This is a genomic window from Nocardia sp. NPDC004718 (assembly GCF_053601535.1).
In genome coordinates this window covers 1-114,553 of the sequence record NZ_JBSGCA010000019.1, presented here as the reverse complement: position 1 = coordinate 114,553, position 114,553 = coordinate 1, and the positions used below count along the sequence as shown (strand labels likewise).

The 114,553-nt window shown below is 68.0% G+C and carries 106 protein-coding genes and 2 pseudogenes (1 of these 108 cut by a window edge); 55 read left to right on the top strand and 53 right to left on the bottom strand.

Annotated features, from left to right (window positions below):
• The 6 genes from ACWEH3_RS16895 to ACWEH3_RS16870 form a co-directional block, all read right to left on the bottom strand.
• On the bottom strand, positions 1-1,070 hold the 5' portion of the coding sequence (locus ACWEH3_RS16895) for an NAD(P)/FAD-dependent oxidoreductase (protein WP_450023559.1). Its footprint begins 118 nt before the window's first position; the window shows 1,070 of its 1,188 coding nt (coding positions 1-1,070); the start codon lies at positions 1,068-1,070; its stop codon lies beyond the left edge, outside the window.
• A gap of 81 nt (positions 1,071-1,151) precedes the next feature.
• Positions 1,152-2,093, bottom strand: coding sequence for an RNA polymerase sigma factor SigJ (gene sigJ / locus ACWEH3_RS16890; RefSeq protein ID WP_450023557.1), 942 nt, complete (start codon positions 2,091-2,093; stop codon positions 1,152-1,154).
• Positions 2,071-2,823 (bottom strand): phosphoribosylglycinamide formyltransferase, encoded by a 753-nt coding sequence (gene purN / locus ACWEH3_RS16885; protein WP_450023555.1) that lies wholly within the window; start codon positions 2,821-2,823, stop codon positions 2,071-2,073. The genes sigJ and purN overlap by 23 nt, the downstream gene beginning before the upstream one ends.
• Before the next feature lie 91 nt (positions 2,824-2,914).
• A complete protein-coding gene (locus ACWEH3_RS16880) occupies positions 2,915-4,666 on the bottom strand; it encodes a tetratricopeptide repeat protein (RefSeq protein WP_450023553.1) in 1,752 nt (583 codons plus the stop codon).
• A 31-nt stretch (positions 4,667-4,697) separates the two neighbouring features.
• Positions 4,698-6,512: a hypothetical protein gene (locus tag ACWEH3_RS16875; RefSeq protein ID WP_450023551.1), complete on the bottom strand. Its 1,815-nt coding sequence runs from the start codon at positions 6,510-6,512 to the stop codon at positions 4,698-4,700.
• Positions 6,509-7,807, bottom strand: a complete 1,299-nt coding sequence (locus ACWEH3_RS16870; protein WP_450023549.1) for an ABC transporter substrate-binding protein — start codon at positions 7,805-7,807, stop codon at positions 6,509-6,511. Before ACWEH3_RS16870 ends, ACWEH3_RS16875 begins: the two co-directional genes overlap by 4 nt.
• A 178-nt stretch (positions 7,808-7,985) precedes the next feature.
• On the opposite strand from ACWEH3_RS16870, the gene thrS reads away from it, so the two are divergent.
• From thrS to ACWEH3_RS16840, 6 genes are all read left to right on the top strand, one after another.
• Positions 7,986-9,278 (top strand): threonine--tRNA ligase, encoded by a 1,293-nt coding sequence (gene thrS / locus ACWEH3_RS16865; protein WP_450023590.1) that lies wholly within the window; start codon positions 7,986-7,988, stop codon positions 9,276-9,278.
• A gap of 110 nt (positions 9,279-9,388) precedes the next feature.
• On the top strand, positions 9,389-10,732 hold the full coding sequence (locus ACWEH3_RS16860) for a cytochrome P450 (protein WP_450023547.1): 1,344 nt from the start codon (positions 9,389-9,391) through the stop codon (positions 10,730-10,732).
• The gene (locus tag ACWEH3_RS16855; protein WP_450023545.1) at positions 10,729-11,634 is read left to right on the top strand and encodes an alpha/beta fold hydrolase; all 906 of its coding nucleotides are present in this window, start codon (positions 10,729-10,731) and stop codon (positions 11,632-11,634) included. Before ACWEH3_RS16860 ends, ACWEH3_RS16855 begins: the two co-directional genes overlap by 4 nt.
• Positions 11,618-12,475 (top strand): SDR family NAD(P)-dependent oxidoreductase, encoded by an 858-nt coding sequence (locus ACWEH3_RS16850; protein WP_450023543.1) that lies wholly within the window; start codon positions 11,618-11,620, stop codon positions 12,473-12,475. The genes ACWEH3_RS16855 and ACWEH3_RS16850 overlap by 17 nt, the downstream gene beginning before the upstream one ends.
• Positions 12,472-14,025, top strand: coding sequence for a flavin-containing monooxygenase (locus ACWEH3_RS16845; RefSeq protein ID WP_450023541.1), 1,554 nt, complete (start codon positions 12,472-12,474; stop codon positions 14,023-14,025). Before ACWEH3_RS16850 ends, ACWEH3_RS16845 begins: the two co-directional genes overlap by 4 nt.
• A gap of 14 nt (positions 14,026-14,039) precedes the next feature.
• The gene (locus ACWEH3_RS16840) at positions 14,040-14,657 is read left to right on the top strand and encodes a TetR/AcrR family transcriptional regulator (RefSeq protein WP_355074073.1); all 618 of its coding nucleotides are present in this window, start codon (positions 14,040-14,042) and stop codon (positions 14,655-14,657) included.
• A 13-nt stretch (positions 14,658-14,670) separates the two neighbouring features.
• Here ACWEH3_RS16840 and ACWEH3_RS16835 read toward each other — a convergent pair whose 3' ends face one another.
• From ACWEH3_RS16835 to ACWEH3_RS16805, 7 genes are all read right to left on the bottom strand, one after another.
• On the bottom strand, positions 14,671-15,441 hold the full coding sequence (locus ACWEH3_RS16835) for a 2-phosphosulfolactate phosphatase (RefSeq protein WP_452358343.1): 771 nt from the start codon (positions 15,439-15,441) through the stop codon (positions 14,671-14,673).
• Between the two features lie 140 nt (positions 15,442-15,581).
• Positions 15,582-16,583 (bottom strand): ABC transporter substrate-binding protein, encoded by a 1,002-nt coding sequence (locus ACWEH3_RS16830; RefSeq protein WP_450022170.1) that lies wholly within the window; start codon positions 16,581-16,583, stop codon positions 15,582-15,584.
• Positions 16,584-16,599: 16 nt separating this feature from the next.
• A complete protein-coding gene (locus tag ACWEH3_RS16825) occupies positions 16,600-16,941 on the bottom strand; it encodes a 4Fe-4S dicluster domain-containing protein (protein WP_450022172.1) in 342 nt (113 codons plus the stop codon).
• Positions 16,941-18,530, bottom strand: a complete 1,590-nt coding sequence (locus ACWEH3_RS16820) for an FAD-dependent oxidoreductase (protein ID WP_450022174.1) — start codon at positions 18,528-18,530, stop codon at positions 16,941-16,943. The genes ACWEH3_RS16825 and ACWEH3_RS16820 overlap by 1 nt, the downstream gene beginning before the upstream one ends.
• Positions 18,527-19,255: an ABC transporter ATP-binding protein gene (locus ACWEH3_RS16815; RefSeq protein ID WP_450022176.1), complete on the bottom strand. Its 729-nt coding sequence runs from the start codon at positions 19,253-19,255 to the stop codon at positions 18,527-18,529. Before ACWEH3_RS16815 ends, ACWEH3_RS16820 begins: the two co-directional genes overlap by 4 nt.
• 92 nt (positions 19,256-19,347) lie before the next feature.
• On the bottom strand, positions 19,348-20,097 hold the full coding sequence (locus ACWEH3_RS16810; protein ID WP_450022178.1) for an ABC transporter permease: 750 nt from the start codon (positions 20,095-20,097) through the stop codon (positions 19,348-19,350).
• A gap of 284 nt (positions 20,098-20,381) precedes the next feature.
• Entirely contained in the window at positions 20,382-20,804 is a 423-nt protein-coding gene (locus ACWEH3_RS16805) for a MarR family winged helix-turn-helix transcriptional regulator (RefSeq protein WP_450022180.1), read from the bottom strand.
• 143 nt (positions 20,805-20,947) lie between these two features.
• Here ACWEH3_RS16805 and ACWEH3_RS16800 point away from each other — a divergent pair, with 143 nt between their 5' ends.
• The 14 genes and pseudogenes from ACWEH3_RS16800 to ACWEH3_RS16735 all read left to right on the top strand — a co-directional run bounded on the left by ACWEH3_RS16800 (position 20,948) and on the right by ACWEH3_RS16735 (position 35,740).
• A complete protein-coding gene (locus ACWEH3_RS16800) occupies positions 20,948-21,451 on the top strand; it encodes an SPW repeat protein (protein WP_450022182.1) in 504 nt (167 codons plus the stop codon).
• Positions 21,452-22,018: 567 nt separating this feature from the next.
• A complete protein-coding gene (locus ACWEH3_RS16795; protein WP_450022184.1) occupies positions 22,019-23,236 on the top strand; it encodes an acetyl-CoA C-acetyltransferase in 1,218 nt (405 codons plus the stop codon).
• A 24-nt stretch (positions 23,237-23,260) separates the two neighbouring features.
• A complete protein-coding gene (locus ACWEH3_RS16790; protein ID WP_450022186.1) occupies positions 23,261-24,016 on the top strand; it encodes an SDR family oxidoreductase in 756 nt (251 codons plus the stop codon).
• A gap of 10 nt (positions 24,017-24,026) precedes the next feature.
• Positions 24,027-25,010: an NADPH:quinone oxidoreductase family protein gene (locus ACWEH3_RS16785; RefSeq protein WP_450022265.1), complete on the top strand. Its 984-nt coding sequence runs from the start codon at positions 24,027-24,029 to the stop codon at positions 25,008-25,010.
• A 41-nt stretch (positions 25,011-25,051) separates the two neighbouring features.
• Positions 25,052-25,813, top strand: a complete 762-nt coding sequence (gene fabG / locus ACWEH3_RS16780) for a 3-oxoacyl-ACP reductase FabG (RefSeq protein ID WP_450022188.1) — start codon at positions 25,052-25,054, stop codon at positions 25,811-25,813.
• Positions 25,814-25,828: 15 nt separating this feature from the next.
• Positions 25,829-26,281, top strand: coding sequence for a MaoC family dehydratase (locus tag ACWEH3_RS16775; protein ID WP_450022190.1), 453 nt, complete (start codon positions 25,829-25,831; stop codon positions 26,279-26,281).
• A gap of 22 nt (positions 26,282-26,303) precedes the next feature.
• Positions 26,304-27,497: an acyl-CoA dehydrogenase family protein gene (locus ACWEH3_RS16770; protein ID WP_450022192.1), complete on the top strand. Its 1,194-nt coding sequence runs from the start codon at positions 26,304-26,306 to the stop codon at positions 27,495-27,497.
• Complete coding sequence (locus ACWEH3_RS16765; RefSeq protein WP_450022194.1) at positions 27,494-28,591, top strand: acyl-CoA dehydrogenase family protein; 1,098 nt, start codon at positions 27,494-27,496, stop codon at positions 28,589-28,591. Before ACWEH3_RS16770 ends, ACWEH3_RS16765 begins: the two co-directional genes overlap by 4 nt.
• 148 nt (positions 28,592-28,739) lie before the next feature.
• Positions 28,740-28,961, top strand: a pseudogene (locus tag ACWEH3_RS16760) (NADP-dependent oxidoreductase); the annotation flags it as partial.
• A gap of 30 nt (positions 28,962-28,991) precedes the next feature.
• Positions 28,992-29,618 (top strand): TetR family transcriptional regulator, encoded by a 627-nt coding sequence (locus ACWEH3_RS16755; RefSeq protein ID WP_450022196.1) that lies wholly within the window; start codon positions 28,992-28,994, stop codon positions 29,616-29,618.
• Positions 29,619-29,628: 10 nt separating this feature from the next.
• Positions 29,629-30,864 (top strand): PucR family transcriptional regulator, encoded by a 1,236-nt coding sequence (locus ACWEH3_RS16750; RefSeq protein WP_450022198.1) that lies wholly within the window; start codon positions 29,629-29,631, stop codon positions 30,862-30,864.
• Positions 30,865-30,996: 132 nt separating this feature from the next.
• Positions 30,997-32,475, top strand: coding sequence for a class I adenylate-forming enzyme family protein (locus ACWEH3_RS16745; RefSeq protein ID WP_450022200.1), 1,479 nt, complete (start codon positions 30,997-30,999; stop codon positions 32,473-32,475).
• Between the two features lie 32 nt (positions 32,476-32,507).
• Complete coding sequence (locus ACWEH3_RS16740; RefSeq protein WP_450022202.1) at positions 32,508-34,268, top strand: DUF3556 domain-containing protein; 1,761 nt, start codon at positions 32,508-32,510, stop codon at positions 34,266-34,268.
• The gene (locus ACWEH3_RS16735; protein WP_450022204.1) at positions 34,265-35,740 is read left to right on the top strand and encodes a phytoene desaturase family protein; all 1,476 of its coding nucleotides are present in this window, start codon (positions 34,265-34,267) and stop codon (positions 35,738-35,740) included. The genes ACWEH3_RS16740 and ACWEH3_RS16735 overlap by 4 nt, the downstream gene beginning before the upstream one ends.
• 145 nt (positions 35,741-35,885) lie before the next feature.
• Here ACWEH3_RS16735 and lexA read toward each other — a convergent pair whose 3' ends face one another.
• The 4 genes from lexA to ACWEH3_RS16715 form a co-directional block, all read right to left on the bottom strand.
• Positions 35,886-36,548, bottom strand: a complete 663-nt coding sequence (gene lexA, locus ACWEH3_RS16730) for a transcriptional repressor LexA (protein ID WP_450022206.1) — start codon at positions 36,546-36,548, stop codon at positions 35,886-35,888.
• A 29-nt stretch (positions 36,549-36,577) separates the two neighbouring features.
• The gene (locus ACWEH3_RS16725; protein WP_450022208.1) at positions 36,578-37,555 is read right to left on the bottom strand and encodes a LysR family transcriptional regulator; all 978 of its coding nucleotides are present in this window, start codon (positions 37,553-37,555) and stop codon (positions 36,578-36,580) included.
• Between the two features lie 31 nt (positions 37,556-37,586).
• Positions 37,587-39,881, bottom strand: coding sequence for a molybdopterin-dependent oxidoreductase (locus ACWEH3_RS16720; RefSeq protein ID WP_450022210.1), 2,295 nt, complete (start codon positions 39,879-39,881; stop codon positions 37,587-37,589).
• A 62-nt stretch (positions 39,882-39,943) separates the two neighbouring features.
• Positions 39,944-40,423, bottom strand: coding sequence for a nitroreductase family deazaflavin-dependent oxidoreductase (locus ACWEH3_RS16715; protein ID WP_450022212.1), 480 nt, complete (start codon positions 40,421-40,423; stop codon positions 39,944-39,946).
• Between the two features lie 594 nt (positions 40,424-41,017).
• Here ACWEH3_RS16715 and ACWEH3_RS16710 point away from each other — a divergent pair.
• On the top strand, positions 41,018-42,337 hold the full coding sequence (locus ACWEH3_RS16710; RefSeq protein ID WP_450022214.1) for a family 1 glycosylhydrolase: 1,320 nt from the start codon (positions 41,018-41,020) through the stop codon (positions 42,335-42,337).
• Positions 42,338-42,371: 34 nt separating this feature from the next.
• A complete protein-coding gene (locus ACWEH3_RS16705; protein WP_450022216.1) occupies positions 42,372-42,566 on the top strand; it encodes a hypothetical protein in 195 nt (64 codons plus the stop codon).
• Positions 42,567-42,571: 5 nt separating this feature from the next.
• On the opposite strand, the gene ACWEH3_RS16700 is transcribed toward ACWEH3_RS16705, so the two are convergent.
• On the bottom strand, positions 42,572-43,558 hold the full coding sequence (locus ACWEH3_RS16700; protein WP_450022218.1) for an NAD(P)H-dependent flavin oxidoreductase: 987 nt from the start codon (positions 43,556-43,558) through the stop codon (positions 42,572-42,574).
• Between the two features lie 52 nt (positions 43,559-43,610).
• Positions 43,611-44,309, bottom strand: coding sequence for a TetR/AcrR family transcriptional regulator (locus ACWEH3_RS16695; RefSeq protein ID WP_450022220.1), 699 nt, complete (start codon positions 44,307-44,309; stop codon positions 43,611-43,613).
• 187 nt (positions 44,310-44,496) lie between these two features.
• Here ACWEH3_RS16695 and ACWEH3_RS16690 point away from each other — a divergent pair, with 187 nt between their 5' ends.
• The 3 genes from ACWEH3_RS16690 to ACWEH3_RS16680 all read left to right on the top strand — a co-directional run bounded on the left by ACWEH3_RS16690 (position 44,497) and on the right by ACWEH3_RS16680 (position 48,536).
• Complete coding sequence (locus ACWEH3_RS16690) at positions 44,497-46,218, top strand: GMC oxidoreductase (protein WP_450022222.1); 1,722 nt, start codon at positions 44,497-44,499, stop codon at positions 46,216-46,218.
• Between the two features lie 188 nt (positions 46,219-46,406).
• Entirely contained in the window at positions 46,407-47,966 is a 1,560-nt protein-coding gene (locus ACWEH3_RS16685; RefSeq protein ID WP_450022267.1) for a serine hydrolase, read from the top strand.
• 138 nt (positions 47,967-48,104) lie between these two features.
• On the top strand, positions 48,105-48,536 hold the full coding sequence (locus tag ACWEH3_RS16680; protein WP_450022224.1) for a hypothetical protein: 432 nt from the start codon (positions 48,105-48,107) through the stop codon (positions 48,534-48,536).
• A gap of 129 nt (positions 48,537-48,665) precedes the next feature.
• Here ACWEH3_RS16680 and ACWEH3_RS16675 read toward each other — a convergent pair whose 3' ends face one another.
• The 5 genes from ACWEH3_RS16675 to ACWEH3_RS16655 form a co-directional block, all read right to left on the bottom strand.
• Entirely contained in the window at positions 48,666-49,049 is a 384-nt protein-coding gene (locus ACWEH3_RS16675; RefSeq protein WP_450022226.1) for a VOC family protein, read from the bottom strand.
• A 307-nt stretch (positions 49,050-49,356) separates the two neighbouring features.
• The gene (locus ACWEH3_RS16670) at positions 49,357-50,232 is read right to left on the bottom strand and encodes a DUF4231 domain-containing protein (protein ID WP_450022228.1); all 876 of its coding nucleotides are present in this window, start codon (positions 50,230-50,232) and stop codon (positions 49,357-49,359) included.
• 134 nt (positions 50,233-50,366) lie between these two features.
• On the bottom strand, positions 50,367-51,797 hold the full coding sequence (locus ACWEH3_RS16665; RefSeq protein WP_452358342.1) for a hypothetical protein: 1,431 nt from the start codon (positions 51,795-51,797) through the stop codon (positions 50,367-50,369).
• Between the two features lie 157 nt (positions 51,798-51,954).
• Positions 51,955-53,226, bottom strand: a complete 1,272-nt coding sequence (locus tag ACWEH3_RS16660) for a cytochrome P450 (RefSeq protein WP_450022269.1) — start codon at positions 53,224-53,226, stop codon at positions 51,955-51,957.
• A gap of 361 nt (positions 53,227-53,587) precedes the next feature.
• Positions 53,588-54,700 carry a hypothetical protein gene (locus ACWEH3_RS16655; protein WP_450022232.1) on the bottom strand — a complete coding sequence of 371 codons (1,113 nt, stop codon included), beginning with the start codon at positions 54,698-54,700 and terminating at the stop codon, positions 53,588-53,590.
• A 1,055-nt stretch (positions 54,701-55,755) separates the two neighbouring features.
• Here ACWEH3_RS16655 and ACWEH3_RS16650 point away from each other — a divergent pair.
• Both ACWEH3_RS16650 and ACWEH3_RS16645 read left to right on the top strand, forming a co-directional pair.
• Positions 55,756-56,517 carry a bestrophin-like domain gene (locus ACWEH3_RS16650; RefSeq protein WP_450022234.1) on the top strand — a complete coding sequence of 254 codons (762 nt, stop codon included), beginning with the start codon at positions 55,756-55,758 and terminating at the stop codon, positions 56,515-56,517.
• Positions 56,518-56,615: 98 nt separating this feature from the next.
• Complete coding sequence (locus ACWEH3_RS16645) at positions 56,616-57,509, top strand: hypothetical protein (RefSeq protein ID WP_450022236.1); 894 nt, start codon at positions 56,616-56,618, stop codon at positions 57,507-57,509.
• A gap of 86 nt (positions 57,510-57,595) precedes the next feature.
• Here the strand turns inward: ACWEH3_RS16645 and ACWEH3_RS16640 are convergent, their stop codons facing one another.
• Positions 57,596-58,357 (bottom strand): 3-hydroxyacyl-CoA dehydrogenase, encoded by a 762-nt coding sequence (locus ACWEH3_RS16640; protein WP_450022238.1) that lies wholly within the window; start codon positions 58,355-58,357, stop codon positions 57,596-57,598.
• Positions 58,358-58,595: 238 nt separating this feature from the next.
• Between ACWEH3_RS16640 and ACWEH3_RS16635 the strand changes: the two genes are divergently transcribed.
• On the top strand, positions 58,596-59,447 hold the full coding sequence (locus tag ACWEH3_RS16635; RefSeq protein WP_450022240.1) for a crotonase/enoyl-CoA hydratase family protein: 852 nt from the start codon (positions 58,596-58,598) through the stop codon (positions 59,445-59,447).
• A gap of 381 nt (positions 59,448-59,828) precedes the next feature.
• Here ACWEH3_RS16635 and ACWEH3_RS16630 read toward each other — a convergent pair whose 3' ends face one another.
• The gene (locus ACWEH3_RS16630; protein WP_450022242.1) at positions 59,829-60,479 is read right to left on the bottom strand and encodes a cyclase family protein; all 651 of its coding nucleotides are present in this window, start codon (positions 60,477-60,479) and stop codon (positions 59,829-59,831) included.
• Positions 60,480-60,613: 134 nt separating this feature from the next.
• On the opposite strand from ACWEH3_RS16630, the gene ACWEH3_RS16625 reads away from it, so the two are divergent.
• Positions 60,614-60,820 (top strand): hypothetical protein, encoded by a 207-nt coding sequence (locus ACWEH3_RS16625; protein WP_355074149.1) that lies wholly within the window; start codon positions 60,614-60,616, stop codon positions 60,818-60,820.
• Here ACWEH3_RS16625 and ACWEH3_RS16620 read toward each other — a convergent pair.
• Positions 60,804-61,721 (bottom strand): alpha/beta fold hydrolase, encoded by a 918-nt coding sequence (locus tag ACWEH3_RS16620; RefSeq protein WP_450022244.1) that lies wholly within the window; start codon positions 61,719-61,721, stop codon positions 60,804-60,806. The genes ACWEH3_RS16625 and ACWEH3_RS16620 overlap by 17 nt on opposite strands.
• Positions 61,722-61,963: 242 nt before the next feature.
• Between ACWEH3_RS16620 and ACWEH3_RS16615 the strand changes: the two genes are divergently transcribed.
• Together ACWEH3_RS16615 and ACWEH3_RS16610 are read left to right on the top strand one after the other, a co-directional pair.
• Positions 61,964-62,158: a hypothetical protein gene (locus ACWEH3_RS16615; protein WP_450022246.1), complete on the top strand. Its 195-nt coding sequence runs from the start codon at positions 61,964-61,966 to the stop codon at positions 62,156-62,158.
• 127 nt (positions 62,159-62,285) lie between these two features.
• A complete protein-coding gene (locus ACWEH3_RS16610; protein ID WP_450022248.1) occupies positions 62,286-62,762 on the top strand; it encodes a DUF2505 domain-containing protein in 477 nt (158 codons plus the stop codon).
• Positions 62,763-62,800: 38 nt separating this feature from the next.
• Here ACWEH3_RS16610 and ACWEH3_RS16605 read toward each other — a convergent pair whose 3' ends face one another.
• The 3 genes from ACWEH3_RS16605 to ACWEH3_RS16595 form a co-directional block, all read right to left on the bottom strand.
• Positions 62,801-63,865, bottom strand: a complete 1,065-nt coding sequence (locus ACWEH3_RS16605; RefSeq protein ID WP_450022250.1) for an LLM class flavin-dependent oxidoreductase — start codon at positions 63,863-63,865, stop codon at positions 62,801-62,803.
• 4 nt (positions 63,866-63,869) lie between these two features.
• Positions 63,870-64,691: a DUF1684 domain-containing protein gene (locus tag ACWEH3_RS16600; protein WP_450022252.1), complete on the bottom strand. Its 822-nt coding sequence runs from the start codon at positions 64,689-64,691 to the stop codon at positions 63,870-63,872.
• A gap of 177 nt (positions 64,692-64,868) precedes the next feature.
• A complete protein-coding gene (locus tag ACWEH3_RS16595) occupies positions 64,869-65,594 on the bottom strand; it encodes an SDR family NAD(P)-dependent oxidoreductase (protein WP_450022254.1) in 726 nt (241 codons plus the stop codon).
• 58 nt (positions 65,595-65,652) lie between these two features.
• Here ACWEH3_RS16595 and ACWEH3_RS16590 point away from each other — a divergent pair, with 58 nt between their 5' ends.
• Positions 65,653-66,174, top strand: a complete 522-nt coding sequence (locus ACWEH3_RS16590; RefSeq protein ID WP_397278012.1) for a MarR family winged helix-turn-helix transcriptional regulator — start codon at positions 65,653-65,655, stop codon at positions 66,172-66,174.
• Between the two features lie 62 nt (positions 66,175-66,236).
• On the opposite strand, the gene ACWEH3_RS16585 is transcribed toward ACWEH3_RS16590, so the two are convergent.
• Positions 66,237-66,602, bottom strand: a complete 366-nt coding sequence (locus ACWEH3_RS16585; RefSeq protein ID WP_450022257.1) for a carboxymuconolactone decarboxylase family protein — start codon at positions 66,600-66,602, stop codon at positions 66,237-66,239.
• A gap of 31 nt (positions 66,603-66,633) precedes the next feature.
• Positions 66,634-67,128, bottom strand: coding sequence for an anti-sigma factor antagonist (locus ACWEH3_RS16580; RefSeq protein ID WP_450022259.1), 495 nt, complete (start codon positions 67,126-67,128; stop codon positions 66,634-66,636).
• 109 nt (positions 67,129-67,237) lie between these two features.
• Between ACWEH3_RS16580 and ACWEH3_RS16575 the strand changes: the two genes are divergently transcribed.
• Positions 67,238-67,630, top strand: coding sequence for a hypothetical protein (locus ACWEH3_RS16575; RefSeq protein ID WP_450022261.1), 393 nt, complete (start codon positions 67,238-67,240; stop codon positions 67,628-67,630).
• A gap of 270 nt (positions 67,631-67,900) precedes the next feature.
• Entirely contained in the window at positions 67,901-69,172 is a 1,272-nt protein-coding gene (locus ACWEH3_RS16570) for an FAD-dependent monooxygenase (RefSeq protein ID WP_450022271.1), read from the top strand.
• Here ACWEH3_RS16570 and ACWEH3_RS16565 read toward each other — a convergent pair.
• Positions 69,135-69,725: a TetR/AcrR family transcriptional regulator gene (locus tag ACWEH3_RS16565; RefSeq protein ID WP_452358341.1), complete on the bottom strand. Its 591-nt coding sequence runs from the start codon at positions 69,723-69,725 to the stop codon at positions 69,135-69,137. The two genes, ACWEH3_RS16570 and ACWEH3_RS16565, sit on opposite strands and share 38 nt — an antisense overlap.
• 87 nt (positions 69,726-69,812) lie before the next feature.
• On the opposite strand from ACWEH3_RS16565, the gene ACWEH3_RS16560 reads away from it, so the two are divergent.
• Positions 69,813-70,196, top strand: a complete 384-nt coding sequence (locus tag ACWEH3_RS16560; RefSeq protein ID WP_450022746.1) for an ester cyclase — start codon at positions 69,813-69,815, stop codon at positions 70,194-70,196.
• A gap of 50 nt (positions 70,197-70,246) precedes the next feature.
• Here ACWEH3_RS16560 and ACWEH3_RS16555 read toward each other — a convergent pair.
• Both ACWEH3_RS16555 and ACWEH3_RS16550 read right to left on the bottom strand, forming a co-directional pair.
• Positions 70,247-70,381 (bottom strand): annotated as a pseudogene (locus ACWEH3_RS16555) (SDR family oxidoreductase); the annotation flags it as partial.
• Positions 70,382-70,629: 248 nt separating this feature from the next.
• A complete protein-coding gene (locus ACWEH3_RS16550) occupies positions 70,630-71,421 on the bottom strand; it encodes a hypothetical protein (protein WP_450022744.1) in 792 nt (263 codons plus the stop codon).
• A gap of 294 nt (positions 71,422-71,715) precedes the next feature.
• Here ACWEH3_RS16550 and ACWEH3_RS16545 point away from each other — a divergent pair, with 294 nt between their 5' ends.
• A complete protein-coding gene (locus tag ACWEH3_RS16545) occupies positions 71,716-72,603 on the top strand; it encodes a hypothetical protein (protein WP_450022742.1) in 888 nt (295 codons plus the stop codon).
• Positions 72,604-72,664: 61 nt separating this feature from the next.
• On the top strand, positions 72,665-73,294 hold the full coding sequence (locus ACWEH3_RS16540) for a TetR/AcrR family transcriptional regulator (RefSeq protein ID WP_450022740.1): 630 nt from the start codon (positions 72,665-72,667) through the stop codon (positions 73,292-73,294).
• A gap of 403 nt (positions 73,295-73,697) precedes the next feature.
• Here ACWEH3_RS16540 and ACWEH3_RS16535 read toward each other — a convergent pair whose 3' ends face one another.
• From ACWEH3_RS16535 to ACWEH3_RS16520, 4 genes are all read right to left on the bottom strand, one after another.
• Positions 73,698-74,495, bottom strand: a complete 798-nt coding sequence (locus ACWEH3_RS16535) for an SDR family NAD(P)-dependent oxidoreductase (RefSeq protein WP_450022738.1) — start codon at positions 74,493-74,495, stop codon at positions 73,698-73,700.
• 109 nt (positions 74,496-74,604) lie between these two features.
• Positions 74,605-75,048 (bottom strand): pyridoxamine 5'-phosphate oxidase family protein, encoded by a 444-nt coding sequence (locus ACWEH3_RS16530; protein WP_355074173.1) that lies wholly within the window; start codon positions 75,046-75,048, stop codon positions 74,605-74,607.
• Positions 75,008-76,030 (bottom strand): SDR family NAD(P)-dependent oxidoreductase, encoded by a 1,023-nt coding sequence (locus ACWEH3_RS16525; RefSeq protein WP_450022736.1) that lies wholly within the window; start codon positions 76,028-76,030, stop codon positions 75,008-75,010. Before ACWEH3_RS16525 ends, ACWEH3_RS16530 begins: the two co-directional genes overlap by 41 nt.
• A gap of 394 nt (positions 76,031-76,424) precedes the next feature.
• Positions 76,425-77,024, bottom strand: coding sequence for an SLATT domain-containing protein (locus ACWEH3_RS16520; RefSeq protein WP_450022734.1), 600 nt, complete (start codon positions 77,022-77,024; stop codon positions 76,425-76,427).
• A gap of 824 nt (positions 77,025-77,848) precedes the next feature.
• On the opposite strand from ACWEH3_RS16520, the gene ACWEH3_RS16515 reads away from it, so the two are divergent.
• From ACWEH3_RS16515 to ACWEH3_RS16505, 3 genes are all read left to right on the top strand, one after another.
• Positions 77,849-78,463, top strand: a complete 615-nt coding sequence (locus ACWEH3_RS16515) for a hypothetical protein (RefSeq protein ID WP_450022732.1) — start codon at positions 77,849-77,851, stop codon at positions 78,461-78,463.
• Between the two features lie 241 nt (positions 78,464-78,704).
• Positions 78,705-79,487 carry a sigma 54 modulation/S30EA ribosomal C-terminal domain-containing protein gene (locus ACWEH3_RS16510; protein WP_450022730.1) on the top strand — a complete coding sequence of 261 codons (783 nt, stop codon included), beginning with the start codon at positions 78,705-78,707 and terminating at the stop codon, positions 79,485-79,487.
• A 115-nt stretch (positions 79,488-79,602) separates the two neighbouring features.
• Positions 79,603-80,580, top strand: a complete 978-nt coding sequence (locus tag ACWEH3_RS16505) for an acyl-ACP desaturase (protein ID WP_450022728.1) — start codon at positions 79,603-79,605, stop codon at positions 80,578-80,580.
• 35 nt (positions 80,581-80,615) lie between these two features.
• Here the strand turns inward: ACWEH3_RS16505 and ACWEH3_RS16500 are convergent, their stop codons facing one another.
• The 4 genes from ACWEH3_RS16500 to ACWEH3_RS16485 form a co-directional block, all read right to left on the bottom strand.
• Positions 80,616-81,512 carry a glycosyltransferase family 2 protein gene (locus tag ACWEH3_RS16500; protein ID WP_450022726.1) on the bottom strand — a complete coding sequence of 299 codons (897 nt, stop codon included), beginning with the start codon at positions 81,510-81,512 and terminating at the stop codon, positions 80,616-80,618.
• 3 nt (positions 81,513-81,515) lie between these two features.
• Positions 81,516-82,400, bottom strand: a complete 885-nt coding sequence (locus tag ACWEH3_RS16495) for a glycosyltransferase family 2 protein (RefSeq protein ID WP_450022724.1) — start codon at positions 82,398-82,400, stop codon at positions 81,516-81,518.
• Positions 82,397-83,284 carry a polysaccharide pyruvyl transferase family protein gene (locus ACWEH3_RS16490; protein ID WP_450022722.1) on the bottom strand — a complete coding sequence of 296 codons (888 nt, stop codon included), beginning with the start codon at positions 83,282-83,284 and terminating at the stop codon, positions 82,397-82,399. Before ACWEH3_RS16490 ends, ACWEH3_RS16495 begins: the two co-directional genes overlap by 4 nt.
• Before the next feature lie 89 nt (positions 83,285-83,373).
• A complete protein-coding gene (locus tag ACWEH3_RS16485) occupies positions 83,374-84,765 on the bottom strand; it encodes an aldehyde dehydrogenase family protein (RefSeq protein WP_450022720.1) in 1,392 nt (463 codons plus the stop codon).
• A gap of 160 nt (positions 84,766-84,925) precedes the next feature.
• On the opposite strand from ACWEH3_RS16485, the gene ACWEH3_RS16480 reads away from it, so the two are divergent.
• From ACWEH3_RS16480 to ACWEH3_RS16425, 12 genes are all read left to right on the top strand, one after another.
• Complete coding sequence (locus ACWEH3_RS16480; RefSeq protein WP_450022718.1) at positions 84,926-85,903, top strand: glycosyltransferase; 978 nt, start codon at positions 84,926-84,928, stop codon at positions 85,901-85,903.
• Between the two features lie 31 nt (positions 85,904-85,934).
• Entirely contained in the window at positions 85,935-87,242 is a 1,308-nt protein-coding gene (locus tag ACWEH3_RS16475; RefSeq protein WP_450022716.1) for a glycosyltransferase, read from the top strand.
• Between the two features lie 8 nt (positions 87,243-87,250).
• Positions 87,251-88,222 (top strand): UDP-glucuronic acid decarboxylase family protein, encoded by a 972-nt coding sequence (locus ACWEH3_RS16470; RefSeq protein ID WP_450022714.1) that lies wholly within the window; start codon positions 87,251-87,253, stop codon positions 88,220-88,222.
• A gap of 120 nt (positions 88,223-88,342) precedes the next feature.
• Entirely contained in the window at positions 88,343-89,965 is a 1,623-nt protein-coding gene (locus ACWEH3_RS16465; protein WP_450022712.1) for a carbamoyltransferase family protein, read from the top strand.
• A complete protein-coding gene (locus tag ACWEH3_RS16460; RefSeq protein WP_450022710.1) occupies positions 89,962-91,461 on the top strand; it encodes an HAD-IIIA family hydrolase in 1,500 nt (499 codons plus the stop codon). Before ACWEH3_RS16465 ends, ACWEH3_RS16460 begins: the two co-directional genes overlap by 4 nt.
• Positions 91,458-92,501, top strand: coding sequence for a glycosyltransferase family 9 protein (locus ACWEH3_RS16455; protein WP_450022708.1), 1,044 nt, complete (start codon positions 91,458-91,460; stop codon positions 92,499-92,501). Before ACWEH3_RS16460 ends, ACWEH3_RS16455 begins: the two co-directional genes overlap by 4 nt.
• Positions 92,498-93,061 (top strand): D-sedoheptulose-7-phosphate isomerase, encoded by a 564-nt coding sequence (locus ACWEH3_RS16450; RefSeq protein WP_450022706.1) that lies wholly within the window; start codon positions 92,498-92,500, stop codon positions 93,059-93,061. The genes ACWEH3_RS16455 and ACWEH3_RS16450 overlap by 4 nt, the downstream gene beginning before the upstream one ends.
• Positions 93,058-94,440, top strand: coding sequence for a PfkB family carbohydrate kinase (locus ACWEH3_RS16445; RefSeq protein WP_450022704.1), 1,383 nt, complete (start codon positions 93,058-93,060; stop codon positions 94,438-94,440). The genes ACWEH3_RS16450 and ACWEH3_RS16445 overlap by 4 nt, the downstream gene beginning before the upstream one ends.
• A gap of 21 nt (positions 94,441-94,461) precedes the next feature.
• Positions 94,462-95,151 (top strand): SDR family oxidoreductase, encoded by a 690-nt coding sequence (locus tag ACWEH3_RS16440; protein WP_450022702.1) that lies wholly within the window; start codon positions 94,462-94,464, stop codon positions 95,149-95,151.
• Entirely contained in the window at positions 95,142-96,092 is a 951-nt protein-coding gene (locus tag ACWEH3_RS16435; protein ID WP_450022700.1) for a glycosyltransferase family 9 protein, read from the top strand. The genes ACWEH3_RS16440 and ACWEH3_RS16435 overlap by 10 nt, the downstream gene beginning before the upstream one ends.
• Positions 96,085-97,410, top strand: a complete 1,326-nt coding sequence (locus ACWEH3_RS16430) for a UDP-glucose dehydrogenase family protein (protein WP_450022698.1) — start codon at positions 96,085-96,087, stop codon at positions 97,408-97,410. Before ACWEH3_RS16435 ends, ACWEH3_RS16430 begins: the two co-directional genes overlap by 8 nt.
• Before the next feature lie 194 nt (positions 97,411-97,604).
• A complete protein-coding gene (locus ACWEH3_RS16425; protein WP_450022750.1) occupies positions 97,605-98,891 on the top strand; it encodes a uracil-xanthine permease family protein in 1,287 nt (428 codons plus the stop codon).
• A 230-nt stretch (positions 98,892-99,121) separates the two neighbouring features.
• Here the strand turns inward: ACWEH3_RS16425 and ACWEH3_RS16420 are convergent, their stop codons facing one another.
• The 4 genes from ACWEH3_RS16420 to ACWEH3_RS16405 all read right to left on the bottom strand — a co-directional run bounded on the left by ACWEH3_RS16420 (position 99,122) and on the right by ACWEH3_RS16405 (position 102,478).
• A complete protein-coding gene (locus ACWEH3_RS16420; protein WP_450022696.1) occupies positions 99,122-99,964 on the bottom strand; it encodes a dienelactone hydrolase family protein in 843 nt (280 codons plus the stop codon).
• 33 nt (positions 99,965-99,997) lie between these two features.
• Positions 99,998-100,342, bottom strand: a complete 345-nt coding sequence (locus ACWEH3_RS16415; protein ID WP_450022694.1) for a hypothetical protein — start codon at positions 100,340-100,342, stop codon at positions 99,998-100,000.
• A complete protein-coding gene (locus tag ACWEH3_RS16410; RefSeq protein ID WP_450022692.1) occupies positions 100,342-101,586 on the bottom strand; it encodes an erythromycin esterase family protein in 1,245 nt (414 codons plus the stop codon). Before ACWEH3_RS16410 ends, ACWEH3_RS16415 begins: the two co-directional genes overlap by 1 nt.
• 283 nt (positions 101,587-101,869) lie before the next feature.
• The gene (locus tag ACWEH3_RS16405) at positions 101,870-102,478 is read right to left on the bottom strand and encodes a TetR family transcriptional regulator (RefSeq protein ID WP_450022690.1); all 609 of its coding nucleotides are present in this window, start codon (positions 102,476-102,478) and stop codon (positions 101,870-101,872) included.
• Between the two features lie 133 nt (positions 102,479-102,611).
• On the opposite strand from ACWEH3_RS16405, the gene ACWEH3_RS16400 reads away from it, so the two are divergent.
• Complete coding sequence (locus ACWEH3_RS16400) at positions 102,612-103,508, top strand: SDR family oxidoreductase (protein ID WP_450022688.1); 897 nt, start codon at positions 102,612-102,614, stop codon at positions 103,506-103,508.
• A 216-nt stretch (positions 103,509-103,724) separates the two neighbouring features.
• On the opposite strand, the gene ACWEH3_RS16395 is transcribed toward ACWEH3_RS16400, so the two are convergent.
• The 4 genes from ACWEH3_RS16395 to prpD form a co-directional block, all read right to left on the bottom strand.
• Entirely contained in the window at positions 103,725-104,435 is a 711-nt protein-coding gene (locus ACWEH3_RS16395; RefSeq protein ID WP_450022686.1) for a DUF6069 family protein, read from the bottom strand.
• Between the two features lie 328 nt (positions 104,436-104,763).
• Entirely contained in the window at positions 104,764-105,915 is a 1,152-nt protein-coding gene (locus ACWEH3_RS16390) for a bifunctional 2-methylcitrate synthase/citrate synthase (protein WP_450022748.1), read from the bottom strand.
• A gap of 29 nt (positions 105,916-105,944) precedes the next feature.
• On the bottom strand, positions 105,945-106,859 hold the full coding sequence (gene prpB / locus ACWEH3_RS16385; RefSeq protein ID WP_450022684.1) for a methylisocitrate lyase: 915 nt from the start codon (positions 106,857-106,859) through the stop codon (positions 105,945-105,947).
• On the bottom strand, positions 106,859-108,361 hold the full coding sequence (prpD, locus tag ACWEH3_RS16380; protein WP_450022682.1) for a 2-methylcitrate dehydratase PrpD: 1,503 nt from the start codon (positions 108,359-108,361) through the stop codon (positions 106,859-106,861). Before prpD ends, prpB begins: the two co-directional genes overlap by 1 nt.
• 154 nt (positions 108,362-108,515) lie before the next feature.
• Here prpD and ACWEH3_RS16375 point away from each other — a divergent pair, with 154 nt between their 5' ends.
• Positions 108,516-109,952 carry a short-chain fatty acyl-CoA regulator family protein gene (locus ACWEH3_RS16375; protein ID WP_450022680.1) on the top strand — a complete coding sequence of 479 codons (1,437 nt, stop codon included), beginning with the start codon at positions 108,516-108,518 and terminating at the stop codon, positions 109,950-109,952.
• A gap of 20 nt (positions 109,953-109,972) precedes the next feature.
• On the opposite strand, the gene ctaD is transcribed toward ACWEH3_RS16375, so the two are convergent.
• Together ctaD and ACWEH3_RS16365 are read right to left on the bottom strand one after the other, a co-directional pair.
• Entirely contained in the window at positions 109,973-111,670 is a 1,698-nt protein-coding gene (gene ctaD / locus ACWEH3_RS16370) for an aa3-type cytochrome oxidase subunit I (protein ID WP_450022678.1), read from the bottom strand.
• Between the two features lie 31 nt (positions 111,671-111,701).
• On the bottom strand, positions 111,702-113,495 hold the full coding sequence (locus tag ACWEH3_RS16365; RefSeq protein ID WP_450022676.1) for a thiamine pyrophosphate-requiring protein: 1,794 nt from the start codon (positions 113,493-113,495) through the stop codon (positions 111,702-111,704).
• A 354-nt stretch (positions 113,496-113,849) separates the two neighbouring features.
• Between ACWEH3_RS16365 and ACWEH3_RS16360 the strand changes: the two genes are divergently transcribed.
• Positions 113,850-113,966, top strand: coding sequence for a hypothetical protein (locus ACWEH3_RS16360; RefSeq protein WP_450022674.1), 117 nt, complete (start codon positions 113,850-113,852; stop codon positions 113,964-113,966).
• The last annotated feature ends 587 nt before the right edge of the window (positions 113,967-114,553 follow it).

Genomic DNA, 114,553 nt, shown 5'->3' with positions numbered 1-114,553 from the left:
ACGCGGGCGGCCTTGCGGCCCACGTCGACCTTGGAGGTCGGCTGATCCTCCTTGGTCACCTTCTGCACGATGGCATCGCGGCGGCCGAGGCTGATGCACTGGCTGTTGTAGCCGATGGGGGTATCGGGAACTGCACGTCCGGTCAGCCGAGCGGCAATGGCATCGGCGCCCAGCCAGGCCATCGGGGAGGCGGTGGCGCAGCCCATGCGCAACGTCCTGCCACCCACTCCCGCGGCGTGCGCGGCATCGCCGACGGCGTATACATCCGGGTGCGAGACCGAGCGCTGGGTGGCGTCGACGACGATCCGCCCGGCCTCGGAGACGGTCAGCGTGCTGGCGGCCGCGATCGGGTGCACGGCGAATCCCGCTGTCCAGACAGTCATTTGCGAAGGGATCTCCGCTCCCGATCGGGTGGTCACGCCATCTTCGGTGACCCTGGTGACGTCGGCGTGCTCGTGGACGGTGATACCGAAGCGTTGGAACGCGCCGCGCAGGTGGCTCTGTGCCTTCTCGTCGAGCCAGTCGCCGACGCCGCCGCGCGCGGCCATCGCGACGTTCAGATCCGGGCGCGCCTCGGCGATCTCGGTGGCGACTTCGATACCGGTCAGGCCACCTCCGACGATCAGCACGGTCTCGCCCGCCCGCAGCCGGCTCAGACGTTCCCGCAGCCGCAGCGCCGCGTGCTTGCTCGCCACCTGATGGGCGTGTTCGACGACGCCGGGCACGCCGAAATCGGCGACGGTGCTGCCAAGGGAGTAGACGAGTGTGTCGTAGGCGAGGGTCTCGGCCCCCTGATCGCCGATCAGTTCGACGGTCTTGCGGTCGGCGTCGACCGAATCGACCCATGCGATGCGCACCTGAACGCCGGTGCCGGCGAACATCTTCCGCAGTGGACGAACCGGCAGGTCCTGCCCGGCGGCGAGCTGGTGCAGGCGTACCCGTTCGACGAAGTCGTGATCGGCGTTGACGAGGGTGATCTCGACGTCGTCGCGGTGCAGTCGCTTGGCCAGGCGGCCGGCTGCGGTGGCTCCGGCGTACCCGGCTCCGAGGACGACGATGCGGTGCTTCATGGTGTTGCTCCTGTCTCGGTGGGTTCGGAGCTTGAACCGGACAGCCGCACGAATGCTGACAGGAACAGGATGTGATGTGGGTCACCACAAATTGGGCAGGGGTGCTCCCGGTGCGTAGGTGGCCCACTGGCGATTGGCGAATGCCAGCTTGTCGGGGTTGGCGTGGGCGTGCACGGCGGCGATGCCGTCGGCGGTCACCTCCAGCACCACGACGCCGACGATGCGATCCTGCGCCACCAGGATCAGCGCGGGCCTGCCGTTGACGATCACGGCGAACGGCGTGGGCTTGCCGCCGAGCTTGTCCCACTTGGCACCCGAAGGTTTGATGGCGAGCCGCACGAACGTCGCGATGCGCTCGGCGCCGACGAGCGGCCTGCTCAAGGTGGCGAAGAAGGCGCCGCCGTCACCGATGATGGTGGCGTCATCGGTGAGCAACCGCACCAGCTCATCGGTTCGGCCGCTGACCGCCGCGGCCAGGAATTCCTCCACGATCCGGCGGGCGGCGGTCTCGTCCACCTCGATACGCGCCCGTTCCACGGCCAAGTGCTGTTTGGCGCGGCGATAGACCTGCTGGCAATTGGATTCGGTGATGTCGAGCAGGTCGGCGATCTCGTGGTGCGGGTAGCCGAAGGCCTCGCGCAATACATACACCACGCGTTCCTTGGCGGTGAGCCGTTCCATGAGCGTGAGCATGGCGATCGACACCGATTCGCGTTGTTCGACGGTGTCGGCCGGGCCCAGCATCGGGGCGCCGGCCAGCAGCGGCTCCGGCAGCCATTGCCCCACATAGGTTTCCCGGCGCGCGCGGGCGGAGGTGAGCTGGTTGAGGCAGAGATTGGTGAGCACCTTGGTCAGCCACGCCTCGGGCGTCTCCACGTATTCGCGGTCGGCGGCCTGCCAGCGCAGATACGTCTCCTGCACCGCGTCCTCGGCGTCGCTGGCCGAGCCCAGCAAGCGGTAGGCGATCGCTTCCAGGCGGCCCCTGGAGCGTTCGAACAGATCAGCCTCGCGCGTGAGCAACATGTCGGACATGGTCGGTTATGCGCACCGGTCGTGTCCAGCGGTAGCGGTCCCCGACCAGCTCGGTCAGTGACCGCTCGTAGTCGCCCGGCCCACCCGCGCGAGGGGTGAACGGCTTAGCGTGACGGACCAGGACGAGAGTGGAGCGGACCGTGCGCCGGGTAGCGATTCGTCGCACCACATCGGGAAGCAACGTGTGTTCGGCGTGCAGCACCCGCGCGCCGAGTGTCTCGACGGTGTCACCCGGCTGGACCGGTACCTCTATCCGGGCGATGATCCGCCCGGTGTCGTATTCGTCCGAGACGAGGTGGACGGATACGCCGCTGACGGGATCTCCGGCGTCGAGGACGGCTCGATGCACGTGCCCGCCGTACATACCGGGGCCGCCGTGTCGGGGCAGCAGTGCGGGGTGGACGTTGATGATCCGTCCGGAGAACTCCGCCCTGGTGCGCGGCCCGATCTTCTTCAGGTATCCGGCGGTGACCACCCAGTCGGCCGAGTGCTCGACGAGCGCGGCGCGGATGGCTTCGTCGGGGTCGTCGTGGGTGCGTCCGGACAGGTGGCGGGCGGGGATCGCGTTGTCGCGGGCGTAGCGCAGCGCACCGGAGTCGCTGTTGTTGCTGATGACGAGCACGATCCGGAACCGCGCGTCCGCGACGAGGGAAGCTCTGTGCAGCGCACGCAGATTGGATCCGTTGTGGGAGGCGATCACCGCGACGCGAAGTTCCGGCACGGCTTCGTAGTCTGGCACAGCGAACTCGCAGTGGCCGGGTTCGCTTCTCCTGCTGCGGTTTGCGAACTCGAACGGCCGGGCCACAGGCAGGTCAGCGAGGGGTTTGCGGCCGGTGGGCGTGGTCTTCGACGGCCGCGGGCCATTGATCGATCCGGGCCGGTGGGGTGCGGCGGCGGGATGGGAGGAGGTTGCGGACACCGCGATCGGCGCGCAGGCGCGAAGGAGCTTGTGCCGCATAGTATTCGGCGTGACGCGCCGCCGGGTGCCTGCGGCGGGCTTCGGCGAGCCATCCGGCGGCTTGGCGCAGGGCCTCGGTGTGGGTGAGGGGTGGGTCGATGGGCAGCAACAGGGTGGCGTGGCCGGGGTCGGTGACGACCGCGGAGCCGAGGTGTTGCAGGCAGCGGCCGATGCCGAGGTCGTCGTCGAGGGCGCGGTAGGCGGTGAGGGCGAGTTGCCAGCAGCGCAGGGCGCGGCGGGGTTCGCCGCGGGCCCACCACATCGTGCCCATGGTCTCGTGGGTCTGCGCGCGTCCGTCGGGATCGAGGCCGGAGCGGGTGAGGGATTCGGCGAGTTCGAGACGATCCTGCGCGGCGTCGAGGCGTCCTTGCCGGATATGCACGACGGCGAGGTTGATCAGGGCGCACACCTCACCGGCGACGTCGTCACGCGGCAGCAGCCACCACGCGGTCTCCAGCTGCTCGGCCACCTTGTCCAGCACCGGCGAGCCGGCGTCCAGCTCCCGCAGCGCCGCCTGATGCTCCCAGCGGGCGGCCAAGCTCGTCGACAATCGCCGCGGCCGGTAGCCGCGCGGCCGCTCGGCGAGCCGTCCCGCCCGCAGCAGCAACAGATCGCGGTTCAGCTCGTCGGTTTCGGGAAGCGCGCACAGATCGTCGGCCACTCCGCGCCCGTTCTCCTCCAGGCCGATACGCGCATACCACACGTCCAACGCGTTGCCGATGTCGACCAGGTGCGCGACGGCCGCCGGGGGATAATCCACGCCTCGAGCCGGTGGATTCGCTGGATCCGGAGAATCCGGTGGATCCACTCGAGCCGCGCACGCGTCCACCAGGGCGCGCAGGTACGGTTCCTCGGTTTCGAACCAGCGGCGAGCGCCCACCGCGAAGCGCCGTGACTCCAGCGCGATGGCCCAGCGCCCCGCGCGGTCGGCGTAGTGGTGCAGCAGCGCGGTGAGCGCCGCGGCCCACTGCGGTCCGGCGGTGACCGTCGCTCGATCCGGCAGCCTGGGCACTTGTCGCACGCACCACCGCTGGGCACCGTGCCCGGCGAGAATTCCGCGGCGGTGCAGACCGTCCAGCAGTCTCGCCGCGGTGCGGGCCGAGGGTTCCCGTGCCAGCGGCAACCGTCCCGGCGTGTCCCGAATGGCGTTGAGCACCGCCAGCAGCGCGACGGTTTCATAGTCGTGCACCGGCAGGTCCCGCAGTACCGCGGCGATGAGATGCCCGTCGAGCGCCGCGACCGTCCGGCGCGGCGGCGCGGCTTCCCGCGGCCTGCGGTCCGCGAGCGCGGGGCCCGGCTCGATGAGGCCCGCGATGAGGTCCATTTCGCGGGCGGTGCGCACCTTGGTGCGATACCCGCGCGCGAACCGGTACAGCGCGTAGGTCGCCGCCGCGGCGATGAACAGCACCGACAACCAGCGCAGCGGCCCGTTGAAGAACTGCACGACGGCGTTCTCGCCGAACGAATTCACCACCAGGGTGCGCACCAGCTCGAACAGCACCGTGTAGGCGACCAGCGACGCGGTGCCCAGGAACCCGATCCAGATGGAGGATCTGGGTGTGGCGGTCTGCCCGACCGGTTCGGTGTGCTCGGTCGAGGTGCTCACCCGATTCCTCCCTCGCTGTCGGCGGCTCGCGTCATCGCAGCACTCCGCCGGTCAGGCCCGGCACCACCCAGCGCCGCCAGGTCACCAGCAGCAGCACCACCGGCAGCACCGCCGACACCAGCGATCCCGCGGCCAGTTGCGCGCTGTTCTCGCCGAATTGCCGCGCTTCGCCCCACAGCAGCAGCGACCACGGGCTCGCGCCCGCTCCGCTGACCACGAGGCCGATGAAGAAGTCGTTCCACACCTGCACGAACTCCAGCACCGCTACCGCCCCCAGCGCGGGCCCGGAGGAGGCCAGCACGCGCTGGGCGATGGTGCCCGGACTGGCCAGACCGTGCAGTGCGTCCGCGGCGGTGCTGCCCGGCGGGGCGAGCATCGCGCCGCGCAGCACGAGGATGGCGATCGGCAGTCCGGCGGCGGCGTGCACAAGGATCAGCGGGATGCGGGTTCCGGACAGTTCGTAAGTGTCGACGAGGCCATCGATCGGTCCGAGGTAGGTCTGCGCGGGGATCACCGCGAGCACCACCAGCGCTACGACGGCCAGCCGTGCGGCGGTGCCGTTGGGTCGCAGCGCGGCCAGCCGGTAGGCCACCGGCGCGGCGGCGGTGACCACGACCACCGTGACGATCCCCGCGACCCAGGCGGTGGTCTGCAGCGAACGCCACAGTCCGTCGTCCCCCAACACCAGAGCGATGGCCGAGAAGCCGAAGCCGTCGTGTGTCCGCAACCCGGTATAGGCGAGCACGCCGATCGGGTACAGCACCAGCACCGACACCAGCACGATGCCCGCCGCTCGCACCGGACCGATGCGCCGTCGTCCCGCCACCGAGATCGCGCGCACCGCAGACCAACTCGCGCGGTGATGGCGTACGTCCACTTGCAGCAGCCAGGCGACCGCGCCCACGAGTACAGCCAGCGGCAGCGCGTAGGCCGCCGCCACGCCGGGTTCGGCGTCGGCGGCCAGCCGCCACCAGTGCACGGTCGCGCTGTCGACCTGGTATTCGAGCGCCCCCGGCACCCCGATCAGCACCACGTCGAACACCCGCGCGGCCGCGACGCCGACGGCCAGTCCGGCGATCAGCAGTACCGGCCGCAGCAACTCGTACAGCCGGATCGCCAGCGGTCTGCCGTCGTCGCGGTAGAGGTACCCGGCGCGCGCGGGATCGGCTTCGATCGCATGGATTCCCGCGCGGAACAGCGCGGTGAGGAAACCCAGCCAGGTCCACAGGAACGCCGACCCGAGCATCGCCGCCAGCCACCACCGGTAGAGTCCGACGTCCTCGATGTCCAGCCACCGCGCGCCGTTGCCGAAGATCACCCGGAACGCCACCCCGGACACGAACGCCGACACCCCGAACGGCACGATCAGCGGCAGCCACAACCAGCGCGCCGCCCGGCCCCACCAGGCGATCGCCAGCGCCACCAGCAGCAGCCCGATCCCGAACGCCACCCACAACAGCGTGCGCAGGTACGCGCCGCGACCGTCGGCGTTCATCGTCCCGCCCAGCAGCCACAGTCCGGCGATCGTGGCACCGATCGACAACGGCCACAGCAGAATTCGGATCCACGGCACGCCCCGCCGCCTGCGCAGCGCGGCGGGCAGCAGCGCACCGGTCGCGGCGACCGCGCACGCGAGCACCGACAACGGGCTGGCCCGGGCGGCGATCAGCACGGTCCATCCCGTCGGTAGCATCAGCAGCGCCACCGTCAGCAGCGTCGCGGGCAGCCCGGCTACCCAGCCCAGCCAGCGCCGTGGCCTGCCGCCCGCGACCAGCGGCCCGCGCATGCGGCGGGTGGCCAGCTCGATGCGCAGACCGTTGACGTCGAAATCCGGAGGCATCGTCATCGGCCCCGCCGATCGACGTCGTCCAGCGCGGCGATGGCACGGTCGGTGGCCTCGGTCGTTCGTGCCTGCCCGCCGTCGCCGATCGCGATGAGGAACTCCGTCAGCACCCGCCACAATCCTTCCCGTCCCCCTACCGGCCCGATCCGGTCGGACAGATCGAAGGTGCTGCGCGCGGCGAGCTCACCCGCCGAGGGCGCCAGCAGCGGCGAGTAGTCCGCCTCGGTGCGCAGGTTCGGGGCGAGGAAGCCGCCGTAGCGCTCGATCCACGGCAGGGGGGCGCGAGCGGCGGCCAGTTTCTCGACCAGTTCGTCCGCGCGCGGTGTCGCCTGCCGCGTCACCACGATCACGTCACCGCCGACGATCTTCGGCCGCCCCTGCGCGGTGTCCACCGGCGGGAAGGCCACCACCCCGACGGCGTCGTCGATCTCGCGCCCGGACGCGCGGACCGCGCTGCGCACGATCGGTTCGGCGAAGTCGGGCGCGGCGATGGCCGCGGCCCGGCGATGCTGGAATACCTCTCGGATGGCGTCGGAGAACTGCCTGGTCAGCGCGACGCCGACGCCACCGGGGAACGCGTGCCGCTGTCCCCACAGCGTCCCCAGGTGACCGAAGGCGGCCCGCACCGCCGGGTTATCCCATTCCCGTTCCCGGTGGTTCTTGGAGGCCAATTCGTCGTAGATGCGGGGTGATTCGGCGAGCAGGACGTTCTCGAAGAAATCTGTGAGCACCCAGCCGTCGGCGGCGGCCAGCGCCAGCAGGCGGGTCGGCGTCTGCGCGAGCACCTCCATCCGGTCGACCCAGCCGTCGAGAGTCCATGCCGCCGGTTCGCCCAAGCCGTGAGTATCGAACTGTTGGCGGTCGAACCACACCAGCGATTTGTCCGCGGCTTTGAACGGCACACCGTAGAGCCGGCTCTCGTAGCGCAGCAACAGTCGCCAGGGTTGGGCGTAGCGGGTGCCGAGTTCATCGGCCCACACCGTCTCGGCGACGGGCCGCAGTTTGCCCGCGTCGGCGAGTTCGCGCACCCGCCCGGCCTGCGGAAGCAGCACCACGTCCGGCGCGGAGCGGCCGCCTGCGGTGAACGCGGTGTCGGTGTTGTCGCCGAGGGGGATGACCTCGACCTCGAAGCCGAGGTCCAGCCCGTCGAGGACGGCGTGGAAGGCGGCGAGTTCCTGGCCGCTCCAGGACACGCCGACGCGCACCGCGTCCGAGCTGCCCAGCAGCACCTCCGGCGCGCACGCGGCAGCCAGCGGGAGGACCATTCCCGCTTGCAGCACCGCTCTGCGCGTCCCCATCGACCCCCGATGTCATTGCGTGCCAGTCGAACTCGATTATGCGTCAGAGCCGTCGCGGCGGTGGCCGCTTTGCAAACTCTCGTGCGCGGGCGCGGGCGCCTCTGCTAGCGTCACCGGCATGGAGCGCGCAGCTGTGACGACGACGCCGGAATTCGTCCCGGCGCGCTGATCCACGTTCATTCCAGCCCGGGGCGAGTGCCCCGGGGTTTCGTCTCGTGGTCACTCGCCCTCTGTCGACGAGGAGACCATCATGCCCGACCACCGCGGCCTCGGCCGTGCGCTGAATCTGTTCGACACCGACCCGCTCATCGGCGCGGGACTGCCGTTCTGGCTGCCGGACGGCGCGGCCGTGCGCCACGCCCTCGAGGATTACATCCGCGCCGCCGAACGCCGCGCGGGCTACCACCACGTGTATTCGCCGGTGCTCGGCAAACGTGAACTCTACGAATTGTCCGGACATTGGCGGCATTACCGCGACGAGATGTTCCCGCCGATGGATCTCGGCGGTGAGCAGGTGGTGCTGCGCCCGAGCCTGTGTCCCCATCACGCCCTGCTGTTCCGTTCCCGTGCGCACAGCTATCGCGAATTACCCCTGCGCATAGCCGAATTGGGTGGCATGTATCGCTGCGAGCTCTCTGGCGTGCTGGGCGGATTGGCCCGGGTGCGCGGGATCCAGCTCAACGACGCGCATATCTTCTGCACCCTCGATCAAGCCGCCGGCGAGGTCGCCGCAGCGCTGGCGATGATCGCCGACGCCTATGTCGCACTGGACATCCGCGCTGCCCGCTACCGGTTGTCGCTGCCCGGTCCCGGCGGGAAATACGTTGCCGCTCCGGATTTGTGGGAGCGGTCGATCGCCGTGCTCACCGCCGCCATGGACGAGCGCGGCCTGCGTTACGACGCGGTGAACGGCGAAGCCGCGTTCTACGGCCCGAAGATCGACGTGCAGGTGTGCGACAGCGCGGGACGGGAGTCCACCCTGTCCACCGTGCAGGTCGATTTCCATCAACCGGAGCGGTTCGATCTGCGCTACACCGGCGCCGACGGCGTCGCGCACCGTCCGGTCATGGTGCACCGCAGCATCATCGGCAGCATCGAACGGGCCGTGGCCCATTTGATCGAATGCCACGGCGGCCGGTTCCCGGCCTGGCTGGCGCCGACCCAGGTGGTCGTGCTGCCGGTGACCGAGGCCCAGCACTGCGCGGCAGCCCGATTCGAGCGCCGTTGCCGGGAGGGCGGGCTGCGGGTGGCGGTCGCGCCGCCGGATCGCGGCAGCCTCGCCGCTCGCGTCCGCGAGCACCGGCTCGCGCCGTATCAGGCGATCATCGGCGCCGAGGAACTCACCGCCGACCGTGTGGCGTTGCGGCTGCGTGACGGTCGCCGCCTCGGCCCGTTGCCCGCCGCCGAAGCGCTCGACCGCATCGCCGCTCTGCTCGCCTCCCACAGCGCGGCATTGTGGGACGACTGCTGACGGGCTCGCGGCGGCGGCACGGGTCGCCATGATGTGAGCCTTGCCACAACGTGGTACGTGCGCGTACCGTACGGGTGGTACATCGAAGTACCACACGAGGAGGTGGGCGTATGCCCGCTGTGCGACTTCCCGACGGGCCTTCCACCCCGGCGATCGTGCAGAACCTGCAGATCCTGGCCGGGCGCACCCGGACCTGGCGGCGCATGCACGATCGTTTCGGATCGGCCTTCACCGTCCAGATGCCCCGATTCGGGCGGTCGGTCGTGCTCGCCGATCCCGCCGAGATCAAAGCCCTGTTCACCGCGAGCGCCGACCTCGTCGACAACGTCGACATCAACCTCGGCCAATTCCTCGGCCCCGGTTCGCTGTTCGCGCTGAGCCGCGCCGACCACCGCAAGCAGCGCAAACTGCTCACCCCGCCGTTCCACGGCCGCAGGCTGACGGTGTACGAATCGCTCATCGAAGAGGAAGCCGTCCGCGAGATGGCCTCGTGGCCCTCGGGCCGCGAGTTCGCCACGATGGACTCGATGATGCGGATCACGCTGAACGTGATCCTGCGCGCGGTCTTCGGCGCCGAAGGCGCGGAATTCGAGGAACTGCGCCGACTGCTGCCCAGACTCGTCCTGATCGCCTCCGGCCTCGCCGCGATCCCGGTTCCCCAGCGGGCCCTGGGCCGGTTCGGCCCCTGGGCCCGCTTCGCGGCCTACCGCCGCCGCTACGACGAGATCGTCGGACAACTCATCGACCGCGCCGCGAGCGACCGGATCGAGGAGCGCGACGACGTGCTCGCGATGATGCTGCAAGCGCGCTACGACGACGGCTCGGCCATGTCACACAGCGAGATCGCCGACGAGTTGCTGACCCTGCTCACCGCCGGACACGAGACGACGGCGACGACGCTGTCGTGGACGATCGAGCGGCTGCGCAGGCACCCGGACATCCTGCACCGCTTGGTCGCCGAAGCCGACGCGGGCGGATCGCAACTGCGCGAGGCGACGCTGCTGGAGGTGCAGCGCGTGCGGCCGGTCATCGACGCGACGTTCCGGCAGGTCCGGGCCGAAACCCTGCAGCTGGGACGGTGGACCCTGCCCAAGGGTCAGAAGGTCGTGGCCAACATCCGGTTGATGCACGACAACGAGGAACTCTTCCCGAACGCCCGCGCCTTCGACCCCGACCGGTTCGTCGGCGTACGCCCGGGCACATTCAGCTGGATCCCGTTCGGCGGCGGCAGCCGCCGCTGCATCGGCGCCGCGTTCGCCACCATGGAGATGAACGTCGTGCTGCGTACGCTGCTGCGCGATTTCACGCTCGAACCCACCGATGCCCGCGACGAGCGCACGCACTTCCGCGGCGTCGCGCTCGTCCCGGCCGAGAAGGGCCGCGCCGTGGTGCACCGCCGCACACCGCCGTCCACTGGGCAAGCGCTCGACCGCGCCGCCGAGGCGGCGGTATGAGCGAGCAGTTCGCCGAAGTCGGCCGCGGCGTCACCCTCGCCTACGAGCAGCACGGCTCCGGCGGTGTCCCACTGCTGTTGATCGCCGGATTGGGTCAACAGTTACACGAGTGGCCCGACGGGTTGTGCGAACTCTTGGTGGCGCGCGGCTGCCGGGTCGTCCGTTTCGACAACCGGGACGTCGGCCGCTCGACGCATGCGAATTTCCCGCCACCGGCGCCGATGCAGTTGCTGCGGCGGCGCTGGCATCGCGAGCAGTACACGCTGGCCGATCTGGCCGCCGACACCGTCGGATTGCTCGACGCGCTCGAGCTGCCCTCGGCGCATCTGGTCGGCATGTCGATGGGCGGAATGATCGCCCAGACCGTCGCCGCCCACCATCCCGCCCGGGTCGCATCCCTGACCTCGATCATGTCCACCACCGGCGCCGCGCGGGTCGGCCGCCCGGCCTGGTCGACCTGGCGGTTGATGTTCGCCCGACCGGCACGCACCCGCGATGAGCACATCGATCGCGCCGTGCGCATGTACCGGCACATCCGCTCGGCCGGATACCCCTTCGACGAGTCCGCCGTGCGCGCGCGAGCCGCCTGCACCTGGGATCGCGACCCCAGGCCCGCAGCGGGCGTCGGCCGGCAATTGGCGGGCATCGTGAAATCCGGTGACCGGACCCGCGAACTGCGCGCGGTCACCGCCCCGACCTTGGTGCTGCACGGCGATCGTGACCGGATGGTCGCCCCGACCGGCGCCGGCGCCACCGCTCGCGCGATCGCGCACGCGCGCCTGCACACCCTCGCGGGTATGGGCCACGACCTGCCCGCCGCGGTGTGGCCGACACTCGCCGACCTCATCCACGAACACATCCGCACGTCCGAAAGCAGGAGCATCGATGCCCCGCACCCGTAGGCCGTTATCCGGCCGCCCGGTCATGATCACCGGCGCGGCCTCCGGGATCGGCCGCAGCCTCGCCCGGTTGCTTTCCCGCACCGGCTCTCCCGTCGCGATCGCAGATATCGACCAGGCCGGGCTGAAGGAGACGGCCGCGTCGCTGACCGGGCCGGTGCTGACCCGCGTCCTGGACGTGCGCGACGCCGCCGACCAGCTCGTCTTCGCCGACGAAGTCCGCGACTGGCTGTCCGCGCCGCTGGCCGCGGTGTTCAACAACGCCGGTGTCGCGGTCTCCTCCTCGGTGCTCGACGCCGTCGCCGAAGACGACGAATGGCTGCGGCGCATCAACTTCGACGGAGTCGTCAACGGCACCCGCGCCTTCCTGCCTATTCTCGTCGAGCAGGACCACGGCGTGATCGTCAACACCTCCAGCGTGTTCGGGCTGCTGGGCATGCCCAACCAAAGCGCCTACTGCGCGGCCAAATTCGCCGTCCGCGGATTCACCGACGCCCTGCGCCAGGAACTGCGCGGCACCGGTGTCTCCGCGGTGAACGTCCACCCTGGCGGCATCAGCACCAACATCGCCCGCAACGCCCGCGTACGCAAGGACCCCGAGGGCCGGGGCCGCACGCACGAGCAGATGGCGGCCGAATTCGAGACCATAGCACTGACCACGCCGCAGAAGGCGGCCGAAATCATCCGCCGCGGAGTGGAACACGGCAAGTCCCGCATCCTCGTCGGCCCCGACGCCTACCTGTTCGACGCCCTGGCACGGGTGACACCCACCCACTACTACGGAGTGGTCGCGCTGCTGGAGCGCAGCCTGCGCACCCGGGAACCGAAAGGAGCACGGGCATGAGCGAACACCTCGACGTCCTCATCATCGGAGCGGGCCTGTCCGGCATCGGCGCGGCCCACCACCTGCAGGCCGCCTTCCCGCACCGCACCTACGCGATCCTCGAAGCACGCGACACTCTCGGCGGTACCTGGGACCTGTTCCGCTACCCCGGAGTGCGTTCGGACTCCGACATGCACACCCTCGGATATCGATTCCGACCGTGGACGCAAGCCGAAGCCATCGCCGACGGTCCCGCGATCCTGCGCTACATCCGCGAAACGGCCGCCGACGCCGGCATCGACCGGTTCATCCGGTACGGGCACCGGGTGACCGAAGCATCCTGGTCCAGCGCCGAGTCACGCTGGACGGTGTCGGCCGAACACGACGGCGGCAACCGCGAATTCACCTGCGACTTCCTGCTCGTGTGCAGCGGTTACTACCACTACGACGAGGGCTACACCCCGCAGTTCGCCGGCATCGGCGACTTCCGCGGACAGCTGGTGCATCCGCAGCACTGGCCCACCGACCTCGATCACGCGGGCAAGCGGGTGGTCGTCATCGGCAGCGGCGCCACCGCGGTCACCCTGGTACCCGCGCTGACCGACACCGCCGCGCACGTGACGATGCTGCAACGCTCCCCGACCTACATCCTGCCCGTGCCCGCCCGCGACGCCCTGGCCAACCGGCTACGCGCACTACTGGGACCGAAACGGGCCTACACCGTGGTCCGATGGAAGAACGTGCTGGTCAGCACACTGATCTACCAGCTGAGCCGACGGCGGCCCCGACAGATGCGCAGATTCATCCGCAACCTGACCGTCAAGCAACTGCCCGCAGGCTACGACGTCGACACCCATTTCAAACCCGTCTACCAGCCGTGGGATCAGCGGCTGTGCCTGGTGCCGGACGGCGACCTGTTCCGCGCGATCCGCGACGGCCGCGCCACGGTGGTCACCGATCGCATCGACCGGTTCACCGCGACCGGGCTGCGCCTGGCATCCGGCCGCGAGCTCGACGCCGATGTGGTGGTTACCGCGACCGGGCTGCGACTGCTCGCGCTCGGCGGCCTGCGCCTCACCGTCGACGGACACGAGGTCGCACTGCAGCACACCATGGCCTACAAGGGCATGATGCTCAGCGGAGTGCCGAATTTCGCGTTCACCATCGGCTACACCAACGCGTCCTGGACGCTGAAAGCCGATCTGGTCAGCGAATTCGTCTGCCGACTGCTGCGGCACATGGACGCGGGCGGCTACCGGCAGACCATTCCGTGGCCCGACCCCGCGGTGACACCCACACCGCTGCTGGACTTCCAAGCCGGTTATGTATTGCGCGATATCGACCGATTCCCCAAAGCGGGTTCGCGGGCTCCCTGGCGGCTGGGCATGAGCTACGCCCACGACGTGCTCACCCTCCGCTACGGCCGCATCGATGACGGCACCATCCGCTTCACCCGTGGCGGCACATCCTCCGACGACGACCAGGCGATGGCATCGGCACACGATTCCGGGCTCCACGGCCTGACATCCGGCCGCGGACTCGGGCCGGACGCGACGAACCGAAAGGAGTAACTAACCTGATTCTCGTGACCCGCGCCGCGCCCGTACCCCGCACCTCCGCCGACAACGGCACGGATTCGGGGTTCCGTCGCCGCCTGCTCGACGCCATGGCCGCCGCCGTGCGCGAACGCGGCTACCAGGACTCGACCGTCGCCGACGTGGTTCGTTATGCCCGCACCTCGCGCCGCACCTTCTACGAGCACTTCACCAGCAAACAGGACTGCTTCATCGCCCTGCTGAGCGAGCACCACAAGGACATGATCCAGCGGATCGATGCCGCGGTCGACCCGCACATGGCTTGGCGCACCCAGGTGCGCCAAGCCATCGAAGCGTGGATACGCACCGCCCAACAAGAGCCCTCCCTCACTCTCAGCTGGATCCGTGTCGTTCCCGCCCTCGGTGACGACACGCGGCAGTTGCAGCGCGAGGTCGGCGAGTCGTTCGTGGCACTCATCCAGAAGCTCGCCGACACACCCGAATTCGCGGCCGCCGGACTACGGCCACCGTCCCGCCAAGTGGCGACCATCCTCTTCGGCGGCTTCCGCGAACTCATCGCCACCACCGTGGAAGACGGCGACGACATCGCCGACATCATCGACGTGGCAGTCGAATCCGCGATCGGGCTGATCGGCCCGCACCGCTAGCGCCCGGCCACGCTCACCGCGCGGCGTCGACGAACGCCCCATCGGTCAGCACCGGCACCACCCCGCTGCTGTCGAGTGCGGTGGCCGCCGCGACATCCTGCGCGAACCCGCCCTCGGCGAGTTCGCGGCCGGAGGCGCAGTCCCGGATCAGCGCCCCGACATCGGCGATCCCGCCGTACGCCACCGCGGCGGCGTACGCTTCCGGAGACAGCGGCCCGGCTGCGCCGCGCGCCAGTGCCGCGGCGACCGCCCCCGCACCGAGCCAGTCCTCCACCGCGGGACGCAGCCCGTCGCGGCCGGGCCAATGCTCACCTGCCGCGATCACGGCGACCGGCTGCCGCGCGCTTCCCCATCCCCGCCCGGCGATCCAGCGAGCGACCGCGCTCGCGTTGCGCAGGCACGCCGCGACCACCGGCACACCACTGACGGCCGCGGAGATGGCCGAACCATTGGGCGAGGGCAACACGAGCCGCTCGGCGACCGGCGCGCACCGCAACGCCGCCGGAGACAGCGACCACGGATGCCGCTCGGACACCGCTCGCCGCCCTACCGCCAGCTCCGCGCCGTGCCGCGCGGCGAACGCCGCGGCGCCGCCGTCCCGCCACGGATAGGGCAGCACTCGCGTCCCCGCTTCGACAGCGACCGACACCGACGTCGTGAACGACAGGACGTCGACCACCACCACACACGCGCTCCCCGGCCCCAGCGCCATCGCACCGGCCAGCCCCCACTCCAGCCGCACCCCCCACGGCCGCTGCCGCGCCCACTCCGCTATCTCCGCCACGAACTCCCCTCCCGATCGACGCTGCCGAGGTCTGCACCGAATGGCGCTGTCGGCCGCTGAACCTGGGCGAACGTGTACTCGCCCCGCATGGAACGGGTCACCGCCGCCCGGCCCCGCGCATTCGGCGACCGGCGCTCGGCTCAGCCCTGCTTGGGCCGATCGGGCCGGTAGAACCACTCCTCCAAACCGAAATCCTCCCGGATCTTCTTCTGATTCACGAGGAACTGCTTGGTTCCCGTCAGCAACTGGATGCCCAGCGGCGCGAAGAGCTCGTCGGGTATGTAGCTCTCACGCGCGGTGGCACGCACCACCGCTTCCGGCGATTTCGACTGGGACACCTCGTAGTTCACGTAATCGTCCCAATGCGCCTTCGCATACCGGTTGGCCTCGACGATCACCGACTGCCACGCGGTACCGAACTGCGGATGGCTGTCGAGGAAGTCCTGGCTGCTCACCGAGGAACTGGTACCCGCGAGATCGGGATGGTTGTCCTGAATCGAGTCGACCTGGTGGAAACCCTTGGCCAGGAACGCGTGGAAGAACGACGACGGGTTCACATCCGGCAGCGCGACCGCCGCGATATCGCCGCCGTTGAGCGGAGCCTCCGCGTCGGTGGCCAGCAGATGCACCAGCTGCGCCTGGATGCCCTCGGCCTGCAACGCACCCTGCAGATACCGATCGATGTAGGAGCCGGACTGCACGCCGATCTTCTTGCCCGCCAGATCCTTCAGCGTCCGGATCGCCGGATCCTTGGCCACCACGCCCGCGTTGTAATTCACCGCCGCGATGGCCAGCAGCCGCGTCTTCAACCCGCTGCCACGCGCGACCAGAGCGGGCGTGTCACCGTAGGTGGCGACGTCGAGGCGGCCGCCGACCAGCGCCTGGTTCAGGTCGGGACCGTTGGGGAAGCTGTAGACCTCGATGGCGTCCACCCCCAGCGGCTTCAGCGCGGGCAACAGGGCTCCGCGCTGATGGGCGAAGCCGACCGGCCCGGTCAGCACGTTGCCGGTGCCGATGGTGCCGATGCGGAGGGTCTTGATCTCGGCGCGGGTCGCCGAGCCCGCGTCGTCCGCCCCGCAGCCGGTGACAACCAGCAGCAGGGCGGACACGACAGCGGGCACGATCAGCCGGAGTATGCGCATGATTCGCTTTCGTTGTTCAGAGTTCCGACAACCGCGGCGGCGGAGTGCCGTGCGGCAGACGCGGCCCCACCGCGACCAGACTGCCCGGCTTGCGGCCGCGGCCCCAGCCCAGCTCTTCGCGGTAGCGGCCGATGTGCTCGCCGCGCACGGTGTCGTGATCGGCCAGCGGCGTCGACTCGGGGTCGACGTACAGCGCGTCCGTGGGGCAGTAGGCCTCGCACATGAAACAGGTCTGGCAATCGGACTGCCGTGCGATGACCGGGATTCCGCTGTCGGTGCGGTCGAAGACATTCGTGGGGCACACGTCCACGCATTTGTCGCAGGCGATGCAGTCACCAGCGCGCAAGATCTCGATCATCACGCCACCGCCGAAGTGGTCGCCGCCGCGGACGTCGCCGTCCACACCTCGTCCAGCCCGCCGGACAGGATGTGATGGTGCTGCTTCGGGTCCAGATCCGGATGATCGGCGCGCTTGCTCATCCCGCGCGTCTCCGTCCGCGCCAGCGTCGACCGGTACATCAACCGTCCCACGGCGGTGATGGCCGCGGCCTGCCGAGCACGCACCCGCTCGTCCCCCGTGCCGCCGCCCAGGCCGCGGGTGGCCTGCTCCCACACGCTGTCCAGCCGCTCCAGCGCAGGCCCGACCCGGTCGCCGTGGCGCAGGTAGTTCTTCTCGAACGGGATCAGCTCCTGCTGCGCGGCTTCGACCACCTCCGCCGCCCGGACCGACTCGGCGCTCTCCGGCCGCAACCCGGTGCGCCCGGCACCGCGCAGATCTGCACTCCGCGCCCCACCGGAGCTCAGCGCGAACAACGCCGCGCCGCGGCCCGCCCAACTGCCCGACGACATCGCCCACGCCGAATTGTGGCTGCCGCCACCGGTGAAACCGCCACAGATCCGTTCCCTGGTCGCCGCGTCACCCGCCGCGTACAAGCCCGCGACCGAGGTGGCGCAGTCGTCATCGACCACATCGATGCCGCCGGTGCCGCGCACGGTGCCCTCGGCGAGCAGATCCACCTCGAACCGGTCGGTGAACGGGTCGATACCGCGCCGATCGAACTGGAGGAAGAAATTGGGCTGCCCCAGCCGCATCTGCGCCTGCACCGCCGCGTCGGCACGATCGAGCTGCGCGAAAACCTTCTCCCGCAACAGCGTCCGCGCGATCACCGATCGGCCCTTGGTCGAGCCCGCGCCCTCGAGCACGCGCCCGTCCTCGTGGAAGAACGTCGCGTAACCGTAGTAGGCGGTCTTGGTGATCGTCGAGCCCTTCGGCACGATCGCATAAGCGTTGGAGAACTCCATCCCCGAGAATCGGGCGCCTACCTCGGCCGCCATCAGCGCGCCGTCACCGGTGTCGACATTCGTGCCCAGCGCCCGGGACAGGAACGCGCAACCGCCGGTGGCCAGCACCACCGCACCGGCCACGATGCGGTAGTCCCGGTCGGCCTGGCGCTGGTAGCCCGCCGCGCCGCGCACCACGCCGTCGTCGTCGACCAGCAACTCCAGCGCGGGCGAGTGGTCCAGGATGCGCACCCCGGCACGTTTCACCCACGCCCGCATCCGGCGCATGTACTCCGGGCCCTGCACGCCGGTGCGGATCTGCTCACCGGTAGCCGGATCCACGGGGAACGGATACCGTCCCTCCACCGCCAGCCGATTCATGTTCGCGTAGGTCTGATCCAGCACCCGATCCATCCAATAGTGATCGGCCAGATGCCCACCCAGCGCTTCCCGGCTGGCCTTCGCGTTAGCCCGCGCGGTCGCCTCCGGCGCCACGTACCACACACCGGTGCCGGACGGGGCGGTGGCGCCGCTGGTCCCGCAGTAGCCTTTGTCCACCAACGTCACCTCGGCGCCGGCCTCGCGGGCATGGATCGCGGCCCAGCAGGCGGCGGGTCCGCCGCCGATCACCAAGACGTCCGTACTGATCTGCAACGGTTCACTCATACGTCTGCTCCTGTCGGTGCCTCGGGATTCACGCCGAGTGCGAGCAGCAACCGGCGCCGGAGTGCGGAGAATTCGGGGTCGACCACCGAACGCGGGCGGGCGACGGTGATGTCGAAGGATTCGGCGATGCGGCCCTCGCGCAGCACGAGCGCACGGTCGGCCAACAGCAGCGCCTCCTCCACGTCGTGGGTCACCAACAGCACCGACTGCCGGTGCAGCGTCCACAGGCGCGCCACCAGAGCCTGCACTTTCAACCGGGTCAGCGCGTCGAGGGCACCGAACGGCTCGTCGAGCAGCAGCAGTTCCGGATTGCGGACCAGCGCCCTGGCCAGCGCGACCCGCTGCGCTTCCCCGCCCGACAACGTCGCGGGCCACGCATCCGCTTTCGCGACGAGCCCCACTTCCTCGAGCGCCGTCAACGCACGCGCCTTGGTGGCCCGGTCGACGCCGAGAACGACGTTGCGCCACACGGTGATCCACGGAATCAACCGGTGCTCCTGGAACACGATCGCCTTCGATCCCGGCACGTCGAACGACCCACTGAAACCGCGGTCCAGCCCACCGATGCCGCGCAGCAGCGTGCTCTTACCGGACCCGCTGGCGCCGAGCAGGGCGACGAACTCCCCCGGCGCGATATCCAAGTCGACACCGCGCAGTACCGTGCGCCCGCCGAAAGCGCGCGCCGCACCGCGGATACGGACACCGGTCCCGATGGTGGCGGTCATCTACTTCCCCTCGTATCCGGTGCGCCAGGCCAGGAACCGGTGTTCCAGCACGCGCACGAACAGATCGGTGAGCAACCCCAGCACCGCGTAGATCACCAGGACCAGAAAATCTGATCGGTCCGCAGGAACTCCTTGGCATCGTTCATCAGGAACCCGAGTCCGACCGGCGTGGTCTGCATCTCCGCGACCACCAAGGTGAGCCAGCCGATGCCCAGTGCCTGCCGCAAACCGACGAAGATCTGCGGCAACGCACCGGGCAGGATGATCTTGGTGGTCAACTCGAACCGGTTGAGGCCCAGCGACTCCGCCGCCTCCACCAACCGCCGATCCACACCCCGGATTCCGGCCAGCACGTTCAAGTAGATCGGGAAGATCGGCGCGACGATGATCAACGCGATCTTGAACGAATCGCCGATGCCGAACCAGATGATGAACACCGGCACCAGCGCCAGCGTCGGCAACATCCGCAACGCCTGCAGCGGGCCGTTGACCAGATCTTCGGCGACGCGGAACAACCCGGCCGCCACCCCGCACACCAGACCGATGCCGATGCCGATCACCAGCCCGACCGCCACCCGCCGCCCCGAGGCGGCCAGATGTTGCCACAGCTCGCCCGACCTGATTAGCTCCCACCCGGCCTCGAGCACCTCCGTCGGCGCCGGAGTGGTCGTGCCGAGCCAGGATCGGGCGCCCAGCTGCCAGACGATCACCGCCAGAATCAGCCCGGAAGACGCTCTGGCCAGGCCGATCAGCTTGCGGGTGAACGGGGCCGGGCTTTCGATGACCGCCTCGGCAGGGGCGGAAGGTGGCGCGGATGTGGTCGGATCCAACTGCAATGTCATCTGACGCGGTCCTCACACGAGAAGTACTGTCCGGAACAGTAAGGTGCGCAGACGGTTCACAGAATGATTGCGATCAGCGCGATCCTGAATCCGCGCGCGGTCCTCCCGCTCCTGCCGCACCACCGCCATCAGGCACGATGCGGGCATGGACGGGCCAAATCCGCACGGGCCGAGCTCTTTGCTCGGCCGCTGAGGGGCGCACCTTTTTCAGCACACCCCTGTCCACCAGAGCGGATCACGGGGTGATCACCAGCTCCGGTGGCCCTCCCCGGAGCGGGCAACGCTCACCCTACGGCGGGGAGATCATCCAGCGCGCCGATGAGGGGGGTCAGTCGCTCCAGTTCTTCCCGATGTGTGGCGCTGAGCAAGGCCAACGTTTCCTTGCCGGCCTCGGTCAGTGTGAGGTGTACGACGCGACGGTCGGTGCCCTGCCCTCGTTTCCGAGTGACGAGGCCGAGTTGCTCGGTGCGATCGATCAGCTGCACCACGCTGTGGTGGCGGGCGGACAGATAATCGGCGACCTCCCCGATGCTCGGCCCGCCGGGGTGGGAGTGCCCTCGGATCGCCAGCAGGAGTTGGTGCTGGGTGTCGGTGAGTCCCACTTCGGCCGCCCCGCGCTCACTCCAGCGCAGCAGCTGGCGCAGCACGGTACGAAACGCCAGCAGCCGCGTGTATTCCTGGTCGGTGAGGTGGCCCGATGAGGACATCGACCCTTCCATCATGGAGTGATATTATCACGGAATGATATAAGTGAGCGGCGATCAGGACGGGTCGCGTTCCTGAACCGATCGTGAGCCGCCCGGCTCGGGAGAGCTTCGATTCGCCACTACGTCCGAAGGGTGGTGGAAACATGAGTAGTGAAACCATGATGAGCCGGCATCCCGACATCGTGGAATTGCGGGAGAAGTACGAGCGCGCCTCCGAGGCGCCCGACGCCCAAGCGGTCACCGGCCTGATGTTCCTGACCGGGCTCTACATCGCGATTTCCCCCTGGGTCGTCGGGTTCAACGGACTCTCCACATTGACCGGCAACAACCTCATCGTCGGCATCGCTCTGGCCATGCTCGCACTCGGGTTCGCCTCGGTGTACGGCCGGACGCACGGCATCGTCTGGACCGCTCCCCTGATCGGCCTCTGGACGATCGTCGCCCCCTGGATCGTCAGCGGCAACGTCGATACCACATCGACGATCTGGAACAACGTCGTCGCCGGCGCCGTCGCCGTGCTGCTCGGTCTGGCCTCGATGTTCCTCGGAATGCGCAGGACCGGGGGACTCACCGGCCAAGCACCTCGAGCGGAAGCGACGCGAACCCAGCGCCCGTCCGGGCTCGGGCCGGAGACCTCCACACGGTGAAAACGCAGGTGCCCAGGCGCTCTGCCGAGTGAGCAACTCGGCGCTACGCGCGTCCAGCTGATCCGGCCGTGGTCGGCACGCGTGTCCCGTCCAGGCCCTCGGCGAGCGCGGGCCACTGTTCTTCCCCGCCAACCCCGGCTCCACCGGGTTGATACTCGGCTTCGCCACCTGCTTTGTATGCCTCACTTTCCTTCCGTGGAGGACAAGTCGGCACACTTGCGGTTCACGCCCACCACTCGATCACCGATTCGCGGCCGTGGCGACCACCCTTCCTCGCCAGCGCGGCGTTCTTCGGTGGTGGCCAGCAGAGGCACAATCGTCCCGTCGGATCCGCTGCCGTACAGGGCGGGGGATCCGTTGTCCGACAAAGCGATCCGTTCGATCGTCGTTGTACTCGTCCAATGACGGCTGCCGTGTCGGACGCAAGCCGTCTGCTGAGCGACCGCGCTGGCCTGTGCTCTGTGTCACATTCCCAATTCGCTGTGACGTATTGACCATCGACGCTCCGTCCAGCATGGTGTCGATAGGTTAACAAGCGCTCAGTTACTTGCTGGAAGGTTCACAGTCATGCCCGAAGCCGTCATCGTCTCTGTTGCCCGCTCGCCGATCGGTCGCGCCGGCAAGGGTTCGTTGCGGGATCTGCGGCCCGACGACTTGGGGGCGCAGATCGTGCGGGCTGCGCTGGCGAAGGTGCCGGCCCTCGATCCGAACGGCATCGATGATTTGATGCTCGGGTGTGGCCAGCCCGCCGGTGAGTCGGGCTTCAACCTCGCTCGGGTCGTGGCGGTTCTGGCGGGCCTGGATCGGGTGCCCGGCACTACGGTCAACCGGTACTGCTCGTCGAGTCTGCAGACGACCCGCATGGCGCTGCACGCCATCCGGGCCGGCGAGGGAGACGTCTTCATCTCCGCCGGCGTGGAGACCGTGAGCCGCTACGTCACGGGCAATGCCGACGGCCTGCCCGGCACCGAGAATCCGGTTTTCGCCGACGCGGTGCGCCGGACGGCGAAATTCGCTGCGGGCAGCGAGGTCTGGACCGACCCGCGCTCCGAGGATCTACTGCCGGACGTCTATATCGCGATGGGGCAGACCGCGGAGAACGTGGCGCAACTCTGCGGTGTGAGCCGTGCCGAACAGGACGCTTTCGGTGTCCGCAGTCAGAACCTCGCCGAGGCCGCCCTCGCCAACGGATTCTGGGAGCGCGACATCACCGCGGTGACCCTGCCCGACGGCAGTGTCGTCTCGCGGGACGACGGCCCGCGGCCCGGAGTCACCCTGGAGAAAGTCGCCGAACTGAAGCCGGTGTTCCGGCCCGACGGGACGGTGACGGCCGCGAACTGCTGCCCGCTCAACGACGGCGCCGCCGCGGTCGTGATCATGTCGGACACCAAGGCCGCCGAACTCGGCCTGACGCCACTGGCTCGGATCGTCGCGACCGGAGTCAGCGCGCTGTCGCCGGAGATCATGGGCCTGGGACCGGTGGAGGCGTCCAGGCAGGCGCTGGCCCGGGCCGGGATGACCATCGACGACGTCGACCTGGTCGAAATCAACGAAGCCTTCGCCGCCCAGGTCATCCCCTCGGCACGGGAGCTGGGCGTCGACTTCGACAAGCTCAACATCAACGGAGGCTCGATCGCGGTGGGTCACCCATTCGGCATGACCGGCGCCCGCATCACCAGCACTCTGATCAACTCCCTGCAGTTCCACGACAAGCAGATCGGTTTGGAAACCATGTGCGTCGGCGGCGGCCAGGGCATGGCGATGGTGCTGGAGCGCCTGTCGTAACCGCTGACTCCGCGAAGGGACTCAATGATGAACAGATTCGAAGGCAAGACAGCGATAGTCACCGGTGCGAGCCGGGGCATCGGGCTCGGCATCGCGCAGCGCCTGGTGGACGAGGGGGCGCGAGTCGTGATCACCGCCCGCAAAAAGGACGCGCTCGACGAAGCGGTGGAAGCACTGGGCGGGCCGGACCGCGCGCTGGCCGTCGCGGGCCGTGCCGATGACGTCGAGCACCAGGCGGAAACGGTCGCTCGCGCGATCGACACGTTCGGTAGCGCCGACCTGCTCGTCAACAACACCGGCATCAATCCGGCGTTCGGGCCGATGGTCGATCTGCCGTTGGACGTGGCCCGCAAGATAGTCGAGGTCAACTGCCTGGCCGCGCTGTCGTGGGTACAGCAGGCGTACCGGGCCTGGATGAAGGACTTCGGCGGCGCGATCGTGAACGTGTCGTCGGTCGCCGGTCTCAAGCCGGCGCCGGGCATCGGCTTCTACGGTTCGAGCAAGGCGATGCTCACGCACATCACTCAGGAACTCGCGGTCGAACTCGGCCCGAACCTACGGGTCAACGCCGTCGCCCCGGCGGTGGTGAAGACGAAGTTCGCCACTGCTCTCTACGACGGCAGGGAGGACGAGGTCGCCGCGGCGTACCCGCTGAAGCGGCTCGGCGTGCCCGAGGACATCGGCAGTGTGGTGGCGTTTCTGCTCTCCGACGACGCGAGCTGGCTGACGGGGCAATTACTGGTCGTGGACGGCGGCGTCACGCTGACAGGCGGAATCTGACATGGCCCGGATGAAAGCGTGGCGAGTCCATGAGCTGGGCGAACCGGGCACGGTGCTGCGGCTGGAGGAGGTGGAAGTTCCGGAGCCCGGCCCGAGCCAGGTTGTCGTGCGGGTCCGCGGCGCCGCGGCGAACTTTCCCGATGTACTGATGTGCCGCGGCCTCTATCAGGTCCGGCCGCCGTTGCCGTTCACGCCCGGCGTCGAGTTGTGTGGCGAAGTGGTGGCGGTCGGCGCCGACGTGGCCGGGATCGCTGCCGGTGACCGGGTGCTCGGAGGCGCGGCGCTGCCGCACGGTGGTTTCGCGGAATTCGCCGTGCTGGAGGCCGCCCAGACCTTCCCAGCGCCGCCGTCGTTGGATGACGCGGAGGCGGCCTCGCTCTTCATCGGCTACCAGACCGGCTGGTTCGGCTTGCATCGGCGCGCCGGATTGACCGCGGGCGAGACCCTCCTGGTGCATGCCGCGGCAGGTGGCGTGGGCAGCGCCGCGATCCAGCTCGGCAAGGCCGCGGGCGCCCGGGTGATCGGAGTTGTCGGTGGCGCCGACAAAGCCTCCTACGCCGAGGATCTGGGTGCCGACGTGGTCATCGATCGGCATCAGCTGGACTTCGTCGACGTTGTGAAGGACGTAACCGGCGGTCGTGGCGCCGACGTGATCTACGACCCGGTCGGCGGCGAGGTGTACCAACGGTCCACGAAATGCGTTGCCTTCGAGGGCCGCATCGTGGTCGTCGGATTCGCCGGCGGCGAGATCCAAGCTCCGGCATTGAATCATGCGCTGGTCAAGAACTATTCGATCCTCGGCCTGCACTGGGGTTTGTACAACACCCAGGATCCGGGCGCCGTCGCCGAATGCCATCGCGCGCTGACCGCACTCGCCGCCGACGGCGCGATCCGTCCTCTGGTCGGCGCGCGGCTGGGACTGGAGGAGGTCGCCGGCGCCGTGCAGCGACTCGCGGACGGCAAGACCGTCGGTCGCGTGGTCTACACCCCCTGAACTCGGCATTTCCACCGCAATCACATCTTCGAGGAGTATTCATGACCGATCCGACACAGCGGACCGCCCTCGTCACCGGCGCGGCTCGCGGAATCGGCGCCGCTGTCGCCCGGCGGCTGGCCGCCGACGGTATGGCAGTAGCCGTGCTCGACTTGGACGAAGCCGCCTGCAAGACGGTCGTCGACGAGATCGAGGCAGCCGGTGGACGCGCGCTCGCGGTCGGTGTCGATGTTTCCGACGAGGCCGCGGTTACCCAGGCGGTCGATCGCGTGGCCGCCGCGCTCGGCGCACCGACGGTGCTGGTCAACAACGCCGGGATCCTGCGTGACAATCTGCTGTTCAAGATGAGTGTCGACGACTGGGATGCCGTCATGAACGTGCACCTGCGCGGTTCGTTCCTGCTGGCCCGGGCAGCGCAGGCGCACATGATCGAGCAGAAGTGGGGTCGCATCGTGAACCTGTCCAGCACGTCGGCGCTCGGCAACCGTGGCCAGGCCAACTACGCGGCCGCCAAGGCCGGGCTGCAGGGATTCACCAAGACGCTCGCACTCGAACTCGGCAAGTTCGGCGTCACCGCGAACGCGGTCGCCCCGGGTTTCATCGAGACGGAGATGACCGCGGCCACAGCCGCCCGGATGAACATTTCCTTCGAGGACCTCAAGGCGGCGATGGCCGCCCAGATTCCGGTTGCCCGTACCGGCACTCCCGCCGACATCGCGCACACCGTGTCGTTCCTGGTGAGCGAGGGGGCCGGCTTCGTGTCCGGCCAGGTGATCTACGTGGCCGGCGGCCCACGGAACTGAACGGAGGAGACAGTCGTGCAGACATTCCAGGGCCTGTCCGAGCTGGAGGCCGCGGTCGGCACCCACCTCGGATACAGCGATTGGCACACGGTGACCCAGGAACAGATCGATCGCTTCGCCGAAGCCACCGGGGATCACCAATGGATTCATGTGGATCCTGCGAAAGCCGCCGCCGGACCGTTCGGCACCACCGTCGCACACGGGTTTCTCACCCTCTCGATGGTGCCGATGCTGGCCGGTCAGGTATACGCCGTGCGGGGCTTGTCCATGGGTGTCAACTACGGCACCAACAAGGTGCGCTTCCCCACTCCGGTTCCGGCCGGATCCCGGGTCCGAGCCGGTGTCGAACTCGTCTCGCTCGTGCCGGGCACGATCGGGTCGCAGGCAGTGCTCCGAGTGACCGTGGAACTCGAGGGCTCGGACAAGCCCGCGTGTGTGGCCGAGACGGTCGCGGTGCTGGTGCCGTGACGGCCGATCAGAAGGATGACAGATGACTCGACCCGACGCGGTTCGCGACGATCTGCGGCGCGGGGTGGAAGCCGTACTCGAAAAGCACGATCCGGCCACCACCGATGCCGTGACCTTTCACCGAGCCAGATTCGACGCGGGCCTGGCCTGGGTTCACTTTCCGATCGGGCTCGGTGGCCGGGCCGTCGATCGGGAACTGCAACCGTTCGTCGACGCCCTGTTCGAGCAGGCCGGATCTCCGGACAACAACGCGGCGATCAACGGCATCGGTCTGGGTATGGCCGCGCCGACGATCCTCGCCCACGGCACGACGGAACAACGGCAGCGCTTCCTGCGTCCGCTGTGGAGCGGAGAGGAGATCTGGTGCCAGCTGTTCAGTGAACCGGGGGCAGGCTCGGACCTGGCCGCGATCGCCACCAGGGCAGTGCGTGACGGCGGTGACTGGGTCGTCAACGGGCAGAAAGTGTGGACTTCGGTCGCGCACAAGGCGCAATTGGCGATCCTCGTGGCACGCACCGATCCCAACCGGCCCAAGCATGCGGGGCTGACCTACTTCATCTGCGATATGACCGCACCCGGAGTCGAGGTGCGGCCGCTGCGGCAGATCACCGGCGAAGCGGAATTCAACGAAGTCTTCCTGACCGACGTTCGGATCCCCGACACGCACCGGCTCGGCAAGGAAGGAGAAGGCTGGCGAGTCGCAACCACCACGTTGAACAATGAGCGCGTCTCGATCGGGGGGCGCGCGCTCCCCCGCGAGAGCGGAGTGCTGGGCGCCGCCGCCGGCCTCTGGCGCGAATTCCCGGAAAAGCGCACCCCCGAATTGCACCACCGGCTGTTGCGATTGTGGGTGGATGCCGAGGTCTCCCGGCTGGCGGCGACCCGGCTGCGTCAGCAGGTGGCCGGCGGCCAGCCCGGGCCGGAAACTTCCGCCGTCAAGCTGTCGTTCGCCCGAGTCAACCAGCAGGTTGCCGGATTGGAGGTCGAACTGCACGGTGAAGACGGCCTGCGATACGACGATTGGACGATGGTGCGCCCCGACCGGGTCGATTTCGCCGGTCGTGGCGCCGGTTACCGTTTCCTGCGGGCCAAAGGCAATTCGATCGAGGGTGGAACCTCCGAAATCCTGCGCAACATCATCGCCGAACGGGTCCTCGGGCTGCCGGGCGAACCCCGCGCGGACAAGGACATCGCCTGGAAGGACCTGAGCCGATGAGCGACATCCTGCTGCTCGATACCGATGTCGAGACCTCCTTGCGGAGCGCGGTGCGTGACCTGCTCACCGCCCGATGCGATCCGTCCGCGGTCGCGCGGGCCTACGACGGCGACCGGACACTGACTCGGACGCTGTGGACATCGATCCGGGACGACCTCGGGCTCGCGGGTCTCCTCATCCCCGAGGACCGCGGCGGAGCGGGCGGTACGGCCCGTGACGCCGCCGTCGTCCTCGAGGAGTTCGGGCGGTTCGTCGCACCGGTCCCATTTCTGACCAGCAGCGTCATCGCCGCGACCGTCCTGCTCGCGGGCGACTCCACGCTGGTCGGTCGACTCGGCGACGGTAGTTGCAGCGCAGCGCTGCTGACGCCGTTCTCCACAGCGCTCGCGACGCACATCCCGACCTTGACGGCTGATGCGGAGGGCCGGCTGTCCGGACTGGTTACCAGCGTCGCCGGTGCGCTCGACGCCGATGTACTGCTGGCCGCCGTCGAGACGGCGAACGGCACGGAGGTGCACGCGTTGACGGCCGCCGCGGCGCAGATCAAGCCGGTGGTCTCCCTGGATATGACCCGCCCGCTGGCTGACGTCGCTGTCGACTCCGTGCCGGGCCGGGTCGTCGTCGCCGCCGAATCCGGTTGGGCAGCTATCCAATCCGGCTTGACAATCGGCGCCGCACTCCTCGCGTCCGAGCAAGCCGGAATCGCCGCCTGGTGCCTGGAGACAACCGTCGAGTATCTGAAGCTGCGACGCCAGTTCGGCCGGGTGGTCGGCGGATTCCAGGCGATCAAGCACCGCCTCGCCGACCTCTACGTCGAGGTCGAGTCGGCCTCGGCCGCCGCGCGGTATGCGGCGGGAACATACGCGGCCGACGACCCCGACAGCGTGATCGCCACCGCCGTCGCGGCGTCCTATTGCAGCGATATCGCGGTGCGGGCCGCCGAGGAGGCCATCCAATTACACGGCGGGATCGGCATGACCTGGGAGCACCCGGCACACCTGTACCTCAAACGCGCGAAGGCCGACCAGATAGGACTGGGAAGTCCCGGCCACCATCGGAGATTGCTGGCGGACCTCGTCGGGCTGCCCGCGTAAAAAGCTGAATGCTCGGTTCCGGCCGACGACGCGGACTCGGCGCTCTCTGACCCGATCCGTTCGGCGCACAAAAGGAGACCACGTGACAACAACCCAGCAGGTGCGGCTCGCGAAACGGCCGCCGGGGCTGCCCGACGCGGGCGCTTCGGCGGGCGGGCCGACCTGGCACGGCACGCTCGGAATGCCGGACATGACCGCCTATTCCGGTTTGCTCGAGGTCTGCGAACTCCGAGCCCGAGACACGGCGGTGGTCTCCGCGGCCGCCGGTGCTGTCGGCAGCATCGCCGGTCAGATCGCGAAGATCAAAGGTACGAGAGTGATCGGGATCGCGGGCGGCGCCGAAAAATGCCGGATGCTGACCGGCAAACTCGTGCTCGCTGCGTAGAGCCATACTGTCCAGGTGACCGACACAGAGGACCGATCGCGCGCGGACCAGACCCGAGCGCGGCTGCTCGACGCCGCGGTGGTGGCCTTCGCCGAACGCGGCTTCCACGGGTCGACCACCCGCGACATCACATCGATCGCCGGGGTGAGCACGGGGACGATCTACGTGTATCACCGTTCCAAGGAAGAATTGCTCTACCAGATCTCACGCGCCGGTCACCTGGACACCCTCGAGCACGTCCGCACTGCCATCGCTTCGGCACAAGACCCCGCCGAGCAACTGATCGCCGTGATGCGGGAGTTCACGATCCATCACGCCCGCGCCCACACCGTCGCCCGGATCATCAATTACGAGCTCGCCGCACTGAGCCCGGAACATCAACAAGAGATCAAGGAAACCCGGCGTGCGATCGAGGGCGAGGTCCGGAGCTTGATCGAGCGCGGGGCGGCCGCCGGGGTGTTCGAGAACTCGAATACCCATATGGCCGCGACCGCTCTGCTCTCGCTGGGAATAGATATCGCGCGCTGGTACCACGAGGGTGGCTCCTGGTCACCGGAGGACATCGGCGACTATTACGCGGACCTCGCGCTGCGGATCGTGGGCGGTCGAAGGTCGAGCCCGCCGGAGTCCGCTCGATCGTGAAGATGTCAGGATGATCATGCGGAGCGACGCCGCGGAACTGCTCGCGAGGATCGCGGGAGAACTGAGCCGACATGCGCTCGGCTTGTCCGAACGTCTGACCGAGCAGATGCTCCGCATCGAGCCGGAGCTGCGCGGCGACAGCCGGGTGGAGTCACTGCTGCGGGCCAGCGTCACCGGCAACGTCGTGATCGCGTTGCATATCTACGAGCTGGGGCTCGACATCGACGAGCTCGAGGCTCCCACGGAGGCATTGGAGTACGCCCGGCGCATGGCCCAGCGCGGCACGTCGATCGCCGCCTTGCTGCGGGCCTACCGCATCGGACAGCGACTGTTCAACGACCACATGCTCGGCGAACTCACCGCGGCGACCAACGACGTCGCCCTGATCACCTCCGCAGTGGCCGAGATGACCGACCGCTCGTTCGCCTATATCGATCGGGTCTCCCAACAAGTCGTGACCGCCTACCAGGACGAGCGGGACCGGTGGCTGCAGAACCAGATGGCCGTCCGTACCGCCAGGGTGCGCTCGATCCTGTCCGGACAGCGCGTCGACCCGGATGACAGCGAGCGCACACTGGGATATCGGCTCGATCGAACCCACCTCGGCATGGTCATTTGGTCCGACGCGGGCGCGGACCAACTGCGCGCGGCCAAACAAGTGGCGACGGCCATCGCCGATCAGTTGTCCTGCCAAGGACCACCACTGCTGATCCCGGCCGACGAATCGACCCTGTGGGCGTGGCTCCCGCAACCGGAACTGAATGTCGATCCCGCCACGGTGCGCACTCCGGAGCAGACATGGGTCGCGGTGGGCAGACCTGCCACCGGACTGGAAGGCTTCCGGCTGACCCATCGCCAGGCGACACAAGCGCAGGTCGTCGCGATGTCCGCACCGGCACCGCAGCGTGCGTCGATGTCGTGTTCGGCTCAGCTCGGGCCGATCGCGCTGATGTGCTCGGACCTGACCGCCACCCGGGCATGGATCAGCGAAATTCTCGGGTCGCTCGCGCGTGACGACGATGCCACGGCGCAGCTCCGCGAGACCGCGCGTGTCTTCCTGGAGACGAACGGCAGCTTCCAGACAACGGCAGAGCGGCTGGTGCTGCACCGCAACACCGTCCAGTACCGGATTCGTAAGGCGGAAGCGGTACTGGGACATTCGCTTCGGGAGCGACGACTGGACGTCGAGGTCGCCCTGCTGGCCTGCCGCTGGCTGGGGTCGACCGTGCTGCAGCCCATAGGGTGACCGAGACATCCCTCGTGCGCTGCGCACGATCCCTCCCGCTATCTTCATGCGCCCACAATATGGTCCAGGTCACATCACCTTCCTAACGTGGCGTTCACGCAAGTGAGCTGCCGAGTTAGCAAGGAGATCGACATGCACTTCGCTGCCCTCCCGGACATACGTGCCGGAGGCTTCCCCACCAACCCGTGTCTTGCCGACGACAACTTGGGAAGTATCACCAACGCCGAGTTCCTCGACTTCGTGCGGAAGTACGCCGATCGGCTCTCGGAGGCGGGGATCGGTGTCGGCGATGTCGTGGCCGTGCGGTTGCCGAACCGGCTCGAATTGATCGTGACATTGTTCGCGGCTTGGCGGCTGGGTGCCGCGGCGACGCCGATCGACCCATCGTCGACCGCGGCCGAAGCCGACTATCAGCTGGCCGATTCCCGCGCTCGCGTCCTTGTCTGCGCTGACGAACGCGAGTCCAGCGAGGCCGGTCAACCGCAGCGAATCGCGGTTGCGGAGCTGAATCGGCACGAAGGCCGCGGCGGCGCCGCGGAAGCGACCGAATTCTCGAACGACGCGCTCGCGTTGATCATCTACACCAGCGGTACCACCGGACGTCCGAAGGGCGTCGAGTTGACGCACGCGAACATCCTGGTGATGGCCGAGACGATGGTCGCGGGTATGCGGTTGACCGCCGAGGACCATAGCCTGCTGATCCTGCCGCTGTTCCATGTCAACGGCATCGTGGTCGGCGTGCTGTCGCCGCTGCTCGCCGGCGGCCGGGCCACTGTCGCGGGCCGGTTCTCGCCGCGGACCTTTTTCGACAGGGTCGAGGCGGCGCGGCCGACCTATTTCTCCGCGGTGCCGGCCATCTACGCCATGCTGTCGGCACTGCCGGCCGAGATCCGGCCCGACACCTCCTCGGTCCGGTTCGCGCTCTGCGGTGCGGCTCCGATGCCGGTCGAACTGCTCACCCGATTCGAGGAGCGCTACGGAATCCCGATCTACGAAGGCTATGGCCTGTCGGAGGGGACGTGCGCGAGCACGGGCAATCCACTCGACGGTGTCCGCAAACCCGGCACCGTCGGTCTCGCGCTGCCGGGGCAGGAGATCGCCATCGTCGACAGCGACGGCAATTTCCTCACCGCCGGATCGGTGGGCGAGGTCGTGATCAAAGGCCCGACCGTGATGCGGGGATATCTGGGCCGGCCGGAGGAGACGGCGAAGGTGATCGTCGATGGCTGGCTGCACACCGGGGACATCGGTCGCCTGGACGCCGACGGCTACCTCACCCTGGTCGACCGCATCAAAGACATGATCATCCGCGGCGGAGAGAACATCTATCCCAAGGAGATCGAGTCCGCGATCTACACCCACCCACAGGTGCTCGAGGCCGCCGTGATCGGTCGACCGCACCCGGTTTACGGCGAAGTGCCCATCGCCTTCGTGTCCTATCGCGACGGTGCCGCGATCGAGCCGGAACAGATTCTCGAGCTACTGCGAAAGTCTTTGGCCGCCTACAAGCTTCCCGAGCTGATCGTGACCGTGGACGAGATCCCGAAGAACCCCGTCGGGAAGATCGACAAGCGGATTCTGCGCTGCCGCCCGGTCGATGCGACCCTCTGACCCCCTCCTTTCCCTCTCGAAAGACACCTGCCATGGGATTCACGAAACCAGACCTTCCGGACATCGACTACGCCGAATGGAAGACCCGTCCGCGCGGTGAACGGCTGCGCACCGTTGCCGAGCACTGGGTCGAACACGGCTTCGGCACGCCTCTTGCCGTCTACCTGCTCTACATCGTCAAATGCGCCTTGTACGTCCTCGGCGCGGCCGCGGTGATCTCCCTGACCCCCGGGCTCGGGGCGCTCACCGACATCAGCTCGTGGTGGACCGAGCCGATCGTCTACCAGAAACTCGTCGTCTGGACTCTGCTGTTCGAAATACTCGGGCTCGGATGCGGGTTCGGACCGCTCACCATGCGGTTCCTGCCGCCACTCGGCGGGCTGCTGTACTTCCTGCGTCCCGGCACCCTGCGGCTGCCGCCATGGCCGGGCAAGGTGCCGTTCACCCGTGGTGACGAGCGCGGAGTCATCGATGTCGCCCTGTACGCGGTCGTCCTCGGATCCGGAATCCAGGCGTTGCTCGCCTCCGGTCGCGGCGTTCCGCCGGTGGACGGCGGTCAGGTAGGCCTGCTCGATCCCATGATCGTCGTCGCTCTGGTCATCGCCCTCTGCGTGCTCGGGCTGCGAGACAAGACGGTGTTCCTGGCCGCACGCCCCGAGCACTACCTGTTGATGCTGCTGATGTTCTTCGTCCCCTTCGCCGACATGATGATCGGATTCAAGCTGGTCATGCTGGCACTGTGGTGGGGTGCGGCCACATCCAAGCTCAACCATCACTTCGGGCACGTGGTCGCCGTCATGATGAGCAACAGCCCCGTCATGCGACTCGGATGGCTCGAGCGCAAGATGTACCGCAACCCACCGCAGGACCTGCGGCCGTCACGTATCCCGGCTCTGCTGGCCCACGGCGGCACCGTCGTGGAATACCTGGTTCCCGCCTACCTCGTGTTCCTCGGCCACGGCGGCCCACTGACCTGGGCGGCGATCATCTTCATGGCCGTTTTCCACCTGCACATCATCTCCACCGTCCCGATGGGCGTGCCGCTGGAATGGAACATCTTCTTCATCTTCAGCCTGTTCTACCTGTTCGGACACTACGGCTACATCCACGTCCAGCAGCTTCGATCACCGCTGGTGCTCGCGCTGATCCTCTTCTCCGCACTTGTCGTCGTCGTGGGACATATTCGGCCGCAATGGGTTTCGTTCCTGACATCGATGCGCTACTACGCAGGAAACTGGGCCACCAGCGCCTGGTGTTTCCGCGGGGACGCCGAACTGAAACTCGAGCAGCATGTCACCATGAGCGCCGCGCTGCCGGTCACCCAGTTGACCAAGTTGTACGGCCCCGAGATCGCCGACATCCTCATCCAGACCGGGCTCGGCTGGCGATCGATGCACACCCACGGCCGGGCGCTCAACGGCCTTATCGCACGGGCCGTCGACAACGCGGAGGACTACGCCGTCCGCGACGGAGAGATCGTCGCAGGCCCGCTGCTGGGCTGGAACTTCGGTGAAGGGCACTTGCACAACGAACAGCTGCTGGCAGCGCTGCAACGGCGCTGCCAGTTCGAAGAGGGCGAGCTTCGCGTCGTCGTCCTCGAATCTCAGCCCATCCACCGGCAACGCCAGGCATACCGGATCATCGATGCCAGAACCGGGGTCATCGAGGAGGGCTACGTCCTGGTCGAGGACATGCTTGCCCGCCAGCCGTGGCCGGAGCCGGGCGATCTGTTCCCGGTTCATCCTCTCCACCACGACGACACCCAGGATCTTTCCTCGGCGCGTGCGCGATGACCACGGCGATCGTGGTCGGCTCCGGGCCGAACGGACTGGCTGCCGCCGTGACGCTGGCCCGTCACGGGGTCGACGTCACCGTGCTCGAAGGTGCCGCCACCATCGGCGGCGGCACCCGCTCCGGCGAACTCACCCTCCCCGGTCTGCTGCACGACCACTGCGCCATGGCCCACCCCATGGCCGTCGGCTCACCGTTCTTCGCCGGAATCGACATGGCCCGCTACGGATTGGAATGGGCATGGCCGGAAATAGACTGCGTTCACCCGCTCGACGACGGAACAGCGGCAGTGCTGTATCAATCCGTCGAAGAGACCGCGGCGGGCCTCGGGCCGGACGGGCCGATCTGGCGCCGCCTGTTCGCCGGCCCCGCCGCTGGATACGAACTGCTGGCGCAGGATGTCATGCAACCGCTCCTACGGATACCGTCACATCCGATGCGGCTGGCCCGATTCGGCATCCCGACCCTGATCCCCGCCGCCGCGCTCGGCCGGCTGTTCCGGACCGAGCGGGGACGGGCGTTGTTCGCCGGGAACATGGCGCACGGCTGGCAACCACAGCACCGGATCCTGTCCGCGGCGATCGGTCTCGGCATCACCACCGCGGGCCATCGCTACGGGTGGCCGGTCGCGGTGGGCGGCTCGCGCGCGATCACCGAAGCCATGGCGGCGGCGCTGAGAGATCTGGGCGGAAAGATCGAGACCGGGTTCTGGGTCGAGTCGCTCGACCGACTGCCGCCGGCCGACCTCGTGATGTTCGATCTTGCCCCGGCCGCTATCGCCGACATCGCCGGTGACCGGCTGCCGTCGCGGGTCGCCCGGGCGTACCGGCGCTTCCGGCACGGGCCCGCCGCCTACAAGATAAGCCTGGCCGTAGAGGGCGGCATTCCCTGGACCAGCCCGCACGCCAGGAAGTCGGGAAGCCTGCACATCTGCGGCAGCGCAGCTGACGTGGTCCGCGCCGAACGCGCTGTGCATCGAGGTCGGCTTTCCGACCGACCGTTCATCATCGTCGGACAACAGTACCTCGCCGACCCATCACGCTCACAAGGAAACGTGCACCCGGTCGATATGTACGCCCATGTGCCACAAGGATATTCGGAGGACGCCACCGTAGTACTGCTCGATGCGGTCGAACGGTTCGCACCGGGGTTCCGAGACCGCATCCTCGCCACCACCGTGGCAGGTCCCATCGACATGCAGGCCTACAACCCCAACTATGTGGCAGGAGACATCCTGACCGGCGACAAGAGCATCCGCCAGCTGGTCTTCGGCGGACCACGCATCACCAGGCGCCCCTATCATGTGGCGAACCGGATGTTCATCTGCTCGGCCGCTGTCCCGCCAGGGCCGGGAGCGCACGGGATGAGCGGATACAACGCCGCGGTCGCGGCCCTGCGAGAATTCGCCGCCCCACCGAGGCATCGATCCACTGTGCCGCGCGGCGGCAACGGCCCGAACTCCCCAGATCATTGATCGCAGCGCGGGTCGCGTCGACCTGGGCGGCTACTGGGGCAAGCAAGACCCCGACCTGCTCGACCACCACGGTCCCCGGTCGCTCGAGACCCCTGCGCGCCGGTCGACGCGACGACCCGACGCCCATCGAGCAAGCCCACCGAGCTCAGACCCGCCGCATCACCGACACGACCTTGCCGAGCACCACCGCTTCGTCACCGTCGATCACCTCGTAGGCCGGATTGCGCGGCTCGAGATACACGTGACCGCTACGCCGCCGGTACACCTTCACCGTCGCTTCTCCGTCGATCATCGCCGCCACGATCTCACCGGAATGCGCCTCGCGCTGCTGTCGCACCACCACGATGTCACCGTCACAGATCGCCGCGTCGATCATCGAATCACCACGCACCCGCAACCCGAACACCGTGCCACGGCCGACCAACTCGCGCGGCAACGTCATCGTGTCGCCGGCATGCTCCTCGGCCAGGATCGGAGCACCCGCCGCGATATCGCCGACCACCGGCACCGCCACCGAATCCTCCGCCGTCTCCCGCGGCACCGGAGCCCGCAGGAACATCCGCACGTCGATCGGACGCGACACCGTCCGGCCGCGGCGCAGAAAACCACGCTCCTCCAAGCTCTTCAGATGCTTGGACACCGACGACGCCGACCGCAGACCCACCGCGTCACCGATCTCGCGCGTATTCGGCGGATACCCGTACCGCAGAACCCAGTCCCGAATCGTGGCGAGAATCCGCTGCTGGCGCGGCGGCAACGTCGAGGTGTCGAGGTGCTCGAACGCGTCGAGCGGGTCGTATCCGGTCACCCGGGGAATGGTAGAGGCACGGGTCGACACTACCGACCGGCCACCACACCGGGCACGCCGAACAGCTCCTGATCGGGTTCGGGAACCCAGCAGGCGGCGGCGGCATCCCGGTTGTAGTTCTCCGCGACATGCTCGATCAAATGCCGCAATCCCGGATGCCGGTCACCCGCCGACCACAGCAGCGCCAGCGGATAGGCCGGAGTGGGATCGACGACCATCAGCCGCCGCACGTTCGGATGCCACGGCGTCTGCCCGCCCTCACCGGTGAAGGTCGCCAACGACGACGAATCCGCGATACGTTCGACGATTCCCGCCATATTCTCCAGCGGACCCCCGGTATCGATCGGAATCCCGCTGAACGCGCTGAGTTCTCGATAGAAATCGGCCCACTCCGACGGCACGGCCGCACCGGGCACCCACACCGGATGCCCCGCGACCTCCCGCAACCCGATCGTCGAACGGCCCGCGAACGGATGGTCCTTACCCACGAGCAGATACAGCGGCTCCAGATACGCCGGAGCCGCGACGATGTCACCGGGCAACGCCACCGGGCCGCCGTGCGCGCGGGCCAAGGCCGCGTCGACCAGACCGCCGCGCAGCGCCTCCCGCGACGTCGTGATCATGTTCGACATGACGATCTCGGTCTCACAGCGCGGATGACGCGCGAGATAGAACTCCATCAACTCGGTCGCGGCCATACGCTTACCCAGAACCGCCACCCGCAACGGCCGCACCTGCTCGCGCACGGACCGCACCGCCGCCTCGGCGCCCACGAGCAGTGAACGCGCATGCGGCAACAGCCGAAGACCCGCGGCGGTCGGCGCGCTGCCGCCGCGTCCACGCTCGAAAAGCTCCGCACCCAAGTGCGATTCGAGTTTCGCGATGCGCTTGGAGACCGCCTGCTGGCTGATACCCAGCACAGCGGCGGCGTGACCGAACTGCTCCTCCTCCACCACAGCGACGAACGCCCGCAACGCCGCCAGATCCAGATCCACCATCACCTCCATCGACCAGACAGCTCCGCCGTGCTCGGCGACCTCACAACGCTTCCGCGCCAGTCCTGTCCGGCGGGCGGATCACCTCCACCTCCGTGAGCGGGCCCGCATAACGCTCGATCTCCACCAGAGTGAGCTGCCCGGCGCACCCTTGGCTGAGCGTCGAGGACGGACGGTCGGCGATCAGCACGTTCGGATTACCGTGACGGCAGAACGTCGGATCCGCCGGGTCGGGGTCATACCACGCGCCGGTGGACAGCTGCGCGACACCGGCTCGCACCCCCTCGTCGACGACCAACCCCGCCAGGCAACTACCCCGATCGTTGAACACCCGCACGATGTCACCGGCACGCAGACCACGAGCCTCGACGTCCGAGGGATGCATCCGGATCGGTTCCCGCCCGGAGATCTTCACCGACTGGCTATAGGCACCCACGTCCAGCTGACTGTGCAACTTCGTCCGCGGCTGGTTCGCCACCAACTGCACGGGGAACCGCTCCGCCGCCGCGCCACCGAGCCACTCCTCCGGCTCCAGCCACATCGGATGCGGCGGGCAATCGGCGTACCCGAAGCCATCGATCGTCGACGAAAAGATCTCGATCTTCCCGCTGGGCGTGCTCAACGGGTACCGGTCCGGGTCCGCGCGAAAGTCCGCGGCAAGCACCTGCCGCGGGTCCGGCACCGGAAGCTCGAGTGCCTCGCCGGACCAGAACGCGTCGAAATCCGGAAACTCCTGTCCCGCACGCGACTGCTCTACTCGCCACCGCTCGTACAGATGCCGCAGCCACTCCGCGACCGAACGTCCTTCGGTGAATTCCTTGCCGACCCCGAGCCGATCCGCCGTCTCGGCGAAGATCCGATAATCGTCGCGCGCCTCGGCAGGCGGGCGGGTCAGCGCTCGCATCGGGAAGAACGACCGGTCACCTTCCCCCGCGCCGTAGTCATCGCGCTCGATGGACATCGTCGACGGCAACACGATATCCGCGTGCCGCGCGGTAGCAGTCCAGAACGCATCGTGCACTACCACCGTGTCCGGCCGTTCGAACGCCATTCGCAAACGGGCCAGATCCTGATGGTGATGGAACGGATTGCCGCCACACCAATACACCAACCGCACATCCGGATACACCAGATCCCGACCGTTGTACCGATAGGACGCTCCCGGATTCAGCAGCATGTCCGCGATCCGGGCGACCGGGATGAAAGCATCGACACCATTGCGCCCCTGCGGAAGTCGCGGCACCGGTCCGCGCGCCGGTTCCCCGACGCCCGCGGCCGATCCGTAACCATGCCCGAACCCGCCGCCGGGAAGGCCGATCTGCCCCAGCATCGCCGCCAGCACCACACCCGCCCACAACGGCTGCTCACCATGCCGCGCTCGCTGCAGCGACCAACTCACCGTCACCAGAGTTCGGGCGGCGGCCATCTCGCGCGCCAGCATCCGGATACGCTCTGCCCCCACACCGGTGATCGCCGCGGCCCACTCCGGATCCTTGACGACTCCATCCACCGCGCCACGAAGATACGCCGCGAAACGCTCGTAGCCGACCGTGTACTCACGCAGAAACGTCGTGTCCGCCAAGCCTTCCGCGTCCAGCACCTGAGCCAGCGCAAGCATCATCGCCACGTCGGTGCCAGGCAGCGGCGCGATCCACTCGGCTTCGCTCTCCGGCGGGGTGTCGTCGCGCAACGGGCTGATCGACACGAACCGGCAGCCCCGCTCCCGCGCCGCCGTGATCCAGCCCCGCACGTTGTGCCGGGAGACGCCACCAGGCGACACCGCCGCGTTCTTCGGTGACAGACCACCGAAGGCCACCACGAGCTCGGAGTGCTCGGCCAGTACCGTCTTCGCCGTCGCCTGCTGCGTCAACCAGCCGATGTCACCGATGACGTGCGGCAGGAAAACCGTCGAAGTGCCCAGACTGTAACTGTTCACGTGCCGGACGTAGCCGCCGAGACAGTTCAGGAAGCGGTGCAATTGACTCTGCGCGTGGTGGAAGCGCCCCGCACTCGCCCAGCCGTACGAACCGCCATACACCGCCTCCGCCCCATACCGCCGGTACACCCGGTCGAGCTCGCCGGCCAGCAGGTCCAACGCCCGCTCCCACGACACCGGAACGAAAGCCTCCGAACCGCGCGGCCCCGGCCCCGGCCCGTTCTCCAGCCAACCCTGGCGGACATACGGCCGATCAATCCGAGTGGGGTGGTGCTGCGCAGAAGCGACGTTCCCGATCAACGGCATCGGCTCCGGATCACCACGCCACGGCCGGACCTCCGTCAGTCGTTCACCGTCGCTGTCCGCCTCGAACGCGCCCCAGTGGGTCAGATGCGTGGTCACCGCCCCACCGTAATCGGCCCCGCCGACATCGCAGCGCCGCCCGTCTCCCCGCCAACGCCACCTCAGCCGGATTTACGGCGCAACTCGAAGATCCGGAACACACGGCCGCCGGAGAGCTCGTACTCCATGGCGTAACCGGGCCAGAACTCGACCGCCAGATCCCAGAAGGGCTTGCGCTCCACACCGTCGATCTCACGCACCGCGACCAGGAACTGCTCACCCTCGTGCCGGACCGAGGCGGTCTGCGCGGCACGCAGATTCGCCGACCACGCCGGATGTTCGGAACTCCCCCAATTCGAGCCGAGGACGATGAAGTCCGCACCGTGCGGGACATACAGCAACGACGTGGTCCGCGGGATACCCGTCTTCCGGCCCGGTACCGTGACCTCGATGGACGGCAATCCCGCCAGATCCAGGACACCCTTTCGCCCGCCGCTCACCCGCCGGATCACGCGCTCGAGCCGGAGCACGACCGGCGCCGACCGCATCACCCAGCGCTGCTGAGCGAGCCGTCGCGCCACGCGCGGCAACGGATTAGACACCAATTCAGGACACCTCTCCGTGGCGGACTCGCAGGCTGGCAGGCGCTCTACAACAGATCTAACACCTCGTACCTACATCTATGCACAGTTGGCCTCTCGGTCTTCGATATCCATTGCGAAGTTTCTGTTGCGGTGCAGGTTTCGAATTGCATCCGTTTCTACGCAATCCCGCTGGTCACCGCACCGGACGAGGTTGCTGGTGATCCCCGGCCCGGCCTGGCTGCGCCGATCCAGTTCGAACCCGAACAGGCCGAACGCGATCTTGGATCGGCTCGTCCTAGGCGGAGTTGTGCGTGCGCGATCGCATGGTGGTTGTGGAGGTGTTCCATGGTCTTGAAGTCGAGGAAAAACATAGTTTGATGCGAATATCTACGTATCAACATGTTAGTTGTAGCGATGTTAGTTGTTGCGGCTCCGCCACATCGCCCTCCGCGCAGTTCCATTCCGCGCAAGTCCTCGAAGCGCAGCCCGCTCCCCGACTTTCGAGAAAACGGACAAGCGACCAGTTACCCTGTCCCCCGTGCCGCCCTCCCCCACCCTGGTTCGAGCACCCGGGGGTCGACGAGGGCCAGCCCCTTTCGGAACAGGAGTTCGATGCGTTCACACCACCGCCATGTCTCTGCCGCCTTGGCGGCGGTCGCCGTGGTACTGCTCGGAGGCGTCGCTCCAGCAGCCGCCCGCACCGAGCCGCCCGCCGCGGTCACCCCGATGGGCCCGGATTTCCTTTGGGGCGTCGCCTCGTCGGGATATCAATCGGAAGGCCATGCCCCGGACAGCAACTGGTCCCGCTACATCGCGTCCGGGAAAACGACCGACCCCTATCGGGATTCGATCGACTTCTACGCGCGCTACCGCTCGGACATCGCCCTTGCGGCCGATCTGGGCGTGAAGGTGTATCGCATCGGCGTCGAGTGGGCACGCCTCCAGCCCGAGCCGGGCAAGTGGGACCTCGAGGGCCTGAAGTTCTACGACGACGTCGTCGCCGCGATCACGGCTGCCGGCATGCGTCCCATGATCACCATCGACCACTGGGTCTACCCGGGCTGGGCGGTCGACCGCGGGGGCTGGAACAACCCGGACCTCCTCCAGGATTGGCTGGCCAACGCACGAGCGGTCGTCGATCGCTACGCCCCGTTCCAGCCGTTGTGGGTGACGTTCAACGAGCCGACCTTCTACCTGCTGAACGAACTGCGCCACGGCGGACTGTCGCCCGCCGCCGCGCCCGCGATGCAAGACCGGATCACCCAGGCCCACAACATCATCTACGACTACATCCACCGGGTACAGCCGGGCGCCATGGTGACCAGCAATGTCGCCTACATCCCTGGCGGTGAGGATGTGGTGAACAAACCGCTGGTGGACAGGATCGACACAAAGCTCGACTACATCGGCATCGACTACTACTACGGCCTCTCCCCCGACAGCCTCGCCGTTACGGCGAGTTTCACGGAGTTGTGGAAGAACCCGCTGCAGCCCGAAGGCATCTACTACGCGCTGCAACACTATGCGCGTCAGTTCCCCGGTAAGCCGCTCTACATAGTCGAGAACGGAATGCCCACCGAGAACGGCCTGCCCCGCGCGGACGGATACAGCCGCGCCGACTCACTCCGCGACACCGTCTACTGGCTCCAGCGAGCCAAGGCCGACGGCATGAACTTGATCGGTTACAACTATTGGAGTCTGACCGACAATTACGAGTGGGGCTCCTACACACCACGTTTCGGCCTCTACACCGTCGACGTCCTCACCGATCCGGCCCTCACGCGCAAGCCGACGGACGCGGTGGCCGCATACACCGACATCACCCGCACCGGCGGCGTCGCGCCCGGTTACCGGCCGACCCGTGCGCCGAAGGATTGTTCCTTCGTCGACGTGCCCGCCAGCTGTTCCGACCCGGTCACCGTCCCGCGGTGACACTTCGGGGTACACCATCGAGTGGAGGTGGACGATGACCGACGATCCCATCGCGGTGCTGCGGCGCTGGGCCGATTCCGGCGGAATCTGGCGGGTCGCCGGACGCCGGCCCGGTTCGGTCACCGTCGCCCTCTACCAGTGCACGGGCGGAGAGGAGGTCGACCGGCTGGTCTCCTCCGATCCCGAGTTGATCAGCTATCTCGGTGAGCGAACCAGCAGCGAGGACTGAACCGCTCAGCTCATGACCGATCCGGTCGCCCCCGCCCACAGCCGCTCCAGCACGCGCGCGGCCGGTTCCACGGAGGTGATCATGCCGACCCCCTGCCCCGCGTCGATCGGCGCGACAGCGGGATCGTCAGCGGCGAGCGCCGCGGTGAGAGCGCGCTTGGCCGCCGCGTCCATGGCGAGTTCTTCTTCTCGCCCGGTCCACCGGTCGGTGAACCCGGTGCGCAGCACCCGCGCGGGAAACCTGGCGGGCCAAGGCAATTCCATTCCCACGTCGTACGCGCGGGTGAGCACCGTGTCGTCGCCGCGTGCCTCGATCAGAGCGCGACGGCCCGCATCCGACAGCAGCGATTCCGAGGAGGCCGCCAGGCAGGTGCCGAGCCATGCGCCACTGGCGCCGGCGCGCAGCACGGCGGCGAGATCCCCCGGTGCGCCGATGCCGCCCGCCGCGAGCACCGGGACCGTTACCGCGTCCAGCACCTCTTCCAGGAGCGGCAGCAGCGACGCGTTCACGGCACCGTGCCCACCACCCTCCACACCGCGCGCCACGAGGACGCCGACACCGGCGGCTTGCGCACGCCGCGCGTCCTGCCCGCTGTACACCTGAGTGGCCGGGACGATCCCTTCGTCCGCGACTCGGGCGGCCCAGCCCAAGTCTTCCCCGAAGCTCACCGAGATCAGTGCGGGACGCGCCTCGATCGCGACCTCGAGCAGTCGCGGCTCCTCGGCGACCACCCAATCGACCAGACCGATGCCGAACGGGCCGTCGACGCCGCGCACGTGCGGCAATTCCCGCTCCAGCGCCCGGACCGATCCGGCACTGCCCATCCCGATCATCCCGAGCCCACCGGCCGCGGTCACCGCCGCGGCGAGCCGTCCGCCCGCCACACCCCCCATCGGCGCATTGACCAGTGGAACGCGCGCACCCATCCGGTGCGCCCATGCGATCGCGTCGTGTGCGGGGAACTGTTCGCCGGGCGTCGTCACGAGTTCCATCGCAGCACACCGTGCCATGAACAGTGCCGGGCCGCCCTGTCACCGCGGGTGGTCACCCGCGGTGACCGAGCATGTCCAGCAGTCCGTCGAGCTGGAGTTCGAACAACTCGTCGCGGTCGGCGAAAGTGTTGGTGCCGTACATGTCGAAGACGTCCGCGCTCACCGCCCCGAACAGGCCGACCCAGAACGTCACGCCGCGGACGACCAGCCAGTCGGGCACCTCGAGCGGGAACTCGTCGCGGATCAGCGCGAAGCTGCCCGCGAGAGGCGCGGAGATCCGCGGCTCCTTACCGGGCGCGGCGAGCCGGCCGGCACGATGGGCCTGAGCGAACAAGGTCAGCAGCGCGGCGATCACCCGGGTGCCCGGCGCGGTGGTCTCGGTGGCGGGTGCGTCGTAGCCGGGAACCGGCGTACCGAACAGCAACCCGTAGCGAGCGGGTTCGGCCAGTGCCCATCGCCGCACCGTGCGACCCAGAACCCGCAGCCCGTCGATCGGATCGTCCCCGGCCTCGGCCAGCGCCTCGTCGACCGCGTCGCCGAGGGCGTTGTAGCCGTCCACGACGAGCAGGGTCAGCAGTTCGTCGCGACTGCGGACATACCGGTAGACCGCCGAGGAGACCACGCCGAGGTCACGCGCGACCGCGCGCAGCGACAAGGCGGCGGCGCCTTCGGTCGCCAGGTGTTCGCGCCCGATCCGGACGATGTCGTTCATGGTCTGGGCCCTGGCGCGGGCGCGGGGTGTCGTCGGCATAGCAGAAACGATGCGCGCATCTGAGAGCGTTGTCAACTATTGAGAGCATCGCTCTTTAACCGGGGCGGGCAACCACCGGCACCGCAGATTACCGGAGCGATCGGCTGGTTCCAGCCGACTTGCGAACCGTTACTTACCCGGGAGTAGTGTTAGCCGAGTCACTGGCGACACGATCGAGGAGTTCCACATGGACCAGCGGACGACGGATTTCGACGTGCTGATCGTCGGTTCCGGGTTCGGCGGCAGCGTCACCGCGCTTCGGCTGGTGGAGAAGGGGTACAAGGTCGGCGTACTGGAGGCGGGCCGGCGCTTCGCCGACGACGAACTGCCCAAGACCAGCTGGGAGCTGAAGAAGTTCCTCTGGGCGCCCGCACTCGGCTGCTACGGAATCCAGCGCATCCATCCGCTGCGCAACGTCCTCATCCTCGGCGGCGCGGGCGTCGGGGGTGGTTCGCTGAATTACGCGAACACCTTGTACGTGCCGCCGGAGCCGTTCTTCCGCGACCCGCAGTGGCGTGACATCACCGACTGGCGCGACGAGCTCACCCCGTACTACGAGCGGGCGCAGCAGATGCTCGGCGTGGTGCGGAATCCGCACATGACGCCCGCCGACGAGGTCTTCAAGGCCGTCGCCGACGACATGGGTGTCGGTGACACCTTCGTGCAGACGCCGGTCGGCGTGTTCTTCGGCGAGCCGGGCAAGACCGTGCCCGACCCCTACTTCGGCGGCGTCGGGCCGGAGCGCACCGGGTGCGTCGAATGCGGCGACTGCATGGTGGGCTGCAAGTACGGCGCGAAGAACACGCTCGTGAAGAACTACCTCTACCTGGCCGAGCAGGCGGGCGCCGAAGTCATCCCGATGACGACGGTCACCGAGCTGCGTCCGCACTCGGACGGCACGTGGGACGTGTCCACCGTTCGTACCGGCGCCTGGATTCGCAAGCAACCTCGCACGCTCACCGCCGCGCACGTCGTGCTCGCGGCGGGCACGCGCGGTACCCAGAAGCTGCTGTTCGCCATGCGCGACAGGGGCGTGCTGCCGGACCTGTCCGATCGGCTCGGCGTGCTCACGCGCACCAACTCGGAGTCGATCGTCGGCGCCGCGACCAAGCAGGTGCGCCCCGGCACCGACTTCACCAAGGGCGTCGCGATCACCTCGTCCATTCATCCCACTCCCGACACGCACATCGAGCCGGTCCGCTACGGCAAGGGATCCAACTCGATGGGGCTGCTCCAGACGCTCATGGTCGACGGCGGTGGCCGGATCCCGCGCTGGCTGCGCTTCCTCGGCCTGGTGCTGCGGCACCCGATGAATCTGCTCAGCTTCTTGAGCACGAAGAACTGGAGTGAGCGGACCATCATCTCGCTGGTCATGCAGCACTTGGACAATTCGATCACCACCTACACCAAACGCGGCCTGTTCGGCCGCAAGCTGACCAGCAAACAGGGCCACGGCGAACCCAATCCGACCTGGATCCCGGTGGGCAACGACGTCACCAGGCGGGTCGCGGAGAAGATCGGCGGCATCGCGGGCGGTAGCTGGGGGGAGATCTTCAACATCCCGCTCACGGCCCATTTCCTGGGCGGCGCGGCGATCGGGGCCGACGCCGAGCACGGCGTGATCGACGGCTACCACCGCGTGTACGGCTACCCGACGCTCAGCGTCGTCGACGGGGCGGCGGTCTCGGCGAACCTGGGCGTCAACCCGTCACTGACGATCACCGCGCAGGCCGAGCGGGCGGCGGCGTACTGGCCGAACAAGGGCGAGGTGGACGCCCGCCCACCGGTGGGCACGGGATACCGGCGTATCGCTCCCATCGCACCGGTGAATCCGGCGGTCCCGGCGACTTCGCCCGCGGCGCTGGTGCTTCCGATCGTGGAGATCCGGGAGACGCCCGCCGCCGGATAGGTCCGCCGCCGGTCTGATCTGCCGGAATTCGACGGCGGCGGGCGAGTGCGAGGCCCGACGCCGCGAAAACCAGAACCGACCGCGCAGCAATCTCACCTCAACTAGCCTTTATCTGGTCTTTTGTCGCTGCGACAGCCAGGAGGCGATCCGTGAGCACACCGCGGCACACGTTGCTCGGTCCCGCGGCGATGGCGACGGCCCTCATACTCGCGATAGCGGGGTGCGGCGGCGACGGAGCGGACTCCACGCGAGCGGGAGCACCGTCCAGTTCCGCGGTGCTGCCCAACCGGATCGCCGGTGTGCCGATACCGGACGGCCGGATCGACGATGCCGTGGGCGAGCTGGACCGGCTCGCAGAAGACCTGTTCGCCTCCTCCGGGGTTCCCGGCATGGCGGTCGCCGTCGTTCACGGCGGAAAGGTCGTGTACAGCAAGGGATTCGGTGTTCGCAACATCGTCACCGACGAGAAGGTCGACCCGGATACGGTCTTCCAGCTGGCGTCGTTGTCCAAGCCGGTCGGGGCCACGGTCGTCGCCCGCCGGATCGCCGCGGGAGGCGTTGAATGGGACACCCCGGTGCACCGGCTGCTGCCGTCCTTCGCCCTCGCCGATCCCTACGTCACCGAGCACGTCACGATCGGCGATCTGTATGCGCACCGCTCCGGACTGCCCGATCACGCGGGCGACCTACTGGAGGATCTCGGCTACGACCGCGGCCAGATTCTCGACCGGCTTCGGCTGTTGCCGCTGGGCGCGTTCCGCAATTCCTACGAGTACACCAATTTCGGGCTGACCGCGGCCGCCGTCGCCGTCGCCACCGCGGCGGGAACCGATTGGGAGACGTTGTCCGCACAGACCATCTACGGTCCACTCGGCATGAATTCGACCAGTTCCCGCTACACCGACTTCGTATCCCGCGCGAACCGCGCGGAGGGGCACGTGCTGATCGAGGGCAAATACGAGCTGGCGAACCCGCAGCGCCAACCGGACGCGCAGTCCCCGGCGGGAGGGGTCAGCTCCTCGGTGACCGACATGGCCAAATGGATGACGATGGTGCTCGCCGACGGCTCCGCCGGAGGCTCGGTCCTGGTGCCATCGGAGGATCTGCTGCCCGCCATCTCTCCGCAAGCCGTGTCGGCTCCACCGAAAATGCCCGACGCGCGGGCCGGGTTCTACGGATTCGGCTTCAATGTGAGTGATTCCGCCGCGGGCCGCGTCGTGCTCGGTCACTCGGGAGCGTTCGGCCTCGGCGCGGCCACCGCGTTCACCCTGATCCCTTCGGCCGACGTCGGCATCGTGACGCTCACCAACGCGGCCCCGATCGGCGTGCCGGAGACGCTGAACGCGGAGTTCGCCGATCTGGTGCAGTTCGGGGAGGTCCAGCAGGACTGGCGCACTCTGTATCGAACGGCGTTCCAGCCACTCGGAGCACCGGCGGGGGCGCTGGCGGGCAAACAGCCGCCCGCCGACCCGGCGCCCGCGCGACCGGCGGCGGCATACGCGGGAAGCTACGACAACGCCTACTACGGACCGGCGACGATCAGCGCCACCGATCGATTCCTTACGCTCACTCTGGGCCCGAACAACATGACCTTCCCCTTGAGGCACTGGAACGGCGACACTTTCGTCTTCACGCCTCCCGGCGAGAACGCCCCACACGGCTCGGTCTCCCAGGCGACCTTCGACGGCGACAAACTCACCCTCGAGTACTACGACACCGAACACCTCGGCGTGTTCACCCGACGGTAACGGTCGCGCCCACCCCGACCGCGATCCCGGGCTCCGGCGCACGGCCCGCAGCCGGTCGCGGACGCCGTCCATCTATTTCCCGGGGGTTTGCCGACCACCGTTGCGGGAAGTCGCTGAATGCAGGAGAGGAAGGCAGCGATGACCGAACCGAACGAGACATACGACCCCCCGCAGGACACCGGCCCGCCCGACGCGGTCGAGACCGATGCGGCGGCCCTCAGCAGCGCCGAGGATCTGGACGAGGATCGGCTGCGTTCCGACCCGCTCGAGGCCGGAATGGACCCACCGGAGCACTGGACCGGCGTCACGAAGTACGGCGTAACGCCGTGGGAGCAATCTCATCCCCGACCGATCGGAGACCGGCTCGCCGAGGAGGAACCCGACACCGATGCCGGAGTCGTGGAGACCGAGGTCACCGGACACGAGAACTACCGAAAGCTCAAGGACATCAGCGACGACTGCGACCCCGTACTCGCCGAGCACCGCTACGAGGAGGAAATCGGTGTTGCGGCCGACGTCGCAGGCGGTTCGGTGGGTGACGACATCCGGCACCCGCACCCGCCCGAATGAACGGGAGCATGCCCATCTGATCGGTGGATACCGCCGTGGCCCGGCGGCCCGGCACCGGAGAACGACACCCGCCGCATATCGCGCGATCGCTTCAGGCGCGACAGGCGGGGCCGGGCCTGGATATGGTTCTCATTCGTCCGGGAGCCACACCAGGCAGAACGTATGCCCCACCGGGTCGGCATAAACACGGAACGCTCCATCGGTTTCGTCCTGCACGAGTGTCGCGCCCAACGCGAGCGCCGCGGGCTCGGCTTGCTCGATATCGTCCACCAAGACGTCGAAATGTACTTGCTGTGACCCCTCGGGATCCGGGAAGCGCGGGGGCTGGTAGTCGGGCGCCGTCTGGAATGCGATGCGCCGACCCGATGCCTCGACCAGCACCACCCAGTCGTCGTCATCGTCCTCGCGCAGATCTCCCCCGAGCAACTCTTGGTAGAACCTGGCGAGTTTGCGCGGCTGAGGGCAATCCAGCACGACGCTACGCAATTGTCCGACCCCATTGTTCGATGCCATACTCCGACCTCCTGACCTATGCCATTCGTCGTTGCCTACCCGCGCCGCTCGGCGGCAAACGCGGTCGGCGCACCCGAGCCCGCACCCGTCGCCGCTGCGATAGAACACACGGGCCGAAGGCAGGCCGGGCGCAACGCAACGGCCCGCCCGGCGCTACGAATCACGCCGGACGGGCCGCTTCCCCGTTCGCTATGCGACGCCGCCACGTCACACAGCTTGATCATGGTAAGCGCCCACGCCTGGCATATCCGGCAGCCACGCCGGATCATCCGATGTCCGATCGATGCGACACCGTCGTGCATGCAGGTCATTCGCCATGCGAGGCTCGCCAGAGCGTGTGTTCGCGGCTGACCGCTTCCTCGGCGTCGGATACGGCGTCGGCCCAAGCGGCTTCGGTGTCGTTCTGTTCCAGGACCTCGGCGACGATGCTCAATTCATTCGAGGCGACGGCATAGGCGGCGGCGCCGGTACTGTGCTGACGAGCCGACGACCAGGCGGCCAGGCCCGCCACCCCCGCCGCGAAAATGCCTGCGAGATCGAAGTTCACCGCGTTGAACGCCTTCGCCAGCGCTCCCGCGACACCCGCGACCTCGAAAAAGAGTGCCAGCGTGCCGAATAACTGAGACCTGCGCTGGTGGTATCCGGATTTCCCCGCATACCACCGTTGCTGTTCCCGGATGCGGTCGTTCAAGTAGACGCGGCGCCGTTCCCCGAACGGCGCGGAGCGCAGCCGCCGCATGCGATCGGTGATGGCCGGGGCGGTGGTCGGCCGCAACGCCAGCGCCGAGATATCCTGACGCAGCAGCATGAGTCGCTCGATCAACATCCGATCGGCCTCGGCCGGAGACAGCGTCCCGACGAACGGCGCACCCTGTACCGCGTACTTCCAGGTCAAGGTCTTCACCGACTCGGCGAGCGCGCGACCCTCGTACCAGGACTTACCCGGACGTCCGCGCAGAACGCCCACATCGACCGCGAGGATTCCGACGAAGGCCATCGCCGTGAGGATGGCCGCGATATCGGTGCCCGAAGCGCCGACGCGTATGGTGAATGCCGCGCACGCCGCCGCCACCACGGCCAGCCAGAGCCGAGCTCCATAGGCGCGGAGATAGAATTTCTGGCCGTACAGCGACGCCGTGTCCGCGGACTGGAACAGCCCCGGGTAGTCGTCAGCCTGCCGCACGGGCCGCGGGACGCGTTCGAACCGACATGGCCGAAGCGTAACAGGCGACAGGTCGGTATCGAATCCTTTTGCGCTGCTTTCGAATTACGAGTCCTCCATCGCCGATCGCCATTCCGGACCGCGCACTCGCGACATCAACCACGGACCTGCAGATCCGCCATCAGATACCGGGTGGCGGCCCGATGACCGCCGGTCACGGCGATCCGGGCCGTCCGCGGGGTGGTGCCGGAATTCGGTGAGCGGCTGTCCATTCGCGACCAGTGATAGAGCACCTGCGCTTTCAGGAACGCCCGGTCACTCTGCTTGTCGCAGAGGAAGATGACTTTGGCAATGGGAAAGCGGTCGATCACACGCTGCAACTCGAATCGCGTTCCCGCGTTCGCCGGCACGTATCCGGCGAGGTCGAGCACGACGTAGTCGACCCGGGACAGCAGTGTGTCCACCGCCGCCTGCCAGAAGCTGACGTGGCAGAGGATCGAGCGAACGGGATAGCTGCCCGCGGGGTCGCGGACCTCGACCGCCAGATCGGTCACCCCGAGCAGCCGCCTTCGTCCGGGTGGCAACGGTTCGGCCGAGTGTTTCGCCAGTTCTTCGCGCAGCATGCGCGGTGATGCCACGAACATGGTGCGGAAGGCATTGCGCCTGCGCACGTCTCGTACCTCCTCCGGACTCACCGACGCGGCGCTGCGCAGGAGATGCACATACCCGAACTCGCGCCACGCGCCACGCAGGAATTCCCGGGCGCGCGCCCGATTGTCGAACAGGCGGAGATAGGCGATCTGTACCGGCTTCGCGCCGATCACATTCGACCGCGGCGAGACCTCGCGAAGATCTCCCCGGCCCCGCGGCGGGGTGGTGAATCGCACGGTGAGCGCCGGAATCTCGCTCGCGCGAGCCCAAGTCGGGTCCGGGCCGATCGGGCTGATCCGGGCGCTGTAGGCGGGGTCTTTCGACCACTTCTCGACCGTCCGGCTCGCATTCCACCGCCGCCAGCGCAGCGCGACCGATGCCAGCAGCACCGCTGCCGACAGGACCATCAGGCCGAGGACGACAGGCTCCAGTTCCGGCGCCGGACGTTGCGTTCCGTCGGGTTCCTCCACGGTCACCCCGTAGACCAGGACCAAGACGAACAGCGCGACCGGCACCACGCCCCAGAGCAACCGTCGGCTCGCGGCCGCACCGTGACTTCGGACCTCCTGCACCGTGGCCATGTGCGTGTCCAGTGGCGGCACCAGCATGGCGATCTGATCGGGATCACGGTCCACGCGTCGCCGCAGCGATCGCGCTCGCAACCCTTGCGATGCGTCGGTGACGGCCTCCGCCCCGGCGGCGAACGCCCCCACCCCCAGCACGGCCAGCGGAAACAGCACCAGCTGCCGCCACGTCGACAGGTCGACCGCGGGAACCCAGGCCGCCAGCAGCTGCGGCCCGCGAGCCCAGACCACGACAACAGCCGCCACCGCCGCCACGAATCGAACGGCGTTTCCACCCGCCGACCGCAGCAACGCGGTCTCCTCGCCCCGGACGCGAGCGTACAACTCGCCGCCGCTCATTCCGCTGACCACCGCTGGCGTACCGTCCCGCCCCTGTGCAGATGAACACTGGTATGCCGATGGCTGTGCCTGTCGCGCCGGCGATATCGCCGTGCACGTCAGCCGCTTTCACCGGCGGAGCACCAGTATGGACCCGAACCGGTGAGGGCACATCGGTTATCGGCCGGGACTACATGACGCGGACCGGCGCGGATTTCGGGAAGACGACCGGTAAGGCCATCAGTGCCCGGTGGAACGGTCCCGGCCGCCATTGCAGTTCGGCCTCGGCCTTGCCCAACTGGATTTCCGGCAGAGCGTCGAACAGTTGGTCGATGGCGTTCTGCACCGTCATGTAGGCGACGGATTTCGCCGGGCACGCGTGCGGACCCGCACTCCACGCCAGATGGGAACGATTGCCGATACGACTGCCACCGGGCTCGTCGGTCCCACGGATCTGGGGATCGTTGTTGCACCCGGCGAGGCTGATGACCACCGGCTGGTCCGCGGGCAACCAGACCCCGTCGACCATGATCGGCTGCCGCGGGTAGGTCGTGCAGAAGTTCGCCATCGGCGGGTCGTTGAACAAGACCTCGTCGAGCGCGTCGGTGGTGGACAGGTTCCGTCCGAGGACGTCACCGAAGCGGAACCGGTCGTCGGTGATCATCAGCAGCACCGCGTTGGTGATCAGATTGCGTTGCGCCTCGAATCCGGCCCCGTAGAAGCTCATCAGCTGGGCGAAGATCTCGATGTCGTCGAGTTCGGTCGAGTGGTGCGCCAACCGCGAGGTGACGTCGTCGCCGGGATGTTGGCGCTTGAGCCGGATCAGCTGCATCAGCGCATCCTTGAGCATCTTCATGCCCTCGGGCCCCCGCACCGTATCGAAGCGCGCGGCCATACCGGTGGCGACCCGCTCGCCGATCTCGGCCGGGCAGCCGACCATCCGGTTGAGGACCTCCAGGACCAGCGGAAACGCGTACTGGGTAACCAGATCGGCGGATCCGTCCGCGCAGAAGGCATTGATCAACGGGACGGCGATCTGTTCGACGGTGGTAGGCACGTCGAACAAATCGATCCCGTCGATGGCGTCGACGGAAGCATGCCGGTAGCGATCGTGGGCGAGTCCGGTGCTGTACCGTGCCGCCGGATACCACTCCATCATCGGCCGCACCGGAGAATCATCGGGAATGGTCTTCTGCCAGGTGCGCGGATCGGCCGGGAAATGGTCAGGATCGCTGAGGATGCGCACCGCCGTCTGGTAGCCGATCACCAGGGTGGCGGGAACGCCGGGCGCCAGCTCGATCGGAACCAGCGAGCCGTGCTTGCTCCGCATCTCGCGATAGGCATGGTGCGGGTCGGTGACGAACTCTTTCGTATACATCTGGACGCGCGGGGCGTCCGCTTCCGTCAAGGGTCCGTGCTGGACGGGGCACGCTCCGGTTCCAGTGGTGTGCGGCGCGGCCATCGGGGACTGTGGTGTGGTCAAGAACGTGACTCCAGGTAATGGAACAGCAATTCGACGAAAGTGATCTGTGAGCGGGTACACGTGCCTGCCGAGACCTGTCGTCCAGAACTCGGCGACCCGCATACGCTAGCAACATAGCAACGCTCCGATCCCTCCGCTGACGAAGGTGGCACCGACATACGGCCGAGAGGCACGTCCGGACAAGGCAATTCGCCGCATTTCAGCACGAAAGCCCGCCGTAGGCGCTGGTGGGGAGTGCACGATCCGGTCGTCGCACGTCGGCTCCGGGTCGTGTTCCGCGCACCTGGAGGGTCGTCGCCGCTCCTCTGCGGTCACGCGCGGTCGGCTACCGCACGGCAGATCACTGCTCGGGTCCCCTACCGCCGGCCAGGCCAACCGTCGTCGCGGCGGCCTGCCGCGCGGCTTCGACCGTGCATCGGCCGAGTCCGCAGGCGGTGGCGACACCGTAGGCCTCGCGTCCGGCGGCTTGCTCGAAGAGAGCGAGCGCGCGGGCGCTGCCCTCTTCGGAGTCCGGGGAGACGACACCGGCGATCACTTTCCAGTCGGGATCGAGTTTGTGCAGCGGTGCGTAGAACCGCGGGTCCAACGGCGCCGGCTCGGCACCGTAGGCGCACGGGATATGCACCGGCGGCAGGGGTGTGCCCTGTGCACGCAGCAGCCGTGCGGTGCGGCCGAGCAGCTTCACCGCCGGAGTGAGGGTGCGCGGGGTGAGCAGGCTCTTGTGCTGATAATCGCCGTAGCACAGGTGCACGATCGCTTCCGCGCCGATTTCGTGCATTCGGCCGAGGAAACCGGCGAGTTGCCGCGCGACGAGCGGTGCGAGGGCCCACTGCGAACGTAGTCGCTCCGCCTTGACCATGCTCAGCAGTGCGATCGGCGACTCCAGCTGCCAGACCACACGGTCACCGTACCGTTCGACGACCTCGGTCATCTCCTGAACCACCGCTTCGGTGAACACCGGCAGCTGCCGAAGCGCGCCGACCACCAGCCCGGAGCTTCGCACGGCAGGCCAGACGGGGAGTCCACCGGAGACCGCGGCGCCCGCGAAGACGAACATCGCCAGATCCAGCGGACTGGGTTGGCTGATCTGGACTTTCGTTCCGGCCAGCTCCGGACGGTCGCTCCGCAGCGATTCGAACGTGTCCACGACCTCGCCGATCCGCTCGACCCGGCCCATCGCGACGTGTCGCGGCTCCAACGTGCACCCCGGTCTCAGGCCGTAACTGGGGAAGTCACTGTAGTCGGTGTACTCGCCGGGGCGGACGATCTCGAAGACGTCGGCATGCAGCTTCCGCGTGCGCAGATAGTCGAGAATCCAGTCCGGATCGAGATCGCAAGGCACGGCGGTCACCGGCTGTCCCTGGCTGTGGTCGGCAAACCATTGCATGACGGCACGATCACCCGTCATCAGCTCGGCAGGCAGGCTGCCGACATAATGCGCGTATCTGGTCATCTGTGGCTCTTCTGTTGTCTGGACGCGCGATCCGCGACCCAGGAGCATTACCGTTACGCCGATCGGTAGCTGTGCAAGCGTACACGGACACGCCGGAATCCCGCACCCCCTGATGTTCCCACGCTATCGACCAGCGGATGAACGTTTTCGAAGCCGGTCCGCCGTCGCGGCTGGGTCTGCGGTGGCCGGGTAAGCCAGCCACTGCGGACCCGAATCTGTTGTGTGCCAAAGGATTAGTTCCATGCCTCGATGCGAGCCCCGAACGGTGGCGACTACCTCGACAAAAGCACCGGACGAACCCAACGGCCTACCAGACCCGGCACAGCGGTCACTATTTCGCTCACTCCAGCAGGCGCGCAGCCGATACGGGGTGCTTGCCGGCATCGTTCGGTGATCGGCAAAGTCGCGGATCACGCGTCCTTCGGCTGCGCAGCAGCAACTTCCTCGCACAACACCGATCCGGGGGCGGCGCCGGTCACCGTAATCCGGGCGACCGACCGCAGCAGTCCGGGCGGCGTCCTGGACGACTTGCGGCGAGGCATTCCGAAAATTCCCCACGCGCACGCGTATTCGCGGTCTACCATCGGAGTCGTCCGAACCGATCTGCTGGATAGGACAATTCGACGGCGCCTGGTCCGTAGCGGTGTCGTGTTATCGCTTTGCTGTGCACCACTGATCAGATCCGAACAGACGCAGACCATCGACAGCGTGCTCGTCGATCGTCTCGGTATCCATCTCGGGGGTGAGGGCCACGCATGACCATCGAAATGCCTGTCGGCGACAATTCCGGCTCGCCTGGTAGCCGAGACCCGCTGAGCGTCTCGACCGGCTCGCGGGATCGCGTGATGTCCGGTCGGCAGCGCTGAGAGCTTTCCGATCCGAGCGTGATTCGCTCGGGATGACCAGGTCGCCGCAGTACCGCTGAGGGCAGGCGCATCGATCGACCTCGCACACGCCGACGCCCGGAATTCATCGAACCCGTAGTGCGACAAGCGCTGCGGTACGTCGCCGACGCGGCGGTCGCGAGAACCACTCAGACAGAATGGAGTCCCCGCATGGCGTTCGAGTTTCTCGTGCCCGTTCTCACCGCACTGGTCGCGGTGGTCGTCTTCGTGGCGGGGGATCGCCTACATCCGAAGGCATGGCGGCACACCGACGACGACACCGTCGGCGCGCTGGTGCTCAACTTGATCAACACGATCTTCATGGCGGTGGTGGCGTTCATCGTCGTGATCGCCTGGCAGCAGTACGACAACGCGCGCAATCACACCATCGCCGAAGCCAAATCGCTCATCGACACCTACTGGGCCGCGCACGGGATGCCCGAAACCGACCACACGCGCATCCAAGGACTGGTGCGCGATTACACCGAGCAGGTTCTCACCGCGGAATGGGCCGTGATGGCCGACGACGGTCATCTCAGTCAATCCACCCAGGACACCCTCGATACCCTGCGCGACGCCGTGGCCGCGGTGAATCCGGCCGATCCCGAGGTCGACACACTTCGCACCAGTGCGCTGACCAGCCTCGACGCGGTGGCGCAGGCACGTGCCGATCGCGCGCTGGACGCCGGTTACCGCGTTCCCGGCTTCCTCTACCTGGCCATGTGGATCTGCACGGTCCTGCTGCTGTTCAGCGTGGTCCTCTCCGGCGTCCAGGTCACCAAGCGCACCGTCGTGACGACCGCGCTGCTCGGCGCCATCGTCGGCGTGGTGATCCGGGCGATCTACAACCTCGACGAGCCGTTCTCCGGTGGGAACGTGGTCCCGAAGGAGGCCTTCGAACTCGCACTGTCCCGGTACCAGCACACGAGTTGATCTTCCGGCCGGTTTCGACCACGACGAGGCGACTACACATGCGACGCGAGCGAAAAACATCTCGAACACCGAGAACGGCCAAGGGATTGGCCGCTGCGATGCTGCCCCTGACCATAGCGGCACTCGTGGCCCAACCGCTGGAAGCATCGGCGGAGGCACCGCCGTGGCCGCCGTTCGGCGACCTCGCCACCGGGAGTGCGGGGACCGGCTCCGAGCCGGTGGGCGCCTTCGCGGGCGGTGGTTCCAGCGACGGCCCCGCCACATCGTCCGGTAGCGCCGTTGCCGAAGGTGAGACGTCCGGTGGGTCCCTGAGTCTCGGCCCGATTCGGCTGCCTTCCGGCAGCGCCGGCCTCGTCGCCACCGGCAGCGCCGGGACCGCCGGCGCACGCGGCGGTCCGCTCTCCACCGGCGATGCGGAAACCGGCGGCGCGGCACGCCCGGCTCCCCGCTCGGACGTCACGGCGGAACAACCGGCCGCGACGCCGGGAGTCGACACCGGCAGCGTCCAGCTGGCGTGCACCGGCAGCGCCGTGACGGGCAGCGCGTTGCTCCTGCTCGGGCTCGTGACCGGCAGCGGTTCCGGCTCCCTCGTACCTGGTCTCATCGGCCCCGGATCGAGCGGATCGGCCCTGGGCAGCGCCGCCGTCGGCAGTGCCGCTACCGGCAGCGCAGTGCTGACCTGTCTTCTGCTGCTTCCCGCCACCCCGCCCCCGCCTATGAGCCCCCTCCAACTCGGCCCGCCTGCCCCCGAACTCCTTATCGTTTCGGCTCCGGCAGCTGCCCCCACACCTATACCGCCGCAGGCCGAGCGTCCCCTACCCGAGCCGCGCACTGCCCCACCGAACCGGCCACGCGGGCGGGACATCCGAGCCGCCGAACCGGCCCCCGACCCGGCCGTCTGGAACCTCATGAGGCTGATGACAGTGCTGGTGGTCACCGTCATCACCGTCGTCGGCATCCGCCTCGCACCCGGCCCCGGACGAACCCGTTAGATCTCCGATCCGCGCAAGATGGTGCGGGCGCCGAAACAACCGGCACCCGCACCATCTTCACTACTCGGAGTCCCTCCGGCATCACCTCAGCGGGGCGCCATCCGGATGGCGCCGTCGAGACGGATGGTCTCGCCGTTGAGCATCGGGTTCTCCACGATGTGGCGCGCGAGCGCGGCGTATTCGGTGGGGTCGCCCAGGCGCGAGGGGTGCGGGACCTGCGCGCCCAGGGACGCGATGGCCTCGTCCGGCAGCGTGGCGAACAGCGGAGTGTGGAACAACCCCGGCGCGATGGTCACGACCCGGATCTTGATGGCCGCGAGGTCACGCGCCACCGGCAGGGTCAGGCCGACGATTCCACCTTTGGACGCCGAGTACGCCGCTTGCCCGATCTGGCCGTCGAAGGCCGCCACGGACGCGGTGTTGATGATGACACCGCGCTCCTCACCCACCGGATCGGTCTTCGCGATTCGTTCGGCGGCCAGCCGGATCACGTTGAAGGTGCCGATCAGGTTGACGTTGACGACCTTGGTGAAGTCCGCCAGCGGGAACGCCCCGTTCTTGCCCACGGTCTTGATGGCGTTGCCGATACCCGCGCAGTTGACCGCGATCCGCAGATCGCCCAGCTCCTGCGCGGCGTCGAGGGCCGCCGTGACCTGCTCCTCGTTCGTGACGTCCGCCGCCGCGAAGACCACGCCGTCGCCGAGTTCTTTGGCGACGGCCTCGCCGGAGGACGACGGCAGGTCGATGATCACGACCTTCGCTCCCTTACCGTGCAGCTCCCGCACGGTCGCCAAGCCCAGTCCCGACGCACCACCGGTCACCGCCGCGACCGAGTTGCTGATCTCCATCCCACTCCTCTTCTCCGGGCTGCCGAACGACAGCGCGAAACGCCGTCCGACTGGTCTGCGCTGTCACCCCGACACGGGGAGCCAGGCGCCGTGACCAATCGAGACACGGCGACAGGCTAACCGCACAGGCAGCACTAAGTAAACAGTCATTCTCCTTCGAATCGATACGCCGGTCGTCCGATGTCACTCGAACCCCCTGCAAGAGCGCAGAAATCGGCGTGATGGCAAGCTGTTCGTTATGGCCGATATTCGCCTGGACGTCTCCGACGCCATCGCCACCATCACCCTCGACCGCCCGCGGCAGCTCAACGCGTTCACCACCGCGATGGGCACGGAGCTGGTCGATGCCTTCGACACCTGCGACCGGGACGATCGAATTCGCGCCGTGATCATCACGGGCGCCGGTCGCGCCTTCTGCGCGGGCGCGGACCTGTCGGCGGGTGCGGAGACCTTCGTCGCGGGCGACCAGGACGCCGCGGAGTCCTTCCGTGACAGCGGCGGCGAGGTCGTCCTGCGCATGTTCGAGTCTCGCAAGCCCATCATCGCCGCCGTCAACGGCCCCGCTGTCGGCGTCGGCATCACCATGACGCTCGCGGCGGACTTCCGCATCGCCGTCGACACCGCCCGCATCGGGTTCGTCTTCAATCGACGTGGCATCGTTCCCGAGTCCTGCTCCAGCTGGTTCCTGCCCCGGCTGGTCCCGATGCAGACCGCGCTGGACTGGGTGTACTCGGGCCGCCTCGTCGACGCGAGCGAGGCCCGCGAAGCCGGATTGTTCTCCGCGCTGCATCCGGCGGACACCCTGCTCGACGAGGCGCGTGCGCTGGCGCGCCGCGTCACCGAGCATTCCGCGCCGGTCTCGGTAGCCTTGTCCCGGCAGATGCTGTGGCGCAACCTGGGCGCCGAGCATCCGATGATCGCGCACCGCATCGAGTCCCGCGGCATCTACCACCGAGGCGCGAGCGCCGACGCCAGGGAAGGCGTGACCGCCTTCTTGGAGAAGCGACCCGCGCGCTTCCCCGACAGCGTCCACCGTGACCTCCCGGACCTCTTCGGCGACGATCTCACGGTTCCGCCGTTCCGGCCGTGAGTTTCTCGCTCGTGCCTGTCGGTGCGTCATTATCCGTCGACGGTGGCGAGGAACTCCCGCAGCAACGCGGTGATCGCCGCGGGTTGTTCGAAGCTGCTGGTGTGACCGGAATCCGCGATGGTGCGCAGGCGCGCGCCCGGGGTCGACGCGGCGATGCGCTCGGATCGCGCGGGCGGCGGTAGTGCTCGCGCAGCACCTCGATTCGCGGCTGGAACATCCAGCCGCCGAACAGCAGTCCGTGACCGAACACCACGGTGGCCGCTTCCGGGCGGTCGCGCGGCGCTCCTGGCGCTCCGGCGGCTCCGACCGACCGTAACCCCGCCGGCGAGAGGAACTTCGGCAGAGCAAGAGCCTCCGATCGTGGGATCGAAAGCGTCTATGTCACCACCACGCCACGACGCGCAGCGGAAACGAGCCCATCCCGCGCACCGGCGCGGGCAGTGCGACGAGTCTGGCGCCGGTGCCGGGGAGCGCGTCCAGGTTCGTCATCTGCTCGATGATCGGGATTCCCGCGCCCAGCAGCGTGTGATGGCACGGACGTGTCGGCAACGACGTGTCGTCGACGTCGAGCGAGTCGATGCCCACCAACGCCACATTGGCGGCGACCAGCGCATCGGCGACCTCACCGACCAGGAACGGATGCCCGGGGTCTCGGTACGCGGCCGAACCCCACTCGGCCGACCAACCGGTGTGCACCAGCACCGCCTTGCCCCACAGGCGCGCGGGATCACCGAGCAGATCGGGGCCCACCGCGCGCAGTCCCCGCGCGCGGATCAGGACGATCGGCACGTTGAACAGCCGTTCCAACGGCAACTCGGCGATGTCGGCGCCCTCGGCGTGGAAATGGTAAGGCGCGTCGATGTAGGTCCCGGTGTGGCCGACCATATCCACGCGTGCGATGTCGTAGGTCATGTCGATCAGCGGCGATCGGTCGCGCGCCACGGCCGTGGTGACGCGTGGTGCGGGCAGGCCCGGATAGGTGAGCATGCCATCCGAGACCGGATGCGACAGCTCCACGATCGCTCGGCTCATACCTGGGACGCTACCGGCCGATCCCGTGCTCGTATACGGAGTGGTCGCGGGCCCCGACGCGGTGAAAGTGCCGATCGCGATCGGCACATGCGCGTCGCGCCGAAGAAGCGCAGAATGTACACCGGAAGGTCATCATGCGAGCGCTACAGGGCCTGCTCGGCGTCGTGCTGGGGATCCTCACGGCCGTGCTCGGCACGGTACTGGGGCTGGTCGCGGCCGTGCTGTGGCTCGTCGGCGCGATCCTGTGCGTGACGGTCATTCTGCTTCCCCTCGGTCTGCCGGTCACCAAACTCGCCCGCCGCCTGTTCACCCTCTCCCGGCAACTCATGCATCTGCCCTGACGGCCGACGCAACGGGTCGGTCGATCAGGTTTCGTATGGCTTCGACGACGGGGCCGGGCATCTCCTCCGGCAGGAAGTGTCCGCACCGCACGGTCCCGGCGTGAAGATCGTTCACCCATCCCGACCAGATCGACAAGGGATCGAACGGAAGCACGACCTCGCCCGGATCCTGCCAGAGCGCGGCTACGGGCATGGTCAACCGACGGCCCGCACGACGATCGGCTTCGTCGTGGACGTTGTCGATGGAGGCGCTGGCCCGGTAGTCGGCGCACACCGCGCGAACGGCGCCGGGCGCACGGGCAGCCGCGAGGTATGCGGCGCGGGCTTCCGCGGGAATCGCGCCGGGTATCCGGCACCAGTCGTCGAGGAAGTGCCCGAAGAACAGATCGGGGTCGGCCGCGATCATGCGCTCGGCCACGTCGGAAGGTTGTGCGAGCAGATACAGATGAAAGGCGAAGATGCCGGATGTCCCGTGCAGGGTGGACCACATGTCGGCGGCAGGCAGCACGTCCAGAATCGCGAGATGGCTGATCGCGTCCGGGTGGTCCAAACCTGCGCGGAACGCGACCAACCCCCCTCGATCGTGGCCGGCGAGCGCGAATCGCTCATGGCCCAGCGCCCGCATGAGCCCGATGATGTCGGCGGCCATCGTCCGTTTCGCGTAGGTGCTGCCATCCGGCTCGCCGACGGGCTTGTCGCTGTCGCCGTAGCCGCGCAGATCCGGGCAGATCACCAGATGGTCGCGAGCGAGGTCCGTCGCGACGTGCCGCCAAGCGAAATGGGTCTGCGGAAAGCCGTGCAAGAGCACGATCGGGGCGCCTGCTCCGGCCATGGCGACGTGGAGACCGACATCGCCGACCGTCACGCGATCGTAGGCGAATCCAGCAATCCTGTTGCGCATCTCTCGGACAGTAGGACATGGCACCGACAAGCTCTGGGCACGCACACCGGCCCAAAACCACTGCGGCGCTATCGATCGTCTGCGCTGAACACCATCACCTACTGCACCGGGACGGTGCTGCGCCCGTAGGAGAAGGAAGCCGCCTATCAGATGCTGTGCGGGGGGTTCCCGGGCTGGAGTTGGCGGCGCGGTCGGGCAAGCTACCCCCGGACCTGGCGTAGGCGACCGAATACTACGACGCGATGGTGAAGCGGGAGCTGTACTCGAACCCGTTCCTGGTCGCGCAGTTCGCGGGCCTGACCCGGCTCCCGTTGCCCACCCTCGGGCTGCCGCAACTCGTTCGCACCGTGCTCATGCCGTTGTGGCTGCTGCTGAAGCGGCGCCACCACCGAGACGGCCACTCCCCGCCGCGGGCAAGGCACTCCGCACCGCACTAGAAGACATACCGGACTGGGTTCGCAGGCGTCGAAGCTGGTGCTTGCCAAGGCGATTCAGCGGATCCGACTTCACGGCTCGGCGATTCACCGGCTCGGGCGGGCGGCGCGGCGGGTAGCGTGTGCCGATATGGCGACCCCCTTGGCGTACACGGCCACCTACTCCCATCCGGCCGACGCGCTTCGCGCGGCGCTGGCCGACGAGCGGTACTGGAAGGACCGCGTCGAGGAGGTCGGCGGAGTTCTCGTGGAGTTCGATGCCGCCGGCGATCGTTTGCACGTGCGAATGGTGCAGACCATAGCGGCGGCCGAGTTGCCCGGCGCCGTCACCGCGGTGCGCCCCGAGGGCCTGGTCGTCACCCGCACCGAGACCTACACCCAGGAGGGCGGCAGTTTCGACGCCGACGTCGAGGGTGTGCCCGCGCGGGTGAGCGGCACCGTCCGGCTCACCGAGCAGGATGCCGCCGCTGTGGCGGTCGTGGACGGCGCGGCCGAGGTCGGGATCCCGTTGTTCGGCAAGAAGATCGAAGCGGCCGTCGTCGCCCGGTTGGTCGACATGCTCGCCGCGGAAGCGGAATTCACCGATACCTGGATCACGAACCACTGACACGTCGACCGGCGCTCGGAGTCGATCGGGCATGAGGATCACGCGGGGGCGGCCACCTCACCGGTCTCGTGCTCTGCACCGGTCGCGGTCCGACGGCCCAGCGCCGGCGCGATCAACTCCACGGTGTCGTGCAGGATCTGCTCGTAGTCGGCGCGGTGGAACTCGTACGGAAGCTCCAGTCGCAGTTCCGACGTCTGCGCGAGCACCGGATCGGCCCGCAGCCGATCGATGATCTCCTCGGCGGTCCCGACCAGGTCCGGGGCGAACAGGACGCGCCGCGGCCCCTGCGGCGCGAGGGTGCGCTCGCGCCTGCTCTCCGCGTACTGCCGGTACCGCTCGCGAGTCGCGCGGTCGGCGCTGTCGAACGGAACGATCACCCGTCCCACCGCGACCCGGGCGGGCCGAGCCGGATCCACCAGTCCGCGGTACTCGCCGATCAGGCTCGACTGGGTGGTGGTGAAATCGTCGCTGTGCTCGCCGAACACGATGTTCCCCGTCAGGAGGTTCAGCCCGTTCTCCCCTGCCCAGCGCACCGAACGGGTGCTGGCCCCGCCGTACCACAGCCGATCGATCAAACCGGGATTGTGCGGCTGTAACCGCGGCCGCTGGGTGTTGCCCGGCGAGTGGATCACCGTGTCGGCGTCACCGAGGTAGTCGCCCCGCAGGTTCTCGATCAGCCGGGCGATCCGTCCGTAGGAAAGATCGTAGGTGCGCCAGTCCCCGTCGAAGACCAGGCCGCCGATCAAGTCGGCATGCGGCGGCGTGCCCGCACTGAAACCGGCTTGCAACCGGCCCCGCGACAGCACATCCGCCAGCGACAGATCCTCGGCCAGCCGGAACGGGCTTTCGTAGCCGATGGGAATTACCGCCGTGCCCAATTGGATTCGACTGGTGCGCTGACCGGCAGCGGCCAGGAAAACCGCTGCCGACCCCACGCCGTGCTCGAGATGACGCTGCCGGATCCACGCACCGTCGAAACCGAGGCTTTCGCCGTACTCGAACAGCCGTAGCGTGTCCTCGAGCCCGGAGTACGGATCGTCGTCGGGATAGTTGCCCGGCGTCAGGAACGACAACGTCCTGATCCGAGGTGTCGGGTCGCTCATCAGTTCAGCCGCGCTCGTACGGCAGCTTCTCACCGGCTTCGATCGCGACCGGGAGCCGGTTCTCCGCGGGCGGCAACGGGCAGGTCGCCAGGTCGGTGTAGGCGCAGGGCAAATTCGCGGCCCGATTGAAGTCCAGCTCCACCGACCCGTCGGCATCCGGCGGCGACAGCTGCAGCACCCGGTTGGCGGCGTACGTGGTGACCCCGGAGGTTTCGTCGGTGAAGAGCACGGTGAGGGCGCCGGGGTCCTTGCCGGGGAAAGCGGTCAGGCGCAGCGGCCGTCCGTCCAACTCGAACTCGACCTGCCCGGGCGCGTCGTAGACGTGTTCCAGTCCTTCGACAGCGGCGCCGACCGTGGTCGGCTGCGGCTCCGGGAAGGCGACATATCGCCCGGAGACCACCCACTTCGGGTGCGGCGTGTAGGCGGGCGTGCCGCGAAAAGCCGTGCGCAGCGGGTTGTCCGGGTGCCGTGGTCGAACGATGTCGTGGCCGCCGCGCTTGGCGACCTCGATCACCGCGTCACCCCAGACAGCGTTCACGCCGCCGCGTTCGGGGATGACCCCGAACACATGCCGGCCGCGCACGGGTGTCCCGTCGACCACCAGCTCCTCACCGTCGTCGAGCACCACCGTCACACCGTCGGCGCCGGTGGACCAGGCACCCGGCGCGTCGGAGAATCGCTGCGGCGTCTCGGCCAGCCAGTGCAGATCGGTGATGGCCAGGAAACCGTGCGGGTCGGCCAGTCGCGCCTCTTGTCCGCGGTGCCAGTCCTGCCAGTCGGCGACGAAGGCGTCGGTCGGAGTTGCCGCGGCGGCCTGCGCTGTCATGTGGTGCTCCTCGTCTGAAGCTGTGTCCGCCCCGGTTCGGTGCCGTCCCCACGATTCGAGCAGAGACGTGCGACACCACTCCGGACGACGAACGAGGTGATACCGGATTCAACCGCCCGCGCCCGTGCGCGGATAGCATTGCGATCAGCCCGAATCCAATCGCCGCTCACGGAGCATTCATCTGGTCGTGTGCGCACCGCCGTTGACGTGAATCGTCTGGCCCGTGTTGTGCCGGGCGTGCGGGGAGGCCAGGAACTCGATCAGCCCGGCGACGTCATCGGGCTCACCCGCGCGTTTGTCGTGCGTGGAGTCGATCAACCAGCTACGCCGTTGCTCGCTCAGTTGCCCTTGGAAGAAATCGGTGTTCTCGATGTAACCGGGCGCGACCGTGTTCACCGTGACACCCTTCGGCGCCAGTTGCGCCGACAAGCCGGCCGACCATGCCGCCAGCGCCGCCTTCGCGGCGCCGTAGGACCCCGCGGCATACTCCGCGCCGATCGAGCCGACGTTGATCACCGCTCCACCGGGGCGCAGCCGCTCCCGCAGCGCCGAGGTGGTCAGGACCGCACTCAAGAGATTCGTCGACAGGTTCGCCGTCCACTGCTCGGCCAACTCCGCCAACGACACCACGGCACCGTTGCCGACGACGAGATCGGTGTTGCCCCCGGCCATGTTCACCAGCACATCCACTTCGGGCCCGACCGATTCGGCGAACCGCTCCACCTCCGTTGGAATCGCCGCATCACAAACGATTCCCCGCACTCCGAGCTCCTGTGCCGCCCGCTCCACCCGTTCCTTCGAAGGCCCGGTGATCACCACGTCCGCCCCGCCTTCGGCGAACCGCTGAGCCACCCGGCGTCCGATTCCCCCGCTCGCACCGGTGACGACGACCGTTCCGCGCATTCTCATCTCCTCTCGGTATATTTAGCGCTAAATGTACCGAGGGGAGAGACTTCCGGCAATGACGCACGAAGCACACGACGAGATACCTTCGCCCGCCCGGATAGCCGCGGCATGGCGCCGTGAACTGCCCGGCGCGCGAGTCGAGTCGATCGAGATCCTCACGCCGCTGTGGCGAGTGGCCAAACTCCTCACCGACGAGCGGCAGCGCACCCTCCAGCGGCTCGGCATCGATGAATCGACCCTCGATCTGCTCAGCACCCTGCGCCGATCCGGTCCGCCCTACCAGCTGACCACCCGCCAGATCGCCGCCCGCAGCCTGGTCACCGCGGGCGCCGTCTCCCAGCGCCTCGCCCGTGCGGAAGCGGCCGGGCTGATCACTCGCGAACCGACCTCGACCACCCGGCGCGGCGTCCTGGTCTCGCTCACGCCGGACGGCCATCGCCACATCGAACAGGTCGTGCCCGCCCTACTGGAGCACGAAACCGCCTTCACCGACCAACTCGCCGCCGACGAACGCACCGTGCTCACCGCGGCTCTGCGCACACTCGAGGCGGCGATCCGATCCGCCGAACCGGCGTAGGCCCCCGCGCCGACTCGGTCAGGCGCCGGACAGATCCGCGGACAGGTCCCCGGCTTCCACGCCTATGGGCAGTCGCACTTCCGCCACCGGTTCCGGCCGGTCGTCGTATTCCGGACGCAGGGCCCGGCAGATGGTGGCATGCAGAGGGTGGTGATGTAGGTGAACTCCATGATCTCCCGGTCGGTCAGCTCGGCCTTCAACACCGTGATCACTTCGCCCGGAACGCGTCCGCCGTCGTAGACGCGCGCGTCGGTGTAGGCCGGCAGGGCCCGTTCCAGCGGGGAGAAGACGTCGCCGACCTGCCCGTGCGGGATCGCCACGATCTTCTCCTCGGGCACGCCCAGCGATCGCATCTGCTTGCAGTGCTGGGAGAAGACGAATTGGCTGCCGCGGGTGTAACCGGCCCGGCTCTTACCCAATTCGCGCAAGGCCGGACCGAGGATCGCATTGCGGTGCGCGTCAGAGAGGTTGCGGCTCCGCTGTACCGGCGTGACCGCGCCACGCCGCACGTGGCCCGATGCCGTGGAATCGCCCGCTCGGCAGCGAGTCGGCCAGCGCGTCCTCGACAGAGGAGTGAATGGGCCGCAGGGCGTCGAGGTCGAGGACGGCCACGACGCGGGCCACTACCAGCCGGTCACCGACCACTCGCAGCCGGACGCCCCGGCGCAGGCACGCCTCGGATTCTTCGGCCAAGATCAGCAGCGAACGGCAGGACATGAAGCCGAGACCGCTCGCATCGATCACGATCGACCCCGGCGCCGCGGTGACCGCTCCGGCCTCGTATAGCAATCGCCGCCACGCGGGCAGCGTGTAGGCATCGACTTCACCATGGACGTGGACGACGGTCGCGTTGCCGCGGTGTTCAATGGTCGCGTTCAGTCCGAGGAGAGCGTCTTTCCACCCGTCCGACGAGGGTTGGGCGGCGCCGCCGAGACCGTGCAATTCTGTGCTCATAGGGCACTCGATTCGTTTCGCGCCTAGCGCGCTCGATACCGGCCCACCCTGCATCCTCAAGACAGACCCACCCCTCCTTGCTAACAGAGACATGCCCTTCTGTACAGCGGTGCGGGAAATCTCTTGCAATGGAAGCGATCGCCATCACACGGAAACCATCCGGCGCGCGCGGCCGCTGGCTCCGCAGCGAGCCGACACTATACAGACCGAGCCGCCGAAGCTCGGCCTGTGGCCCGGTCTGGTGGAGAAGTACACCAAGCCCGAGCATGGCATCTCGTTCCGCGACATGCAGGAACGCATGCTGTTGTCCGAAGCCGTCGACACTCTTCGCTGCTTCGAGGAGGGCTTGCACTATCTGCACTACCACTACAAGGCCCTGGTGACCTTTTTCGACAACGCCGCGCGCTCCGGGGCGGCTGCGGTCATGCATTCGGGTAACCCGCGGCTGGGTGCTTCCTTCGGCCTGGCGCTGCTCAGCAGGCGCCCAACGGCGGAACCGTAGCCACGCCGGGCCGGCACAGATTTCCCATGGCCGCACGCGATCGTATGAGCGGTCCCCGCCGGCCGTGAACGCTGACATTTGTTCAAGACGAATCTTCGGTCGCTCAGCAAGGTAGTCCCTGCACGGACCGTCCGAAGGAGAACCAATGGCTGAGACCAGCGCCACTGCGGCGTCGCGTCGGTGTTCGATTCCAGATCCGAAGTGGCAGTGGAGTTTCGGATCGAGGATGCCCAACTGATCGGCGATTTCCGTAGAAAGGCAGGCATACTCATGCGGATCCTCATCTCTGGTGCAAGCATCGCCGGACCGGTGCTGGCGTACTGGCTCACCAGGCACGGCTTCTCCGTCACCGTCGTCGAACGCGCGCCGACCCTGCGCAAGACCGGCGGCCACGCGGTCGACCTGTTCCGGCCCGCGATGGACATCTCGCAGAAGATGGGCGTGCTGGCGCGCATCCAGGAACGGGCCACCGGCACGAACCGGATGACACTCCACCCCGAAGGCGCGGGGCGGCCCGCCAGCGTGGACCTCGCCAAGATCTTCGGCGCCACTTCCGGCCAACACGCCGAGATCATGCGCGACGACCTCAGCGAGATCTACTACGACGCCGCATCCGACGACGTCGAATATCTCTTCGGCGACTCGATCACCGCGATCTCACCCGAGGGCGAGGTGCGGTTCGAGGAGTCCGCGCCGCGCCGCTTCGACCTCGTCGTCGGTGCGGACGGGCTGCACTCCACCGTGCGCCGCCTGGTCTTCGGCGAGGAATCGCGCTTCAGCGCCTTCGCCGGGGCCTACCTCGGGGTGATGACCCTGCCCGGCGCCTACGGCTGCGACAGCGAACTCCACATCCACGTCGGCGCCGGCCGCACCGCAGGTATCTACGGTGTACGCCACCTCGGCGAGGCGCGTGCGTTGTTCCTGTTCCGCAGCAACCGCGAACTCGACTACCACCGCCACGACGTGTCACGGCAGAAACAGCTGCTGCGTACAGCATTTCACGGCTTCGACAACGACGTGGACGGCTGGCTCGACGAACTCGACCACACCCCGGCGTTCTACTTCGACTCCATCACCCAACTCCGCATGGACACCTGGTCCCGAGGCCGAGTGACGCTCGTTGGCGACGCGGGCTACTGCCCCGGCCCGGCCGTCGGCGGCAGCACCACGCTGGCCGTCGTCGGCGCGTACGTCCTCGCCGGAGAACTCGCACGAGCGGGCGGCGACCACGAGCGCGCCTTCCCCGCCTACGAACACGCGATGGCCGAACACATACGCGGCGGCCACGCGGTCGCGCTCAGCGCAGCCAAGACCCTTATCCCCACATCCCGCCTCGGTGTCTCGGGACTGGCGCAGGCCACCCGACTGTTGTCCGCTCTGCCCGCAGGTCCCGGCCGCGCCTTCCTCCGCCTCGCCACCAAGAGCACACGCGTCTACAACGCTATGACCGTCGACGACTATCCACCACCGCCCACCGCATCAGGAGGCCTGGGCGGCGACCCGCTCACCCTTCGGACGTCAGACCCTCGAAGGTCAGGGTGAGCAGACGGCGAGCATGGTCGGCATCGCCGTTGCCCGCGTGTGCGATCGCGGAGACGAGGGTCATCAATTCGGTCACCTCGAGATCGGCTCGAATGAGACCGGCGGCTTGGGCATCCCGCAACAGTGGCATGGCAGCGGCATCGGTCATGCGATGCCACGCTGCGACCTCGGGGGTTTCGTCACCGTCGCGAAGTCCATACGCGTTGATGAACGCCTCGCGCAAGCCTCGGCTGACCGCAATGTGATCGATGACCGCGTTCAGCCAGCCGAACAAGGCGTCACCGGCCGCATCGCCGCCACCTAGCTCGGTGGCCGCGGCACACAGCGCGTCGATCCGCTCGCGGTACACGGCCGTGATCAGGTGCCCGCGGGTCGGGAAATGCCGGTACAGGGTCGCATTGGCGACACCGGCGGCGCGAGCGATGTCATCGAGCGAGGCGGCGGCGCCGAAACGATTGAACGCGCGCTCCGCGGCGGCGAGGAGTCGGTCACGGTTGCGCCGGGCGTCGGCGCGCGGCCGCGCGCCCGGGAACGGCTCGGAGGTGGTCGGCACGAGATCTCTTGTCTATCCGGGGACAGTCCCCGTATTGTACGGCACCATAGCGGGGACAGTCCCCGTTTATCGGTTCAGGAGAGTGACATGAACAATCCCCTGAGCCCTGCCGCGGTGAGCGAGGCGATCATCGACGCCAGGGCGACCGGTGATCTCGACACCGCGCTGAGCTACATCGCCGCCGAATCGCGGGACCAGGGACAGTTGATGACCCGGGAAGACTGGCGGCGGAAATGGCAATCGATGTGGACCGGCGCGCCGGATCTGCAGGTCGTCGTGGAAGCGACTATCGAAAGCGGCGAGTGGGTCGCGCACCGGTACACGGTTCGCGGCACGCACACCGGGGATTTTCTCGGCCTGCCGCCGACCGGTCAGCGATTCGAGACGATGGGCATGGACATGATCCGAGTGCACAACGGCAGGCTCGTCGAGCACTGGATGGTCGCGGAACCCTTCCGGGCGGCCGGATAGGCGACAGAGCGCGAGCTACGCGCGGGCGAAGTTCGCCCTGCGCGGCGCTCTCAGTAGAAGACCGGACCCGGGACGCCGCCGCCGACCGCGATGGCGTCTCCGGTGATCGCGATACTGCGGGGTGACGCGAGAAAGGTCACCACGTCGGCGACTTCCGCGGCGTCGATGACCCGGCGCAGCGATGACCACCTGTGGAATCGCATCGGGCGCCACCTCCCTTGGGTCGCCACCCAGCAGATGACAACCCACTGGCTCCGCCTCACCCGGATCGAGCGCAACTTCGGAACGCCACCGCTCGCGCATTCGCCGCCCACGCCGGACCGGGCTGCCTCGCATCAACACGAACACCGAAGTTGCGAACAGTACTGCGTTGCAGCGCTGCAAGTTCCAATTTGCATGCCCGCGGAGGGATCGGCGTCAAGCCGAAGTCGGCTCACGACGTGGCGGCTGTGGGCGCGGCGGCGATGATCCAGTTGCCGAATTCTACGGCCAGGTGCCATCGGTGCTGGTGGATGAACCGGGCCGGCAGACTCGCCGGGAACTGCACGGTCAGCAGGGCCTCCATCGTTCCGCGGCGGTCGAGGAATTGGTGTCGTACGCCGCCGACCACGAGGCCGTCGTCGAGCAGGGCCCGGCCCGCGATCTGCTGGGGGTAGCGGGGGTCGGCGGGGATAGTAAGCGCTTCGGTTCTGCCGTAGTCGACGAGAAACCGGGTGGCCAGGGGTGACCCGCCGGTAGTTTCGACGACTTCCTGCCGGCCGTCCGGGAGGCCGCGCAGGAGGTAGTGGTCGGGGCAGGCGTCGACCATATCGGTCTCGGCGTTGGTGGCGGTGAGGTCGGAGAACCAGGCGGCGAATCGTTCGGCGCTGTAACCGGGAACCTCCAGGCGGGTGACGGCGTGCTCCGTGCGGCCCCGGCTGAGCGCGACCCCGGTGCGCGTCATCCGCTCGGAGATCTCGAGGTCACGCTTGAGCGCGGCGTACACGCCCGCGTGACCCAGGCGGCTCTTCATCGAGGTCAACGCGGATCGTTGCGCGTCGAGTGGAGCGCCGAGCAGGTCGTCCAAACGCTTTCCCGGCGCGAGTTCAGCGAAGGCTCGCGATCCCAGACGGCGGGCGAGCTTGGTGAACACCGCCGCGGCCCGCCGAGCTTCCCATGCTCGTACTTGTTCCCGTGAGACTTGCTCGGCGCCAACATACGTCCGAATCGCGATGGACTCGCCCATGAGCCTCGCCTTCCTCTCCATTTTCCGTCCCGACCACTTCCGTCGGCGGGGGTGAACGAATGTCCGCCCACTGGGGAAGCGCGGTCGGCTAACGCCGGGCAGACCAGCGTCAACGTAATCTCACGCCCCCTCAAACGCAAGTTTTTCTAGCTTTAATAGCCGGGCACTGTTGACAGAGTGATCTGAGTCACTCATGCTACCTTAAAGCAAGTTTGACTTGCATTAACAATTCATCCCTGTTCGCGCACGTCGTCGACACGCGCGAACAGACAGGCGGGCGAGAGGAATCGGTCGATGCTGACCAGGCGAAACTTCATGATTCGGACCGCAGGAGCGGCCGCGGCGTCGGCGACCGCGATGCACCTCGGCAGCGGTGCGGCGGCGAGGGCGAATCCCGGGTCCCCCGTCTTCGAAACCGGGCTGCGGACCGTCATCGGCGGTGCGTCGGTCGAGCAGTCCGGGGTCGTGGAATGGGAGCGTCGACGACTGTCGGTGGCGGCAGCGCGACTGTCGACCGACTTTGCCGGACCATTGCGGGGTGAGCTCGATTCCCTGCTCGGTCGGTTCACCGTCGCCGTGGACGACATCGCCGCCGCGCGGTCGGCCCTGTCGAGGGCGCGCACCCTGATCGGCTCGGACGGACTGCGAGCACTGCTCGCCGCTGAACTCGCGACCTCGGAGGCGGCCACGCGGACCGCGCTCGCCGCCTCGGGCGGGCAATGGGCGATCTCGGCCACCGAGATCGTCAGCGCCCGAGGCAGCGCCGCGGGTTTCGTCGAGTGGTTCGGCCTCGCGCGCACGACCGACGCGCGCGCGATCTGGACCGACGCGTGCCCCGATCACTACATCATCGCCACCGCGCCCGACGGACGTCAGGAAGTCGTCGAGGTGACCGGCGGAGCGGTACTGGCGAGCCGCTTCTTCGTCGACTACGCCGACCCGGCCGGAGTTCCCATTTCCGCTGATCCGACCTATCCGCTCGCCGTCACCGGAACCGCCGCACTCGCCGACGGGACCGTCATCGGGGGCGTGCGGCATCAGTTCCGCGACGAGCCCGGCGGCGGCTTCCGCGGCCGTCTTGCGGTGGCCTTCCCGGCGGCCGTTCCGGGCCTGTACATCGCCGAACACGAGTGGCATCTGGCCTGCGAGTTCGGCAACTGGATTACCGCGTACCTGCGCTGACCGAGCCGTTCGCGGCCCGGCCCGCCCATCGCCGGGTGCGCGCATCGAGTAGAACAGGGGCATGGATCAGCGCGGACGCGACGCGAGCATCGACGAACTGTCACCGCCCCCGGCCCCGCGCAAGCGGACCGGGGGACGGTCGGCGCGCGTGCGCGACGCGGTACTGACCGCCACCCTGGAGCAGGTAGCCGAACACGGGATCGAGGGGCTGACCATCGGCGATGTCGCCGCCAGGGCGGGCGTCGCGGAAACGACGATCTACCGGCGCTGGGGCACACGCACGGCCCTGATCGCCGAGACCGTCACCGAATTGGCGGCGGCGGGCAACCCCGCACCCGATACCGGGACGTTGCGCGGCGACCTCCGGCAACTCGCCGAACAGATCTCCCACCTGATCTCCCGCCCCGGCATCGCGCGGCTGCTGGGCACGACCATCGCCCTGTCGGCCGATCCCGAGGTCGCCGAGGCGCACCGACGCTTCTGGGCCGACCGCTTCGACCGAACCGCGCACGTCATCGGCAGGGCCGTCGACCGCGGCGAGCTGCCATCGGACGTCGATGCCCGCGAAGTACTCGAAACCCTATCCGCCCCCATATATTTCCGTCTCCTGGTGGTCGATGGTCCGCTCGACGACGAATTCATCGCGCGCTGCATCGAACACACGCTCATCCTGCACGGGGTGTCCCGCTGACGGTCCGCGCCTTCGGCGACTGCCCACAACCCGGACGAGGAGGCCCCCGCGATCGGGCGGATCGCCCCGCTGAACGCAGGTCCGGCGGGTGCATACGGGCCTCCACGAGAAGGTGCTGACCGGTTCCGCTCCAGCGTGTTCCGGAAAGACGCGGTGGGCGACGGCCGAATGACCCACGGTATTGCTGTTTTTGCTCAGCCGACCGGTGCAGTCGGCGAACTACTCGGCCAATCACCGGGGACCGACCTGGCTCGAAATTGCCTTCTGAACAGGTACGATGAGATGGATTCGGATCGGTCGAGGAGACTTGAACCGGGGTCGAGTGGCTAACACTTCGCGTCGGATTCGAGATCGACGATCACAGAGTCGCCATCGCCGACGCCGCCCACACTCTCACAGTCGATCAGTAATACACCGGACCGGGGACTCCACCGCCCGCCGCGATGGCGTCACCGGTGATGGCGATACTGCGCGGAGAGGCGAGGAAGGTGACCACATCGGCGACTTCACTCGCATCGATGACCCGTCGCAGGGTGTTGCGCGCGATCTCGGCCTCGAGGTCGGCAATCGGGCGTCCGGATTTCTCGGCATCGACAGTCAAACGGTCGGTGAGACGTTCGGTTCTGGTCAGGCCGGGATGAACCACGGTGACATTGACACCCGACGGGCCGAGTTCGTCGGCCAGGTTCTTCGTCAGCGCGGACACACTGACATTTCGGATGGTCTGCGCGATCGAATTCGCTTGCCGCGCACCAAGTCCGCTGATATTGATAATCCTCCCCCACCGCTGCTCGACCAGGTACGGCGCCACAGCACGGGCAGTGCGCAAATATCCGAGCACCTTGATCTCGACCTCACGCCGCACGGTCTCGTCATCCGTTCCCGCCAGATCGGCGCTCGCCCCCGCACTCCACGGGGTGGCGGCGGAATTCACCAGGATATCCACGCCACCCAGTTCTGCGACGGTGCGTTCAACCAGCGCGCGCACTTGGTCATCGTCACCGGTGTCGGTCGCGACCGCAATCACCCGCCGCCCGGTTTCCTGTGTCAGCGTGCGCGCAGCGGCCGCGAGCGGTTCGGCCGCACGCGCCGCGATCACCACATCCACACCTTCGTTGGCGAGCCCGCGAGCGACAGCCAATCCGATCCCTCGGCTGCCGCCGGTCACGATCGCGCGTTTTCCATCCAGGTCGAGATTCACCAGGCTGACGCTAACAAGCCTGTCGATCCCGGTAACCGATCCCGCTCGACATGATCGGAACTACGGCTGCCCCGCGCCCATTTCCGGCTCTTGCGGGGCGCGGCGAAGCTCAGCCGTTGCCGTAGACACGATCCGGCGAGATCAACACCACCGCCCGACGCTCGGCGGCCATCACTCTGTCGTACTCGTCCCAATCCTCGTGCACGCCACCGGCCGCGGTGAACACCTCACGCAGCAGCAACCGCAACCGCTCGGCATCGACCCCGGGGGCCGGGTCGTCCGGACCGGCGATCCACACCGGCCCCTCGGCGGCGCACCATTGCCAACCGACACGGACCACGATCGTGGCACGCGCCCGGGCCCGCAGGTTGTCCAATTTGCGCACGCCGCCGCGTACCACCATGCCGACCACGTCGGCACCGGTCGCCGGGTGTCGCAATACGCCGGCGTTGACCAGCGACGACTGGATCGTGTTGTCGGCTCGAAGCGTGGAGACGACACAAAGTCCGTGGTCACCGGCGATCAGCCGGGCGAAGTCCGCGAGATCGGTCACGCCGAAAGTCTACGTACGCGAGCGGGCGCCAGACCAACATCCGCAGGCATCTACGCCACTCGAACCCCGGTTCCCGACCTCGAGCACACCGTCGCCGCGACTGCCACCGAGTGCACGCGGTGTAGCTACCAGGGCGCCTGTTCGATGAAAAGGTGCCGGACCTTCCGAGCAGCTTCGTCGTCTCACCGTACAGCCGCGCGGCCGCGGCGGTGTCGAACTCGGGTCCGTGCACGTCCAACGGCTGTCCCTGCGCGATCGCGGTCAGCGCCTCGACCGGCGGATCGTCCAGTACCGCGAGAATCGGGCGGATGGCCTCGTCGATCGGTCGCGCGGTGCGGCGCATCGTTTCGATCCTGGCCGCCATCTCGGCGTCGTAGTCGCCGGACAGGGCGGTGTTCACCACCCCCGGATGCACCAGCACGTATCGCACTCGCGCCGACGTCGGCCTGCGCGCGAATTCGATACCGAGCAGATCGTTGAGCTGACCGCCCTGCGCGAGCGCGTGCAGGCCGTGGTAATCGCGCTCGAGACCCAAGTCGTCCCAGCGGATCTCACCGGTTCCGCTGCCCGGACCGGCCACATTGACGATGACCGGGTTCGGGGCGGTGTTCAGCAGGTCGATCAGTTCGTAGCTGAGCACGAATCGGCTCAGGTAGAACAGCGCGAAGGTGTATTCGAACCCTTCCGCGGTCACCAGCCGATCGGACCGATAGTGCCTGGCACAGAGCACCAGGGCATCCACCGTGGTGAACCGGGTTCGGATGGCGTCGATGGCGGTGCGGGTCGCACCGATCGAACTGAGCTCCGCGGGCACGAAATGCGCACGGTCGCCCGCCCCGAGCGTCGCGGCTGCCGCGAGAAAGCTTCTGCCTTTCTCGGCGTCTCGCCCGACGACCACGACGGCGTCTCCGACGGCCAGCCGCTCCAGGGCGACAGCCCGGCCGATCCCATCGGTACCACCCACGACGACAACATGTTTCATGGGGTCGAAATTAACCGGTCAGTTCATCTTTGTCATCTTTCCAGACCAATCGGCTTGACAGTATGGTTCAAGTTGGGCACCGGCTACGGGCTGCCGTCCTCGCACACAGGCGTGACGTGCTCGATCGATCGGTAGTAACGGCTCCCTCAGCACCGAAAAGTGTCCAGGTACAGCACCTCGCCAGAAGCAGGGAAAGCCGACCGTAAGACGCTCCGGATCAGCGACGTGAAGCGACGCGGACTCGATCAGACGTGCGGCCCGCCCACGTGTAACCGCGGCCGCGGCAGGCTGGTCCGAGGACGCGGAAGGGCCAGGTCCGCCGCATCCGCGGACCTGGCCCACATCGCCTGTCGAGGTTCGTCTGCAAGCCGCCCGCAGGCGGCGGCAGCCGGCGCTACCTCCGATCCAGCCTGCTCATCCGCGGTAGTGCCGACAGCGGCAATTGCCCGGTCCAGCTGTCGGTTTCGTGTGCGATCACCTCGTTGACCCGGTAGGAGAAATCCCGCAGCAGTCCCATCCTGCGGTCGATCTCCCCATTCGAATTGGCTGGCGCGCGGGAGACCGAAGCCCACTCGAGTTGGAAGTCGCACAGCATCGCGTTGATCGACTGCGCGCTGCGGATGTCGCGCGCCCACGCCGTGGAGACGCCGAAGAACCGGTCGCATGCCGCGCTTCCGGCGGCGCAGGCGAGCAGGATATATCCCCAGCTCGGGTCGATGGCGTGGACTCCGGCGGTGGCGAGCAGGGGCACCAGGATTCCGAACAAGCCGAGCACGATCATCGCCGCGGTGAGGGCTAGGCTCACCCGCCGCTTCGTTAGACCGTCCCGCGAATACCACTCGCGCGCGTCCATGGCGTACGCCTCGACACGTTGGAACAGCCGGGCAAGGGTCTCATCGGAACTCGACCAGTCGGCGGAGCGGAGGTCCAGCGAACGCGGCACTCCGAGGTCCTGCGAGCGATCCCCGCCGATGGGCGATCGGTGCTCTGTCACGGCCCGTACTGTATCTCGCCTACGGCTCCCGAATCACCTTTCGGCCGTTTGCCAGACGGCCGGAGCGGCGTCGGCAACCCTACCCGGCACGCCCGCTCGACACTGCCGGATGTACCGACTCATATTGCACGACAGTGTTTTTCAGCTCTCAGTTAGATCGTGAACCGATTCCGCGTCGACCATGCCGAGGTGTTGCGACGCGCGGATCGGCGAAAGTTGCGACTTAGTAACGGATTCGGGCGACACGGGGTCTCCAGGTAAGTCGTCGGTCAATTCCGGCACCGTTGCCGGAGAGATTGCCACGGCACCGAATCGGACTGTGCTCCAGATCTTTCGACGCCCGCCTGCGATGCGGACGAACGGCGCAGCACCGACCGCTGTCCGACGTCGGCAGAATGCTCCGAATTCTTCCCGGAACGCGGTATGCCGTCTGCCCGAATGTTCGCACAGACCTGGAAGCCGAAGTGCTGGGTGAAGGTGGGGTGGCCGGGTGAGCCGATCTCCATTCCGCACCGGCCCCCAGGCGCCCACTGAGATTTCAAAATCGTGCTGATCGCAACCATTCTCCCAGCGTTCGGCAGCTCTTAACGTCCGGATAGCCCTGCTGCCGACCGTGCGTGAGGCCGACCGCAGTCGGGACCGCCTGTCCACCTGGGTTCCCGACGGCGAACCCTTGTCCTCGAGTTCGGAGCGAAGTGCAGCCAACGCCGTGGTCAGCAAAGGACACTCGACTCGAGCGAGAAACGAGCGCGGCGCCGGGACGGCACGGCGAATTCCGTGCATCCCTGTCGGCGTTGCGGGGCCACTGGGGCTACCTGTGCGCCGTGGCCGGCAGTATCGTCACGCTGATCCTGCTGTTCCAGCCGTGGCTCAGGGCTGTGGGCGCCGACGGCAAAGCCAGTGCCGATGCCTTCGGCCGGATCACCGCGACCACTTCCTACCTGAACGTCTGGTCGTCGTCGCAGCCGCCCACCGCGCAGATCAGCGGGGCCCTGGCACTGCTGTCCGCGGGCGCGATCGTCCTCACCGTCTGCGTGGTGGTGGTTAATCTCCGGCTTCGCGCCGAGGTCCTTTCACGCACGGCGACGGCGTGCGCGGTGACGACCGCGGCGCTGGTCCTGCTCACCGTGCTCTACGTCAACAGCAAGGCTCCCGAGCTGCGCGCCATGCTCGCCCGCTCCACGGACTTCGGCGGGCAGGTCGGCATGGTGACGAGTTGGGCGTTCGGCAACGGCAGCCTGATCGCGCCGGGAGTCCGGCAGGTCTCCTACAACACCGCGGGACTCACCCACTGGGCTCTGCTCGCAGGTATCACTTCGCTGGGATCGGCCGTCATCGCCGTCGCCCAATGGGCCTACAACCGTCCGGCCAGGCCGCTGCGCCTGCCACGGCCCGCGGCCGGTGCGCGTTCCGGCGAACCGGCCGCACGCGTCGAGTGAGCAGGCCCGCGGACCACCTCACGCTCCGCTGACGCCTCGATCTGCCCGTCGGCCGGCATACGGTGGCCGGCCGTCGCATCGGCGGCCTCCACGATCTCGCGCGACGGACGGCCGATCGCCGAGGGACTTCACGATGCTGAAAGTAATCGGCGTAACGGACTTTCGGCCCTACGGGCACGACCCATGCTGCGGGCACAGTCTTGCCAGGTGAGTCGGTGGGGCGAGAGCAGTGGAGGATGGGATGTCGCTGGTGTCGGAGGTGTGGTCGTCGACGTCGTTCCCGGAAGTCGCCATGTTCGCCACCGGCCGGGTACCGGCCCTCGAGCGGGAACGCTTCGCCGGTACGGTCGGCCGTCTACTGCGGCGATTCCCTGTCGCGGGCGCCGCCCGCCTGCGGATCACGGCCCCGGACAGCGACGACGGCCCGATGGTCATCCAGGTGAATCTGTCCGTCGGTGACACCTTCGCGCGGATCCAGACGTTGGCACATCGTCGTGGTGACGCGTTGCCGACGGTGATCCGGTTGCAACGGCAGATCAAGGCGTTGCAGAAGCCGTGGGAGCCGCGGCCGTGGCCGGATCCGGACCGTCGGCCGCTGGACGCACCCGGCCCGGGAGAACTGGTCCGCCGCAAGGCGGTTGCGCTGATGACGGGCTCGCTGCCCGCGGCGACGGCGCTCTTGGACGCGATGGATTACGACGCGCATCTGTTCACCGATGCCGAGACCGGCGAGGACGCCGTCGTCTACCGCGCCGGACCGTTCGGGCTGCGGATGGCGCGCCAGCACAGTGTCCATACGCCACACTCGATCGTCGGCAGTTCGGGACTGTTCACCATCAACCCCCGCCCCGCACCGGAGCTCACCGAAACACGAGCAGTGGAACGGGTATGCGAATGCGGATTGCCGTTCCTGTTCTACACCGACCCATCGTCGGGACGCGGCCATCTGATGTATCGCCGCTACGACGGCGGCCTGACGCTCGTCGCACCCCGCACCGGCGCCACCGACACGGCGACCGCCTGAAAGTCGTCACTTCCCCGGCGTTATCCGTCCGGCCTCGGTCGTCGCTGATCGCGACCGGGCCGGGCCGGGCATCTCTCCCTTCCGAAGCAATGCGCAAAGAAAGGCGGACACGACATTGGCGCGTGATCTGACACAGCTGGAGATCCTCACCGAGCTCGAACCTTTCGCGGGTACCGCGTTGAACCGGCACCTGTCCATGGTCAAGGAGTGGCATCCCCACGACTATGTGCCCTGGGACGAAGGACACAACTTCGCGGTGCTCGGCGGGATCGATTGGGAGCCAGGGCAATCGCGGCTCTCCGAGGTGGCGAAGGCGGCCTTGATCACGAATCTGCTCACCGAGGACAACCTGCCGTCCTATCACCGCGAGATCAGCGCCAGCTTTTCCCGAGACGGCGCGTGGGGGTCGTGGGTGGGACGCTGGACCGCCGAGGAGGCCCGCCACAGCATCGCCCTGCGTGACTACCTGGTCGTCACCCGAGGCGTCGACCCGGTCGCGTTGGAGAACGACCGTATGGCGCACATGTCCACCGGCTTCGGCGCGCCGGTGGAGCGAGCGGACACCGATTTCGACGGCGGGTTCCTGTACTCGGTGGCGTACGTGTCCTTCCAGGAGTTGGCGACCCGCATCAGCCATCGCAACACGGCGGCGGTCTGTGACGACCCGGTCGCCGACCGCATGCTGCAACGCATCGCCGCCGACGAGAACCTGCACATGATCTTCTACCGCGGCATGTGCGGCGCCGCCTTGGATCTGGTGCCCGATCAGGCCATCGAAGCGATCGACCTGATCGTGCGCAACTTCCGCATGCCGGGCACCGGCATGCCCAACTTCCGGCGCAACGGCGTCCTCATGGCCAAACACGGCATCTACGATCTGCGCCAGCACCTGGAAGAAGTGCTCCAACCCGTCATCCGGCAATGGAACATCCTCGACCGCGACGACTTCGGGCCACGCGGCGAGCAAGCCCGCGAACGACTCGCCGCCTTCTTGGACGACCTTACGGAAGTGCGCATTCCCCGGTTCGAGGAACAACGCGACCGTGCCCTCGCTCGGGAAGCACGCCGGGGTGTCGGCGCCGCTGCGGGATAGTACGCCCGGGTAGGTCCTCCCCGACGAGACGACCGTCAACCCACATAGCGACGCGCGGGGGAACGGCGCTGGGATTCTTCCAGCAGAACGAGGCCCGCCTCCACTGGCGGTGGCAGGACTTTTCGTTCGCGCAGCACCCACGGTATCCCACGGAGTGTGTCCAGGACGGCCGCGGCGGTCGTCAGGTCGGCCGGGGCCGATCCGAGTACGACGGCGGTCCGCCGGGTGGCGCTGCGAACCGGGCGGCGCAACCACAGCGTCCACAACGTGTTCCGGATGCCGAGCCTGCGACGGTGGGTCGGATCACGGGTGGTGGACGGCTCGTGGTGGATCAGGATGTCCTCCATCCAGCACATCCACCAGCCGTGCGCCGCGAGGTCGAGGGCGAGCAGTTCCTCTTCGCCCGCGAACCACAGACGCCGGGAGAAGCCGCCGACCTCCCGGAACGCGCTGACCCGGAAGGCGGACAGCGCGGCCATCACGCCGAGCAGAGCGGGGCCGGGCAGCCAGTCGGGCCCGACGACCGGCGAGTCGCGCAGTTCCGGCGTGATCGGGTCTTCTCGGAGATCGGGTGCGACCAGGCATCGTCCGGTCACCGAGCCGAGGCCGGGGTATCGGTCGAGCACATCGGCGGCGCGGGTCAAGGCGCCCGGCTGCCATCGCGTGTCGTCGTCGCAGAACGCCACATACGGCGTTGTCGTCCGCTCGACCGCGATATTCCTGGCCACCGCCCCCAGGTTCTCCGCCGAGCGGATGAGTATCACCGAGGGGAACGCCGTGGCGACCGCGTCGGCGGTGCCGTCCGTTGACCCGTTGTCGACGAGGATGATCGGCGCCGCGTCGGGCAGCGCGGTCATGTGCGCCAGGGTTCGCAGCAATTGTTCGCGCCGGTTGCGGGTCATGATGACGACCGTCATTCGTTCCGTGACCATCCGTCACTTCCTTCCATGGGCGAGTTCCAGCGTCCTGGCACGGCGCTCGACCTCCGGCGGCAGCGTGCGCCGCTGCGCCAGCGCCCTCGGCAGGCGGCGAACGACCCCCGCGAACGCCAGCAACGTTCCGGGGTCCCGGGCCGCTCGGCGCAACAGGCCCGCGGACTCGGCCGCGCACCGCCGCAACGGCCGCCGCATCCAAGTGATCAACGCGTTGTTGCGCTGTTCGGCCCGTCTGCGCCACGCGCGCGGCGGTCGCCGCGCCGAGGGGTGGTGATGGGCGCGCACTCGCGCCACATAACAGAGGTCCCAGCCGCACGCCGCCATATCGAGTGACAGCAGGCGTTCCTCGGCGCCGAAATGCAACAGCGGGCTGAACCCGGCGGCCTGCAGATACGCCTCTCTCCGGACGATGGCCGCGCAGGCGAGGAAGCCGAGGACCAACGGGCCCGGCAGACCGGGGGGATGCCCGAGCGGGCTGCTCGCCATCAGTTCGTTGACGGGATCGTCACGGTGGTCGGCGCCGACGAGCGTGCGTCCGGCGATCAGGCCGAGCCGCGGATGGGCATCCAGCACCAGCTCGGCTTCGCGCAGCGCGTCCTCGGCCCACCACGAGTCGTCGTCGCTGAACGCGACGTAGGGGGTGCGGGCCAGTGCGACGCCGAGGTTGCGCGCCGCCGCGCCGAGATTGCGGGGCAGCCGGACGACGTGCACATCCGGGAACGCCTCCGCCGCGCCGACCGTGCCGTCGACCGAAGCGTTGTCCAGTACCACGATCGCGGGGGCCGGGCGCAGGGCGCGCAATTCGGTCAAGGTGCGGGCCAATTCGGCAGCGCGGTTGCGAGTGGCGATGACGACGGTGGTCTTCGCCACCGTCGGCGCGCTCACGCCGGCCGCCCCGCGAGCAGTTCGTCGAGCAGGTCGCTGGTCAAGGCATCGGCCGAGGGGAACTCTCGCCGCCGCGCGCGTTCGCGCCCCGCCGATGCCAGGCACCAGCGCCACCACTGGTCGAACGCACCCGCGTCGGCGGTCTGCTCGGCGGAGACCAGGGCAGGCCAGTCCAGCGCCCTCGCCTGCGCGGTGACCTTCCCTCCGCCCGCGATGGGATCCACCGCGAGGACCGGGATCCCGGCTCGCAGGCCCAGCACCAAGCCGTGCAGTCGAGTGGTGATCACCGCGTCCAAGCGGGCGAACACCGACGCGAGCTGGTCTGGTGTGCGGCACAGGCGCCAATCGTCGGACGTCAATCTGGTGTCGAGCGGTAGTCGCGCGCAGTCGAGCTCCCGCAGCCACCGCAGCAACGCGCGATGCACCGACCGGTGCCGCCTGGCCACGCCGTATTCGGCCTGGCCCGGGGCGAAGACGACTCCCACCACGGGGACGCTCACCGTGGACGCCCCGACCGCCATGTCCGGTCGCGCGATCGACGGACCGTCGCGCGGCAAGATGCGGTGGAACCCGGTGACCGCGGCATCGGCCGGATCGAGGATGGAGACGCCCACCGCGATGCGTCGGCAGTTGGCGTACCGTTCGTGCAGGAACCGGACCTGTTCACCGTGCGCCGGCCCGCACACGAACACCAGGTGCGAATATCGCCGGGAGTCCGCGTCGTCCAGATGCATCCCGTCGGAACGAAACCCCGGGCTCCACGCCGTGTCGTGGGGTATCGCTGCGGAGGCCAGCGCGTCGCACACTCGGCTCATGCTCAACACGTCCCCGGCCGTCGCTTCCCCGTGCAGGAAGCTGGGCCACCCGGTGACAAGTACCCGCATGTGTCTGCCCATACCCGCTGCGCCCCGGGTCAATCACCCGCGACGGCGATCTCTCCGCTCGGTGACCGCGAAGACCGCGGTGCGGCGTCCTAGCTCGGGGCCGGGCGCAGGTGCACGACCTTCGTCTGGGTCATCTCGTCCAGCAATTCCGGCCCGTAACCGAAACCGGACCCGCTGGCCCGCCGCGGGTGCGCCGCTCCGCCGGGCGCCCCGCCGAACACCGAGTTGATCTTCACCGTCCCCACCGGCAGCTCCCGCCAAGCGTGCTGCGCGTTGGCCATCGACGCCGTGAGCACGGTGGCCGCGAGCCCGTAGTCGTCGGTCGCGGCCTCCGCGATGCCCTGCTCGAACGTATCCACCACCCGTACCGGCGCGATCGGACCGAAGGTCTCCTCCCGCATGATCCGCATGGCCGGATCGCACTGCGCCAGCACGGTGGCCGGATAGTGCGCACCGGCACCGTCCGGCAGCACTCCGCCCGTCAGCAGCTCGGCGCCGCGCTCCACCGCGTCGCGGACGTGCGCGTGGACCTGCTCGCGATGATGGCGGTCGACCAGCGGCGCCGGGTTCCAGGACTCGGCTTCGGCCACCAGCGCCGCCAGGAAGGCCTCCGCGACGTCCCGATGCACGAAGATCCGCTCGACGGACACGCAGATCTGGCCGGAGTTCGCGAACGCGCCGAGCGCCGCCTGCCCGGCCGCCCAGACGGGATCCACACCGGCGTCGACGACGAGCGCGTCGTTGCCACCGTTCTCCAGCAGTGCCTTCGCACCGGTGTCGGCGACGCTGCGCGCGATCGACCGTCCCGTGGCGGTGCTGCCGACATGCGCGACGACGTCCACATCGAGACGTGCGGCGAGCAACGCGCCGACCCGGCCGTCGCCTTGCACCGTCTGTAGAACGCCGCCGGGAAGCGCTCGGGAAAGCAACTCGCCGAGCAGAGCTCCGGTGTGCGGTGCGCGTTCGCTCGGCTTGTGCACGACCGTGTTTCCCGTGACCAACGCCGCGCCGAGCAAACCGCAGGACACCGCGACGGGATCGTTCCAGGGCGTCAGTGCGACGACGACGCCGCGGGGCTCCCACACCATGAGGTCGGTCGCCTCGAAAGCTCCTTGCAGACTTCGGCCTCGGTGCAACGGCCCCAGTTCGGCATATTGCTCGAGCGTCGCGGCACCGGCCAGCACCCCCTCCTTGCTCTCCGACCGCGGACGTCCGGTTTCGAGCCGATTGAGTTCGGCCAGTTCATCGGCATACTCGCGGAGCAGGACAGCACCGGCGCGGACCGCGACGGCCCGCTCGGCCGCCGTTGTTCGTGCCCAGGTGGTTTGCACGCAATTCGCTAGATCAACCTGCCGATCGATCTCGGCGGCATCCGTCATGGGTACCTTGCCGACGGTGGCGCCGCTGGCGGGATCGAAGATCTCGATTGTTCCGGTCGCGCGGAGTTCAGTAGCCGACGGGGCAGCATGGGGTGCGCTCATATCGCGGCCATTGCCTGGCATCCCTGGTTCAAACCGGTCGCACGCGCGCTGCAGCGGTACCGCCGCGCAGCGGTGCCAGGACATCGACAATAGCTATAAGTTCGCAGCCGGGCCGCGCCGAACAGGTTTGATCCGGCGGCAATAGGCAAGAGCTACCGGCATGGCCGAAAAGATCGAGCGGCTCACGGTGCTGCTGTGGCACGTGCACGGCTCGTGGACGACGTCGTTCGTCCGAGGGCGGCACCGTTATCTGCTGCCCGTGGTGGAAGACGGCGGGCAATGGGGCCGTGGACGGTGCGGCCGCGACTGGCCGTCCGCCGCGGAGGTGCCCGTTGACCGCTTGCGCGAAACCGAGCCGGACGTGGTCGTGCTCCAGCGCCCGGAGGAAATCGAACTCACCGAACGATGGCTCGGTCGTCGTCCCGGGGCCGATATTCCCGCGGTCTTCGTCGAGCACAACGCGCCGCGGCCCAGCGCCGCCACCAGCAGGCATCCGCTGGCGGATCGCGCCGACATCCCGCTCGTGCACGTCACGCATTTCAACGACTTGATGTGGGACAGCGGACGCGCGCCCACCCGGGTGGTGCCGCACGGAATCGTCGACCCCGGCGCGCTCTACACCGGCGAACTGCCCCATGGCGTGGCGCTGATCAACGAGCCGATGCGGCGCGGAAGGATCACCGGGAGTGATCTCCTGCCCGACTTCGCGATGGCGGGACCGATCGATGTGTACGGGATCGGAGCCGGCGACTACACGGCGAACAGGTCCACCGGGTACCCGATCCACGGCATCGGAGACTTGCGGCAGTCGGCATTGCATCCGGACATGGCGCGCAGAAGGGTGTACCTGCACACCGCGCGCTGGACCTCGCTCGGATTGTCCCTTCTCGAAGCCATGCACCTGGCCATGCCGGTGGTAGCTCTCGCCACCACCGAGGCCGTCATGGCGGTGCCGCCCGAAGCCGGTGCCGTATCCACCGATGTCGCGGTGCTCACCGCGAAGTTCCACGAGTTCCTCCACGAACCCGATCTCGCGGCGCTGGCGGGCAAGTCGGGACGGCAGTTCGCGCTCGAGCACTACGGCCTCGAGGTCTTCCTGCGCCGGTGGGATGCCCTGCTCGCCGAGGTCACCGAATGAAGGCAGGGTCCCGGAGAGAGAAGGCGGAATCATGAAGATCGCGATGGTGTCCGAACACGCCAGTCCGCTCGCGGTGCTGGGCGGCGTCGATGCCGGTGGGCAGAACGTTCATGTCGCCGAGCTGTCCGCTGCCCTGTGCAGGCAGGGGCACGAGGTCACCGTCTACACCCGCCGCGAGGAGGCGGACGCGCCCGACATGGTCACCGCCGAACAAGGTTACCGCGTCGTCCACGTCCCGGCCGGCCCCGCTCGTCCGCTGCCGAAGGACGAATTGCTGCCGCACATGGTCGAATTCGGCATTTTCCTGCGCGAGCACTGGCGCGACCCGCGACCGGATGTCGTGCACGCGCATTTCTGGATGTCCGGGCTCGCCGCCCTGTCGGGGGCACGCCCCACCGACATTCCGGTCGTACAGACCTTTCACGCGCTGGGCGTGGTGAAGCGCCGCCACCAAGGCGCGAACGACACCAGTCCGGCCGACCGGATACGCCTCGAACGGCTGATCGCCGAACAGACCGACCGGATCATCGCCACCTGCACCGACGAGGTGTTCGAACTGGCCAGGCTGGGCGTACCCCGGTCCAAGACTTCGGTGATCCCGTGCGGCGTGGACCTCGAACAGTTCGCACCCGACGGACCGAAAGAGCCGAAGTCGGCCGAGTACCGGATGATCAGCGTCGGCAGGTTGGTGCCCCGCAAAGGTTTCGACACCGCGATCACCGCGCTCACCGGCCTGCGGGACGCCGAGTTGGTCTTGGTCGGCGGCCCGGACGATGCCGAGCTCGCCGATGACCCGGAGGGCAGGCGGCTGCTGGCCCTGGCGGACGAACTCGGCGTGCGAGAACGGCTGCGCATGCTGGGCCGGGTGCCGAGGACCCGGATAGCTCCGCTCCTGAGATCGGCGGACGTGGCCGTGTGCACGCCGTGGTACGAGCCCTTCGGGATGACGCCACTCGAAGCGATGGCGTGCGGCGTTCCCGTGGTGGCCACTGCGGTCGGCGAACTCATCGATACCGTCGTCGACGGTGTGACCGGCAGGCTGGTTCCCCCGCATGAGCCCGCGGAACTGGCCGACGCGGTCGGCGAGCTGCTGACCACACCCGGGGTCCGGGAGCGCTACGGCCGCGCCGGGCGCGAGCGTGTCGAGTCGCGCTATTCATGGGATCGGATCGCCACCGAAACTCTCCACGCGTACCGCCGGGTGACCGCACGCGCGGGCGCACGCAACGGACATGGGCCCACCGACAGCCGTTCGCTCGACGGCACAGGCGACAGCGGCAAGCTTGCTCCCGGGTCACCATCGGCAGATCGCGGTCTTCACGCGAGCGGACGCGGATAGGCCACAGCATGTCCGAACCCTGCGAACGCGCGTTGGTCACCGGTGGATGCGGCTTCGTCGGATCACACCTCTGTGAGCAGTTGCTCGACGCGGGCACCATCGTGGTCGCGCTCGACAACTTCGCCACGTCCACGCCGGACAACGTCGCCCGGCTGCTGGCCCGTCCCGGATTCGACCTCGTCCGGCACGACGTCACCGAGCCGCTGCCGACGATGGGCTTCTTCGATGTCGTCTTCCACCTCGCGTCGGCCGCGTCGCCACCGGACTACCTGCGACTGCCGATCGAGACGCTACGAGCGGGCTCCCTCGGCACCGCCAACGCCCTCGACCTGGCCCAGCGGCATCGAGCTCGTTTCGTACTCGCGTCGACCAGCGAGGTCTACGGCGACCCGGGTGTCCACCCGCAACCCGAAAATTACTGGGGTCACGTGAATCCGGTCGGGCCGCGCAGCGTCTATGACGAGGCGAAGCGGTATGCCGAGGCTTTCACGATGGCATTTCGCCGGGAGCTTGGCGCCGACACCGGGATCGCCCGGATCTTCAACACCTACGGTCCCCGCATGCGTACCGACGACGGCCGGATGGTGCCCACCTTCATCGCACAGGCGTTGGCGGACGCACCGCTCACCATCGCGGGAACCGGCGAGCAGACCCGCTCGCTGTGTTATGTCGAAGACACGGTGCGCGGCCTGCTCGCGCTGGCGTCGACCGACCATCCGGGGCCGGTCAACATCGGCAATCCGCACGAGATATCCGTCCGCGGCCTCGCCGAGGAGATCCGAGCGGCAACCGGCAGCCGTTCCGTCGTGACGTATGTCGACAGCGCGATCGATGATCCGAAACGGCGCTGCCCGGACATCTCGCTGGCCCGGCGCGAATTGGGCTGGTGGCCGTTGATCGGCAGGAAGGAAGGACTGCGCCGCACGATCGACTGGTTCGCCGGGCGCACCGCCGAGTCGGCCGAAGAGTCCGTGCGCTGAGCGGCGCCCGATGGCGGATCGGTTTAGTCGCGACTTCACCGGGTAGCGCCCCCCTTGTATGCCAGCGGGCGAACCGGGTCCCGCGCGTCTCGAACCGCGTCTCGAACAGAAAGGCGGCCCGTGCGCATTCTCGGAATCAACGCGGTATTTCATGATCCTGCTGCGGCTCTGATCGTGGACGGCGAGATCGTCGCGGCCGCCGAGGAAGAGCGGTTCACCCGTCGCAAGCACGGCAAGCGCCCGGTGCCGTTCTCCGCATGGGAACTGCCCGAACAAGCCGCCGCATGGTGTCTGGAGCGAGCGGGGCTACGCCCCGACCAGCTCGACGCGGTGGGCTACTCCTACGACCCGGCACTGGTCGATCATTCACTCGGCGGTCTCGATCGGAAAAGCGAGGCGACCAGAACCGACTACGCGTTCCGAGCGCCCGCTTTTCTCGCGGCCGCGTTGCCCGGCCTCGATCCCACCATCGTGCGTTTCGTGCGACATCACCTGGCGCACGCCGCGTCCGCGGCCCTCGCGGCCCCGTCCGGCGACTCGGCGGTGCTGGTGGCCGACGGACGCGGCGAAAGCCAGTCCTATCTCGCCGGGGAATATCGAGACGGCAAGTTCGTGGAGCTGGCGGCACAGCGGCTGCCGCACTCGCTCGGATTGATGTACGAGGACCTCACCGAGCACCTGGGCTTCACCCGGTCCAGCGACGAATACAAGGTCATGGCACTGGCCTCCTACGGCACCCCCCGATTCCTCGATCGGTTCCGCCAACTCGTGTATTCCACCCGGGACGGCGGTTTCCGTACCGAGGCCGTGAACTGGTCGGACTTCGCCCCCACGGTCAGCGGCGGCGAGTTCGGCCGAGACCACGCCGACCTCGCCGCCAGCGTCCAACGACGACTCGAGGACGTATTGCTCGAGTTGACCTCTTGGCTGCATCGCCAGACCCGGCAGCGAACCCTCACGCTGGCCGGTGGCATCGCGCTGAACTGCGTGGCCAACAGCCGTCTGCACGCCGAAGGCCCCTACGAGCGGATCTGGGTCCAGCCCGCCGCGGGCGACGCGGGCACCGCCCTGGGCGCCGCGCTGCAATTGGCGGCCGAGTTCGGGGAGCGGGTCACCCCGATGCGGGGCGCCGACCTCGGCCGCGAATGGACGGACGCCGAGCTGGAAACCGTGCTGCGCACGGCCAAGGTCCGGTACACGAAATCCAACGACATCGCGGCGGACGTGGCGCAAGCGCTCGCGGAAGACCAGGTGGTGGCCTGGTTCCAGGGCCGGTCCGAATTCGGCCCGCGCGCACTCGGCCACCGTTCGCTGCTCGCTCACCCCGGCCGGTCGGCGAATCTCGAACGCCTCAACGATGTGAAGGGGCGCGAACAGTTCCGGCCGCTGGCACCGATGGTGCTCGCTGACCGGGCGGCCGAGATCTTCGGACGCGGGCCGCTGCCGAGCCCGTACATGCTGTTCGTGCACGACGTCGCGCCGGAGTGGCGAGAGCGGATCCCGGCCGCGACACATGTCGACGGCACCGCGCGGGTACAGACCGTCGATCCCGCCGACAAGCCGGTTTTGGCACGCATGCTGGCGGAGTTCGAGCGGCACACGGGTCTGCCGGTGGTGATCAACACCAGCCTGAACACGGCGGGCAGGCCGATGGTCGATTCACCGCGCGACGCCCTCGAATGCTTCGGTTCGGCACCCATCGATCTGCTCGCCATCGGCTCATTCGTGGTCCGTCGCCCATGAACGGCCCCACCGTGGACTACAGCATCGTGATCCCGACCATGGGCCGGGAAAGTCTTCGCGCGCTGCTCGAGTCGCTGGACACGGCGTCGGGACCGAAACCACGGGAGATCATCGTGGTGGACGATCGGCCCCGAGTCGGGGACCTACCATTGCCCGCGACGGTGTCTTCGGTTCAGGTCATCCGCTCGGGCGGACGCGGACCCGCCGCGGCCAGGAACGCGGGGTGGCGGCATGCCAAAGGAACCTGGATCGCTTTCCTCGATGACGATGTGCTCACCGCGCCGGATTGGCCCGCCCGCTTGGCCGAGGACCTACGTGGTCTCGACGACAACACGGCGGCTTCCACGGCCCGTATCGAGGTTCCGCTGCCGAAGCACCGCAAGCCGACCGACGCCGAACGCGGGATCGCACGGCTGGCCACGGCGCGGTGGATCACGGCGGACATGGCCTATCGCCGGTCCGCGCTGATCGCGGTGGGTGGCTTCGACGAACGGTTCCCGCGGGCGTTCCGCGAGGACGCCGATCTGGCACTCCGGGTCTGCCTCGCGGGTTACGTCATCGCGGCCGGACAACGCGTCACTCGCCACCCGCTTCGCGAATCGGGACCGATGGCCAGTGTCCGAGCACAACGCGGGAACGCCGACAACGCCCTGTTGCGGCGGAAATACGGCGCTCGATGGCGGCAGCGGATCGGCGAAGAGGCCGGACTTCTCCGCCGCCACGCGTTCACTACGGCCGCGGGTGCGGTGGCCATGGCGCTCGGCATCGCGGGCCGTAAACTGCCCGCCCTCGTTTTCGCGGCCATCTGGACGGCGCTGACCGGTGCGTTCGCAGCGCGCCGGATCGCACCCGGACCCCGCACACCCGGCGAGATCGGCCGGATGACGCTGAGCAGCGCGCTGATTCCACCGGCCGCGTGCTGGCACCGACTGCGCGGCGAGCTGCGTCACCGGAACGCGACCCACGCCTCGCCGCTGGCGTTGCTGTTCGACCGCGACGACACCCTCATCATCGATGTCCCTTACCTCGCCGACCCCACCAAGGTCCAGCCGGTGCCGGGAGCCGCCGACGCGCTGCGGAAAGTGCGCGCGGCGGGCATCCAGCTCGGCATCGTGAGCAACCAGTCCGGCGTGGCGCGTGGATTGATCAGCGCCGAACAGCTCGCCGCGGTGAACTCCCGAGTCGAGGATCTGCTCGGACCGTTCGCGACCTGGCAGGTGTGCGTGCACGGCGACGGCGACGGCTGCGGGTGCCGCAAACCGGAGCCGGGCCTGATCCGGCAGGCCGCGGCGGATCTCGGCGTCGACATCGGCAGGTGTGTGGTCATCGGCGACACGGGCGCCGACGTCGCCGCCGCGCAGTCCGCGGGCGCACGCGCGATCCTGGTGCCGACGGCGAGAACTCTTCCCGGCGAGGTGCATCGCGCGCGTCGCGAAGCGACCGTGGCGCGGGATCTGACCGAGGCCGTCCGGCTGGCGATGGCGGGTGTGCCGTGACCGGCCGGGCGCTGGTGGCCCGCATGGACAATTTCGGCGATGTGCTGCTGGCGGGGCCGTGCGTCCGAGCGGTGGCCGCGCAGGTCGATTCGGTGACGCTGCTGGCCGGGCCGCGCGGCCGGGCCGCCGCGGATCTTCTGCCGGGTGTGGAGCGGGTCGTGACGTGGCGCGCGCCGTGGATCGATCTGGAGCCGCCCGCGGTCACGTCGGCGGGCATCGATGCCTTTCTCGAGCGGATACGCGCGCTCCAGGTGGATCTCGCGTTGATCCTCACGTCCTTCCACCAGTCGCCGCTGCCGCTGGCGCTGCTGCTTCGGATGGCCGGTATTCCCTGGATCGGCGCGATCTCGGAGGACTACCCCGGTTCGTTGCTGGATCTGCGCCATCGCGTCGAGGGCGATCCGCCCGAAGCCGAACGGGCGTTGTCGCTCGCCGCGGCGGCCGGCTTCCGGCTGCCGCCCGGCGACGACGGGAAACTCGCTGTGCGGCAGCCGTTGCCGAAGGTCGGCGGGCTCACCGGCGAACCGGGTTACGTGGTTGTGCATCCGGCCGCGTCGGTACCGGCGCGGCAGCCGTCCTCGTCCTGTTCCGCGGCCATCGTCGCCGCTCTGACCAGCGCAGGTCACCGGGTGATCGTGACCGGCGCTCCCGCCGACCGGCCGCTCACCGGCGCCGTCGCGGGCAGACACGGTATCGATCTCGGTGGAGCCACGACCCTGCCCGAACTCGCCGCTGTGCTCCGCGACGCGAGCGTCGTGGTGGCGCCCAACACCGGCCCGGCGCATCTCGCCGCGGCCGTCGGGACACCCGTGGTCTCGCTGTTCGCACCGGTCGTGCCCGCCGAGCGGTGGGCGCCCTACGGCGTGCCGGTGGCCATGCTCGGTGACCAACGCGCGCCGTGCCGCGGCAGCAGAGCCCGGGTCTGCCCGGTGGCGGGGCACCCGTGCCTCGACTCGATCACCCCCGAGCAGGTCGTCACGGTGGCGGAAGAACTCGGTGCGGGCAGACTCACGCGCCTGCGGACAGGAGGTGTGGGGTGATCGAGGACCATTTCGCGGCTTTGCATGCGGCGCTGGACCGCACCAGTCGCTTCGCACCCGATATCCGCAGATGGGGCAGGCAACTCGCGGTCGTGCTCGCCAACGGTGGACGGTTGCTCGCCTGCGGCAACGGCGGCAGCGCCGCGGAAGCACAGCACCTGACCGGTGAGCTGGTCGGCCGCTTCCGCAACGAGCGCCGTCCGTTCTCGGCGATCGCGCTGCACGCCGACACCTCGGCGGGTACCGCGATCATCAACGACTACGGCGAGACCGAACTGTTCGCGCGCCAGGTCCGCGCGCACGGCAGGCCCGACGACATCCTCGTCTTGTTGTCCACCAGCGGCACCAGTCACAACGTGGTCGCCGCGGCGAAAGCGGCGCACGACATCGGCGTCATCACGTGGGCCATGACCGGGCCCGCGCCCAATCCGCTCGCGGCGCTGTGCGACGACGCCGTCGCCGTGGACGCGCCCACCACGGCCACCGTGCAGGAAGTGCATCTGGTCTTGGTGCACGCTCTGTGCTCGGCGCTCGACGATGCACTGGGGGTACCGACATGAAGCCGTTGGTCGTGGTCGGCGACAGCATTCTGGACGTCGACATCGAAGGCGTCGCGGAGCGGTTGTCGCCCGAGGCGCCCGTGCCCGTCGTGGACGTGGAACACCAGTGGATACGCCCGGGTGGTGCCGGGCTGGCCGCCGCGCTGGCCGCGCAGTCGGTCGCCGAGGTCTCGCTCATCACGGCGACGGCCGACGACCACGACGGCCGCATCCTCACCCGGCTCCTCGACCAGCACGTTCGAGTCGTTCCGATCGCGCTGCGCGGCAAGACGGTTCGCAAGGCCCGCGTCCGCGCCGCGGGACAGTCGCTGTTGCGAATGGACACCGGCGACGGCACCGCGGACGGCGGCTCGGTGAGCGCCGCGGTCACCAGGACACTGCGGGCGGCCGGGGCAATCCTCGTCGCGGACTACGGCCGGGGTGTCGCCGCGCATCCCCGGATCCGGAGCCTGCTCACCGAACTGGCTCGGTCGGTACCGGTGGTGTGGGATCCGCACCCGCGCGGCCCCATGCCGACGCCGGGAGCACAACTGGTCTCGCCGAACCTGAAAGAGGCACGCCAGTTCGCGCCGGGATATGTCGAACCCGACGAGTTGGCGAAGGTGCTGCGAGACGAGTGGGCAGCGGATTCCGTCGCGGTTACCACCGGTGCGGGCGGAGCGGTCCTGGCCAATGGAAAACGGCTCACTGTGGTTCCGGTACCCCCCGACGTCCGTCTCGCCGGGCATTCCGGTTCCGACACCTGCGGCGCGGGTGACCGATTCGCCTCGGCCGCGACCGCCGCACTGTTCGGCGGCTCCACGGTCGCCGACGCGGTGTCGCACGCGGTCGACGCGGCGGCCAGGTTCGTCGCGGCGGGCGGCGCGGCCACGTTGTCCACGTGCGACAGCACGGCCGTGGCCACGGCGGTGCCGACCGACACGAACGAGTCGGCGTTCGAGGTGGCGGCGCGGATCAGGGCGCGTGGCGGCCGACTCGTCGCCACCGGTGGCTGTTTCGATCTGCTGCATCCCGGCCATGTGAGCCTGCTGCGCCAGGCTCGCGCCATGGGTGACGCCTTGGTGGTCTGCCTCAACTCCGATGCGTCGGTGCGGCGCCTGAAAGGACCGCGCCGGCCGATCGTGACCGCACGGGACCGTGCCCGGCTGCTCGTCGAATTGTCCTCGGTCGACGCCGTCGTCGTGTTCGACGAATCCTCGCCGAGCGCACTGCTGGACCGCCTTCGCCCCGATGTGTGGGTCAAGGGCGGCGACTACTCCGGCGTTGATCTCCCCGAGGCCGCGGTCGTTCGCGGTTACGGCGGCGAGATCGCGCTGATCCCCACTGTTCCCGGTTACTCGACTACACAACTGGTCACCGCGAGCCAGGTCGGCGGCTGACCCGAGAACTCAAGGAGCGCGATGCGAACCCTCGGCAATGTCCTGATCACCGGTGGCGCTTCCGGGCTCGGCGCGGCGGTCACCGCCGCCGTCCGCGCGAACGGGGGCCGCCCCTACGTGATCGACCGGGTGGAGCCCGAGACACCCGTCGATTTCGTGCGTGCCGATCTCGCCGACACCGTCGCCGCCGAACAAGCCGTGCACGAGATCGTCGAACGCACGGGCGGCCGGATCGACGGCGTGTTCACCGCGGCGGGGACCGACGCCTGCGGCCCACTGGACCAAGTGCCGACGAAGAAATGGGAATACGTGGTCCAGGTCAATCTGTTCGGCACCGCCGCCGTGATTCGTGCCGCCCTTCCGGCGCTGCGGGAGAGCAAGGGAACGGTCGTGACGTGTGCTTCCACCCTGGGCATCAAGGCGGTCGGTCATGCGACCGCCTATTGCGCGTCGAAATTCGGCGTCGTGGGCTTCACCAGGGCGCTCGCCGCCGAAACGGCGGGCAGCGTGGGGGTGACCCTGCTCATCCCGGGCGGGATGCACACGGCGTTCTTCGACGACCGCGACGAGCAGTACAAGCCGCCGCCCGACGCGAAACTCAACCAACCTCAGGACGTCGCCGACGCGGTGGTCTTCGCGCTCCGGCAGCCGCCGGGCTGCGAGGTCAGGGAGATGGTCGTGTGCGCCTCGGAAGAGGGATCGTGGCCCTGACGCGCACGATCCTGGTGCTGCGGGCACTCGGGCTCGGCGACCTGCTGACCATCGTGCCCGCCTTGCGTGGGATCAGAAGCGCCCACCCCGGCCACCGGGTGGTGCTCGCGGCGCCGGAAGCGCTGCGTGACCTCGTCGGACTCATCGACGCGGTCGACGAACTGCTGCCGACGGCGGGACTGGGTGCGCTTCGATGGCCCACGGCGCCACCGAGTCTCGCGGTCAACCTGCACGGCAAAGGACCGGAGAGCATCCGCGATCTGCTGGCGGCAGGCCCGGACGCGCTACTGACCCACCACAATCCGGAATTTCCCGACCTGCCCGGCCCCGCGTGGCGCGACGACGTGCACGAGGTGGATCGCTGGTGCCGGCTGCTGGAATACGGTGGGATCGACGCCGATCCCACCGCACTGCTGCTGCCGGCCCCACCGCGACCCGCCCCCGAGTCGAATGCGGTCGTGATCCATCCCGGCGCGGCGTATCCCGCACGGCGCTGGCCGTCCGAACGCTTCGCGCGAGTGGCGCGTGAACTCGGCACCGACGGTCATCGAGTGGTGATCACCGGGAGCAGGGACGAAATGCGCTTGGCCAACGCGGTCGCCGAGAAGGCCGGGCTACCGCCCTCGGCGGTGTACGCGGGACGCACCGATCTGACCGAACTCGCCGCACTGGTGGCCGACGCGGCTCTGGTCGTGTGCGGTGACACCGGCGTCGGGCATCTCGCCACCGCGTTCGGCACACCGTCGGTGGTGCTGTTCGGGCCCACGCCCCCGCACCGGTGGGGGCCGCCCGCGGACGCGGAACGCCACATCGCGCTGTGGGCCGGGACCGTCGGCGACCCGCACGCCGATTATCCGGATCCGGGCCTGCTCATGGTGCGACCCGAACATGTGCTCACCGTCGCGACCGACTTGCTCGGACAGCGGGTCCGCCATGGGTAGTCACGTCGGCGTGGTTGGCGCCGGCTATGTGGGGCTCACCAGCGCCGCATGCCTCGCCCACCTCGGACACCACGTGATCTGCGTCGACAACGACGAAGCCAAAGTGGCGGCGCTGCGTACGGGTGCGGTCGCGATCGTCGAGCCCGGGCTGCCGGAACTGGTCCGCGAGGGACTGGAGGAAAATCGGCTGGTCTTCACATCGGACGCGCAAGCGCTGCACGAATGCGAAGTGGTCCTGTTGTGCCTTCCCACGCCCATGGGCACCGGCGGTACGGCCGACCTCGGCGTACTCGAGGACGCGCTGAGGACATTGGCCACCGTCCTGCCGCCGGACTGTGTGCTCGTCACCAAATCCACCGTCCCGGTGGGGACGGCGGCGCGGATTCCCGCCCTGTCCGGTCTCGCGGGCACGGCGGTGGTCAGCAACCCCGAATTCCTCCGGGAGGGCCACGCGGTCGAGGATTTCCTGCGCCCCGACCGGGTTCTCCTCGGCGCGGCCGAGCACGATGGGGAGTCGGCCGACCGTGTCGCAGCGCTCTACGCCGGGACAGGCGCACCGGTGCTGCGTTCCGACTCTGCCAGCGCCGAACTGGCCAAGTACGCCAGCAACGCGTTTCTCGCGGTGAAGCTCTCGTTCGTCAACACACTGGCCGAACTGTGCGAACGAGTCGGCGCCGACATCACCAAGGTCACCGGCGCGATGGGGATGGACGACCGGATCGGTCCCGCCTTTCTCGCTCCAGGCCCCGGCTGGGGCGGCTCGTGCCTGCCCAAGGACACGCGCGCGCTCCTGCGTGCCGCGGAAGCATGGGGTGTGGACTTCGCCATGGTTCGCAATGCCTTGCAGGCCAACGACCGCCAGCAGGCGATGGTGCTGCGCAAGATCCGCCGCGCGGTCACCGATTCGGTCGACGGCTCGCTGGCCGGAACCCGGATCGGCGTGCTCGGCCTCGCGTTCAAAGCCGGAACCGGCGACCTGCGCGACTCCCCCGCCGTCGCGGTCGCGCGGCAGCTGACCCGGCACAGCGCCACGGTCACCGCCTACGACCCGTGTGTGCCGGCGGGCACCCCGGGTCTCGACGGAATCCGCGTGGTGGACGACCCCTACCTGGTGGCGAAAGACGCCGGCGCGATAGTGATCCTCACCGAGTGGCCCGAATTCCGGTCGCTCGACTGGGCGAAACTCGCGACCGACGTCGACCGAGCCGTCATCGTCGACACGAGAAACCTTCTCGACGAGCGCCTGCTCATCGACACCGGATTCACGGTGCTGGGCAACGGCACCACCCGCGCTTCCGCGGACGGACCGGGGCGGTGACGGTCGACCTCACCGGCCACCCCATCGTGGTTCCCGATCACGGGTGTTCCCGCTGCCACTGCCGTAGGTAGGCGCGGCTGTAGTCGTTGCCGGACGGTGCACGCGACATCTCGGCCGATGAGCCCGGCACAGCGCGCCGGCCGTTGATGCCGCACACTGCTCCCATGACGACGCCCGAATCGCGAACCGGATCGATGTTCCGGTGGACTCCGGTCGCCACCGGCGCTGTGATCGCGCCCGGCGAGCGATTGACCTGGCCGCGCACCATCGGGATCGGATTGCAGCATGTGGTGGCGATGTTCGGCGCCACCTTCCTGGTGCCGGTCCTCACCGGTTTCCCACCGTCGACGACGCTGCTGTTCTCCGGGGTCGGCACCCTGCTGTTCCTGGTGATCACCCGCAACCGGCTGCCGAGCTATCTGGGTTCGAGTTTCGCGATCATCGCTCCGGTCCTGGCGGCCACCGCCTCCGACGGAATGGGTGCGGCGCTGGGCGGGATCGTCGTGGTGGGCGTCGTACTGATCGTCATCGGCGCGGTGGTGCACTTCGCCGGCACCCACTGGATCGAAGCGCTGATGCCGCCGGTCGTCACCGGCACCATCGTCGCCCTGATCGGGCTGAACCTGGCGCCGACCGCCAAGACCAATTTCGAGAAGGACGCGATCACCGCGACGGTCGTGCTCATCCTGCTGATCCTGTGTCTGGTGCTCTTTCGCGGGTTGCTCGGCCGGCTGGCGATCGTCACCAGTGTCGTGCTCGGCTATCTGCTCGCGCTCGCCCGCGGCGAGGTCGACACCGCGGGGATCGGGAAGGCCTCCTGGGTCGGCCTGCCCGACTTCCACGCACCGAGCTTCCACCTCTCGGTAATCCCGATGTTCGTGCCGGTGGTCCTGGTGCTCGTGGTCGAGAACATCGGGCACGTCAAGTCGATCACCACGATGACCGGTATCGACTACGACCGGCGCATGGGCCGCGCGCTGGCGGCCGACGGCCTGGCGACCGTACTGGCAGGCAGCGGCGGCGGTTCGGCGACCACCACGTACGCGGAGAATATCGGCGTGATGGCCGCGACGAAGGTGTACTCCACCGCCGCGTACTGGGTGGCCGGCGCCGCGGCGATCGCGCTCAGCCTGTCACCGAAGGTGGGAGCCGTGATCGCCGCCATCCCGGCCGGGGTGCTCGGTGGCGTGACGACGGCACTCTACGGCTTGGTCGGAATCCTCGGCGTGCACATCTGGGTGAGCAACCGCGTGGACTTCGGCAAGCCGATCAACCAGTTCACCGCGGCCATCCCGCTGGTCATCGGCATCGCCGACTTCACATGGGCAATAGGCGAACTCGACTTCGGCGGCATCACGCTGGGCGCCGTCGCCGCGCTGGTGATCTACCACGCCATGCGGCTCATCGGGGGATGGCGCGGGACGGTCGTCCCTGACAACGCCCACGGGGTGAGGAAGCCGGTGGAACCGACGGATCGGTGACCGTCGGTGATTGCGGGCAACAGCCGCTCGATTCCGGCGCGGAGTTTCTCGGTCGACATCGGCGCCGCGCCGTAGGTCAGGTAGCGCAGGGACCGGTGCCGCCGTCTTCAGTTCCGCTACAGATGATTTTCCTTTCGATTCGGAAGTCATCGATGCGGTCCGATCGACACTGGCCCGCGCCGAAGGCGGTGCGGAGCCGTATCGACCTCGCGGGACGGCAGGAATCGTCGCTAAGGGCGCTCACCGATCGGCTGGTGATCCGCCAGGAGTCGACTGCCGAGGAAATCCAGTACTCGGTGGAGGGCGGCCTGGGTAGGTTGGCCCGGTTCGTCGATGAGGTGTTCGGTCAGGACCGAGTGCGGATCGAGCACGGCGTCCGGGTTGGCGGCGGCGTCGTCGAGTTCGATCGCGATGAACGCCTCGCCGAGTTGGTCGCGCAGGAAGTCGAATCGTTCGGCCGGAGAACGTCGATCCCCGCAGAATCGCAGGCCCATGACCGAAAGTCCGTCGGCGCAACGTCGTTTGACGCGGGCGAGGTCCGAAGCGGACAGGTCGATGGAGTATTTCTGTCGCGAGGTGAAACCCAACGGCAACCCCGGCTGGGACAGCACGGGCGCGATCAGACGGTCGTCGACCGCCATGGCGAGGGCGAATCCACCGGTGAAGCACATCCCGACGGCACCGACACCCGGCCCGCCGCAGCGGCGGTGCTCGTGTTCGGCCAGCGCCCGCAGCCAGTGCACGACCGGTGAGGTGCGGCCGGTGGCCAGCACCACGAACTCCCGGCTGACGCAGATCGGCCCGAGCTGACCGGCGACGTTCGCCAACGCGGAGACCAGCCCGTGCGCGGCGGGGCTGGGGTCACGACCCGGATTGCCGTACAGGTGCGGCACCACCGCCGTGCACCCCAAACCCGCGACGCGGCGGGCGAAGTCGAACACCTCGGGTGAGATGCCCGGGAATTCCGCCATGACGATTACGGCGGGACCGGCGCCTTGGCGGAAAAGTGCGCGGGTCTTGCCGTCGTAGGTGAACGAATCGTGCTCGAAGTCGTGAAGATCGTCGTCGCTCATGTGTAGCCCTTCTCGTGAACGGGCCCTCACTATCTACCGGCCGGACTCGCCGGTTATAGGAAAAATGTTCCCCGATGCGCCCGGAGTCACCGCTGTCCCTCGACAGCGCCGTCGATGAACAGCGGCGTCGACGAGACCGAGACCGAAGCACTCCCCCTGATCGGCAATGCCGCGCCGCTCCCAGACGACCAGCGCCGGAGTACCGTGATTCCGCTCGACTTCGAACAAGTACAAGTCGGGACGATCGGTGACGGTGATCCGCCGAACCCGGGTGGCGCCGTCGAGCAGGCGTGCCATCGGCTCGAAGGTGTCGGCGGCCGGATGCCGCCGACCGATGGTTCCGCCCGCACTGTCCAGAAGCTGGAGTTCGCCGAACATCAGCGCACCCGCGGCACGGCTGTCGCGAGCGAGTGCGTCGGGGTGATGGTCCGGATGTGCAGGACGACGTCGAACCAGTCGCCCAGTCCGGCACCGGCGATGTGATGATCGACGTCGCGGTCAGGGTGGTAGGTCCCGATGATGAGGCGGAGCTTCGCGGGCCGATGCAGCCATTGCCGAACCGCGCCCGCGGGTGCGGTCCGCAGATCGAGCAGGTAATTGCCGAGTTCGGGTTGGTCGAGCACAGTGTCGGCGAAGCCCTCCGCCGGAGCGGGCACAGCCAGGTCGGAGCGGAGGTTGCCGTGATGAAAGGTGAGCGCGACCGACAGATAGCCGGTTCCGAAGCGGTCACGGAGCAGAGATCCCGTGCTCGGAAACCGTTGTGCCATAGCGGCAACGGTGAGCTCTCGCGCGACGGCGGTGTTGGACACTCCTTCCCAGTACACGATCCGGTGCCCGGTGCGGTCGCGCCAGTCCACGATGCGGCGAGCGGCATCGACGGATTCGGCGGCGAAGTCACGGCGGCCCGAGGCGGTGCTGTTCTCGTGGTACCGCACGATGAGGCGAGCCGCGTCCAAGACTTCGGGCGTGTCGGCGGCGCCCGGCAACGACTCGACCAGCGTCAGCGCGTCTCCGGCGTGGTCGGCGAACGGGCGCCCGGGGTGGGTGCCGTTCGCGCGCTGTATGTGCTCTCCCAGCCGATGGGCTGTCACAATCGGGTCGTAGTGCGATCTGAGATCGGTGATCCTCTGCGGCGCCACTCTTTCCACGAACCGTGTCACGCGCTCGTAGTGCGCAGGTTTGGCGGCCTCGGGCGCCAGGCCGAACAGGCGTACCGGATCGTGCGGATGCGCACGATTGAACTCGCGCGCCCACTCCAGAACCGCGATTGTCTCGGCGGTGCGCCACGGCACCCACGCATCGCCCAGAATTGCCCGGACGTCCCCGGCACCCGTCCGCGCGTATTCGTCCATGGCCGCCACGACGGATTCGTCATCGAGCAGGGCGAGCGCCCGAAAACCTAGCGTTTCCACGAACAGTCGCAATATCCGGTGTGCGGTCACGGACAGTTCGTGCCCCGCGCGGGTCGTCGCGCCGACTCCGACGACGACCGTGCCGTCAGCCCGGTCGGCCAACGCCGCCAAGTCCATGAGCGACCCATCGGCGTCGATCGTCGCGAGGGGGCGGGCGCAGTCGCGGATCCAGCGCGTCACGTGCGCGGAGTCGTGCGTCTCATCCGACATGACCTTCTCCTCGGCGAACGGGCCCGCCGGACCTGGCGCGGCGGAGCGCTATCGAAAAATACCTTTGCGATCAAAGACATTTACCTTTGATCGCAAAGGTACTTTCGGGATGGAGCGGATGTCAATTGCCGAATCGCGGTCACCGATCCGTCCGTCTCCTGTCTACCGCGACCAACGCGCCGTGATGACGTGGGCCGCGCCGGAGCGCAGGAAGGGCCGATCGCGTGAGCCGAGCCGAGGATCGGCGTCATGACCGATGGCGGGCGTCGACAGCTTCTCAGGATTACCCGGCGGCGCGATCCGCGGGCGTCGCACGATGCGCTGTCGATTTTCCGGTGAGGGTCAGCAACTCGCCGAACACATCGGCTCCGATCTCGGCGAACGACCGCCGCTCGTCTTCGCGAATCCATTGCGTGAAAGCGATCCCGAACACCGTGATGCAAGACTCCGCCGCCAGCCTCGCCGCGAGGTCGTCGACGCCTCGCGCGCGCAGGGCGTCGGCGACCGTCGTGGCGAGACCTGCGAGCTTGTGCCGCTCGCGTTCCTGTAGTGCGGGGTTCTGATCGATCACGAATTGTCGCGTCCGGGAGTCCGACCGGCGTTCGTCGGGAAAGAACGACGCTACGGACTGCAGCGCGGAGGCGGCGATGTCGATCGCGGACGCGTCCTGGGGTGCGGCGGCCACGCCGGTGACGAACGCTTCGACCAGTAAGCCCTGTCCGCGGAAGAGAACCTCTCGCTTGTCACTGAAGTGACGGAAGAACGTGCGTTCGGTCAGACCGGCGGCCTGGGCGATCTCCGTGGCGGTGGTCTGCTCGAAGCCCCGGGTGGCGAACAGTTCGAGCGCGGCGTGCCGCAGCCGCTCCGCAGCCCCAGGTTCCCAACGTGCCATGTCGCCAAGTGTAGTGATGACAGCTACTGACATGAAGGAGTAGGGTGATGTCTGTGACTGACGTCAGTCACAGACATCACCTCGTGCAGATCACTCCCCGCTCGGCGGCGGAGTGGACGAAGGAGTTCACGTCATGCATGTTTTCGTCACCGGAGCCTCTGGATGGATCGGCTCCGCCACCGTCGCCGACCTGCTCGCCGATGGCCATGAGGTCACCGGACTGGCCAGATCCGACGGATCCGCCGCAGCCCTCGAGGCGAAAGGCGCCCAGGTCCGCCGCGGCGACCTGGACGACCTCGACAGCATCCGCTCCGGAGCCGAGGCGGCCGACGCGGTCATTCATCTGGCGAACAAACACGATTGGTCCGACCTCGCCGCATCCAACGCGGCCGAGCGAGCCGCCGTTCAGACCATCGGCGACGCGCTCGCCGGCACCGGCCGCCCCTTCCTGCTCGCGTCGGGCGTCGCCGCCCTCAGCCAGGACAGGCCCGCGACGGAGGCCGACCCGTCTCGGTTCCACGGCCCCGACTCGCCGCGCGGAGGAAGCGAGAACTTGGCGCTCGAGTACGTCGACCGCGACGTGCACACCGTGAGCCTGCGTTTCGCGCCGACCGTGCACGGCGCCGGCGACCACGGTTTCATCGCGACCCTCGCCGCGATCGCCCGCCGGACCGGCGTCTCCGGCTATCCCGGCGACGGCGCCAACCAGTGGGCCGCGGTCCATCGATCCGACGCCGCCCGACTGGTCACGCTCGGCCTCGGCAAAGCCCCGGCGGGAGCTCGCCTGCACGCCGTCGCCGAAGAGGGCGTGCCGAGCCGCGTGATCGCCGAGGCGATCGGCCGAGCACTGGACCTGCCCGTGACCTCCATCGCCCCTGCGGACATCCAAGGTCATTTCGGGTGGATCGGCGCGTTCTTCGCGATGGAGCTCTCGGCAACCAGCGAGGCGACGCGAGAGCTGCTGGGCTGGACACCTACCGGACCGACCCTCATCGAGGACCTCGACGCCGGCGCCTACACGGCGCACTGATCGGCCGCCACAAGTTCATGCCGTCGCCGGGGCGGTTCCACTGGCGAGCCTTCCCCCATGGTCACCGGTAGCCTCCCCGACCCAGCACCCCCTGTGGCGATCTGCAACAGTTTTCGCGCATCCCGATGAAGGGAAACCTCCGATGCCACGGCCACCCCCGAGCGAGGATGGACATCCGGCTCCGGCAGCGCGCGTTCGAGCACTGCGCAGGGTCGATCACCGGGGCACGATGCTCTTGGCGCCCACCATGCGCACGAGGCTGAGGATCGGAAGCCCGATCACCAAATGTTCGATCCCGGTGGAGATGCCGACCCAGAGGTCGCTGGACAGTGCCAGAGGAATGATCACCGCCGCGGCGGTCAGAATGCCCACGATCCAGCCGAAGAACAACTCCGGCGACGGAGTGCCCAGGCGCAGCAGATACCACAGCACCCCGCCCAACAGCGCACAGATGAATGCCACCACGGCGAACCAGTACGCGTCCTGGGCCATCGGGTTCCACACCCCGAACTTGCCGCTCTCGCTCACCCGGGTGGCGATGATCTCGATGATCCAGGCGCACAACCACGCCGCGAGCGCGGTCACCACCGCCGCGGCGATCACACCGCCGACGAACATGCCGATATTGACGTCCGGCTCCTGCCGCGACCGAGGTTGCCTCTCGGGGCGTTCGGAGAGCTGATATGCGCCCTGTCCCTGGTCCTGGCCGTATCCGGACGCCTGGTCGTATCTGTGATCCTGGCCGTATCCGTGTTCCTGGGCGTACCCGCGTTCCTGGCCGTACCCCGAAGCCTGGCTGTACCCGCGATCCTGGCCATACCCGGAGGACCTGCCGTTTCCGGGATCCTGGCCGTACCCGGGATCACGGTAATCGCCCGGCTGATAACCGGCTTCATAACGTGCGGTGTGCTGGTCGCGCGGATTCATGGGATTCAACCGCCGATCACCTCCGTGGAGAGCTTGCGTGTGCGTCGAGTGTAGGGCGGGACTGCAAGGGCCGCTGCCCCCTACCCAATTCCGTTAAGCCCACTCGCCACAGGCAGGCCGGCGCCGCCATGGCGGAGATCGGTTACGTGCGGACTCGATGGGGGGCCTGAGGATCGCCGTAGCGGGCGGCGCCGCGCGGTGATACGCCACGGGCCTGGGCGAGTTCGAGCGCCCCGCCCGCTACCGAGAGTCGGCGAAAGATCATGGCCGCCGATGCTTGCCGGTTCCCGGCCGATCGCACCCCAGCACGATCCGCAGTGCGGAAAGTTCAGGCGACGACCGTCCGTTGCGGGACGCCGACGTATTCGCTCAGCGGCCGGATCAACGCGTTCGATTCGCCCTGCTCGATGATGTGGGCGGTCCAGCCGGTGATGCGGCTCATCACGAAGATCGGGGTGAACACCTCGATATCGAAACCGAGCAGGTAGTAGGCGGGGCCGGTCGGGAAGTCGAGATTCGGTTCGATGCCGGTGGCCTCGCGCATGGTGCGCTCGAGGACCTCGTATATACGCACCCACTTCTGGCCGTCGGTCGCCGCGGCGATATCCAGGAAAGCTTTCTTCATGGTGGGGACACGGGAGTCACCGTTCTTGTAGACGCGGTGGCCGAAGCCCATCACCTTCTCCTTGCGGGCCAGCTTGTTACGCAACCATCCCTGGGCCAGCGCGGGGTCGTCGATCTCCAGCATGTCGTGCATGACGGCTTCGTTCGCGCCGCCGTGCAGGGGCCCTTTCAACGCGCCGATGGCGGCGGTGACGGCGCTGTATATGTCCGACTGCGTGGAGGTGACGACGCGGGCGGCGAAGGTGGAGGCATTGAAGCTGTGCTCGGCGTAGAGGATCAACGACACTTCGAACGCGTCCACCAGCTCGCGCGACGGGATGGTCCCGAAGCACATGTTCAGGAAGTTCTCCGCGTACCCCAGGTGGGAATGCGGTGCGATCGGGTCCAGGCCGTGGCGACGGCGATGGTCGGCCGCGACGATGGTCGGCAGCACCGCGAACATGCGAAGCGCTTTGGCGCGGTTGGCATTCGCCGAATTGTCGTCTTCGGCCGGGTCTTCCGCGCCGAGGTAACTGATGGCGGTGCGGACCACATCCATCGGGTGGCAGGTGTCGGGCAACTTGGCCACCAGCGACAGCAGTGACCGGTCGGCCCGGCGGGACGCGCGTTCTCGCTGCTGGAACCGCTCCAGTTCGGCGTCCGAGGGCAACTCGCCGTACCAGAGCAGATACGCCACTTGCTCGAAACCGCAGTGTGCGGCCAGATCCTGCACGGCGTAACCACGGTAGGTCAGAGAGTTGGTTTCCGGCACCACCTTCGAGATGGCCGTGGTGTCGACGACGACGCCTGCCAGGCCTTTGGATATGGTCGGTACCGCGGTCTGCGGCCCACCCGTCGCCCGGCCACCGCCCCCCATCGAATGGCTTCGCGATGATGCGGTGTTCATCACTGGTTCCTTCCCAGAGTGAAATCGAAGATGCCGGAATCGAATTCGTTGTATCGCTCGTATTGGAGAAGCTCGTACAGGCGAGAGCGGGGCTGCATTCGATCGAGCAAGCCCGATTGCGTGCCCTGCTCGAAGATCTCCCGCAACCCGGCTTCGGCAGCGAACATCGCCAACCGCAGGGTGGACACCGGGTAGATCACCGCGTTGTAGCCGATCCGCTCCAGTGTCGCCGCCGGGATGAGTTCGGACTTACCGAACTCGGTCATATTCGCCAGCAATGGCATCGGCACCGCGGCCCGGAACTTCTCGAAATCCGCGACGGTGCGCAACGCCTCGGTGAAGATCAGATCCGCGCCCGCCTCGGCGTAGGCCCCGGCCCGATCGATCGCGGCGTCGATGCCTTCGATCCCGGCGGCGTCGGTGCGCGCGCAGAGCACGAAATTCGGATCCCGCCGGGCGGACACCGCCGCCCGGAGCCTGCGCACCATCTCCTCGACCGGCACCACAGCCTTGCCGTCGAGATGACCGCACCGTTTCGGATTCACCTGATCCTCGAGGTGGCAGCCCGCGATTCCGGCGTCTTCCAGCAGCGAGACCGTGCGCGCGGCGCTCATCGGCTCGCCGAAGCCGGTGTCGGCATCGATGAGCACCGGCAGATCGGTCACGCGCGCGATCTGCCGACCGCGCTGCGCTACCTCGGTCGAGGTGGTGAGCCCGATATCCGGCAGCGCCAGATCGGCCGAGACCACGGCGCCGGAGACATACACGCCTTCGAAGCCGATTTCTTGAATCAGCTTGGTCACCAGCGGATTGAACGCACCCGGGAAACGCTGGATCGTTCCGGAGGCCAGGCCAGCGCGGAACGCGGCGCGTTTGTCGGCGGCCGGCGTGGCCGCGGCCAGCAGACCGGTCATCAGAACAGTCCCTTCGGCGATTTCGGCGCCCGCGCGAGTACCTCGTCGGAGACGGTGAAGTTCAACTGACCCAGTTCCTCGGCGGACAGCTGCGGGGTGCGCTGGGCCACGTCGAGGAAGCGGTCCTGCTCGCCCGCGTCGATCACGCCCTCGGCCAGCATCCGGAACTTGGCGATGTACTGGTCGCGGGTGAACGGCCGCGCGCCGAGCGGGTGCGCGTCGGCGACCGCGAGTTCGTCGACGATCACCTCGCCGCTCTTCAGCGTGACCTCGGCACGGGCGCCGAACGCCTTCTCGTTCGGATCGGTGGAGTGATAGCGCCGGGTCCACTCCGGGTCCTCGGCGGTCGAGATCTTGCGCCACAACTCGACGGTGTCGGGCCGCCGCGCACGTTCGGGCGCGTAGGAGCGCTCGTGGTGCCAGGTGCCGTCCTGCAGGGCGACGGCGAAGATGTACATGACGGAGTGATCGAGGGTTTCGCGGGACGCCGTCGGGTCGAACTTCTGCGGATCGCCCGATCCGGTGCCGATCACCACGTGCGTGTGGTGGCTGGTGTAGAGCACGATCGAGGCGATCCGGTCCAGGTCGCCGATCCGCTCACGCAACCGGCGCGCCAGGTCGATCGGCGCCTGGCTCTGGTATTCGGCGGAGTGCTCCTTGGTGTAGGTATCGAGGATGCCGCGCTTGGGTTCACCCGGGCCGGGCAGCGGCACCGGATATTCCTTGTCGGGGCCGCCCAGCAGCCAGGCGATGACGCCGTCCTCCCCTTCCCAGATCGGCGACGGCGCGCCTTCACCGCGCAGGGCACGATCGACCGCTTCCACCGCCATCTTCCCGGCGAAAGCGGGTGCGTAGGCCTTCCAACTGGAGATTTCTCCCTTGCGCGATTGCCGGGTGGCGGTGGTGGTGTGCAGTGCCTGACCGATGGCTTGATAGATGGTCTCGGTGTCCAGGCCGAGCAGCGTGCCGATACCGGCGGCGGCGGACGGGCCGAGGTGGGCGACGTGGTCGATCTTGTGCTCGTGCAGGCAGATCGCCCGCACCAGGTCCACATGGATCTCGTATCCGGTCGCCAACCCGCGGATCAGATCCCGCCCGCCGCGTCCGGCATGCTGGGCTACCGCCAGGATCGACGGGATGTTGTCGCCGGGGTGGGAGTACTCCGCGGCCAAGAACGTGTCGTGGAAATCCAGTTCGCGCACGGCCACGCCGTTCGCCCAGGCCGCCCACTCCGGCGAGCATCGGCCGTCGACGCCGAAGACGGTCGCGCCCGGCTGGTACGGGTGCGCCAGCGCCTGGGCGCGCGCGTTGGCCACCGGACGACGCGTCACCGACGCCGCCGCGACCGCCGCGTTGTCGACGATCCGGTTGACGATCATCTCCTCGGTCTCCGGAGCGACCGCCACCGGGTCCGCGGCAACCTCGGCGATCCGCCACGCGAGGTGCTCCTCGCGGGGGAAGTGCTCAGCGGAGCGGCGCGTGCGGACGAGGTGGTCTTTCACGACGGAAGCCTCCAGATCATCGATTTCCGGGTTGCTTTTCGCACGTTACACACGCTCACGCAACCGGGAAATCCGTTACCAATGCCGAATTTTGCGTACCGCAATCAGCAAATTTGTGGAAATTGCGAAATCTCGTGGTGCTACATTCGCGAGCATGCAGAAGATGTATGCGGGCGGACGGCTGCGTGCACTGCGCGAGCAACGCGGCTTGTCGCAATCCGGCCTGGCGAAGGCGCTCGCGCTGTCGGTCAGCTACGTCAACCAGCTGGAGAACGATCAGCGGCCCCTGACGGTGCCGGTGCTGCTACGCCTGAATTCCACCTTCGATCTCGACATGGGGTTCTTCGCCGCCGACACCGACGCGCGACTGCTGGCCGACCTGCACGACGTCTTCGCCGACGATCCCGACGGCGCGACGGTGTCCACCGCCGAACTCGACGACCTGGTCTCCCGGGTGCCCGCCGCCGCCCGCGTCTTGCTGAGCCTGCACCGGCGTCTGCGTGGCGCGACCGAACAACTCGAACGATTCTCCGCGGGCATCGAACGCCCCGCGGCCGACCCCGGTCGTGCCATGCCGTACGAGGACGTGCGCGATTTCTTCTACGACCACCGCAACCACATCCCCGAACTCGACCAGGCCGCCGAACAACTCTTCACCGGCCACGGTCTGTGCATCGGCGGCCTCGACCTGCAACTGAGCAAACTCCTGCGCGAGCAGCACGGCATCACGGTCGCGATCAGATCCGACGACCCACACCGCCCCGGCCCCAAACGCGTCTACGACCCCGAAGCAGGCCGTATCATGCTCGCCCGCAGGCTCTCCGCCGGTCAGCGCGCCTTTCAACTCGCCACACAGCTGGCATTTCTCACCCAGACCGCGACCATCGATGCGTTGACCGCGAGGGTGGAGTCGATGGCGGCCGAATCGCGCGAGCTCCTGCGGGTGGGGTTGGCGAACTACTTCGCCGGGGCGCTGATCCTGCCCTACACCCGGTTCCGGGACGCCGCCGAAGAGCTGCGCTACGACGTCGATCTGCTGTCGGCGATGTTCGAGGTCGGCTTCGAGACCGTCTGCCACCGCCTGTCCACACTGCAACGCCCTGGACGGCGCGGAGTCCCGTTCTTCTTCGTACGCACCGACCGCGCGGGCAACATCTCCAAACGCCAATCCGCGACCGCGTTCCATTTCTCCCGGGTCGGCGGCAGCTGCCCGCTGTGGGTCGTCCACGAAGCCTTCACCACACCCGGTCGGATCCGTACCCAGATCGCCGAGATGCCCGACGGACGCAAATACCTCTGGCTGGCCCGAACCACCGACGAGAGCACCCCCGGATATCTCTCTCCCAGAAGGGATTTCGCGATCGGGCTGGGATGCGATCTGGCCTACGCCGACAAGCTCGTCTACTCCCACGGCCTGCCGATCCACGACGACACCTCCGCGGTGCCCATCGGCGCGGGCTGCAAGATCTGCGAACGCCCCGACTGCGCCCAGCGCGCCTTCCCGCAGCTCGGGCGCGCGATCCGGGTCGACGAGAACCGCGCCGCGAATATCCCGTACACGCCGGCCGACCATCGCGACGAACCGCGGTGATCACACCGGCTCCGTGCCACCTACGAGCCCCAGCCGACGTGCAATTCGGCGCGCATCCGTTCGCGCATGTGCGGATAGTGGAGTTCGAAGGCCGGGCGTTCGGATCGGATACGGGGGAGTTCGTAGAAGTTGTGCCGGGGAGGCGGGCAGGTCGTGGCCCATTCGAGTGAATTTCCCGCGCCCCAGGCGTCGTCCACGGTGACGACCTCGCCGTAGCGGTAGCTGCGGAACGCGTTCCATACGAACGTGACCATCGAGACGCCCAGAATGAACGATCCGATGGTCGAGATGGCGTTCAGCGCCGTGAAGCCGTCGGTCGGCAGATAGTCGGCGTACCGGCGGGGCATACCTTCGGCGCCCAGCCAGTGCTGGACCAAAAAGGTCGTGTGGAAGCCGACGAATGTCGTCCAGAAATGCAGCCTGCCCAGGCGTTCGTCCATGTAGCGCCCGGTCATCTTGGGGAACCAGAAGTAGATTCCGCCGAAAGTGGCGAAGACGATCGTGCCGAACAACACGTAGTGGAAGTGGGCTACGACGAAATAGGTGTCGTGAATCTGCCAGTCCAGTGGCGGGCTGGCGAGGATGACGCCGGACAGTCCGCCGAACAAGAAAGTGACGATGAAGCCGACGGCAAACAGCATCGGGGTCTCGAAAGTCAGGTTCCCCTTCCACATGGTGCCGATCCAGTTGAAGAATTTGACCCCGGTCGGCACCGCGATCAGGAAGGTCATCATCGAGAAGAAGGGCATCAGCACCGCCCCGGTCGCGAACATGTGATGTGCCCATACCGCTGCCGACAGCACTCCGATCGAGATGGTGGCGTACACCAGAGGTCCATAGCCGAACAGGGGTTTGCGGCTGAATACCGGCAGGATCTCGCTGATGATCCCGAAGAACGGCAGTGCCACGATGTAGACCTCGGGGTGCCCGAAGAACCAGAACAGATGCTGCCAGAGCAGGACGCCACCGGTAGCCGTGTCGTAGATGTGCCCGCCGAGATGCCGGTCGTAGGCCAGCGCCATCAAGGCGGCGGTGAGAATCGGGAACGCGAGCAACACCAGCACGCTGGTCACCAGGATGTTCCACCCGAACATGGACATGCGGAACATCGTCATGCCGGGCGCGCGCAGGCAGACGATGGTGGTGATCATGTTCACCGCGCCGAGAATGGTGCCCAAACCGGATACGACCAAGCCCATGATCCACAGGTCGGCTCCGGCGCCGGGCGCATGGATGATATCGCTCAGTGGCGTATACGCAGTCCAACCGAAATCAGCCGCGCCGCCGGGTGTCACGAATCCGGAGACCACCATCGTTCCGCCGAAGAGGAACAGCCAGAAGCTCAAGGCATTCAACCGTGGAAATGCCACGTCGGGTGCTCCGAGTTGCAACGGAAGGACCGCGTTGGCGAATCCGAACACCGTCGGAGTCGCATACAGCAGGAGCATGACGGTGCCGTGGATGGTGAACAGCTGGTTGTACTGCTCCGGTGAGAGGAACTGCAGGCCCGGCCGTGCCAGTTCCGCGCGCATGAGCAGCGCCATCAGACCGCCGAGCAAGAAGAAGGCGGTAGCGGCGACGAGATACATGATGCCGAGCACCTTCGGGTCCGTCGTGGTGACCAGCCGCCACAACACCGAGCCCTTCGGAGCCGTCCGCGCCGGAAACGGCCTGGTCGGTGTGACCTGCGGTCCGAGTGGATACGACACCTGAGTCATCGATACTCCTCACCTGCTACCGGCGAGACCTTCACCCGCGGTGGCCGGGGACGAATTCCTGGGCCTTGACTTTCACGCCTTGTGCCACGAGATGCCAGGCGTCGGGGTCGCCGCGCAGCACCGCTTCGGCGGTGGATTTCATCTGGTCCCAGGTGGCGTGCGGTGGGATCGGCGGTACCTCCGGATCGCAGCGGACGTCGAGCACCGTGGGCCGCTCGGCCGACAGCGCCGCTTCCCAGGCAGGCGCGAGGTCGTTCGGGTCGTCCACGGCGATGGCGCCCAGACCGTACGTACGGGCGAGCTCGGCGTAGGAGACCTCCGGCAGCGACTGCGATTCCTCGAATTTCGGCGCGCCCCCCATCGAGCGCAGCTCCCACGTGACCTGGTTCAGGTCGTTGTTGTGGAACACGCACACCACCAGCCGTGGATCGCGCCACTGCTCGCGGTAACGGCTGATGGTCAACAATTCGGCCGCGCCGTTCATCTGCATCGCGCCGTCACCGACGAGAGCGACCACCGGCCGGTCCGGGTGGGCGAATTTCGCGCCGATCGCGTACGGCACACCGGGCCCCATGGTGGCCAGCGTCCCCGACAACGAACCCCGCATCCGCCCGCGGAACCGCAGACAGCGGGCATACCAGTTGGTGGACGACCCGGAGTCCGCGGTCACGATGGCGTCCTCCGGGATGCACCGCGACAGTTCCCACACCACCCGCATGGGATTGACCGGCTTCGCGTCCAGCAGCGACTGGCGTTCGATCGTGTCCCACCAGCGCCGCACGTTGGATTCGATCGTCGTCCGCCAGCTGCGATCGGACTTGCGGCTCAGCAGCGGAAGCAGTTCGGTGAGAGTGCTTTTCGCATCACCGACGAGATTGACCTCGGTGGGGTATCGCATGCCGATCATGGCGCCGTCGATGTCGATCTGCACCGCACGCGCCTGGCCGAAATCCGGAAGGAACTGGGAATAGGGGAAATTCGATCCGATGATCAACAGGGTGTCGCAGTCGCGCATCAGTTCATAGCTGGGCCGGGTACCGAGCAGGCCGATGGATCCGGTCACGTACGGCAGGTCGTCCGGTAGCACATCCTTGCCGAGCAGGGCTTTGGCCACCCCGGCTCCGGTGATCTCGGCCAGCTCCATCACCTGCTCGGCCGCGTCCCGGGCGCCTTGCCCGACGAGGATCGCCACCCGCGCCCCGGCGTCGATGATCTCGGCGGCTCGTTCGATGCCGGCGCGATCCGCGGTGACCGTGGCATGCAGTGCCGAGGGCGGGCTGGAGGGCACTTGCTTGAACGCGTGCTCGGGCGGCTGATAGCGCTCCTCCTGCAGATCGGAGGGGATGATCAGCGCCGTGGGGGCCCGGCGGGTGGTCGCGACACGGAACGCGCGGTCGAGCGCGTTGGGCAATTGATCGGGAACGTTCACCTCGACCAGATAGTCCGACGCGACATCCTTGAACAGACTCTGCAGATCGACTTCCTGCTGATAGCTGCCGCCCATCGCGCTGCGCGCGGTCTGCCCGACGATCGCCACGACCGGCACGTGATCGAGTTTCGCATCATAGAGGCCGTTGAGCAGATGGATCGCTCCCGGACCTGACGTGGCGGTGCAGACGCCGACCTCGCCGCTGAACTTCGCGTAGCCCACCGCCTGGAACGCGGACATCTCCTCGTGGCGCGCCTGAATGAAGGCGGGCTTGTTGCCGGCCCGCCCGAACGCGGCGATCAAGCCGTTGATGCCGTCGCCCGGATAGCCGAACACCTGCTGCACGCCCCACTCACGCAGTCGTCGCAAGACATAGTCGGCGACCTGGTCAGCCATGTCGTTCTCCTGTCCGCCTTCGAGGTGTCGTCTCCGGGGCCGATTACCCCGGCCGGCAACCCTCAACCCGAGGCATACCGCCGACCGGACGGGCATCCGCGCGGTGTTCTGGTCTGTTCCGATGCTCACCTGCCGTCGTCGAGAAATGTGCCCGAAATGGCGCGTTCGCTTCAATTGCCCGGCCATCACGGCGCTTCCGGTCGTTCCCAATGGCCGTTGAAGGCAACCCCTCGGGGTGGTCGTGCCGCGCACACCGGAGGACGCGGCTACTGCGGTCGCCGTCTGCCACGCGCACGACGTGCCGGTGGTGGCGGCACGAGCCCGGCCGGGCAATGCTGCAACGCGGCGATCGTCATGGACTGGAGCGAATACTGCACGCGTGTGGTGTCGGTGGAGCGTGCCGCCGCCACCGCCGTGGTCGAGCCGGGCATCGCCCTCGACCGGCTCAACAGAGCACAGCCTGGCCGGTGAATGCCGGGAGCGGCGACACCACCTGACGCCCATACTTTTCGTCATCCGCCCGTCCACCGAGCAGTCCCGCTACGGCCGCCGCGACAAGGAATGCTCGCGAATCATTTCTCATGATCACCTCCCCCGAGACAGGCATGCTCCCGAGGATGCAGTCGAGCCTTCGCTCTCTTCGACCTGCCGACGCGAGTAGCCGGCTACCCGTTTCCCGCAGTTGCGCCCGTATCCGTCTGCCCCGGCACCGCCCCTGATTCCGCGAGGCCAACGGATGTATCACCCATCGCCGAGGCTCGAACGCACCATCGTGCTCCGCGACTTCACCGCAGCGGTCGCCGCGGGAAAGGCGGCTCCCGCCCGGGTGCGAGAGCGGGACCTTGGTCCTTCGCCGCTGGCTACCGGTTGCTCTACTGCCACCTCGCCGAACAGATGGACACTCGCCAGGTACGCCGCCACGATCTCGATCCGGCCCGACAACGGCCCCGCATGCGAACCGGAGGACTCTCAATGACCATGTCAAGCCGCAGCAGCAACCGGGGCCGGGTTGCCGTGGGTGAACTCGCGTTGGTCGCGCAGCAGTGCCCACAACACGT

Excerpts from the sequence above, each read along its gene's own strand:
- sigJ (WP_450023557.1), bottom strand. The coding sequence starts at position 2,093 with ATGTTGCTCACGCGCGAGGCTGATCTGTTCGAACGCTCCAGGGGCCGC.
- ACWEH3_RS16875 (WP_450023551.1), bottom strand. The coding sequence starts at position 6,512 with ATGACGATGCCTCCGGATTTCGACGTCAACGGTCTGCGCATCGAGCTG.
- ACWEH3_RS16870 (WP_450023549.1), bottom strand. The coding sequence starts at position 7,807 with ATGGGGACGCGCAGAGCGGTGCTGCAAGCGGGAATGGTCCTCCCGCTG.
- ACWEH3_RS16860 (WP_450023547.1), top strand. The coding sequence starts at position 9,389 with ATGCCCGCTGTGCGACTTCCCGACGGGCCTTCCACCCCGGCGATCGTG.
- ACWEH3_RS16855 (WP_450023545.1), top strand. The coding sequence starts at position 10,729 with ATGAGCGAGCAGTTCGCCGAAGTCGGCCGCGGCGTCACCCTCGCCTAC.
- ACWEH3_RS16850 (WP_450023543.1), top strand. The coding sequence starts at position 11,618 with ATGCCCCGCACCCGTAGGCCGTTATCCGGCCGCCCGGTCATGATCACC.
- ACWEH3_RS16845 (WP_450023541.1), top strand. The coding sequence starts at position 12,472 with ATGAGCGAACACCTCGACGTCCTCATCATCGGAGCGGGCCTGTCCGGC.
- ACWEH3_RS16830 (WP_450022170.1), bottom strand. The coding sequence starts at position 16,583 with ATGCGCATACTCCGGCTGATCGTGCCCGCTGTCGTGTCCGCCCTGCTG.
- ACWEH3_RS16825 (WP_450022172.1), bottom strand. The coding sequence starts at position 16,941 with ATGATCGAGATCTTGCGCGCTGGTGACTGCATCGCCTGCGACAAATGC.
- ACWEH3_RS16820 (WP_450022174.1), bottom strand. The coding sequence starts at position 18,530 with ATGAGTGAACCGTTGCAGATCAGTACGGACGTCTTGGTGATCGGCGGC.
- ACWEH3_RS16815 (WP_450022176.1), bottom strand. The coding sequence starts at position 19,255 with ATGACCGCCACCATCGGGACCGGTGTCCGTATCCGCGGTGCGGCGCGC.
- ACWEH3_RS16810 (WP_450022178.1), bottom strand. The coding sequence starts at position 20,097 with ATGACATTGCAGTTGGATCCGACCACATCCGCGCCACCTTCCGCCCCT.
- ACWEH3_RS16805 (WP_450022180.1), bottom strand. The coding sequence starts at position 20,804 with ATGTCCTCATCGGGCCACCTCACCGACCAGGAATACACGCGGCTGCTG.
- ACWEH3_RS16800 (WP_450022182.1), top strand. The coding sequence starts at position 20,948 with ATGAGTAGTGAAACCATGATGAGCCGGCATCCCGACATCGTGGAATTG.
- ACWEH3_RS16795 (WP_450022184.1), top strand. The coding sequence starts at position 22,019 with ATGCCCGAAGCCGTCATCGTCTCTGTTGCCCGCTCGCCGATCGGTCGC.
- ACWEH3_RS16790 (WP_450022186.1), top strand. The coding sequence starts at position 23,261 with ATGATGAACAGATTCGAAGGCAAGACAGCGATAGTCACCGGTGCGAGC.
- ACWEH3_RS16785 (WP_450022265.1), top strand. The coding sequence starts at position 24,027 with ATGAAAGCGTGGCGAGTCCATGAGCTGGGCGAACCGGGCACGGTGCTG.
- fabG (WP_450022188.1), top strand. The coding sequence starts at position 25,052 with ATGACCGATCCGACACAGCGGACCGCCCTCGTCACCGGCGCGGCTCGC.
- ACWEH3_RS16770 (WP_450022192.1), top strand. The coding sequence starts at position 26,304 with ATGACTCGACCCGACGCGGTTCGCGACGATCTGCGGCGCGGGGTGGAA.
- ACWEH3_RS16765 (WP_450022194.1), top strand. The coding sequence starts at position 27,494 with ATGAGCGACATCCTGCTGCTCGATACCGATGTCGAGACCTCCTTGCGG.
- ACWEH3_RS16750 (WP_450022198.1), top strand. The coding sequence starts at position 29,629 with ATGATCATGCGGAGCGACGCCGCGGAACTGCTCGCGAGGATCGCGGGA.
- ACWEH3_RS16745 (WP_450022200.1), top strand. The coding sequence starts at position 30,997 with ATGCACTTCGCTGCCCTCCCGGACATACGTGCCGGAGGCTTCCCCACC.
- ACWEH3_RS16740 (WP_450022202.1), top strand. The coding sequence starts at position 32,508 with ATGGGATTCACGAAACCAGACCTTCCGGACATCGACTACGCCGAATGG.
- ACWEH3_RS16735 (WP_450022204.1), top strand. The coding sequence starts at position 34,265 with ATGACCACGGCGATCGTGGTCGGCTCCGGGCCGAACGGACTGGCTGCC.
- ACWEH3_RS16725 (WP_450022208.1), bottom strand. The coding sequence starts at position 37,555 with ATGGAGGTGATGGTGGATCTGGATCTGGCGGCGTTGCGGGCGTTCGTC.
- ACWEH3_RS16710 (WP_450022214.1), top strand. The coding sequence starts at position 41,018 with ATGCGTTCACACCACCGCCATGTCTCTGCCGCCTTGGCGGCGGTCGCC.
- ACWEH3_RS16705 (WP_450022216.1), top strand. The coding sequence starts at position 42,372 with ATGACCGACGATCCCATCGCGGTGCTGCGGCGCTGGGCCGATTCCGGC.
- ACWEH3_RS16700 (WP_450022218.1), bottom strand. The coding sequence starts at position 43,558 with ATGGAACTCGTGACGACGCCCGGCGAACAGTTCCCCGCACACGACGCG.
- ACWEH3_RS16695 (WP_450022220.1), bottom strand. The coding sequence starts at position 44,309 with ATGCCGACGACACCCCGCGCCCGCGCCAGGGCCCAGACCATGAACGAC.
- ACWEH3_RS16690 (WP_450022222.1), top strand. The coding sequence starts at position 44,497 with ATGGACCAGCGGACGACGGATTTCGACGTGCTGATCGTCGGTTCCGGG.
- ACWEH3_RS16685 (WP_450022267.1), top strand. The coding sequence starts at position 46,407 with ATGGCGACGGCCCTCATACTCGCGATAGCGGGGTGCGGCGGCGACGGA.
- ACWEH3_RS16680 (WP_450022224.1), top strand. The coding sequence starts at position 48,105 with ATGACCGAACCGAACGAGACATACGACCCCCCGCAGGACACCGGCCCG.
- ACWEH3_RS16675 (WP_450022226.1), bottom strand. The coding sequence starts at position 49,049 with ATGGCATCGAACAATGGGGTCGGACAATTGCGTAGCGTCGTGCTGGAT.
- ACWEH3_RS16660 (WP_450022269.1), bottom strand. The coding sequence starts at position 53,226 with ATGGCCGCGCCGCACACCACTGGAACCGGAGCGTGCCCCGTCCAGCAC.
- ACWEH3_RS16655 (WP_450022232.1), bottom strand. The coding sequence starts at position 54,700 with ATGACCAGATACGCGCATTATGTCGGCAGCCTGCCTGCCGAGCTGATG.
- ACWEH3_RS16650 (WP_450022234.1), top strand. The coding sequence starts at position 55,756 with ATGGCGTTCGAGTTTCTCGTGCCCGTTCTCACCGCACTGGTCGCGGTG.
- ACWEH3_RS16645 (WP_450022236.1), top strand. The coding sequence starts at position 56,616 with ATGCTGCCCCTGACCATAGCGGCACTCGTGGCCCAACCGCTGGAAGCA.
- ACWEH3_RS16640 (WP_450022238.1), bottom strand. The coding sequence starts at position 58,357 with ATGGAGATCAGCAACTCGGTCGCGGCGGTGACCGGTGGTGCGTCGGGA.
- ACWEH3_RS16635 (WP_450022240.1), top strand. The coding sequence starts at position 58,596 with ATGGCCGATATTCGCCTGGACGTCTCCGACGCCATCGCCACCATCACC.
- ACWEH3_RS16630 (WP_450022242.1), bottom strand. The coding sequence starts at position 60,479 with ATGAGCCGAGCGATCGTGGAGCTGTCGCATCCGGTCTCGGATGGCATG.
- ACWEH3_RS16625 (WP_355074149.1), top strand. The coding sequence starts at position 60,614 with ATGCGAGCGCTACAGGGCCTGCTCGGCGTCGTGCTGGGGATCCTCACG.
- ACWEH3_RS16620 (WP_450022244.1), bottom strand. The coding sequence starts at position 61,721 with ATGCGCAACAGGATTGCTGGATTCGCCTACGATCGCGTGACGGTCGGC.
- ACWEH3_RS16615 (WP_450022246.1), top strand. The coding sequence starts at position 61,964 with ATGGTGAAGCGGGAGCTGTACTCGAACCCGTTCCTGGTCGCGCAGTTC.
- ACWEH3_RS16610 (WP_450022248.1), top strand. The coding sequence starts at position 62,286 with ATGGCGACCCCCTTGGCGTACACGGCCACCTACTCCCATCCGGCCGAC.
- ACWEH3_RS16605 (WP_450022250.1), bottom strand. The coding sequence starts at position 63,865 with ATGAGCGACCCGACACCTCGGATCAGGACGTTGTCGTTCCTGACGCCG.
- ACWEH3_RS16600 (WP_450022252.1), bottom strand. The coding sequence starts at position 64,691 with ATGACAGCGCAGGCCGCCGCGGCAACTCCGACCGACGCCTTCGTCGCC.
- ACWEH3_RS16595 (WP_450022254.1), bottom strand. The coding sequence starts at position 65,594 with ATGCGCGGAACGGTCGTCGTCACCGGTGCGAGCGGGGGAATCGGACGC.
- ACWEH3_RS16590 (WP_397278012.1), top strand. The coding sequence starts at position 65,653 with ATGACGCACGAAGCACACGACGAGATACCTTCGCCCGCCCGGATAGCC.
- ACWEH3_RS16580 (WP_450022259.1), bottom strand. The coding sequence starts at position 67,128 with ATGAGCACAGAATTGCACGGTCTCGGCGGCGCCGCCCAACCCTCGTCG.
- ACWEH3_RS16570 (WP_450022271.1), top strand. The coding sequence starts at position 67,901 with ATGCGGATCCTCATCTCTGGTGCAAGCATCGCCGGACCGGTGCTGGCG.
- ACWEH3_RS16560 (WP_450022746.1), top strand. The coding sequence starts at position 69,813 with ATGAACAATCCCCTGAGCCCTGCCGCGGTGAGCGAGGCGATCATCGAC.
- ACWEH3_RS16550 (WP_450022744.1), bottom strand. The coding sequence starts at position 71,421 with ATGGGCGAGTCCATCGCGATTCGGACGTATGTTGGCGCCGAGCAAGTC.
- ACWEH3_RS16545 (WP_450022742.1), top strand. The coding sequence starts at position 71,716 with ATGCTGACCAGGCGAAACTTCATGATTCGGACCGCAGGAGCGGCCGCG.
- ACWEH3_RS16540 (WP_450022740.1), top strand. The coding sequence starts at position 72,665 with ATGGATCAGCGCGGACGCGACGCGAGCATCGACGAACTGTCACCGCCC.
- ACWEH3_RS16525 (WP_450022736.1), bottom strand. The coding sequence starts at position 76,030 with ATGAAACATGTTGTCGTCGTGGGTGGTACCGATGGGATCGGCCGGGCT.
- ACWEH3_RS16510 (WP_450022730.1), top strand. The coding sequence starts at position 78,705 with ATGTCGCTGGTGTCGGAGGTGTGGTCGTCGACGTCGTTCCCGGAAGTC.
- ACWEH3_RS16500 (WP_450022726.1), bottom strand. The coding sequence starts at position 81,512 with ATGGTCACGGAACGAATGACGGTCGTCATCATGACCCGCAACCGGCGC.
- ACWEH3_RS16490 (WP_450022722.1), bottom strand. The coding sequence starts at position 83,284 with ATGCGGGTACTTGTCACCGGGTGGCCCAGCTTCCTGCACGGGGAAGCG.
- ACWEH3_RS16485 (WP_450022720.1), bottom strand. The coding sequence starts at position 84,765 with ATGAGCGCACCCCATGCTGCCCCGTCGGCTACTGAACTCCGCGCGACC.
- ACWEH3_RS16480 (WP_450022718.1), top strand. The coding sequence starts at position 84,926 with ATGGCCGAAAAGATCGAGCGGCTCACGGTGCTGCTGTGGCACGTGCAC.
- ACWEH3_RS16475 (WP_450022716.1), top strand. The coding sequence starts at position 85,935 with ATGAAGATCGCGATGGTGTCCGAACACGCCAGTCCGCTCGCGGTGCTG.
- ACWEH3_RS16470 (WP_450022714.1), top strand. The coding sequence starts at position 87,251 with ATGTCCGAACCCTGCGAACGCGCGTTGGTCACCGGTGGATGCGGCTTC.
- ACWEH3_RS16460 (WP_450022710.1), top strand. The coding sequence starts at position 89,962 with ATGAACGGCCCCACCGTGGACTACAGCATCGTGATCCCGACCATGGGC.
- ACWEH3_RS16445 (WP_450022704.1), top strand. The coding sequence starts at position 93,058 with ATGAAGCCGTTGGTCGTGGTCGGCGACAGCATTCTGGACGTCGACATC.
- ACWEH3_RS16440 (WP_450022702.1), top strand. The coding sequence starts at position 94,462 with ATGCGAACCCTCGGCAATGTCCTGATCACCGGTGGCGCTTCCGGGCTC.
- ACWEH3_RS16430 (WP_450022698.1), top strand. The coding sequence starts at position 96,085 with ATGGGTAGTCACGTCGGCGTGGTTGGCGCCGGCTATGTGGGGCTCACC.
- ACWEH3_RS16425 (WP_450022750.1), top strand. The coding sequence starts at position 97,605 with ATGTTCCGGTGGACTCCGGTCGCCACCGGCGCTGTGATCGCGCCCGGC.
- ACWEH3_RS16420 (WP_450022696.1), bottom strand. The coding sequence starts at position 99,964 with ATGAGCGACGACGATCTTCACGACTTCGAGCACGATTCGTTCACCTAC.
- ACWEH3_RS16415 (WP_450022694.1), bottom strand. The coding sequence starts at position 100,342 with ATGTTCGGCGAACTCCAGCTTCTGGACAGTGCGGGCGGAACCATCGGT.
- ACWEH3_RS16410 (WP_450022692.1), bottom strand. The coding sequence starts at position 101,586 with ATGTCGGATGAGACGCACGACTCCGCGCACGTGACGCGCTGGATCCGC.
- ACWEH3_RS16405 (WP_450022690.1), bottom strand. The coding sequence starts at position 102,478 with ATGGCACGTTGGGAACCTGGGGCTGCGGAGCGGCTGCGGCACGCCGCG.
- ACWEH3_RS16400 (WP_450022688.1), top strand. The coding sequence starts at position 102,612 with ATGCATGTTTTCGTCACCGGAGCCTCTGGATGGATCGGCTCCGCCACC.
- ACWEH3_RS16395 (WP_450022686.1), bottom strand. The coding sequence starts at position 104,435 with ATGAATCCGCGCGACCAGCACACCGCACGTTATGAAGCCGGTTATCAG.
- ACWEH3_RS16390 (WP_450022748.1), bottom strand. The coding sequence starts at position 105,915 with ATGGGGGGCGGTGGCCGGGCGACGGGTGGGCCGCAGACCGCGGTACCG.
- prpB (WP_450022684.1), bottom strand. The coding sequence starts at position 106,859 with ATGACCGGTCTGCTGGCCGCGGCCACGCCGGCCGCCGACAAACGCGCC.
- ACWEH3_RS16375 (WP_450022680.1), top strand. The coding sequence starts at position 108,516 with ATGCAGAAGATGTATGCGGGCGGACGGCTGCGTGCACTGCGCGAGCAA.
- ctaD (WP_450022678.1), bottom strand. The coding sequence starts at position 111,670 with ATGACTCAGGTGTCGTATCCACTCGGACCGCAGGTCACACCGACCAGG.
- ACWEH3_RS16365 (WP_450022676.1), bottom strand. The coding sequence starts at position 113,495 with ATGGCTGACCAGGTCGCCGACTATGTCTTGCGACGACTGCGTGAGTGG.
- ACWEH3_RS16360 (WP_450022674.1), top strand. The coding sequence starts at position 113,850 with ATGGACTGGAGCGAATACTGCACGCGTGTGGTGTCGGTGGAGCGTGCC.